At 33.9% G+C, this 115,343-nt stretch carries 116 protein-coding genes, 1 tRNA gene and 1 pseudogene (2 of these 118 running past the window's edge); 100 read left to right on the top strand and 18 right to left on the bottom strand.

All coding sequences use genetic code 11. From position 1 onward, the window contains the following. From A9CBEGH2_RS07330 to A9CBEGH2_RS07245, 19 genes are all read left to right on the top strand, one after another. Positions 1-595: the 3' portion of a redox-sensing transcriptional repressor Rex gene (locus A9CBEGH2_RS07330; RefSeq protein WP_115716798.1), read on the top strand. Its footprint begins 35 nt before the window's first position; 595 of the gene's 630 nt are visible here — the last part of the coding sequence; the start codon falls outside the window, past its left edge; it ends in the stop codon at positions 593-595. Positions 596-838: 243 nt separating this feature from the next. Continuing rightward, positions 839-2,221, top strand: a complete 1,383-nt coding sequence (gene asnS / locus A9CBEGH2_RS07325) for an asparagine--tRNA ligase (RefSeq protein ID WP_163104509.1) — start codon at positions 839-841, stop codon at positions 2,219-2,221. A gap of 84 nt (positions 2,222-2,305) precedes the next feature. Beyond that, entirely contained in the window at positions 2,306-2,881 is a 576-nt protein-coding gene (locus A9CBEGH2_RS07320) for a GNAT family N-acetyltransferase (RefSeq protein WP_163104507.1), read from the top strand. Between the two features lie 166 nt (positions 2,882-3,047). Continuing rightward, complete coding sequence (locus tag A9CBEGH2_RS07315; protein WP_163104505.1) at positions 3,048-4,352, top strand: N-acetylmuramoyl-L-alanine amidase; 1,305 nt, start codon at positions 3,048-3,050, stop codon at positions 4,350-4,352. Between the two features lie 14 nt (positions 4,353-4,366). Further along, entirely contained in the window at positions 4,367-6,229 is a 1,863-nt protein-coding gene (locus tag A9CBEGH2_RS07310; protein ID WP_163104503.1) for an ABC-F family ATP-binding cassette domain-containing protein, read from the top strand. Between the two features lie 69 nt (positions 6,230-6,298). After that, positions 6,299-7,687 carry a spore germination protein gene (locus tag A9CBEGH2_RS07305; protein WP_118361576.1) on the top strand — a complete coding sequence of 463 codons (1,389 nt, stop codon included), beginning with the start codon at positions 6,299-6,301 and terminating at the stop codon, positions 7,685-7,687. A gap of 33 nt (positions 7,688-7,720) precedes the next feature. Continuing rightward, positions 7,721-8,065 carry a hypothetical protein gene (locus A9CBEGH2_RS07300; protein ID WP_118277148.1) on the top strand — a complete coding sequence of 115 codons (345 nt, stop codon included), beginning with the start codon at positions 7,721-7,723 and terminating at the stop codon, positions 8,063-8,065. Between the two features lie 151 nt (positions 8,066-8,216). Beyond that, positions 8,217-9,875 (top strand): diphosphate--fructose-6-phosphate 1-phosphotransferase, encoded by a 1,659-nt coding sequence (locus A9CBEGH2_RS07295; RefSeq protein WP_115716805.1) that lies wholly within the window; start codon positions 8,217-8,219, stop codon positions 9,873-9,875. A gap of 357 nt (positions 9,876-10,232) precedes the next feature. Continuing rightward, on the top strand, positions 10,233-11,954 hold the full coding sequence (locus A9CBEGH2_RS07290; RefSeq protein ID WP_163104501.1) for an ABC transporter substrate-binding protein: 1,722 nt from the start codon (positions 10,233-10,235) through the stop codon (positions 11,952-11,954). A gap of 92 nt (positions 11,955-12,046) precedes the next feature. Continuing rightward, positions 12,047-13,030, top strand: coding sequence for an ABC transporter permease (locus tag A9CBEGH2_RS07285; RefSeq protein WP_163104499.1), 984 nt, complete (start codon positions 12,047-12,049; stop codon positions 13,028-13,030). Positions 13,031-13,041: 11 nt separating this feature from the next. Further along, positions 13,042-13,953 carry an oligopeptide ABC transporter permease gene (gene opp4C / locus A9CBEGH2_RS07280; protein WP_118361584.1) on the top strand — a complete coding sequence of 304 codons (912 nt, stop codon included), beginning with the start codon at positions 13,042-13,044 and terminating at the stop codon, positions 13,951-13,953. 12 nt (positions 13,954-13,965) lie between these two features. Continuing rightward, positions 13,966-15,000: an ABC transporter ATP-binding protein gene (locus A9CBEGH2_RS07275; protein ID WP_118361585.1), complete on the top strand. Its 1,035-nt coding sequence runs from the start codon at positions 13,966-13,968 to the stop codon at positions 14,998-15,000. 3 nt (positions 15,001-15,003) lie between these two features. Further along, complete coding sequence (locus tag A9CBEGH2_RS07270; RefSeq protein WP_118361586.1) at positions 15,004-15,984, top strand: ABC transporter ATP-binding protein; 981 nt, start codon at positions 15,004-15,006, stop codon at positions 15,982-15,984. After that, complete coding sequence (locus tag A9CBEGH2_RS07265; protein ID WP_232057258.1) at positions 15,984-16,172, top strand: hypothetical protein; 189 nt, start codon at positions 15,984-15,986, stop codon at positions 16,170-16,172. The genes A9CBEGH2_RS07270 and A9CBEGH2_RS07265 overlap by 1 nt, the downstream gene beginning before the upstream one ends. A gap of 215 nt (positions 16,173-16,387) precedes the next feature. Next, positions 16,388-18,826, top strand: a complete 2,439-nt coding sequence (locus A9CBEGH2_RS07260; RefSeq protein ID WP_118361587.1) for a diguanylate cyclase — start codon at positions 16,388-16,390, stop codon at positions 18,824-18,826. Continuing rightward, positions 18,804-19,160, top strand: coding sequence for an Hpt domain-containing protein (locus A9CBEGH2_RS07255; RefSeq protein ID WP_158572232.1), 357 nt, complete (start codon positions 18,804-18,806; stop codon positions 19,158-19,160). The genes A9CBEGH2_RS07260 and A9CBEGH2_RS07255 overlap by 23 nt, the downstream gene beginning before the upstream one ends. Positions 19,161-19,429: 269 nt before the next feature. Next, positions 19,430-19,891 (top strand): DUF6431 domain-containing protein, encoded by a 462-nt coding sequence (locus tag A9CBEGH2_RS12695; RefSeq protein WP_408609162.1) that lies wholly within the window; start codon positions 19,430-19,432, stop codon positions 19,889-19,891. A 72-nt stretch (positions 19,892-19,963) separates the two neighbouring features. Then, on the top strand, positions 19,964-21,409 hold the full coding sequence (locus tag A9CBEGH2_RS07250) for an ISL3 family transposase (protein ID WP_118362200.1): 1,446 nt from the start codon (positions 19,964-19,966) through the stop codon (positions 21,407-21,409). Positions 21,410-21,587: 178 nt separating this feature from the next. Next, positions 21,588-23,990, top strand: a complete 2,403-nt coding sequence (locus A9CBEGH2_RS07245) for a hybrid sensor histidine kinase/response regulator (RefSeq protein WP_163104497.1) — start codon at positions 21,588-21,590, stop codon at positions 23,988-23,990. Positions 23,991-24,306: 316 nt separating this feature from the next. Here A9CBEGH2_RS07245 and A9CBEGH2_RS07240 read toward each other — a convergent pair whose 3' ends face one another. Together A9CBEGH2_RS07240 and A9CBEGH2_RS07235 are read right to left on the bottom strand one after the other, a co-directional pair. Continuing rightward, a complete protein-coding gene (locus A9CBEGH2_RS07240) occupies positions 24,307-24,897 on the bottom strand; it encodes an ECF transporter S component (RefSeq protein ID WP_115716830.1) in 591 nt (196 codons plus the stop codon). Further along, positions 24,887-25,864 carry a P1 family peptidase gene (locus A9CBEGH2_RS07235; protein WP_118362190.1) on the bottom strand — a complete coding sequence of 326 codons (978 nt, stop codon included), beginning with the start codon at positions 25,862-25,864 and terminating at the stop codon, positions 24,887-24,889. The genes A9CBEGH2_RS07240 and A9CBEGH2_RS07235 overlap by 11 nt, the downstream gene beginning before the upstream one ends. Positions 25,865-26,109: 245 nt before the next feature. On the opposite strand from A9CBEGH2_RS07235, the gene A9CBEGH2_RS07230 reads away from it, so the two are divergent. After that, a tRNA-Val gene (locus tag A9CBEGH2_RS07230) sits at positions 26,110-26,185 on the top strand. Positions 26,186-26,235: 50 nt separating this feature from the next. On the opposite strand, the gene A9CBEGH2_RS07225 is transcribed toward A9CBEGH2_RS07230, so the two are convergent. Both A9CBEGH2_RS07225 and fumC read right to left on the bottom strand, forming a co-directional pair. Beyond that, positions 26,236-26,637: a hypothetical protein gene (locus A9CBEGH2_RS07225; protein ID WP_118362189.1), complete on the bottom strand. Its 402-nt coding sequence runs from the start codon at positions 26,635-26,637 to the stop codon at positions 26,236-26,238. 9 nt (positions 26,638-26,646) lie between these two features. Then, positions 26,647-28,020 (bottom strand): class II fumarate hydratase, encoded by a 1,374-nt coding sequence (fumC, locus tag A9CBEGH2_RS07220; protein ID WP_118362188.1) that lies wholly within the window; start codon positions 28,018-28,020, stop codon positions 26,647-26,649. Between the two features lie 90 nt (positions 28,021-28,110). Between fumC and A9CBEGH2_RS07215 the strand changes: the two genes are divergently transcribed. After that, positions 28,111-28,536, top strand: a complete 426-nt coding sequence (locus A9CBEGH2_RS07215; RefSeq protein WP_163104495.1) for a hypothetical protein — start codon at positions 28,111-28,113, stop codon at positions 28,534-28,536. A 72-nt stretch (positions 28,537-28,608) separates the two neighbouring features. Here the strand turns inward: A9CBEGH2_RS07215 and A9CBEGH2_RS07210 are convergent, their stop codons facing one another. After that, positions 28,609-30,351 carry an IS1634 family transposase gene (locus A9CBEGH2_RS07210; RefSeq protein ID WP_163104493.1) on the bottom strand — a complete coding sequence of 581 codons (1,743 nt, stop codon included), beginning with the start codon at positions 30,349-30,351 and terminating at the stop codon, positions 28,609-28,611. Positions 30,352-30,689: 338 nt separating this feature from the next. Here A9CBEGH2_RS07210 and A9CBEGH2_RS07205 point away from each other — a divergent pair, with 338 nt between their 5' ends. The 6 genes from A9CBEGH2_RS07205 to A9CBEGH2_RS07180 all read left to right on the top strand — a co-directional run bounded on the left by A9CBEGH2_RS07205 (position 30,690) and on the right by A9CBEGH2_RS07180 (position 36,135). Then, positions 30,690-31,010, top strand: coding sequence for a DUF3899 domain-containing protein (locus A9CBEGH2_RS07205; protein ID WP_115716836.1), 321 nt, complete (start codon positions 30,690-30,692; stop codon positions 31,008-31,010). A gap of 84 nt (positions 31,011-31,094) precedes the next feature. After that, positions 31,095-31,328 carry a hypothetical protein gene (locus A9CBEGH2_RS07200; protein WP_115716837.1) on the top strand — a complete coding sequence of 78 codons (234 nt, stop codon included), beginning with the start codon at positions 31,095-31,097 and terminating at the stop codon, positions 31,326-31,328. Between the two features lie 64 nt (positions 31,329-31,392). Next, complete coding sequence (locus tag A9CBEGH2_RS07195) at positions 31,393-32,559, top strand: aminotransferase class I/II-fold pyridoxal phosphate-dependent enzyme (protein WP_115716838.1); 1,167 nt, start codon at positions 31,393-31,395, stop codon at positions 32,557-32,559. Beyond that, positions 32,559-33,215 (top strand): Type 1 glutamine amidotransferase-like domain-containing protein, encoded by a 657-nt coding sequence (locus tag A9CBEGH2_RS07190; protein ID WP_118277735.1) that lies wholly within the window; start codon positions 32,559-32,561, stop codon positions 33,213-33,215. Before A9CBEGH2_RS07195 ends, A9CBEGH2_RS07190 begins: the two co-directional genes overlap by 1 nt. Positions 33,216-33,302: 87 nt before the next feature. Continuing rightward, positions 33,303-34,844, top strand: a complete 1,542-nt coding sequence (guaA, locus tag A9CBEGH2_RS07185; RefSeq protein WP_118277736.1) for a glutamine-hydrolyzing GMP synthase — start codon at positions 33,303-33,305, stop codon at positions 34,842-34,844. 229 nt (positions 34,845-35,073) lie between these two features. Beyond that, positions 35,074-36,135 carry a PDDEXK nuclease domain-containing protein gene (locus tag A9CBEGH2_RS07180; protein WP_118277737.1) on the top strand — a complete coding sequence of 354 codons (1,062 nt, stop codon included), beginning with the start codon at positions 35,074-35,076 and terminating at the stop codon, positions 36,133-36,135. A 192-nt stretch (positions 36,136-36,327) separates the two neighbouring features. Here the strand turns inward: A9CBEGH2_RS07180 and A9CBEGH2_RS07175 are convergent, their stop codons facing one another. Together A9CBEGH2_RS07175 and A9CBEGH2_RS07170 are read right to left on the bottom strand one after the other, a co-directional pair. After that, positions 36,328-37,446 (bottom strand): site-specific integrase, encoded by a 1,119-nt coding sequence (locus A9CBEGH2_RS07175; RefSeq protein ID WP_144136860.1) that lies wholly within the window; start codon positions 37,444-37,446, stop codon positions 36,328-36,330. Between the two features lie 46 nt (positions 37,447-37,492). Beyond that, positions 37,493-38,077: a helix-turn-helix domain-containing protein gene (locus A9CBEGH2_RS07170; protein ID WP_144136859.1), complete on the bottom strand. Its 585-nt coding sequence runs from the start codon at positions 38,075-38,077 to the stop codon at positions 37,493-37,495. A 213-nt stretch (positions 38,078-38,290) separates the two neighbouring features. On the opposite strand from A9CBEGH2_RS07170, the gene A9CBEGH2_RS07165 reads away from it, so the two are divergent. The 17 genes from A9CBEGH2_RS07165 to A9CBEGH2_RS07085 all read left to right on the top strand — a co-directional run bounded on the left by A9CBEGH2_RS07165 (position 38,291) and on the right by A9CBEGH2_RS07085 (position 52,679). Next, positions 38,291-38,485: a helix-turn-helix domain-containing protein gene (locus A9CBEGH2_RS07165; protein WP_016225774.1), complete on the top strand. Its 195-nt coding sequence runs from the start codon at positions 38,291-38,293 to the stop codon at positions 38,483-38,485. Then, positions 38,482-39,096 (top strand): CHC2 zinc finger domain-containing protein, encoded by a 615-nt coding sequence (locus tag A9CBEGH2_RS07160; RefSeq protein ID WP_144136858.1) that lies wholly within the window; start codon positions 38,482-38,484, stop codon positions 39,094-39,096. Before A9CBEGH2_RS07165 ends, A9CBEGH2_RS07160 begins: the two co-directional genes overlap by 4 nt. After that, the gene (locus A9CBEGH2_RS07155) at positions 39,053-40,429 is read left to right on the top strand and encodes a DNA primase family protein (protein WP_197739423.1); all 1,377 of its coding nucleotides are present in this window, start codon (positions 39,053-39,055) and stop codon (positions 40,427-40,429) included. Before A9CBEGH2_RS07160 ends, A9CBEGH2_RS07155 begins: the two co-directional genes overlap by 44 nt. A gap of 169 nt (positions 40,430-40,598) precedes the next feature. Further along, positions 40,599-40,859 (top strand): hypothetical protein, encoded by a 261-nt coding sequence (locus A9CBEGH2_RS07150; protein WP_144136857.1) that lies wholly within the window; start codon positions 40,599-40,601, stop codon positions 40,857-40,859. Positions 40,860-41,044: 185 nt separating this feature from the next. After that, positions 41,045-42,475 carry a MobA/MobL family protein gene (locus tag A9CBEGH2_RS07145; protein ID WP_129923494.1) on the top strand — a complete coding sequence of 477 codons (1,431 nt, stop codon included), beginning with the start codon at positions 41,045-41,047 and terminating at the stop codon, positions 42,473-42,475. 116 nt (positions 42,476-42,591) lie between these two features. Further along, on the top strand, positions 42,592-42,741 hold the full coding sequence (locus tag A9CBEGH2_RS07140; protein WP_129923495.1) for a YydF family exported signaling peptide: 150 nt from the start codon (positions 42,592-42,594) through the stop codon (positions 42,739-42,741). An 83-nt stretch (positions 42,742-42,824) separates the two neighbouring features. Next, on the top strand, positions 42,825-43,454 hold the full coding sequence (locus tag A9CBEGH2_RS07135; RefSeq protein WP_129923496.1) for an ATP-binding cassette domain-containing protein: 630 nt from the start codon (positions 42,825-42,827) through the stop codon (positions 43,452-43,454). An 8-nt stretch (positions 43,455-43,462) separates the two neighbouring features. After that, positions 43,463-44,185 carry a hypothetical protein gene (locus A9CBEGH2_RS07130; RefSeq protein ID WP_131222952.1) on the top strand — a complete coding sequence of 241 codons (723 nt, stop codon included), beginning with the start codon at positions 43,463-43,465 and terminating at the stop codon, positions 44,183-44,185. Further along, complete coding sequence (locus A9CBEGH2_RS07125) at positions 44,175-45,113, top strand: radical SAM protein (RefSeq protein WP_129923498.1); 939 nt, start codon at positions 44,175-44,177, stop codon at positions 45,111-45,113. The genes A9CBEGH2_RS07130 and A9CBEGH2_RS07125 overlap by 11 nt, the downstream gene beginning before the upstream one ends. Next, positions 45,094-45,807: a zinc metalloprotease gene (locus A9CBEGH2_RS07120; protein WP_129923499.1), complete on the top strand. Its 714-nt coding sequence runs from the start codon at positions 45,094-45,096 to the stop codon at positions 45,805-45,807. The genes A9CBEGH2_RS07125 and A9CBEGH2_RS07120 overlap by 20 nt, the downstream gene beginning before the upstream one ends. Before the next feature lie 264 nt (positions 45,808-46,071). Beyond that, entirely contained in the window at positions 46,072-46,356 is a 285-nt protein-coding gene (locus A9CBEGH2_RS07115; RefSeq protein WP_115714370.1) for an ATP-binding protein, read from the top strand. An 831-nt stretch (positions 46,357-47,187) separates the two neighbouring features. Next, positions 47,188-47,706: a hypothetical protein gene (locus A9CBEGH2_RS07110; protein ID WP_118277738.1), complete on the top strand. Its 519-nt coding sequence runs from the start codon at positions 47,188-47,190 to the stop codon at positions 47,704-47,706. Continuing rightward, on the top strand, positions 47,703-48,509 hold the full coding sequence (locus A9CBEGH2_RS07105; protein ID WP_158572282.1) for a tetratricopeptide repeat protein: 807 nt from the start codon (positions 47,703-47,705) through the stop codon (positions 48,507-48,509). Before A9CBEGH2_RS07110 ends, A9CBEGH2_RS07105 begins: the two co-directional genes overlap by 4 nt. Next, a complete protein-coding gene (locus A9CBEGH2_RS07100) occupies positions 48,506-49,459 on the top strand; it encodes a sialidase/neuraminidase family protein (RefSeq protein ID WP_118277740.1) in 954 nt (317 codons plus the stop codon). Before A9CBEGH2_RS07105 ends, A9CBEGH2_RS07100 begins: the two co-directional genes overlap by 4 nt. A gap of 585 nt (positions 49,460-50,044) precedes the next feature. Beyond that, positions 50,045-51,277 carry a nicotinamide riboside transporter PnuC gene (gene pnuC, locus A9CBEGH2_RS07095; protein WP_118277741.1) on the top strand — a complete coding sequence of 411 codons (1,233 nt, stop codon included), beginning with the start codon at positions 50,045-50,047 and terminating at the stop codon, positions 51,275-51,277. Positions 51,278-51,351: 74 nt separating this feature from the next. Next, entirely contained in the window at positions 51,352-51,909 is a 558-nt protein-coding gene (efp, locus tag A9CBEGH2_RS07090; RefSeq protein WP_115714375.1) for an elongation factor P, read from the top strand. 23 nt (positions 51,910-51,932) lie between these two features. Continuing rightward, the gene (locus tag A9CBEGH2_RS07085) at positions 51,933-52,679 is read left to right on the top strand and encodes an SDR family NAD(P)-dependent oxidoreductase (protein ID WP_118277742.1); all 747 of its coding nucleotides are present in this window, start codon (positions 51,933-51,935) and stop codon (positions 52,677-52,679) included. Here A9CBEGH2_RS07085 and A9CBEGH2_RS07080 read toward each other — a convergent pair. Further along, the gene (locus A9CBEGH2_RS07080; RefSeq protein ID WP_118277987.1) at positions 52,676-53,935 is read right to left on the bottom strand and encodes a methionine gamma-lyase family protein; all 1,260 of its coding nucleotides are present in this window, start codon (positions 53,933-53,935) and stop codon (positions 52,676-52,678) included. The genes A9CBEGH2_RS07085 and A9CBEGH2_RS07080 overlap by 4 nt on opposite strands. A gap of 159 nt (positions 53,936-54,094) precedes the next feature. Then, positions 54,095-54,607 (bottom strand): ferritin, encoded by a 513-nt coding sequence (locus tag A9CBEGH2_RS07075; protein ID WP_118277986.1) that lies wholly within the window; start codon positions 54,605-54,607, stop codon positions 54,095-54,097. Positions 54,608-54,757: 150 nt separating this feature from the next. Between A9CBEGH2_RS07075 and A9CBEGH2_RS07070 the strand changes: the two genes are divergently transcribed. The 4 genes from A9CBEGH2_RS07070 to treC all read left to right on the top strand — a co-directional run bounded on the left by A9CBEGH2_RS07070 (position 54,758) and on the right by treC (position 60,102). Continuing rightward, a complete protein-coding gene (locus A9CBEGH2_RS07070; protein WP_163104491.1) occupies positions 54,758-55,675 on the top strand; it encodes an alpha/beta fold hydrolase in 918 nt (305 codons plus the stop codon). Positions 55,676-55,733: 58 nt separating this feature from the next. Further along, entirely contained in the window at positions 55,734-56,456 is a 723-nt protein-coding gene (gene treR / locus A9CBEGH2_RS07065) for a trehalose operon repressor (RefSeq protein ID WP_163104489.1), read from the top strand. Between the two features lie 116 nt (positions 56,457-56,572). Then, complete coding sequence (gene treP, locus A9CBEGH2_RS07060) at positions 56,573-58,465, top strand: PTS system trehalose-specific EIIBC component (RefSeq protein WP_163104487.1); 1,893 nt, start codon at positions 56,573-56,575, stop codon at positions 58,463-58,465. Continuing rightward, positions 58,462-60,102 carry an alpha,alpha-phosphotrehalase gene (gene treC, locus A9CBEGH2_RS07055; RefSeq protein ID WP_163104485.1) on the top strand — a complete coding sequence of 547 codons (1,641 nt, stop codon included), beginning with the start codon at positions 58,462-58,464 and terminating at the stop codon, positions 60,100-60,102. The genes treP and treC overlap by 4 nt, the downstream gene beginning before the upstream one ends. A 40-nt stretch (positions 60,103-60,142) precedes the next feature. Here treC and A9CBEGH2_RS07050 read toward each other — a convergent pair whose 3' ends face one another. The 3 genes from A9CBEGH2_RS07050 to A9CBEGH2_RS07040 form a co-directional block, all read right to left on the bottom strand. Continuing rightward, complete coding sequence (locus A9CBEGH2_RS07050; RefSeq protein WP_163104483.1) at positions 60,143-60,349, bottom strand: hypothetical protein; 207 nt, start codon at positions 60,347-60,349, stop codon at positions 60,143-60,145. Between the two features lie 654 nt (positions 60,350-61,003). Next, the gene (locus tag A9CBEGH2_RS07045) at positions 61,004-61,576 is read right to left on the bottom strand and encodes a DUF3800 domain-containing protein (RefSeq protein ID WP_163104481.1); all 573 of its coding nucleotides are present in this window, start codon (positions 61,574-61,576) and stop codon (positions 61,004-61,006) included. A gap of 92 nt (positions 61,577-61,668) precedes the next feature. Further along, entirely contained in the window at positions 61,669-61,932 is a 264-nt protein-coding gene (locus A9CBEGH2_RS07040) for a hypothetical protein (protein ID WP_163104479.1), read from the bottom strand. 157 nt (positions 61,933-62,089) lie between these two features. Here A9CBEGH2_RS07040 and A9CBEGH2_RS07035 point away from each other — a divergent pair, with 157 nt between their 5' ends. The 13 genes from A9CBEGH2_RS07035 (at position 62,090) to A9CBEGH2_RS06975 (ending at position 75,537) form a co-directional block, all read left to right on the top strand. Continuing rightward, positions 62,090-62,560, top strand: a complete 471-nt coding sequence (locus A9CBEGH2_RS07035; protein WP_115714380.1) for an LURP-one-related/scramblase family protein — start codon at positions 62,090-62,092, stop codon at positions 62,558-62,560. 228 nt (positions 62,561-62,788) lie between these two features. Beyond that, positions 62,789-63,880, top strand: a complete 1,092-nt coding sequence (locus tag A9CBEGH2_RS12440) for a D-alanyl-D-alanine carboxypeptidase family protein (RefSeq protein ID WP_197739422.1) — start codon at positions 62,789-62,791, stop codon at positions 63,878-63,880. Between the two features lie 166 nt (positions 63,881-64,046). Further along, entirely contained in the window at positions 64,047-64,694 is a 648-nt protein-coding gene (locus A9CBEGH2_RS07025) for a putative ABC transporter permease (RefSeq protein ID WP_115714381.1), read from the top strand. Between the two features lie 239 nt (positions 64,695-64,933). Beyond that, positions 64,934-66,154 carry a tRNA guanosine(34) transglycosylase Tgt gene (gene tgt / locus A9CBEGH2_RS07020; RefSeq protein ID WP_163104477.1) on the top strand — a complete coding sequence of 407 codons (1,221 nt, stop codon included), beginning with the start codon at positions 64,934-64,936 and terminating at the stop codon, positions 66,152-66,154. Positions 66,155-66,162: 8 nt separating this feature from the next. Beyond that, positions 66,163-66,324, top strand: a complete 162-nt coding sequence (locus tag A9CBEGH2_RS07015) for a helix-turn-helix transcriptional regulator (protein WP_163104933.1) — start codon at positions 66,163-66,165, stop codon at positions 66,322-66,324. 436 nt (positions 66,325-66,760) lie between these two features. Then, entirely contained in the window at positions 66,761-67,966 is a 1,206-nt protein-coding gene (locus A9CBEGH2_RS07010; RefSeq protein ID WP_163104475.1) for an IS110 family RNA-guided transposase, read from the top strand. A 353-nt stretch (positions 67,967-68,319) separates the two neighbouring features. Continuing rightward, a complete protein-coding gene (gene kdpF / locus A9CBEGH2_RS12690; protein WP_194240409.1) occupies positions 68,320-68,439 on the top strand; it encodes a K(+)-transporting ATPase subunit F in 120 nt (39 codons plus the stop codon). Between the two features lie 18 nt (positions 68,440-68,457). Continuing rightward, entirely contained in the window at positions 68,458-70,203 is a 1,746-nt protein-coding gene (locus tag A9CBEGH2_RS07000) for a potassium-transporting ATPase subunit KdpA (RefSeq protein WP_163104473.1), read from the top strand. Between the two features lie 18 nt (positions 70,204-70,221). After that, positions 70,222-72,276, top strand: a complete 2,055-nt coding sequence (gene kdpB, locus A9CBEGH2_RS06995) for a potassium-transporting ATPase subunit KdpB (RefSeq protein WP_163104472.1) — start codon at positions 70,222-70,224, stop codon at positions 72,274-72,276. Positions 72,277-72,287: 11 nt separating this feature from the next. After that, the gene (gene kdpC, locus A9CBEGH2_RS06990; protein ID WP_163104471.1) at positions 72,288-72,911 is read left to right on the top strand and encodes a potassium-transporting ATPase subunit KdpC; all 624 of its coding nucleotides are present in this window, start codon (positions 72,288-72,290) and stop codon (positions 72,909-72,911) included. 124 nt (positions 72,912-73,035) lie between these two features. Next, a complete protein-coding gene (locus A9CBEGH2_RS06985; RefSeq protein WP_163104469.1) occupies positions 73,036-73,599 on the top strand; it encodes a TetR/AcrR family transcriptional regulator in 564 nt (187 codons plus the stop codon). A 259-nt stretch (positions 73,600-73,858) separates the two neighbouring features. Beyond that, positions 73,859-74,743: an ABC transporter ATP-binding protein gene (locus A9CBEGH2_RS06980; RefSeq protein ID WP_118277336.1), complete on the top strand. Its 885-nt coding sequence runs from the start codon at positions 73,859-73,861 to the stop codon at positions 74,741-74,743. Further along, the gene (locus tag A9CBEGH2_RS06975; RefSeq protein WP_118277335.1) at positions 74,740-75,537 is read left to right on the top strand and encodes an ABC transporter permease subunit; all 798 of its coding nucleotides are present in this window, start codon (positions 74,740-74,742) and stop codon (positions 75,535-75,537) included. Before A9CBEGH2_RS06980 ends, A9CBEGH2_RS06975 begins: the two co-directional genes overlap by 4 nt. Positions 75,538-75,568: 31 nt before the next feature. On the opposite strand, the gene A9CBEGH2_RS06970 is transcribed toward A9CBEGH2_RS06975, so the two are convergent. Further along, positions 75,569-77,530 (bottom strand): DUF4118 domain-containing protein, encoded by a 1,962-nt coding sequence (locus A9CBEGH2_RS06970; protein WP_118277334.1) that lies wholly within the window; start codon positions 77,528-77,530, stop codon positions 75,569-75,571. Positions 77,531-77,692: 162 nt separating this feature from the next. Between A9CBEGH2_RS06970 and A9CBEGH2_RS06965 the strand changes: the two genes are divergently transcribed. From A9CBEGH2_RS06965 to A9CBEGH2_RS06895, 15 genes are all read left to right on the top strand, one after another. Further along, positions 77,693-79,663 carry an ATP-binding protein gene (locus tag A9CBEGH2_RS06965; RefSeq protein ID WP_163104467.1) on the top strand — a complete coding sequence of 657 codons (1,971 nt, stop codon included), beginning with the start codon at positions 77,693-77,695 and terminating at the stop codon, positions 79,661-79,663. Beyond that, complete coding sequence (locus tag A9CBEGH2_RS06960; protein WP_174766921.1) at positions 79,657-80,385, top strand: response regulator transcription factor; 729 nt, start codon at positions 79,657-79,659, stop codon at positions 80,383-80,385. Before A9CBEGH2_RS06965 ends, A9CBEGH2_RS06960 begins: the two co-directional genes overlap by 7 nt. Continuing rightward, on the top strand, positions 80,382-81,902 hold the full coding sequence (locus A9CBEGH2_RS06955) for an ATP-binding protein (protein WP_115715505.1): 1,521 nt from the start codon (positions 80,382-80,384) through the stop codon (positions 81,900-81,902). Before A9CBEGH2_RS06960 ends, A9CBEGH2_RS06955 begins: the two co-directional genes overlap by 4 nt. After that, positions 81,892-82,593 carry a response regulator gene (locus A9CBEGH2_RS06950; protein WP_118277332.1) on the top strand — a complete coding sequence of 234 codons (702 nt, stop codon included), beginning with the start codon at positions 81,892-81,894 and terminating at the stop codon, positions 82,591-82,593. Before A9CBEGH2_RS06955 ends, A9CBEGH2_RS06950 begins: the two co-directional genes overlap by 11 nt. A gap of 213 nt (positions 82,594-82,806) precedes the next feature. Continuing rightward, positions 82,807-83,187, top strand: a complete 381-nt coding sequence (locus tag A9CBEGH2_RS06945) for a tetratricopeptide repeat protein (protein ID WP_118362143.1) — start codon at positions 82,807-82,809, stop codon at positions 83,185-83,187. A 2-nt stretch (positions 83,188-83,189) separates the two neighbouring features. Continuing rightward, entirely contained in the window at positions 83,190-83,642 is a 453-nt protein-coding gene (locus tag A9CBEGH2_RS06940) for a potassium channel family protein (protein WP_115715501.1), read from the top strand. Then, positions 83,639-84,313, top strand: a complete 675-nt coding sequence (locus A9CBEGH2_RS06935; RefSeq protein WP_115715500.1) for a potassium channel family protein — start codon at positions 83,639-83,641, stop codon at positions 84,311-84,313. Before A9CBEGH2_RS06940 ends, A9CBEGH2_RS06935 begins: the two co-directional genes overlap by 4 nt. Beyond that, positions 84,310-85,788 carry a TrkH family potassium uptake protein gene (locus A9CBEGH2_RS06930; RefSeq protein ID WP_118277330.1) on the top strand — a complete coding sequence of 493 codons (1,479 nt, stop codon included), beginning with the start codon at positions 84,310-84,312 and terminating at the stop codon, positions 85,786-85,788. Before A9CBEGH2_RS06935 ends, A9CBEGH2_RS06930 begins: the two co-directional genes overlap by 4 nt. 202 nt (positions 85,789-85,990) lie before the next feature. Continuing rightward, on the top strand, positions 85,991-86,257 hold the full coding sequence (locus tag A9CBEGH2_RS06925) for a co-chaperone GroES (protein WP_115715498.1): 267 nt from the start codon (positions 85,991-85,993) through the stop codon (positions 86,255-86,257). 15 nt (positions 86,258-86,272) lie between these two features. Then, the gene (gene groL, locus A9CBEGH2_RS06920) at positions 86,273-87,892 is read left to right on the top strand and encodes a chaperonin GroEL (RefSeq protein ID WP_115715497.1); all 1,620 of its coding nucleotides are present in this window, start codon (positions 86,273-86,275) and stop codon (positions 87,890-87,892) included. A 143-nt stretch (positions 87,893-88,035) separates the two neighbouring features. Continuing rightward, positions 88,036-88,389 carry a class Ib ribonucleoside-diphosphate reductase assembly flavoprotein NrdI gene (gene nrdI / locus A9CBEGH2_RS06915; RefSeq protein ID WP_118362142.1) on the top strand — a complete coding sequence of 118 codons (354 nt, stop codon included), beginning with the start codon at positions 88,036-88,038 and terminating at the stop codon, positions 88,387-88,389. Between the two features lie 128 nt (positions 88,390-88,517). After that, entirely contained in the window at positions 88,518-88,670 is a 153-nt protein-coding gene (locus A9CBEGH2_RS06910; protein ID WP_157964956.1) for a hypothetical protein, read from the top strand. A gap of 115 nt (positions 88,671-88,785) precedes the next feature. Then, entirely contained in the window at positions 88,786-89,106 is a 321-nt protein-coding gene (locus tag A9CBEGH2_RS06905) for a YbjQ family protein (protein ID WP_115716091.1), read from the top strand. Between the two features lie 396 nt (positions 89,107-89,502). Beyond that, positions 89,503-89,964 (top strand): putative ABC transporter permease, encoded by a 462-nt coding sequence (locus tag A9CBEGH2_RS06900; protein ID WP_163104465.1) that lies wholly within the window; start codon positions 89,503-89,505, stop codon positions 89,962-89,964. 4 nt (positions 89,965-89,968) lie between these two features. After that, positions 89,969-91,165 (top strand): metallophosphoesterase, encoded by a 1,197-nt coding sequence (locus A9CBEGH2_RS06895; protein WP_118362140.1) that lies wholly within the window; start codon positions 89,969-89,971, stop codon positions 91,163-91,165. A 308-nt stretch (positions 91,166-91,473) separates the two neighbouring features. Here A9CBEGH2_RS06895 and A9CBEGH2_RS06890 read toward each other — a convergent pair whose 3' ends face one another. Continuing rightward, entirely contained in the window at positions 91,474-92,673 is a 1,200-nt protein-coding gene (locus A9CBEGH2_RS06890; protein WP_118277328.1) for an FprA family A-type flavoprotein, read from the bottom strand. 197 nt (positions 92,674-92,870) lie between these two features. On the opposite strand from A9CBEGH2_RS06890, the gene nagA reads away from it, so the two are divergent. Then, on the top strand, positions 92,871-94,010 hold the full coding sequence (gene nagA / locus A9CBEGH2_RS06885) for an N-acetylglucosamine-6-phosphate deacetylase (RefSeq protein ID WP_118277327.1): 1,140 nt from the start codon (positions 92,871-92,873) through the stop codon (positions 94,008-94,010). A gap of 179 nt (positions 94,011-94,189) precedes the next feature. On the opposite strand, the gene A9CBEGH2_RS06880 is transcribed toward nagA, so the two are convergent. The 3 genes from A9CBEGH2_RS06880 to A9CBEGH2_RS12685 form a co-directional block, all read right to left on the bottom strand. After that, positions 94,190-94,348: a hypothetical protein gene (locus tag A9CBEGH2_RS06880; protein ID WP_157964912.1), complete on the bottom strand. Its 159-nt coding sequence runs from the start codon at positions 94,346-94,348 to the stop codon at positions 94,190-94,192. Then, entirely contained in the window at positions 94,338-95,738 is a 1,401-nt protein-coding gene (locus A9CBEGH2_RS06875) for an ISL3 family transposase (RefSeq protein ID WP_174766936.1), read from the bottom strand. The genes A9CBEGH2_RS06880 and A9CBEGH2_RS06875 overlap by 11 nt, the downstream gene beginning before the upstream one ends. A 118-nt stretch (positions 95,739-95,856) precedes the next feature. Further along, positions 95,857-96,336, bottom strand: a complete 480-nt coding sequence (locus A9CBEGH2_RS12685; protein WP_353511644.1) for a DUF6431 domain-containing protein — start codon at positions 96,334-96,336, stop codon at positions 95,857-95,859. A gap of 377 nt (positions 96,337-96,713) precedes the next feature. Between A9CBEGH2_RS12685 and A9CBEGH2_RS06870 the strand changes: the two genes are divergently transcribed. The 23 genes and pseudogenes from A9CBEGH2_RS06870 (at position 96,714) to A9CBEGH2_RS06780 (ending at position 114,591) form a co-directional block, all read left to right on the top strand. Then, positions 96,714-97,499 carry a Cof-type HAD-IIB family hydrolase gene (locus A9CBEGH2_RS06870; protein WP_163104463.1) on the top strand — a complete coding sequence of 262 codons (786 nt, stop codon included), beginning with the start codon at positions 96,714-96,716 and terminating at the stop codon, positions 97,497-97,499. Between the two features lie 15 nt (positions 97,500-97,514). After that, on the top strand, positions 97,515-98,378 hold the full coding sequence (locus A9CBEGH2_RS06865; protein WP_163051755.1) for an aldose 1-epimerase family protein: 864 nt from the start codon (positions 97,515-97,517) through the stop codon (positions 98,376-98,378). 201 nt (positions 98,379-98,579) lie between these two features. Then, a complete protein-coding gene (locus A9CBEGH2_RS06860) occupies positions 98,580-99,602 on the top strand; it encodes an alpha-hydroxy-acid oxidizing protein (protein ID WP_115715489.1) in 1,023 nt (340 codons plus the stop codon). A gap of 12 nt (positions 99,603-99,614) precedes the next feature. Beyond that, positions 99,615-100,004, top strand: coding sequence for an Inorganic pyrophosphatase (locus A9CBEGH2_RS06855; RefSeq protein ID WP_115715488.1), 390 nt, complete (start codon positions 99,615-99,617; stop codon positions 100,002-100,004). Positions 100,005-100,072: 68 nt separating this feature from the next. Further along, positions 100,073-100,555, top strand: a complete 483-nt coding sequence (locus A9CBEGH2_RS06850) for a DUF4358 domain-containing protein (protein WP_118277324.1) — start codon at positions 100,073-100,075, stop codon at positions 100,553-100,555. A gap of 18 nt (positions 100,556-100,573) precedes the next feature. Beyond that, positions 100,574-101,401, top strand: coding sequence for a YihY/virulence factor BrkB family protein (locus A9CBEGH2_RS06845; RefSeq protein WP_115715486.1), 828 nt, complete (start codon positions 100,574-100,576; stop codon positions 101,399-101,401). An 11-nt stretch (positions 101,402-101,412) separates the two neighbouring features. After that, complete coding sequence (gene rlmD / locus A9CBEGH2_RS06840; RefSeq protein ID WP_115715485.1) at positions 101,413-102,723, top strand: 23S rRNA (uracil(1939)-C(5))-methyltransferase RlmD; 1,311 nt, start codon at positions 101,413-101,415, stop codon at positions 102,721-102,723. Positions 102,724-103,214: 491 nt separating this feature from the next. Beyond that, positions 103,215-103,757 carry a flavin reductase family protein gene (locus tag A9CBEGH2_RS06835; RefSeq protein WP_197739421.1) on the top strand — a complete coding sequence of 181 codons (543 nt, stop codon included), beginning with the start codon at positions 103,215-103,217 and terminating at the stop codon, positions 103,755-103,757. Positions 103,758-103,846: 89 nt separating this feature from the next. Beyond that, positions 103,847-104,317, top strand: a complete 471-nt coding sequence (locus A9CBEGH2_RS06830; protein ID WP_115715483.1) for a hypothetical protein — start codon at positions 103,847-103,849, stop codon at positions 104,315-104,317. Positions 104,318-104,342: 25 nt separating this feature from the next. Then, the gene (locus tag A9CBEGH2_RS12590; RefSeq protein ID WP_269473670.1) at positions 104,343-104,597 is read left to right on the top strand and encodes an aldo/keto reductase; all 255 of its coding nucleotides are present in this window, start codon (positions 104,343-104,345) and stop codon (positions 104,595-104,597) included. A 17-nt stretch (positions 104,598-104,614) separates the two neighbouring features. Beyond that, entirely contained in the window at positions 104,615-105,016 is a 402-nt protein-coding gene (locus A9CBEGH2_RS12585) for an aldo/keto reductase (protein ID WP_269473669.1), read from the top strand. A gap of 26 nt (positions 105,017-105,042) precedes the next feature. Continuing rightward, a complete protein-coding gene (locus A9CBEGH2_RS12580) occupies positions 105,043-105,300 on the top strand; it encodes an aldo/keto reductase (RefSeq protein ID WP_197739420.1) in 258 nt (85 codons plus the stop codon). Between the two features lie 127 nt (positions 105,301-105,427). Continuing rightward, positions 105,428-106,273 (top strand): annotated as a pseudogene (locus A9CBEGH2_RS12510) (formylglycine-generating enzyme family protein); the annotation flags it as partial. A 150-nt stretch (positions 106,274-106,423) separates the two neighbouring features. Further along, on the top strand, positions 106,424-106,891 hold the full coding sequence (locus A9CBEGH2_RS12505) for a flavodoxin (protein ID WP_232057330.1): 468 nt from the start codon (positions 106,424-106,426) through the stop codon (positions 106,889-106,891). A gap of 20 nt (positions 106,892-106,911) precedes the next feature. Beyond that, positions 106,912-107,544 (top strand): flavodoxin, encoded by a 633-nt coding sequence (locus tag A9CBEGH2_RS06815; RefSeq protein WP_115715482.1) that lies wholly within the window; start codon positions 106,912-106,914, stop codon positions 107,542-107,544. A gap of 283 nt (positions 107,545-107,827) precedes the next feature. Next, positions 107,828-108,718, top strand: coding sequence for a LysR family transcriptional regulator (locus A9CBEGH2_RS06810; protein WP_115715481.1), 891 nt, complete (start codon positions 107,828-107,830; stop codon positions 108,716-108,718). A 162-nt stretch (positions 108,719-108,880) separates the two neighbouring features. Next, the gene (locus A9CBEGH2_RS06805) at positions 108,881-109,372 is read left to right on the top strand and encodes a flavodoxin (RefSeq protein WP_178085859.1); all 492 of its coding nucleotides are present in this window, start codon (positions 108,881-108,883) and stop codon (positions 109,370-109,372) included. Between the two features lie 108 nt (positions 109,373-109,480). Next, positions 109,481-109,954, top strand: a complete 474-nt coding sequence (locus tag A9CBEGH2_RS12380; protein ID WP_178085858.1) for a cyclophilin-like fold protein — start codon at positions 109,481-109,483, stop codon at positions 109,952-109,954. Between the two features lie 9 nt (positions 109,955-109,963). Then, on the top strand, positions 109,964-110,695 hold the full coding sequence (locus tag A9CBEGH2_RS06800; RefSeq protein ID WP_157964955.1) for a flavodoxin: 732 nt from the start codon (positions 109,964-109,966) through the stop codon (positions 110,693-110,695). A 369-nt stretch (positions 110,696-111,064) separates the two neighbouring features. Next, a complete protein-coding gene (locus tag A9CBEGH2_RS06795) occupies positions 111,065-111,724 on the top strand; it encodes a DUF4405 domain-containing protein (protein WP_118276939.1) in 660 nt (219 codons plus the stop codon). A gap of 14 nt (positions 111,725-111,738) precedes the next feature. Then, positions 111,739-112,257, top strand: coding sequence for a cyclophilin-like fold protein (locus A9CBEGH2_RS06790; RefSeq protein ID WP_118276938.1), 519 nt, complete (start codon positions 111,739-111,741; stop codon positions 112,255-112,257). A 161-nt stretch (positions 112,258-112,418) separates the two neighbouring features. Beyond that, positions 112,419-113,150, top strand: coding sequence for a C39 family peptidase (locus tag A9CBEGH2_RS06785; protein ID WP_118276937.1), 732 nt, complete (start codon positions 112,419-112,421; stop codon positions 113,148-113,150). A 283-nt stretch (positions 113,151-113,433) separates the two neighbouring features. Further along, complete coding sequence (locus tag A9CBEGH2_RS06780; protein WP_115715475.1) at positions 113,434-114,591, top strand: DUF349 domain-containing protein; 1,158 nt, start codon at positions 113,434-113,436, stop codon at positions 114,589-114,591. A gap of 37 nt (positions 114,592-114,628) precedes the next feature. On the opposite strand, the gene A9CBEGH2_RS06775 is transcribed toward A9CBEGH2_RS06780, so the two are convergent. After that, positions 114,629-115,343, bottom strand: partial view of a vWA domain-containing protein gene (locus A9CBEGH2_RS06775; RefSeq protein WP_118276936.1) — the 3' portion only. Its footprint extends 650 nt past the window's final position; only the last 715 of its 1,365 coding nucleotides appear in the window; its start codon lies off the right edge, out of view — the gene reads right to left on this strand; its stop codon occupies positions 114,629-114,631.

Genomic DNA, 115,343 nt, shown 5'->3' with positions numbered 1-115,343 from the left:
GCGTTATCCAGTGTATTTAAAAGCTTTGAGAAAACTAAAAAATTCCGGTGTGGAAAGAATCATGTCGAAAGAACTTGCGAATGTTGTAAATATTGAACCAACAACGATTCGAAGAGATTTTTCCTTTTTAGGAAATCTTGGAAAACAGGGGTATGGCTACGATGTAAATCGTTTGATTGAAATCTTTAATCAGCAGCTGGGAATGGATTTTGATGAAAAAATTATTCTAGTTGGAGCTGGTAATATGGGACGTGCCTTGATGAAGTATAATAAATGGGATTATGTCGTAGGTGAAATTGAATGTGCCTTTGATATTAATCCAGATCGTCAGGGGGTACGCTTTGGTATTCCGGTATATGACATTAGTGAATTGGAACAGCGTGTTCCAGAAGGATGTCGTATTGCGATTCTAGCAATCAGTGAAAATATTCAGCAGACGGTGGATCGTTTGATTGCCTGTGGTATAACAGGACTGGTAGATTTTACACATGAGCATATCCAGATTCCAAAAGGGGTTGTATTAAAGAGTGTAGATGTGGTATCATCTATACAGGAATTGGTTTTTGAAACCAATAGTTTGAATGCAGAGCGATGAAGCAGGACGAAATGCAAAGAAGATGAAGAAGCGAGCTGTGAGGGTGAAAGACAGCACATACAAATGCATGGAGAACACCTGTGGAGCTGAATCGGAGAAATTAAGTAGACGATTTCGCAAAAGGATGGCGTTATATCCGTAAAGTGAGCTGCCCATAGATTTTTTATGGGAAACAGGATGGCACCGCGTAATGATACGTTCCTGAAAAGGAACGTTTTTTTATATGAAAAAGGAGGAAATTATATGTTTGAATTTATGACGATTCGTGAGTTATATGAATTGATGCATGCATCTAGAATGGAAATTGACAGTATTGAATATGTACAGCTGCAAGGATGGATTCGTACCAATCGCTGCAGTGGGAAATTAGGTTTTATTGAATTAAATGATGGTACTTATTTCCGTAATGCACAGCTGGTTTATACACAGGATTTAAAAAACTTTGCAGAAGTGGAAAAATATCCAACAGGTGCAGCAATCACAGTTACTGGAAAACTTGTATTGACACCAGAGGGAAAACAGCCTTTTGAACTTCAGGTTACAGAAGCAGTCTTAGAAGGAGATTGTGATCGTGATTATCCTTTACAGAAAAAACGTCACAGTTTTGAATACATGAGAGAGATTCCACATCTTCGTCCTCGTGCAAACTCTTTCTATGCAATTTTCCGTTTGCGTTCAGTTTTATCTATGGCTATTCATGAATTTTTCCAGGATCAGGGATTTGTTTATGTGCACACACCTGTAATTACAGGAAATGATGCAGAAGGTGCAGGAGAAACATTTACTGTTACAACAAGAGATGATGCAGAATACGAAAAAGATTTCTTTGGAAAACATGCATCTTTAACAGTATCCGGGCAGCTGCATGTAGAAGCATTTGCGATGGCATTTCGTGATGTTTATACCTTTGGTCCAACATTTCGAGCAGAAAATTCAAATACGACACGTCATGCAAGTGAATTTTGGATGATTGAACCGGAAATTGCTTTCGCAGATTTAGAAGATGATATGAATCTGATTGAAGATATGATCAAATACTGTATTAACTATTGTCTGGAAAATGCTCCGGAAGAAATGAAATTCTTTGAGAAGATGATTGATAAAGAATGTATCAAACGAATTACAGCAGTACGTGACAGTGAATTTAAACGTATGACGTATTCAGAAGCTATCGAATTGTTGAAAAAAGCAGATGTGAAGTTTGAAAACAGCAACATTGAATGGGGTATGGACTTGCAGAGCGAACATGAACGCTACTTGTGTGAAAAAGTTGTAAATGGTCCAGTATTCCTTACGGATTATCCAAAAGATATCAAGGCGTTCTACATGCGTTTAAATGATGATAATAAAACCGTTGCAGCTTGTGACTTGTTAGTGCCTGGTGTTGGTGAGCTTGTTGGTGGAAGCCAGCGTGAAGAGCGCTATGATGTATTAGAGGCACGTATGAAAGAAATGGGTATGGAAAGTGAAAGCCTGCAATGGTATATGGATCTTCGCCGTTTTGGTGGATGTAAACATGCAGGATTTGGTTTAGGATTTGACCGTATGCTGATGTATTTAAGTGGTATGCAGAATATTCGTGATGTAGAACCATTCCCACGTACACCTAAAAATTTAGTATTCTAATTTTAAAAGCTTTCGAAATTTGATTTTCGAAAGTTTTTCTTTATCCTCACAAAAAAACCATATATAATAGCTAAGGTGATATTTATGGATACACATATTCGTTTCGCAAGATTACAAGATACAAAAGAAATTTTATCGATATATGCACCGTATGTGCTGCATGACAGTGCAACATTTGAATATGAAGTGCCTTCTATAAAAACATTTAAACAGAGGATACAAACAATTCAGCAATTTTATCCTTATCTTGTATATGAAGAAAATAATGAAATTCTAGGCTATGCATATGCCAGCCGCTATAAAGAAAGAAAAGCATACGCATGGGATGTGGAAGTTTCTGTATATGTACGAAAAGACAGCTTAGGAAAAGGAATAGGAACAAAGTTATATACCTATTTGTTTGCGATTTTAAAAAAACAAAATATATGCAATATTTACGCCTGCATTACAAAAGAAAATACAGGAAGTATCAAAATGCATGAAAAACTTGGATTTGAACAAGCTGCATTATTTAAAAACAGCGGTTATAAGTTTCATCGATGGCTGGATGTTGTATGGATGGAAAAATCTTTACAATATATGGAAGAACCAAAAGAAATTTTATCTGTAAAGAAAGTATTTTCTTCTGTGTTAGAGGAGCTGGATTTATGTAAAGAATAAGAAATCTTTCAATTTTGTGATGTTTTTAAAAAAAGATTGTGAACAATACGATTATCTTCTATAATAGTAGCGATGATTTGATGGAAGAAGATATTCTAAAATCAAAAGGCATGTATTGTTGTGCATGAAAATATAAAAAGATGAGTATTATTAGGAGGAAGTAAATATGCATTATGAACCAAGACAGCGTCGTATGAACTGGAAAGCAGCAGCTGCACTGCTTGTTTTTCTTGTGGTCGTTGGATCTTGGATGATAAATGCATTTTTAACAAATGATACACAGCAGCAAAGAAAAACGACGATTTGCGGATTAAGTGAAGAAGAAACATTAAATAAATTAAACAAAACATATAAAGATACTATTGAAGTAAAAGATTACTTATATTATGGGGAATCTTTAGCTTTGTATCAGGATTCATATTCTCCAGAGAACAAAGATACCTTATCTGGAAATACCGTAGAATTAAGAAATGTATGTACAGGTGATAAAGTATCTATGACAATGGAAAACTATGTTGATCAAAAGATTCATCTGGATGAACTAAAAGAAGGATTTTATGAAGTATATATTATAGAAGAATTAGTAGAGAAACGTGTCGTTTTCGATAAAGCTCTAGAAGAAAATACATATACAGGCATTAAACGAAACAATCAGGTTTCACGCATATCTTTAGTGGCAGATAAAAATTTATTAAAGGAATATGGGAAAACGTTAAATCAGAATTATTTGTTTGTAGATGTAACAACAGAAAAGCCTTCTTCTAAAGATGTTGATGTTTTACTTGATCCTTATGGGATGAATATGGATCTAACATGGCTACCAGATGAAGGATACAGTGAAAATGGGCTTGTAGAAAATAAAGAAATGTATGAAGCAGCTTTACTGTTGAAAAAAGAATTAGAAAGCTATGGACTTCGTGTTGGAATAACAAAAGAAAATGTAAATGAAGAAGGAAAAGCGTATGGAGAAAATGGAAGATTGGCAAAAGGGTATAAACAGAATGCTCGATACTATCTGCTTCTTCGCTTCAACAGCAATCCGTTAGATACGGATATTCGTGGCTTTGAAGTACATAACAGCTATTACAGCAGTAAGACCCTGGCAAGAAATATCGTATATCGCATGCAGAAAGATTTACATATGGAAATGAGTCCTATGTATACCTCCACCAATGATCCTGGCATTGTGACAAGCTATCTAATGAAAAGTGATGTTGATCAGAAACAGCTTTATGACAGCAATCTATATTTAAGAGAAAGCGGAGGACGTGCAACACTGGCTGGACGTTATTCTGAAACAAGCATAGAGCAGAATAAATCTTTTGTAAATGCGAATGGAATGCAGGGATTAGAAATTGATTTTGGTTATATTTCCAACAAGAAAGATGCACAGTACTGGAAAGATAACAAAGAAAAAATAATACATACGCTGGCAGAAGCCTTCGCAGAAGGAATTAATGTTAGTAAATAGGTTAGGTGAGATACATGAAATATCAAATCAACAAAGGATGTAAATACTTTGGGGCAACTACCGTATTTGAAAACATCCAGTTTGAAATAAGAAATACAGAAAAGATTGCGATTGTTGGAAGAAATGGATGTGGGAAAACTACGCTGTTAAAGGCAATCGCAAAAGAAGAACCTTTGGATAAAGGGGATATCCATATGGAAAATGGATTAACCATTGGATATTTAGCACAGACAACTTTTTCTGATGATAACGCCATTGTTCAGGAAGAGTTGCAGAAAGCATTTGGACCATTAAAAAAGATGGAACAGGATTTACAGAAATTAAGTGAAGAAATGAGTGAAAACTACAGCGAGGATATCTTAAATCGCTATGCACGTATGCAGCAGGCTTTTGAAGAAGCAGGAGGATATACATATCATAGTGATATGATGACAATTTTTACAAAATTTGGATTTAAGGAAGAAGATTTAACTCGCAGGATTTCCTCTTTTAGCGGAGGACAGAAAACACGTTTGGCTTTTGTAAAACTGTTGTTAAGCAAGCCGGATGTGCTGCTTTTGGATGAGCCGACCAACCACTTGGATATTGATACGATTGAATGGCTGGAAAACTATGTAAAACGTTATCCAAAAGCTGTTGTTATCGTAAGTCATGACCGTATGTTTTTGGATGACGTTGTTGATGTTGTGTATGAAATCGAGTATGGGGTAATGCGACGTTATCCTGGAAATTATACCCATTATGTGGAAACGAAAAAAAGTGATGTGGAACAGCAGAAAAGTGCTTATGCTCGACAACAAAAAGAAATCCAGCGAATGGAAGAGCTGATTGAAAAATTTCGATATAAGAAAAGTAAAGCGGCTTTTGCGCAAAGCAAGATCAAATACCTGGAACGTATGGATAAAATTGAAGATCCCAATGTGGATACGAAAACTTTTCATGCACGGTTTGAGCCAAGGGTTCGCGGTGGAAAACGTGTATTAGAAGTAAAAGATTTATGCATTGGATATGAACAGGAAAATCCTTTGTGTACGATCAACTTAGATGTATTGCAGGGGCAGAAAATTGCAGTGATTGGACCAAATGGAAAGGGAAAATCGACTTTTTTAAAAACATTAATGCATCAGGTACCCCCTTTATCAGGAGAGTTTTTATTAGGACACCAGATAGAAACAGGATATTTTGATCAGGAACTGGCACAGTTTTGTTCAACCAATACAGTTTTGGAAGAAGTATGGAATGATTTCAGTGAATTGGATCGTACCCAGATACGTACGGCACTTGGATGTTTTCTATTTAGTGGAGAAGATGTATTTAAGACAGTGGATTGTTTATCCGGAGGAGAAAAAGTACGCTTGTCTTTTGTGAAGCTGATGTTGTCACATCCAAATTTCCTGTTGATGGATGAGCCGACCAACCACTTGGATTTAATAGGAAAAGAAGCTTTGGAAGATTCGCTGAGCGGATATGAAGGAACCATGCTGTTTGTAAGCCATGACCGCTATTTTATCTCGAAACTGGCAACAGCTATTCTTGTGATTGATAATGGTACAGCTACGTATTATCCGATGAGTTATAAAGACTATATGCAAAAAGATAATAATCAGAGTGCTGTACAGGAAAATACGAAAATAAAAAAACCGGTAAAACCAGTAGAAAAAGCAATCAATTATTCCAGAGAAATCAAAAAACTGGAAAAGAAGATCGAAGAAAAAGAAACACAGCTGGAAGAACTTCGAGCCCTTCGTTTTGAACCAGAGTATTATCATGATTATCAGAAAATGAAAGAGCTGGATGATAAAATTGATGATGTTCATAATGAAATTGAACACTACATGCAGAAATGGGAAGAATACAGTGAAATCATGGAATCATAAAGGACATATAATTGTGTCCTTTTTTGTATAAGATGGCTTGAAAAAGGTATTCTAACTAATGGTGATTTTATGCAATACAAACAATGTTTAAAAGAAGTAGAACAAATCTTGCAGATAGAGAAAAGTTTTGATATCGTCAAACGAAAATTGCTTGTACAAAACACAGAACTTTCTTTTCTTTTTGTAGATGGAATGATTAAAGATGATGTTATGGAAAGAATCATGGAACATCTTCTTTTAAAAGGGAAGATAAGCAAAGACATACAGATGTTTGCGGATGAAAATCTTGCCTATGTAGAAGTAAGCGTAGAACATGATATAGGAAATATGGTAACCGGTGTTTTAAGCGGAGCTTGTCTTTTGGTGGTAGAAGGGTGTGAAGATGCTGTCTTGCTGGATGTAAGAACCTATCCTGTAAGAAGTATGCAGGAGCCGGAAGATGAAAGAGTTCTAAGAGGAAGTAGAGATGGCTTTGTAGAAACCCTTATCTTTAATACTGCACTTATTCGAAGAAGAATACGAGATTCTCATCTAAGAATGGAATATCATAGTGTAGGAGAAACAAGCAAAACGGATGTTGTATTATGTTATATGGAAAATAAGGCAGATAAGAACATTTTAAAGAATATGCAGATGCAGCTTGATACCTTAAAAGTACAGGCACTAACAATGACACAGGAAAGTATAGTGGAAGCACTTGTACCTCATACATGGTGGAATCCTTTTCCTAAAGTTCGCTATACAGAACGCCCAGATACTGCAGCCAGCAATATCTTAGAAGGAAAAATTTTGTTGCTTGTGGATACTTCTCCATCGGCGATGATACTGCCTACCAGTTTTTTTGATTTTGTACAAGAACCACAAGATTATTACTTGCCACCTGTTACAGGAAACTATTTGCGCTTTTTAAGAATTCTTGTATTCTTTGCCTCTTTATGTATTACACCGCTTTGGTTTCACTTTATTACCAATCCACAGCTTACCCCCTCCTATTTAAACTTTATCTTATTAAAAGAAACCCCGCATGTACCTATTTTGTTACAGCTGTTATTAATGGAGATAGGAATCGATATCTTGAAAACAGCAAGTTTAAATACACCAAATGCTTTGAATAATTCATTTAGTTTAATTGGGGCATTGGTATTAGGGGATTTTGCGGTGCAGGCAGGATGGCTTAATGCACAGGTCATCTTATATATGGCTTTTGCTGCAATGGCAAATTTTACACAGGCCAGTTATGAACTAGGGTATGCACTAAAATTTTTACGTATTATGTTATTGCTGTTTATAGCCCTTATTCCTAAAATAGGTATACTGATCGGTATCGTATTTGTATTGCTTGTTATGGCAAATTGCAAGACAATTACAAAAACCTCCTATTTTTATCCTTTGTTTCCTTTTCATCCAAAGGCTTTGAAAAAACTTTTTGTTCGTGAAAAGATAAGAAGTCAAAAATAAAATGTGATATACTGGATACGAGGATGTGGAAAAATGAAAAAAAGCTTGCGTGATGCAGAAATCGTATCCATGTTAGAAATTGCTTTATTGCCTGTGTTTTTATATACTTATACTCCTAATAAGCTTATCTTCTGGATTTTAATTATTTCGTTTGATAGTTTTGCCTTAAAAAAACTGGATGTTGAAGGATTGCTTCCTATGATGACAAGCAAGGAAGAAATGAAGAAAGGAAGACTTCTTCAGTTTCTGGAAATATCTTATATCGCTTGTCTGGGGGTAATGGCTTTTAAAAACTTGGAGCTTGCAGGATATTTGCTGGTAAATGATATTGTAATTAGTTTTCTGGCTGTGTATTTATATCTAAAAAAGAAACAGTAAAAAGAGTATTCTTATTGCCTGGGAAATAAAGAAAACTTTTTTATCTACAATTTCACTGGAAATCTTATAATTCGATGGCAATAGTAGTTTACTTTTTAAAGGAAATATCTTAAAATTTATGTGTATGGAAATACAAAAAGGAGAATTAAATATGAAAATTTCATCACTACAAAAAGCTAGATATGAGTATTCTCCAAAACTTCCAGGAATGCTTAGAAATGGAATTTCTAACATTTGTGTTAAGGAAGGCGAAGAAACTCAGAGTGTAGCAGATCAGGAAAAAATCAAAGCGCTATTCCCAAATACTTATGGGAAAAAAGAAATCACTTTCCAGCAGGGAGAAAACACTTCTGAAACTAAAAAACAGGTTGTTGGTGTTATTCTTTCCGGTGGACAGGCTCCAGGGGGACACAATGTTATTTGCGGGCTTTATGATGCATTAAAGGCAACAAATAAAGAAAATGTTCTTTATGGATTTAAAAATGGTCCAATCGGACTTATCGAAGATGATTATTTGATTTTTGATGATGCTTATATCAACGAATACAGAAATACTGGTGGATTTGATATCATTGGTTCTGGTAGAACAAAACTGGAAACAGAAGAACAGTTTGCTATCGTTGCGGAAGTATGTAAAAAACATGGTATTACTGCTATCGTTATCATCGGTGGAGATGATTCAAATACAAATGCAGCAGTTCTTGCAGAATACTTTGCTGCTCACAACACTGGTGTTCAGGTAATCGGATGCCCTAAAACAATCGATGGGGACTTGAAAAACGAAGACATCGAATGTTCATTTGGATTTGATACAGCTACAAAAACATATAGCGAAATTATCGGAAACATCGAACGTGATGCAAATTCTGCGAAAAAATACTGGCACTTCATCAAAGTTATGGGACGTTCAGCATCTCATGTTGCTTTGGAATGTGCTCTTGAAACACAGCCAAACATCTGCTTGATTTCTGAAGAAGTTTCAGCTAAGAAAATGTCACTTTCTTCTATTGCAGATTATATCGCTGATTCTGTAGAAAAACGTGCAGCTAAAGGTATGAACTTTGGGGTTGCAATTATTCCAGAAGGTGTTGTAGAATTCGTTCCTGAATTCTCTGTATTGATTTCTGAAATTAACGAACTTCTTGCTGGAAGCAAAGCAGATGCTTTCAATGCATTGGGAACATGGAAAGAAAAATATGAATTCATCGAAAATGGATTAACAAAAGAATCTATGGATGTATTCGCTATTCTTCCAGAAGCAATTCAGCAGCAGTTATTCCTGGAAAGAGATCCTCATGGAAACGTGCAGGTATCTTTGATTGAATCAGAAAAACTATTCTCTGCTCTTGTTAAAGACAAATTGGAAGAGAGAAAGAAAGCTGGTACATATACTGGTAAATTTAATCCTCTTCACCACTTCTTAGGATATGAAGGAAGATGTGCATTCCCATCTAACTTTGATTCTGACTACTGTTATTCATTAGGATACAATGCATTCATGTTGATTCAGTATGGATATAATGGTTACTTGTCAAAAATCTCTAACCTTTCAAATCCAGCTAGCGAATGGGTTGCTGGTGGTATGCCAATCACAAAAATGATGAACATTGAAAGAAGACATGGAGAAGACAAACCAGTTATCAAAAAAGCACTTGTTGAACTAGAAGGAAAACCATTCAAGTTCTTTGAAGCTCACAGAGAAGAATGGGCAGTAGAAACTTGCTATGTATATCCAGGTGCTATTCAGTACTATGGTCCAGCAGAAGTGTGTGATATCACAACAAAAACACTTGCTTTGGAACAGGAATAAGAAATGTAAACGAAAAAATCGAGGTGTAAAAACTTCGATTTTTTTCTGTTTTCAGTAAAAAATAATAAAAAATTTAATGAAAATGAAAAAGAAATTTTTACCATGAGCAATGCGTCCTCATTTGGAAAAATAGAGAAAAATGTTTTTGGTTTATGAACAAATAAATAAGAGTGTTTGTAAATTGAATTACGAATTTCAAATAATTAAACTTTTTGTGAAAATATTTTCAATATATTTTCACAACATTGAAACAAAATGTCAAAGAATGATGTAAGAAAAATAAAAAACTTGTTGAAATTTTTGAAATAGGGGGGTATAATGGAGTCATTCTTAAGGAATGAAATAGGAGGGAAAAATATGAAAAAGCTATTTGCAATGCTTATGGTTGGAGCAATGGCACTAACAGCAACTGGCTGTGGTAGCAATAGTGGTTCAAAAGGAGGAGCTTCTGGTCAGACTTTGACAGTAGGTGCAGAAGAATTGGCAGGGTTATTCTCCCCAATTTATTATGAAACTGCATATGATGGTTACGCAGTTGACTTGGTTTATCAGTCATTGCTAGACTATGATGTTGATTCAAACTTAGTTCCAGAATTAGCTGCAGAAATGCCAACTGTAAGTAAAGATGGAAAAACTGTTACATTTAAATTGAAAAAAGGTATTAAATTCTCTGATGGTTCAGAATTAAATGCCAATGACGTAAAATTTACTTTTACAGTAACAGCGGATTATAGCTATACAGGTAGATTTGGTTCTACAGTAGCTAATGTTGTTGGATTCGATGATTACAATAACAAAAAGAAAAATGTAGATGAAGTATCAGGTATCAAAGTTATCGATGATTACACAGTTGAATTTAATTTAAAAGAAGCAAGAATTGATTCAGTTGCTGATTTAGGTACTTCATTTGGTATCATTTCAGATGAACAGTTCAAAGATTACAAACGTGGAGATACTAAAGCAATTGAAAATGCTGTATCTGATCCAATTGGATCTGGACCATATAAATTAAACAAATGGGATAAAGCTTCTGGAGCAAGCTTTGTAAAAAATGATCAGTTCCAGGCTGAAGAAGGAAAATATCAGGTAGCAAATATCATTATCAAACCAGTAGAAATGTCTACAGAAATTGATGAACTTACAAGTGGTAACGTTGATTTACTTGCTGGTATGATTGAACCTAAGAAAATTGGTCCAGCTAGTACAAATGAAAACTTGACATTCAACACTTATCCTCGTGCAGGTGAAGGATATATTGCTTATAACTGTGCTACAGGTGCTACAGCAGATCAAGCTGTACGTCAGGCATTAACTTATGCATTTGATCGTCAGGCATTTGTTGACAGCTATTATAAATTTGAAGAAGGTTCTGATGAAGTTAAAAAATATAATGTAGGTTATGTTCCTACTGCATTCTTGAATCCAGCAAGTGAATTAGGTAATGTAATTCGTGGTGAAGAAGAATTAGAAGGATTAGAAACTTATGAATACAACATTGAAAAAGCAAAACAGATTTTAGATGAAGCTGGATGGACAGTTGGTGCAGATGGTATTCGTGAAAAAGATGGTCAGAAATTAACAATCAAATTAATGGCTATCAAAGATCATGACATCTTAAACAACTTGATTCCAATGTGGAATAAATCTTGGAAAAAAGATTTAGGTGTAGATTTCCAACAGACAACTGTTGACTTCAATACATTAGCTTCTAAAGTTACTAAAGAAGACGCATTAGGAGAATGGAACGTATTCTTCATGGCTGCAGGATTTACAGGAACTAACTTGACAGAAATCAATGCACAGTTCATGCCAGAAAACAAAGGAGCACAAGGAAACTATGCTCGTATCGCTGATGAAGAATTAGGTAACTTATTGAAAAAAGGTATGGCTTCTGTTAATAATGACAAACAGGCAGTAGAGTACTATAAGAAAGCAATCATTACAGCTAACGAATTGTGTGCTTATGTTCCAGTATATGGAAATCAGTACTTTGATATCTACAACAAGAAAATTAAAGGTTTGAAAACTGGTCCTGTTTATACATGGGCTGATGCAATGGCAGACGTTACAATTGAGTAATTAATTGGATGAAACAAAACGATAATTAAGAGCAAGCCGATAAGACTTGCTCTTATGTTGTCATAGAATTGAAGTAAAATGAGGTGAAGACGATGTTAAAATATATCTTAAAAAGATTGGTTAATTTAATTCCAGTTGTCTTTATTATCTCTATATTAGTATTTGCTACTGTTCAGGCAATGCCTGGGGATCCTGTAGATGCTTACCTTGGTATGAATTTTAAAGTAACTGAACAGCAAAGAGAACAATTAAGAGAAGAACTAGGATTAAACAAATCCCAGCCAGAACAATATGTTCGTTGGGTAGGACGTATGGTTACAGGTGATTTAGGAGATAGTATCAAACTAAAAAAACCAGTAGCTGAAGTAATTGGTAGCTATGTATGGAATACATTTTATTTAAATGCACTTTCTTTAATTGTTGCATTATTATTTGCTATTCCTATTGGAATCAAACAAGCAGTGAAAAAAGGAAGCAAGTATGATAACTTCTGGACAGTATTTTCTCTTATAGGGGTTAGTGTTCCAACATTCTTTTTTGCGTTGTTATTACTATTCTTTGTAGCATTAAATATTCCAAATTTCCCATTAAATGGTATGAAAGATGCAACTATGGATGCATTTGGTTATCCAAATAAATTTGTTGAAATTCTGGATATTTTAAAACATTCTATTTTACCAGTAATTGTATTAGCGTTTAGTACTTTTGCTACATTCTCACGATATGTACGTAACTCTATGATTGAAGTTATTAATATGGATTATATTCGTACAGCACGTTCAAAAGGGTTAAAAGAAAAAGTTGTAATTTATAAACATGCGTTCCGTAATGCAATGATTCCGCTTGTAACTTTGCTTGGAATGTATATTCCTACATTATTTAGTGGTGCGGTAATACTGGAAACAGTATTTATCTGGCCTGGTATTGGAAAAGTTTTAATTGATGCAATTAATGCTAGAGATAATAGTTTAGTAACAGCTTGTTTGATGTTTAGTGCTTTATTAATGGTTCTTGGAAATCTTTTAGCTGATATATTCTATTCAATGGTAGATCCACGTATTAAAGTGGATAATTAGAGGTGATTGTTATGGTTAAAGAAAAAGAAGTTGTTTTACAAAATGGTGAAAAAATAGAATCTATTGGGCCATGGCGAATTGCCTGGAGAAAATTTTATGCCAATAAAGTAGCGATGGCTGGACTTATTATTTTCGTGTTAATTGTTTTATCTGTAATTTTTGTTCCAATGATTATGGGTATTGATGTTAATGAATACAATTTTGATATGAAAAATATTGCTCCAAATTCACAACATTTACTTGGAACGGATGAACAAGGACGTGATGTTTTATTTCGTTTGTTCCTAGGTGGTAGAATTTCTATTATGGTTGGAGTAATTGCTGCAGCCTTAACAGTTATTCTAGGTTGTATTGTTGGTGGTGTAGCTGGTTATTATGGTGGAGTAGTTGATAATTTGTTGATGCGTTTTTCAGAAATTGTTTACTCTCTTCCTTTTACACCAATGATCATTGCTTTATCAGCTGTTATGCTTTGGATACCACAAACACAGAAAATGTATATGGTATCAACTTTAATTGGTGCATTATCATGGCCTGGTTTAGCTCGTTTGATTCGTGGACAAATTTTGACATTAAGAGAACAGGAATTTATGCAGGCTTGTGAAGCATTGGGTATTAGTGATTTTTCAAAGATTTTTAAACATTTAATGCCAAATGTTTTTAATCTTGTTATTGTAAATGCTACACTTACAATGGCAAGTGCAATTTTAACAGAAGCTGGTTTGTCTTTCCTTGGTATGGGGGTAGTAGCACCTACTCCATCATGGGGAAATATGATGGAAGCAGCAAGACAGGCGGCTGTATTTAAAAATTTCCCTTGGCAATGGATTCCAGCTGGTATTATGTGTTTGCTAACAGTTGTTTCTATTAATCTTATTGGTGAAGGCTTACGTGATGCGTTTGATCCGAAGGAATTGAACTAGAGGTGAATTATTATGTCAGTAAATAAGAAAATATTAGAAGTTAAAGACCTTCGGGTATATTTCAATACAAAAAAAGGTGTTTCCAAAGCTGTTGATGGAAATAACTTTACAATGTATGAAAATGAAACACTTGCAATTGTAGGTGAATCAGGTTGTGGTAAAAGTGTAACTGCAATGTCAATTCTAGGTCTAGTTTCTAAACCTGGAGAAATTATGGAAGGTTCAAAAATTGTTTATATGGGTGATGTTGAACGTGGTGAAGAAGGTGTTAATCTTGCTACTGCAAGTGATGCACAGATCCGTGATGTTCGTGGAAATGGTATCTCTATGATTTTCCAGGAACCAATGACATCTTTAAATCCTGTATTTACAGTAGGAAAACAGATTACAGAAAATATTCTATTACATGAAGATGTATCAAAAGAAGAAGCTGATAAGCGTGCAATTGAGTTATTAAAAATGGTTGGTATTTCTCGCCCAGATAAAGTATTTGGTAATTATCCTCATCAGCTATCAGGGGGAATGTGTCAGCGTGTTATGATTGCTATGGCATTATCATGTAATCCTAAATTGTTGATTGCAGATGAACCAACAACTGCTCTTGATGTTACGATTCAGGCACAGATTCTTTCTTTAATGAATGAATTGAAAGAAAAAACAGGTACATCCATTATGTTAATTACACATGATTTGGGTGTTGTTGCTCAGGTTGCTGATTATGTAAATGTTATGTATGCAGGTAAAGTGGTAGAGCGTGCAGCTGTTGATGAATTGTTTGAAAATCCAAAACATCCTTATACAATTGGATTGATGAAAAGTATGCCATCACTTGCAAGTGATGGAGAACGCCTAAATGTTATTGAAGGTAGCGTACCAAATCCTTTGTATTTGCCAAAAGGATGTTATTTTGCAGATCGTTGTCCAAATGCCATGGATAAATGTAGAGAAGCTCAGCCAGGTAGTGTAAAAATTAAATCAAGACATCATGTTTCATGTTTCTTATATGAAGATTATAATGCAGAAAGCACAGCTGCACAGGAGGATTAATGTATGGAAAAAAAGAAAATTCTTGAAGTCCGTGACTTGAAAAAACACTTTCCTCTTGGGAAAGGAAAATTAACAGAAGGAAAACCTTGTGTAAAAGCAGTTGATGGTGTTAGCTTTGATTTGTATGAAGGAGAAACTTTGGGACTTGTTGGAGAATCTGGTTGTGGAAAATCTACATTAGGTAGAACAATTCTTCGTTTGCATGAACCAACAAGTGGAGAAGTTATCTTTGAAGGAGAAAATATTCTTCAGAAAAATCGTAAAGAGATGCGTAAATTGCGTGAAAAAATGCAGTTTATCTTTCAGGATCCTTATAGTTCATTAAATCCTCGTATGAATGTATTCAATATACTAAGTGAACCATTAATTGCACACGGGATTTATAAAAGAGGACCAGAGTTAGAAGAATACATCAAAAACTTAATGGAAAAATGTGGTCTTCCTAGCTATTATTGTTATCGTTATCCTCATCAGTTTTCAGGTGGACAAAGACAGCGTATTGGGATTGCCAGATCTTTGGCATTAAGTCCAAAATTTATCATCTGTGATGAACCGGTAAGTGCACTTGATGTTTCTATCCAGTCACAGATCATCAACTTGATGAAAGATTTGCAGGAAGAAAATAATATTTCCTATATCTTTATTTCTCACGATTTAAGTGTTGTAAAACACATTTCTGATCGTGTAGGTGTTATGTATCTTGGAAGCATGGTGGAATTAGCTGATAAAGATGAAATTTATGCAAATCCACAGCATCCTTATACAAAAGCATTGATGTCTGCAATTCCTATTCCAGATCCTAAAAAGAAAACGCAGATGCATGCAATTGAAGGAGAAATTCCAAGTAACGTAAATACACCAAGTGGATGTAAATTCCATCCTCGTTGCCCATTTGCGAAAGATATTTGTAAAACAAAAGAACCGGAAGCAAGAGAAATCAAACCTGGACATATGGTAAAATGTCACTTTGGAGGAGAATTTTAATGAGTAGACCTCATTTAAAAGAACTGCTTTCAAAAAAAGAGGTAGACCCTGCCAAAGAAGATACTTTAGAAAAGGGTGATTTTCTAGCATTGTTAATTGCTGCAGTATCTGTATTTTTCCCTATATTATTAGCTGCTATTGCAGTATTAGCATTGTTTATATTTTTATTTGTTACGTATTTTCATTAAGATAAAATGCCATCTACTATGTGGATGGCATTTTTTTAAAGAGAATTTTAGAAAACCATAGCAATCTTACTATTTGTGCTATAATTTATATGACGTATAAAGATGGAAAGCATAAAATAAAATTCATTTAATAAAAGTGTGTAGAGAAAGAACAATGCGTAAATTGTATAAAGTGCAGCTAGATAAACGTAGATGTGGGGAAAGGAAAGAGAATTATGAAAGATAAAGTTCTAATAGTAGATGACTCAGAATTGAATCGTGAGTTTTTAAGTGATATTTTAGAGGATGATTATGAGCTTCTGCTTTCTGAAAATGGGTTTGATGCGTTAATACAAATGAAAAACAATTTAAATGATATAGCGCTTGTTTTGCTGGATTTGGTAATGCCGGAAATGGATGGTTTTAAAGTATTATCTTATATGAAAAAATACAATTGGATTCAGGACATTCCTGTTGTTATTATTTCATCTGATTTTTCCGCAGAGAATATTGAAAAAGCTTATGAATTAGGGGCAGAAGATTTTATTAACCGTCCATTTAACGTTAGTATTGTAAAACGACGTGTATCCAATTTAATAACTTTATATGCAAAACAGAAAAAATTAAAAAATATCGTTACGCAGCAGATTTATGAAAAAGAAAAGCGCAGCAATTTAATGATTTCTATCTTAAGTCATATTGTAGAATTTCGTAATGGAGAAAGTGGATTGCATGTTCTTCATATTAATAATATTACAGAAAAACTTCTGCATAGCTTAGTAAGAAACCATGAAGATATTCGTCTTTCCTCTTCTGAAATTGCTTTGATTCGAACGGCTTCTTCCTTGCATGATATTGGTAAAATTTCGATACCTACCGAAATATTAAATAAACCGGGACGATTAACACAGGAAGAATTTGAGATTATGAAAACACATTCTCAAATTGGTTCTGATATGCTTTCAAGCTTAAAGCTGGGAAAAAAGGATCCACTGATTCAAGTGTCTTATGAAATTTGTCGCTGGCATCATGAACGATGGGATGGAAGAGGTTATCCGGATGGATTAAAGGGAGATGAAATTCCTTTATCAGCACAAGTTGTTTCTCTTGCGGATGTATATGATGCCTTGACAAGTGAAAGATGTTATAAAAAGGCGATTCCACATGAAGAGGCAATGCAGATGATTTTAGATGGAAAATGTGGAGCATTTAATCCGAAACTGCTGGCTGCCCTTATTGATATTGAAGATGATTTGAAAGAAGAAACGTATAAGTATGTACCTTCAGATGCAGCAAGTGAAGTTGATGATGCTGTTAAGGTATTACAAAATTATGATGAGTTATCTGTAACGAATCAAATGATGGAACAGCTGGAGATAGAACAAAAGAAAATCAGTTTCTTTACGGATAAATTATCAAACATTACCTTTGTTTATAATGCAAATCTGGATATGATTTTCTTTTCTAAAAAAGATGCCTTACGCCTAAATGCACCTGAAGTAGTATTGAATCCATTATCTAATAAAGGAATTATATCAGAGGAACATAAGAAAGCCTTGGAAGAGTTTATTGAACTTGCGAAAAACACAACATGTGAAAAGCCAGACTTTGAATTTGAATGCAATTTAACAATTGATGGAGAAGAAAAAATCTGTCATTGTATCTGCCGAACGATGTGGTTGATGAAAACAAAAGCAGAATTTGCAGGAGTTGTAGGAATCATTAATCAGGAAAGAAACGTAGAAGATAAGCAGCAGGTATTTTCTATTAATGGTGTAAATACGAAAGAAGAGTATTATAAAATGAGCTTTGCACAGGCAAGAACAATGGTGGAGGAACTAAAAAAAGTTTTTGATGTAGTTCGTTTTGTAGATGTAGAAACAAATAAAATTATTAGTATTGATGAAAAAAATAATATTCATACTTCCCCTTATTCTTGTTATTCCCTTTGGGAACGAACGGGAAAATGTCAAAACTGTACTTCCCATAAAGCAAAGGCATCAAAATCCAGTACAACAAAATTTGAGTATGTTAACAATGAATTTTATTATGTGATATCAGAATATATGGAAGTGGATGGAAATCCGTATGTATTGGAGCTGGTATCTAAAATCAAAGAAAATTTTGAAGTAGCCTTGTATGGAAAAACCAATATGTCGCAGTCTATTGAAGATCTGCAGAAAAAATTATATACAGATGAGTTAACCGGTGTATACAATCGCCGATATTTAGAAGATCGAATGTATAGAGATAAAAATATTTGTGCTGTTGCGATGGTCGATTTAGATTATTTTAAAAATGTAAATGATAAATATGGACATTTTGTAGGAGATGTTATATTAAGTGAGACTTCTAAAGTAATGTTAGAAAGTGTACGTAGTAAAGATATGGTTATTCGCTATGGCGGAGACGAATTTATTATTATGTTTAGCGAGATTTCAAGAAGCATCGTAGAAATGCGTTTAAATCAGATTCGCTTGAACATACAAAATACGTTGCTTAAAAATACTGGCATAGAACGGACTTGCAGTATTGGGTGTGCTTTTGGATCTTGTTCAGTAGAATATTTGCTGCAGGAAGCGGATAAGATGCTGTATGAGGCTAAAAAAACAAGAAATCGTGTAAGTGTCTGGTTTGAAGGAGATGAAGAAGATGATAATAAAAGAGTGCTATGAAGCTATGGGAGAGAATTATAATGAAGTATTGGCACGTTTGCAGCTGGAAAAACTGATTGTAAAATATGCTTTGAAATTTTTAGATGATCCAAATTATGGAATGCTTGTGGAAGCATGGAAAGAAAAAGATTATGAAGCTGCTTATAGAGCAAGTCATACATTGAAAGGAATCTGTTCTAATCTTGGATTTTCAAAACTTGGAAGCATGAGTGCAAATTTAGCAGATGCTTTAAAAGAAAATAAGATAGAACAGGCAGAAGCTATATTTCCAGAAATAGAAGGAATCTACAGCAACATGATTTCTGTTTTAACGGAATTTCAAAAGACTTTATAAAGAAAGATGGGATTTAAATTGGGAAAAAGAAAAGCAGCCGGTTCGATTGTTTTAAAGATTATATAAGAATAGTTAGGGTTAGCCCATTCTTTAATTTTATATGGGGTAATGAGCTAGCCTGCCTGTTTTTAGCTCCCAAACATTTTGGGGCTTTTTTTGTTATACTTACTATGAAAGGAAAAATCAGACAGACATAAAAAAAGCAGGATGCTCTGACATCTCTCCAAATGTAACCATCTCTGCTTCTTCCGTCCCTGACAGGACTATTTATGATACATCTTTATTCTAATGATTATCTTGTCTTGAATCAAGAACTTTATGAAAATATTATTTATTCCAACAAAGATTTTATCATCCATTCTCAATGCCCTCACTGTGGCAATTGTGAATTGGTCTTTTATGGTCACTATAACCGTACTGTCATCCTTCCTGATGGCAGAAAAGAAACCATTAGGATTCAGAGATGTAGATGTAATCATTGTCATTCTGTTCATTCTATTTTGACCAGCTCCATTATCCCTTATTTCCTTTATACATTCATTACTCTCATAAAAATGATGAACAAAAACACCGATTCTATCATTGATGATTCTTATCGGCTTAAGCTTACCAAAAGACTGCCTCTACGTTTACTGAAGCAGCAGCTTTCTTATAGTTCTTTTTTAGAGGTTATTCATTCTGCATTAAATAACAGAAATATATTTTACAATTTATTGGCATTACCAACATAGCTTTCCTAACCTTCTGTTTTTTATTCATTTACAATATTCTTGAATCAATAAACAGATCGTGAGGTGTAATTTATGAATAATCCTAATCACAATATTGCCTTGATCAGTACTATATTCAGTCTTGATCCGGACCAAATCGAATCCTGTGACTGTTTCAGAAGAGAAAAAGAAACGCTGATCGACGTAAAACTCAAAGACATCAGGTCTTCCTGCCCTTTTTGTGGGAATGAGATCGTCAAAATCAAAGGATATGTAAGAAAAAAGATCAATCACTCTATTTTGACAGAACAGTCCTGCATATTGAACTATCATGCGAGAAGATACATCTGTCCTGTATGTGGTAAAACATACTATGAAACCAATCCATTCGTGTTCCATCGAATGAAGATATCCTCCAATGTAGTACTTGCCATACTTAAGGAACTTCAAAATCCATCTCAGACATTCACTTCTGTAGGTGTAAGGTATAAAGTATCTCCTACTACTGTAGCTTCGATATTCGATAAAACGGTAAATATACCCAGGGCTAAGCTTCCTGCCGTCCTCTCCACTGATGAAAATTATGCTTTTCATTCCAAAACAGAGGAAAGCAAATATGTCTGTGTCATCATCAACCAGCAAAATGGTCAGCCTGTCGATATCCTCCCAAGCAGAAGATATGAATATCTGGACAAATATTATTCAAAGATTCCTGAATACGAAAAGAAAGGTGTCCATTATGTAGTTACGGATATGTATGAGCCATATCGAAGGATATTTAAGAAGCATTTCCCTCATGCGATCCATGTGGTAGACCATTATCATATCGCACAGGAACTGCATCGACGTATGGATTCCGTTCGCTTAAGGATCATGAATCAATACAGATGCATAAACACAAAGCACAGGACACAGGAACAGCAGGATGCGTATTATTTACTGAAGCACCATAACAACCTTTTATTCAAGCACTATATACGTTCAAAAGGACCGGACAAGAAAAGGCTTTTTGACATCAATAGAAAGAAAACTTACAATCAGCACTTCAAAAAGTACATGAATCCATATGACATAGCCATAAAACTGACATCTATTCATCCGGATATCAGCAAGGCATGGGAATTAAAGGATGAAGTTACGGATTTTTATATTACGAATACACTGGATACAGCACCTGAAGCTCTAAATGCATTGATTAAAAAACTACGGGAAAGTGGAATTGACGAAATGGTCAAATTCAGCTATACGATGTTTAACTGGAAGAAAGAGATCATCAATTCTTTCACTGTATCAAAAGCTGTATACAGAATATCGAAAGAAACAGGAGAAATCACTGTAGAGAAGAAAAGGATCAATAATGCATTGATGGAAAACCGCAATGGAGTAATCAAGCTGATAACCAAAGCAGCAAATGGGTATACAAATTGGGAAAGGTTTAGAAACCGATGTATGCTGGTCTTAGAAAAAGGCATTACATTTGAAATCAATAAGGATGACGGAAGTGTTCACATGACAGCAAAAAAGGAGCCAGGCAGCTAAACAAGCTACCAGCTCCCAAGTGGGCTTCAAACCGTTTTGGGGTATATGCCGCCACTTGAATTCTTAAAGTTTCATTTCAGCTTACCCCAACTATTCTTGGAGCACCGTTTTAAATGCGATGACAATCGTTATTACCTTATTGATCATTATAAGCAGTCTTTATTTTGTGCGGGATAAGATGTTGAAAAATGCACAAAGTCTTGGAACTGCTTTGACACAAAGCTATGCGACAGAGCAGCAGGCACAAATGAGGATGTTTGAAGATTATCTTGATATTGGTTCTCAATATGTAAATGAACTGATACGATCAGGTGCAGATGATAAGGAAATTCAAAACTGGATGGTTGATTATTTTAAAAAGATAACGAAACTATATGGGGATAAAGTTATTGATCCTTATGCTGTTATTGGTGGAAAAATTATCGCTGTTACCCCTTGGGAAGGGGATAATTCTTATGAGTATGAAGATACAGAGTGGTATCAGATGGCTATGACTGATAAAGGAAAGGTTGTTTTTACAGATACTTATGAAGATGCGATAACAAAGGAATCTATCATCACTTCCAGTATAGCATTGGAAGATGAGGGAGCTGTTCTTGCGATGGATATTTATCCTTCAAAGTTACAGGGGTTAAGAAATGCTCTTACAGAAGAGATTGAAGGGAATGCTTTATATTTGTGTGATTCAAAAGGACATTTGATTTATGCCAAAACGCCTTGGAATAAACCATCAGAAAAACTTGATGAATATGCACATACCTTATTTGCTAATGTGCAGAAGGGGTATTTCTCCTCTTATGATGACAGTTTTAAAGATTTTAATAATGAAAGAAGAGGAGTCTATTATTCACAGATGGAAAATGGCTGGATGATCATTATGACGATTCCTTTTGATACGTTGCTGCTGGGGGAAAGCAATGTATTAATGTATGGACTTCTTGCTGTTGGAGGCATTTTAATACTGATTCTTTTGTTTATGTTTGTACGAGATATCTTGCATAGCAGAAAAATAAAAGAAGCAGATAGAACAGTTTCTATACTTTCTGATTCTTTTTATGCGATTTATCGAGTAAATTTGAAAACAGGAATGTATACAACATTAAAAAATGCTGCAGATATGAATGAAAAAGTTGGAATGAATGGGACGTATGATCATTTACTGCAAATGATTGAGACAGTCGTAGAAAAAGGAACGTATCAGGAATTTGCATTTTGTTTTTCTTTAGACAGCATAAAACAGCGAGTGAAGGAACATATTGCGGATTATGGGGGAGATTATAAGCGAAGATTTAATGATCGTTATAAATGGGTAAATATACGAACTTTATATAACGAAAAAATATCCAGTGAAGAAGTTATTCTATGTTTCCGTGATGTGGATGTAGAAAAGCGGCAAGAGCTGCAATATACTTTGCTGCTGCAGGAAACCTTAGAAACAAATAAAAAGTCAGCAGAAGCTAAAGAAACCTTCTTCAGCAATATGTCACATGAAATGAGAACTCCTTTAAATGCAATTATTGGATTTTCTAAACTGGCACTTGAAAGCGGAGATATGTCAGATAAGAACAAAGACTATATGAAGAAAATTTCTTTTTCTGGACAAAATATGCTGTCTTTGATCAATGATATATTGGAACTGTCAAGATTAGAGTCAGGACATTCCCATTTAGATTATAGAGACTTTAATCTTGAGGAATGTATTCATAATATTAGCGGCAGTTTTGAAGCAAAAGCAATGGAAGATAAAAAAGATTTTAAAGTAAACATTGATATTAAGAATAAATATATAAAAGGAGATGAACTAAAGGTCGTTCAAATTTTAAATAATTTATTATCGAATGCCTTTAAATACAGTGATGCAGGGGATAAAGTCTTATTAGAGGTAAAGGAACTGGAATATCGCCAGTATCATAAAATTCGCTTTACGATCAAAGACAGCGGTATTGGCATGTCTGCATCTTTCTTAAATCATTTATTTGAACCTTACGCAAGAGAAACACACTTTTCCACAAAATCTACGATTGGAACTGGACTAGGAATGCCGATTGTAAAAAGTTTGGTAGAACAGATGAGTGGGGAAATTGATGTAGAAAGCAAATTGAAAGAAGGAACGACTTTTGTTGTTACACTTCCTTTTGAAGTCGCAAATACCCAGGTCAGTGAAGAAAAGAAAGATGAGAAGCAAACAGAAAATGTTTTACAAGGGAAAAAAGTACTTCTTGCGGAAGATAATGAATTAAATAGAGAGATTGCAACGGAAATTTTACAAATGCATGATTTGGAAGTTATTTGTGCAGAAAATGGGAAAGAAGCGCTGGATATCTTTCAGTCATCTTCTCCATACAGCTTTGATTTGATATTGATGGATATGCAGATGCCAATCATGGATGGATGCGAAGCAAGTGAAAAGATACGTAGTCTAGATCGTGATGATGCTAGAAGTATTCCGATCATTGCAGTTACCGCAAATGCTTTTAGTGAAGATGTCGCAAGAGTTTTACGTTCTGGTATGAATGCACATATCGCAAAACCAATTGATTTTAATGTATTGCAGGAAGTAATGAAAGCACATCTGAAATGATAAAAAACGTGGTGAATGATAATGTTTGTTAGAGGAGATATCACATAAGAAATATGTTAAATTCTTAGTTGATGCATTAAATTAAATTTATGGAAATATGAGTAAAGAAATTATAGAAAATTTTATTTATTCATCATTTTATATCTTGATAAGTTATTACATATTAAATGTGTGATGATGAAAAAATACAGAACTGTCATTTGGTGTTCAAACTATGAGTAGATTAATAGCTGTGAGAAAAGAATAAATCAAAAGGATTTATATTAGAGAAATAAAAAAACAGGATGGTATTTTTTAGATATCATCCTGTAGTAGTTTATTTATGTTGATGTTTGATTGCCTGGTGTAGCGCAGTTGCGGCAATGATTGCGACTATGATTTCTGCAATGGAGTTGATCCAAATGGTTGTCATAAACAAGGTGATGATGGCTTCTCCAAGGACTTGTTCGTATGGTTCTTTAAAGAATATCCAGATTCCTCCAAGTACTCCAACGGTGTTTACTAAAGCACCAGTGATTCCGCTTAATGCAGGTGCTAGTTTTTTTCCTTTTAGTTTTTGGTAGACTAGACCGGAAAAGTATCCAAGAGCAATACGTGGTATAAAGGCGATTAATAAGCTGTAGAAGTTTCCGCTGATTCCGGCAATGGAATAAAATGGGGTGAAACAGAAACTTGTTGGACTTGGCTGGAATGTAGCGTTGTAAAAGGAACAAAATCCCATTACAAATCCCATAGCTGCTCCATATTTAGGGCCTAGATACATGGCACATATAATGACTGGAATATGCAGCATTGTTATGCTTAGAAAGCCAATACGTAAAAATCCTAGAGGGGTAAAGGCCAATACAACTTCTATAGCAAGTAACATGGCAAAGGTTACCATGTTTGCTGTTTTTTTATTTCTCATCTTTTATTGCTCCTTTTATACTATTTGCGCTTGGTAACCCATAGCACTCCTGAGATGATAAAACGGCTTTGTTAATAGCTTTTCCCATGGCATGTGTTGCTAATACGCCTACTGCATCGCTCATAGCTTCTACTTCATTGGTAGATAGTACAAAAATCGTATCTCCATCACTCATGGTATGAACAGGGAAGATTGCTTGTGCGTATCCATTATGGGTAATTGATGCAATTTTGTTGCATTGACTTTTATCAAGTTTTGCATTTGTAATAATACAGCCAATCGTTGTATTTCCTTGTGGAAGATTTGCATTGGAATTGCTGATTTGATCAAATAGCTGTAATGGATCAACTATTTTTTTATCTTTGTAAACACCAGCCAGCCATTCACCGCTTTCTACATCACGTACATTTCCACAGGCATTGACCGCTACTACTGCACATACCTGAAGATCCTGGCTTTGTATACCATACATTCCCTGACCGGATTTCATGGCGTATGTATCACCTAAAAGTTTTCCAACACTGGCACCTGTACCAGCTCCATAACATCCATTTTTAAAAGTATTTTTTTCACTTGCGATACATGCTTTGTATCCCATTTCTTTATCTGGACGAACACTTCCATCTTTTACGCTTAAGTCAAATAAAGATGCTCCGCATACAATAGGAATGCAATGATTTGCCAAGTGAAATCCATATCCTTTTTCTTCTAAATACTGCATAGCGCCACTTGCTGCATCCAATCCAAAAGCACTTCCTCCAGACAGCATAACCGCATGTATCTTTTGTACCATGTTTTTAGGATTTAAAAGATCCGTTTCTCGTGTTGCAGGCCCTCCGCCTCGAACATCTACACCTGCAACCGCTCCTTCAGGACAAAGGATAACGGTGCATCCTGTGGCATGTTCTTCATCTTGTGCATGACCGATTTGTATACCATGCATATCAGATAATGTAATTTCTTTCATATGTACCCTCCTTTTTGCAGAAAAAAACTGCACAAGGCAGCGCACAAAAAAACATCTGAAAAAGATTTTGTTTTTCAAGTAGCATTTCTTTTATTGAATATGTTCTTGATCTTTTCACTCGTTTTTCTGTGCAGTTTCCTATATTAGGAATACCGCCATATTCATGGTAACACAAAAAGAAAAGAAGAAAAAGGATTTTTTCTTGCATACATACAATTCTAATGATAAGATAATATATGTTAAAGGGAGGTTTAGCTCAGTTGGGAGAGCATCTGCCTTACAAGCAGAGGGTCAGCGGTTCGAGCCCGTTAACCTCCACCATGGAATAAATAAATGCTGTTAGAGAGAATTCTAACAGCATTTTCTTATGTTTATGCTAAGTGTTTAAGTATATAGTCTTTTACGTCTTCACTGGCAAATTCGACAAGATGTTCGTAATTTTTCTGAGAGATATATCCATGGTATCCGCATGTATCAAATGCTTTTTTTAGAAGACTGGAATATAGTTCTTTATCTTCTGATAAAGGGGTGCTGATTTCCATAAAATAATATCCTTTATATTCTTTGGATATAAGATCAAATATTTCACTAACATTTTGTGCATTGTATAGTTTTTCTTTGATAGCATCGCTTTTATAATCTTCTATTGTTTTTCCTTCTTCCATCAAGATATTACAAAAGGGGAAAACAGAGATTCCATCACGCTGTTCAAGTTTTCCATAGCTTAATGTATACTTCCACAAAAAATCTTTATGTTTTTGTAAATCTAACATCTATATCACCTACTTTAATGGTTTTACCATATGTTCTGCCTGTACATAAGCATCAAATTCTTCTGGTTTTAAGAAACCTAGGGAAACACAGGACTCTTTTAATGAGATACCTTTCTGATATGCATTTTTTGCTGTTTTTGCGGCATTTTCATAACCGATATAAGGATTCAGTGCGGTTACCAGCATTAAGGAATTGTGCAGGTATTCTTTCATCTTTTCTTCATTTGCGACAATGCCCTCTACACAATGGATACGGAAAGAAGACAGAGCATCATGAAGAAGAGTTGTGGATTGTAAAAAGTTATAAATGATAAGAGGAAGATATACATTTAATTCAAAGTTTCCCTGTGATGCGGCAAATCCAATAGCTGTATCATTGCCCATAACTTGTACTGCTGCCATGGTCATAGCTTCACATTGTGTTGGGTTTACTTTTCCAGGCATGATACTGGAACCTGGTTCATTTTCTGGAATACGGATTTCTCCAAGACCACATCGTGGACCGCTGGCCAGCCAGCGAATATCATTGGCGATTTTCATGCAGTTAGCAGCAAGTGCTTTTAATGCCCCATGCGCAAAACTAATATCATCACGAGAGCTTAAGGCATGAAACTTATTTGGATCAGATTCAAATGTTGTATGTAATTGTTCAGATAAAACAGCACATACATCACTTCCAAAGTTATCTGGAGCATTTAATCCGGTTCCAACAGCAGTTCCTCCAATTGCCAGCTTACGCAAAGAAGAAACAGCCATAGAAAGCATTTCCATATTGTTTTCCAGCATGCTTCTCCATCCACTGATTTCATCTGAGAAACGAAGTGGAGTGGCATCTTGTAGATGCGTACGTCCAATCTTAATGATATGTTTGTTTTCTTCTTCCAAGCGCTTCATTACTGAAATCATGTTTTGTACTTCCTGCTGAAGTTTTTGAATGCCTAATACAGCTGCAATATGCATAGCTGTAGGAAACGTATCATTTGAACTTTGACTCTTGTTTACATCATCGTTTGGATGTAACAGCTTCTTGCCACATAGTATATTTCCACGATTGGCAATTACTTCATTCACATTCATATTGCTTTGCGTACCACTTCCTGTTTGCCATACAGATAATGGGAAATGGCTATCCAGTTTTTTATCAATAATTTCCAAAGCTGCCTGTTTGATCATTTCTTTTTTTTCTTCACTTAATAATCCTTTTTTATAATTTACTTCTGCACAAGCCATTTTTAAGTGTGCAAATGCATAAATGACAGGCATTGGTATTTTTTCTTCACTGATTTTAAAATTTTCAAAACTTCTTTGTGTCTGTGCACCCCAGTATTTATCTGCAGGTACTGCAATTTCTCCCATAGAATCATGTTCTATTCTTGTTTTCATTGTACTTCCTCCTTGTTCTGTTTAGATTTTATCAGAAATAGAAATGAAAAAAAAGGCTTGCGGCCTTTCTATAGCATGGGAAAATGAAAAATGAAAATTAGTATTAGATTAATTAAAAGCAGAATTCCACTGATACTGACACCAACGATTCCTAAAACAATGCCGGCAATGGCTCTACCCATAGGACGAGAACGATTGCTTAAAGCTATCGCAACTATGCCGCAGGCAATGGATATAGCAGCACCAATGCATCCTGGAAGTAAAAAGAAAAAAGAAACTATCAATGATACTGCACTTATTGATGTTGAAACGATTCCTGTTGTCATGGAACCAATAGCAAGTCCCCTATGTTTATTTTCCATATCTATCCTATTACACAAAAAATGTGTATTTCCTCCTTTAGTATGCATTTATTTTAGTAAGAGAAAAGAAGTAAGTCAAGAATCCTTTTATAATACGAAGAAAAAGCGTGAAGAAATTGTTGAATTCAAGTATAATCTCGTCTTTGACAGTTAGAAAGCAAAAAAAGTGCATTAAAGACTTTAGAATTAAGCTTTTTTGCACTTTTTGTCTTTGTAACGAATTGTGCTATATATGATGTTCTTTTGTGTATTTGATAATATTTCTCATTGTGGATCGTTTTATTATTTCTCTGTCTGTTTCAAAACCAAACAACTCATGCAGTAAATCTGTTAAATCTGTTCGTGTGTAAGAAGGTATATATCCTAATCCTTCTTTTAATTTTGTTACGTTCATCTTTCTCAATGTATCTATTATTTGTTCAGATGTATATTTTTTCTCTAATTTATATTCTAATATTCGATATATCAGAAGGGACAAGAAACAAATCAGGAAATGCGCTTTGATCCTGTCTTCTCTTTGCAGATAGATTGGTCGTGCATCAAAATCTGTTTTCATTATTCTAAAGCACTCTTCGATCTGCCATCTGCGTTTGTTGATGGCGATGATCTCCGCTACATCACCTTCCATATCTGTGCTTACCGCATAGAAACCATCATACATTGCTTCTTTATCTATAGCCTCCTGATCGATTTCGTAGATTTCTTCTTCTGCTACTTCTCCATTCGCTGTGATGGAAGTCCTCTTTGTAAATCTGCTTGGATCATTCGGATTTTTTCTGTTCTTTTTGATTTTTCCATTTTCACTTATCATGTTTTTTGCTCTGTCTATCTGCCCCTGTCTTATCTTTTCCTGATAAGCTTTATATTTTGGAGAATAGGTAACGATAAGAGTTTCCGATATCTTTTTAGATTCTATAGGTACTTCTTTATAATAGATGGATTCATATACCTCTGGGTCATTTTCATCAAGATCTTTCAAATCAATGAATGTGCTGCTTCCTACTTTTCGATATTGTTTCGTATTTAAAGCGATATCTCTATCTTCTTTCTTTAATTTTTTTAATGACTGTGTAATGACATAGGATCTTCTTCCTATATCATTGAACAGTTTGTTATTCTGTGATGCCAGTCCACTGTCTGAGCAGTAGATGAATTCGGAACAGTCGAAATCCTGAATAACTTTATGTTCTAATGGTTTCAAGGATTTCTGTTCGTTTTGATTTCCGGGAAAGATATCAAAAGCTAAAGGGAAACCATCTCCATCCATGAATAACCCCATGCCTACGATAGGATTTGGACGATGTTCTTTGCTTTTTCCGTATTTTTTAAGTTCATCTTCTTGTTCGATTTCAAAGTAATAGTTCGTACAGTCATAATAAAGAACTTTTGTGTTTCTTTTATGAAGGAAGTTGGAATTTCGATAAACTTCCGCCTGTATGTAATCAGATTCCTCGGCCAATATAGATAAGGAACGATAGATATCCTGTAATTTATACTTTGGCTGTTCCAGCAGAGAATGAGCGAAAGAGAAAGAAGAGCGTTTACTGGAAGGATATAGAACACGAGCGTAGACAAGATCGCAGAGGATGCGATGGATATCATATTCGAATTTATGATGATTCTTAATATTACGACAAATATTGTCAAAATGAAGATTGGAACAGATGGATTGAAGGAATAGGTAGCCAACATTAAATAACAAAACTTCATTTTTTTTGATTTTTTTGTCGCTAGAGAAAGGTATGAGAACAGGTGCAGTATCCTGTTGATGGGATAAAGTGTCTTTTTTAGCTTCAGAACGAGCCCATTCCAATAATTTTTCTTCATTATTATCAAATTGAGGAAGCAGGTCATTTAATCGACCAAGCTTTCTAAAAATGCGACTAGAAGTTTTACCATTGTTTTTGCGATAAGAACTCATAATATAAATGCTTTTGGAATTGCCAGTGCCATTGATTGCAACGTACATATTCATCACCCAATATAATAATAACACATATAGCACAATATAGCACACAATAAAACATAAAATTTGACAAAAAAAGTAAAAGAAAAGCGCGTGTTTAAAGCGCCATAGTAAATTTATGAAATTTTATATGTGTCAAACTCCCGGGAACCAATAGCAAGTCCCCTATGTTTATTTTCCATATCTATCCTATTACACAAAAAATGTGTATTTCCTCCTTTAGTATGCATTTATTTTAGTAAGAGAAAAGAAGTAAGTCAAGAATCCTTTTATAATACGAAGAAAAAGCGTGAAGAAATTGTTGAATTCAAGTATAATATTAGTATAAAGAGGGGATACTTATGAAAAAAAGATTTTGTACTTTTTGTGAAAATGAAACCGATGAGTTACATTGTGAGATTTGTGGGAAAAGAACGATAGCAAACAAAAAATATGCAGCATCTGATGAAAAATCAAAAGGATATTCCCATGATAAAACAAGGTATCAGATGATGGAAGAAAATCATGTGCATAAAGAAATTGAAAAAAGAAAACAGCAGTTTTATAAAAATAGAAAAGAAAAAAAGGAGATGTCTTTTAGTGCAGAGATGACAAAAACAACGATTGTTGGGATTCTTCTTGTATTGGCTGTTTTGATTTTTACTTTTCTTATTGGAGAGTAAATCGCAGGGTGATAGAAAAATAAAACTTTTCTTAAGATAGAGAATGTGGTAAGATAATACATGGATAGTAAGGAGACATGAAGTATGAAAAATACAATTCGTTTAACAGAAGAAATTTCAAAAAATGTTTCTGCAAGAAAACACGTAAGTACAAAAATTGAGTATTTTTGTGAAAAAGAAGAAGACGCAAAAACGCTAACAGAAAATATCATGCGTGTATTAACAAAAAATTTAGGTGATACGAATCTTGCGAAAATCACATATGAATTTTATCCGTCTGAAAAAAAGGTGGAAGTAGAAATCATCGAGCATATGTAAGGATTCATATACCCTGCTTGCGATATTGGCTGGCGGGGTGTTTTTTTAAAGAAAGAGGGATATTATGCAGTTTTCAAAAAGAATGGAAGCATTACAGACATCGGTTTTTTCCAGTTTGGATATAGAAAAAGAAAAAATGATAAAGGAAGGAAAAGAAGTTCTTGATTTTGCGGTTGGAAGTCCTGATATTGCGCCTTCCAAAAAAGTTATGCAGGCTTTACTGGAAGCAGCTAGTGATAAAACATGTTATATGTATTCTTTAAAGGATACAAGTGAATTTCGTACGACAGTTAAAAACTGGTATCATGATCGCTATCAGGTAGAACTGGATGAAAACAGTGAAATTATGTCTTTGCAGGGGTCACAGGAAGGGTTGGCACATATTGCCTTAACGGTATGTGATGAAGGAGATATCGTATTGATTCCTTCACCAAGTTATCCTGTTTTTGAAAATGGACCAAGAATTGCCAATGCGCAAATTTATGAAATGCCGATGCGAAAAGAGAATGATTATTTGATTCGCTTTGATGAAATACCAGAAACTATTGCACAGAAGGCGAAGATGATGATTATTTCTTATCCAAATAATCCTACAGGAGCGACCGCAGATGATGCGTTTTATGAAGAATTGATTGCTTTTGCGAAACGCTATGATATTCTAGTTGTTCATGATACAGCCTACAGCAATCTGGTATTTGATGGGGAAGATGGGAAAAGTTTCTTATCATATCCAGGGGCAAAAGAAGTGGGAATTGAGTTTAATTCTTTTTCTAAAAGCTATGGTATGGCAGGTGCAAGAATTGGAATCTGTGTGGGGAATGCCCAGGCTGTTTCTATGTTGAAAAAGCTGAAAAGCAATATTGATTATGGAATGTTTTTACCAGTTCAAAAAGCAGCGGTTGCGGCTTTAACACAAGATCAAAGCTGTGTGAAACAAACATGTATGCAATATCAAAAAAGAAGAGATTTGTTGGTAGAGGGATTGTGTGCATTAGGATGGTATGTGGAAAAACCAAAAGCAACGATGTTTATTTGGGCACCATTGCCTGATGGATATACAAACAGCGAGGAATTTGCTCTTTCTCTATTAAAAGAATGCGGTATTCTAGTAACACCTGGAAGTGCATTTGGAAAAGAAGGAGAAGGTTTTGTTCGCTTTGCTTTGGTACAGCCGGAAGAAATTATAGAGAAGGCACTTGAAATTTTGAAAGAAAAAAGGTTTTTAGGATAATGGGAAAAATCTTTGCGATTGGCGGAGGAAGTTTTCAAAAGGAAGAATATCACTGGATGGAAGAAATGGCGCTTGCTTCTTGTGGAAAAGAAAATATATCCGTTTTGTTTCTTCCATGTGCATCTTATGATGATCAGGGATATGGGAAACGTATGAAAAAACATTTGCGCAAAATGGGATGCAGTGTTGAAGTTTTACGCCTTTTTCATACAAAAAAAGCCATACAAGAGATACATATGATGATGAAAGAAGCAGATGTTATTTATCTTGGTGCCGGCAATATGAAAGTATTAAAGGATAAACTGATAGAAATACAGGCAGATGAAATCTTGAAAGAGTTGTTTTTTAAAGAGAATAAAATTTTGATTGGAAATAGTGCAGGAGCGAATGTTTTCTTTTCTTATGCCTATAGTGACTGGAAAGAAGATGGCAGTTTCTGTATAGAGGAAGGTTTTCATTTGGTAAAAGGAATTTTTAATCCACATGCACAGGATGAAAAAAGAAAAGGAATTCTGGAAGCTGCAAAACCTTATGATCTTTCTGTTTATAACTGTAAAGATAATGGGATGCTGGTGATAGAGGATACAGGTAAGATTAGTGCATATCTGGAAGGAAAAGAAATTTCACTAGAAAGCCTTTATTTTTTAGAAAAGTAGTTTTAAAAAGTATAAAAAAATGGTATGATAACAAAGGAAAAAGACCGATACGTGATTATGTATCGGTTTCTTAATAAGGAGGAAGTTATGGCTGATAAAATTATTGTTCTTGACTTTGGAAGTCAGTACAACCAGCTGATTGCACGTCGTATTCGTGAATTCGGTGTGTATTCAGAGCTGCACCCACATACAATAACACTAGAAGAAATCAAAGCATTTGGGGATGTGAAAGGGATCATCTTCAGTGGTGGACCTAACAGCGTATATGAAGAAGATGCGTTTAAATGTGATCCTGCAATCTTTACATCAGGTATTCCTGTATTAGGTATCTGTTATGGAATGCAGATGACACATTATATGAATGGCGGTCATGTAAAATCTTGTGAAGCAAAAGAATATGGACGCACAGAAATAGAAATTAAAAATGATTCTTTACTATTTAAAGGACTTCCTAAAAAACAGACGGTTTGGATGTCTCATGGGGATCAGGTAGCAGAATTGGCAGAAGGGTATGTTGTTGATGCATCAAGTGATACTTGTCCATTTGCGGCTACAAGCAATCCTGAAAAGAAAATTTATACATTGCAGTTCCATCCAGAAGTTCGTCACAGTGAATATGGAAATGATATTTTGAAAAACTTTGTTTTTGAAGTATGTCAGGCAAAAAATGACTGGTCTATGCAGAGTTTTATTGATACAGAAATTCAAAAGATTCGTGAAACTGTAGGAACTGATAAAGTGTTATTAGCACTTTCTGGTGGAGTAGACAGTTCGGTTGTTGCGGCTTTATTGCATAAGGCAATTGGTGATCAGTTATATTGTATGTTCATTGATCATGGTTTACTACGTAAAGGTGAAGCAGAAAGCGTTATGCAGATGTTTGGGGAAAACATGAAAATCAACTTAACAAAAGTTGATGCGAAAGATCGTTTCCTGGGAAAACTTGCTGGTGTAAGTGATCCAGAAAAGAAACGTAAGATCATTGGTAATGAATTCGTATATACATTTGATGAAGAAGTGAAAAAACTAGTTGTTGGTGAAGATATCAAATGGCTGGCTCAGGGAACACTTTATACAGATGTTATTGAAAGTGGAACAAAAACAGCACAGACAATCAAATCTCATCACAATGTAGGAGGACTTCCAGAAGATATGCAGTTCTCTTTGATCGAGCCATTGAATACATTGTTTAAAGATGAAGTTCGTGCTTTAGGTATCGAGCTTGGACTTCCTGAAGAAATGGTATGGCGTCAGCCATTCCCAGGACCAGGACTTGGTATTCGTGTATTAGGAGATATTACAGAAGAAAAACTGGAAATCGTTAGAGAATCTGATTATATCTTAAGAGAAGAAATTGCGAAAGCTGGATTGCAGAAAGAAATTTGGCAGTATTTCACATGTTTGACAAACATGCGCTCTGTTGGTGTTATGGGGGATCAGAGAACCTATGATTATGCTGTTGCAATTCGTGCAGTAACTTCTATTGATGGAATGACAGCAGACTGGGCAAAAATCCCTTATGAAGTATTAGATGTAATTTCTAATCGTATTGTAAATGAGGTAAAACACGTTAACCGTGTAGTTTACGATATTACAAGTAAGCCTCCTGGAACAATAGAGTTCGAATAGTATATAACACGTAAAATGGGCAGTGACAGATAAAGCCCAATAAGGAAAGAAATTTATAAAGTGTCATTAAGTTGGCACTTTTCTTTATTTGTTGATGCATATGGTATAAATCTTATGTTTTAAATTGAATCAAGATTTATTCTGTGGTGAATATGATTTAACTATGTCTGTATCTTTATAAATGATATAATATCTTTACTAGATTTTCTTTTATGAAAGGAGATACGTTATGCCTAATTTTGAAATGATTCCTTACCAGAAAACAGAAAACGTTATCAGTGATTTGAAGAACATTATTGAAGTAGCACAAAAACAGGCGTATCAATCTGTAAATGTATTACTGGTTGAAAGAAATTGGTTAATTGGGAAAAGAATTGCAGAAGAAGAATTGCAAGGACAAGAGCGAGCTGAATATGGTGCAAGTGTGATTAAAAAACTAGCAAAAGAATTAACAACTGAATACGGAAGAGGATTTACAAAATCCAATTTATATTCTTTCTATTCTTTTTATAAATCTTATCCAAACATTTTCCACTCAGTGAGTGGAAAATTAGATTTATTGTCATGGACTCACTATAGAGTATTATTACAAGTTGAAGATGTAGAAGCTCGTGATTGGTATGCAAAGGAAGCATATGATCAAACATGGAGCGTAAGAACATTACAAAGAAATGTTTCATCACAATATTATTATCGAATGTTAAAAACCCAAAGTCCTTTAGAAGTTGAAACCGAAATGAAAGAATTAACTTCTTCTTATCAAAATAAGTTAGAATTTATAAAGAATCCGATTGTGGCTGAATTTTTAGGAATGCAGGAAGATACTTCTTATTTAGAATCTGAATTAGAACAAAGTATTATTAATAACTTACAAAAATTTTTAATGGAATTGGGAAAAGGATACGCTTTTGTCGCAAGGCAGCAACATATTCATACAGAAAAAGAAGATTACTATATCGATTTAGTATTCTACAATTATATTTTGAAGTGTTTTGTTTTGATTGACTTAAAAACGTCAAAGATTACACATCAAGATGTAGGGCAGATGGATATGTATATTCGTATGTATGATGAATTAAAACGAAACGAAGGAGATAATCCAACAATTGGAATTGTCTTATGTTCGGATACAGATGAAGATATTGCCAAATATTCTGTTATGCATGGAAATGAACAATTGTTTGCTTCTAAATATAAATTATATTTGCCAACAGAACAAGAGTTAAGGGCAGAAATTGAGACGCAAAAAGAATTGTTCTACTTACAGAATAAAGAAAAAAAGAGAATCTAATTAATTTAAGGTAATGATACTAAATTTATTGAAATCGTGATATGATTTGATACTATTGAATATATCAAATGAGTATAAATGATAAAACAAACAGGTTGTCATATATATGAGAACTTATTGAGTTTGAATAGTTGCTACATCTCTGGAAAGCCTTGAATTATAAGGATTTCCAGAGATTTTTCTTTTTGTTGGCTACAAATTGGCTACATCTGCCATTTGGCTACTATCTGGGACTGCTGTTCCGTTGATAAGGTTTTCAAGCTGTTGTGCGACTTCGGCTTGTTTGTTTGGATACAGATGACTGTAAGTATTTAAGGTTGTCTGTATTTTTTCATGCCCTAAACGGTCAGCAATCAGAAGTGGCTGGCATCCCATCTCAATCAAAAGGCTGGCGTGGGAGTGACGGAGATCATGCACACGAATCTTCTTTACACCGGATTTTTTACATCCTCTGAGCATTTCATGGTTCAGGAAATGTTTGGTGTAAGGGAAAAGTCTGTCGTTAGGCTGAATCTCATAACACTTATCCATATAGGTTTTTAAACAATCAGCAAGTGTCTGAGGTATCGTGATAACCCGGTTACTTTTTGGCGTTTTAGGAGGCCAGACAACATCCCTGCCATTGATTCTTTGGAAGGTTTTGTTGATGGTGATGGTATTATTTTCTAAGTTCACATCTTCCGGCGTTAAAGCACACAGTTCGCCTACACGCATTCCAGTATAGTACATGGTCATGAAGGCTGTATAAGAAGCTGGCTTATCCTGTACGGCTGTAATAAACTGTTCAAATTCCGTTTTTGTCCAGAACTGCATTTCTTCTGCATTGCTTTTTCCCATGCTCCCAGCCTTTGTGCATGGATTTTCCCGCAAATCATAATATTTCACTGCATAATTGAACATAGCGGTAATCTGATTATTGATTGCTCTAAGGTAGGTCTGAGCATAAGGCTTTCCGTTCTTATCACGATATGCAGTCAATCCGTTCTGCCATTTACGGATATCCTTTGGTGTAATCTCATTGATCGGGATTTTCCCAAACACCGGAAGGATTTTTTTATCTACCATATAACGCTTGCTGATGATGGTGGATTCTTTCAGACGGTGTCCCATATCCTCAAAATACAAATCTACAAAATCCCGAAACAGCATACCCATATCTGCATTGGCTTTATTGAGAAAGTCCCTTTCCCATTCCAGAGCTTCTTTTTTTGTGGTAAAACCACGTTTTTTCTTGTGGATAGTCTTTCCTGTGTAGTCTTTGACACGCACCTGTGACATCCATTTTCCTGTTGTATCTTTTGTTACTGACAATTACATCATTCCTTTCATAAGAGTTTTCAACTCGTCTTATGTAGGTCTACTTGCCAGAAAAAAGAGCATTCTTTCTTTTTAACCGTTCCTCAGTATCGAGATTTTCCGGTTCTTCCATCTCTACACCCTGTGAAGCGTAGTAGGCAAGAGTTTTATCTTTCCACTCTTCATAGGCATCTTTAGCCATGCAATACTGCTGAAAAGATTCCCTGTTGTTTTCCCATTCCTCAAGGAACAGGCACATATCTGCATTCTGATCAGCGGATTTGTCTTTCCCATCAAAAGTAATGGAACATTGCCAGCCGTCATGATGTGGCGGTCTTTTTGTTTCTATGGAAAAGTGCAGTCCACTGATTTTTTCCAGTTGAAACAAACATTCCATAACATCAGAGAGACAGTCAAATTTGAAATCCCCTGTCTGATGTCCGAGAAGATAGGTAGAAGTCGTATCAAGCACTTTAGCCAATTCATTGACCATTGCGATTGATACTTCAATTTCCCCGCTTTCATATTTCTGGATGGTACGGAGAGATTTTCCAAGAAGGTTTGCTAAATCTTTCTGGTTATATCCTCTTTTTTTTCGGAGTGTTTTAATCCGTTCTCCTATTGTTGAAACTTCCATTTTGTTCATTTTTTATTCACCTCATGGATAATATAACATGAAATAAAACGAATTGCAAGTGCGTAATATTAAAAATATATATTGACAAATGTGAAGAATAAACGTATGATGTAAATACGAATTAAAAGTGCATATAAAAAACGTATTGAATAATAAATATGAAATAGAGGCGTATTGCAATAGCACTTTCGATAAATAGAAAAAAGAAAAGGAGGAGATTGTATGCAGATTAATGTATCTTATATTACCGCAAATGACATTATGGAGATTCTCGGGGTTGGGAGAAGCAAAGCCTATGAAATTGTGCGGGTAATGAATGAAGAACTGGAAAATGCCGGATATAACATCATCAAGGGGAAAGTTCCGGTCAGGTATTTCCAGAAAAAATATTATGGCTGTGAGATGAAAATGGAATGAATATCTTTCAGACAGTAAAAGAAAACGTAACTGCAAGGCAGGCAGCCGAACAGTACGGGTTGAAAGTCAATAAAAACGGGATGGTCTGTTGCCCCTTTCATGATGACAGGCATCCCAGTATGAAAGTGGATAGAGGTTTTTGCTGTTTTGCTTGTGGTGCGAAAGGGGATGTGATCACATTTGTGGCAGATTTCTTTCATCTAGCACCATTGGAAGCAGCAAAGAAACTGGCAGAAGATTTTCAGATACCTGTTTTTACAGATAACGCAAGAAAAAGGAATGCCAGTAAGAAAAAAGAAAAACCGAAAAGAACATTCTACCAGACGGAAAAGAAATTTGAAGAATGGGAACGGGAAAGTATCCGTATTTTATCGGATTATCTTCATCTGCTGGAAGAATGGAAAATAAGATACGCACCAAAAACACCAGAGGAAGAATGGAAAGCAGAATTTATAGAAGCCTGCCAGCAGACAGAAAAGATAAATTACTATCTGGATTTACTGGTGTTTGGAGAGTTACAGGACAGAATTGAATTTTTACTGGATAGTGGGAAGGATGTGAAAAGAATTGAGAAACGAATGGAAGAATATAGACGAAACAACAAGGAATAGACTGGAAGAAGCATTGGATCAGAGAGAAATGAACTTTAAAGGGTACTCTCAGGAATGGTTTGAGGATGGGCAGATTGATGAGGTGGCATTTTGTGAAAATTTCCTGCAAAGAATGCCATTGAAATGTATCAACGGTATCTTTTTCAGCTATGACGGAATGCTGCCGGACAGCGAGGTAGAAAAAGAAATTTACAGAATGGTAAAACCAGTTCTTACGAAAGGAATTTCCAAGAAAGTAAAACAGCTTTTGGAGGTTCTGAAACTGGAAGCCTATTCAGAGGAACTTCCGGTGCAAATGGATCGTATCCATGTGAATAACGGAACTTATTTTCTAAATGGAGATTTTACAGAAAAGAAGGAGTTCTGTCTGAACCGCTTGCCTGTAAATTATGAAATGAAAGAAGCAAAGCCGGAACGGTGGTTACAATTTCTTTCAGAACTGTTGGAGGAAGATGATATTCCTACCTTGCAGGAATATATGGGATATTGTTTAATTCCATCCAACAAGGCACAGAAGTTATTGATTATCTTAGGAAAAGGAGGGGAGGGGAAATCCCGTATAGGTTTGGTTATGAGAAAAATTCTCGGAACGAATATGAATGTAAGTAATATTCAGAAAGTAGAACATAATCGTTTCGCAAGGGCGGATTTGGAATACCGACTTTTGATGGTGGATGATGATATGAAACTGGAAGCATTGAAAGACACCAACTACATTAAAACCATAGTCACGCTGGAGGATAAGATGGATTTGGAAAGGAAGTCAAAGCAGAGCGTACAGGGGAATTTATATGTCAGATTTCTCTGCTTTGGAAACGGGAGTCTGAGTGCTTTGCATGATCGTTCCTATGGATTTTACCGCAGACAGATTATCCTTACGGTCAAAGATGTGCCACCGGACAGAGTAGATGATCCCTATCTGATCGAGAAATTGCAAAGAGAAGCAGACGATATTTTTCTCTGGTGTCTGGAGGGATTGAAACGATTACTGAAAAATAAATACCGATTTACCATCAGTGAACGTGCAAAGAAAAATCTGCACGAAGCTATGGAATCTGGAAATAATATTATCGCTTTTATGCAGTCATCTGGGTATATCCGTTTGGAAGAAAATACAACGGCAACTTCTAAAAATTTATATCAGGCATACGGCCGCTGGTGTGAAGACAATACGGAAAAACCTATGAGTGCAAAAAGTTTTTCGGGGTACTTAAAAGAAAATGAAAAGAAGTATCACATTCATTATTCTACCAATATTCCCTCAGACAATGGGAAAAATGCCAGAGGATTTCAGGGAATCCATACGCAGATACGCATAGACAGTTACCGTTGATACGGATGAAAAACCGATAAAAAAGAATTTTCCAAAGAAGCGTATATGCGTATATCTTCAGGAAAATCAAGGGGTTACAGGTTTCTGAAAAGTGTGGAAGATACGTTTATACGCTTATACGTGTAATTTTTAAATTTATTTTATTTTTTAGCAGAAGGGAGTGTTGCAGATGTTAAAGCAGCCGGAAAGAGAAAGCAGAAATGTGAATGATTTGTTTTATGAGATGGAGGGCAGACAGATACAGAAAATGAACAAGGTACTGGAAGGCGTGGAACTGACTAAAGCAGAGGAAAGAACCATGATATGGCTTGCTGGATGGGAAGAAAGTACTGTGGATCATTTGCTATCAGTCATAGAAAAAACAGCCCGGATACGGGCAGAAAAAAAGGGCGGATACGCCCATAAATCTAAGCGTGAGTCCGAGAAGTAATCGGATTATGTTAAACAAAGACAAGCCCTCGGCGATTGAGAGCGAAATACACTCATCGCACAAACCTATGGTTTGTACTCTGTGTATTTCGCTCTGCGAGGCTTATGCCGGATACGGCAATCAGTTCGTAAACAGGTGCCTATGCACCTACTCACAACAAAGTCGGCGGGAGCCGAGGAAGGAGGATGCTTATAGGCAGACATTCATTTATCAGACAAAGCAAGCTGTCCGATGTGGAAGGAAGGATTGATTATATCTCCAATCCGAAACGGCAGGAATATCTCTATGCGACCTATCAGACAGAAGGAGTAACACCGGAGTTTTGGAAAAATCTTGCAAGAGAAAATCAGTTGGATTTTAAGGCGAGTGGATCGGCAGGGAAATGTATTGAAGGGCGTGAGTTTATCATTGCACTTCCTGAAAGTTTTGTTCAGTACAGGGCAGATGATGTGGTAAGGCTTTTTACGGAGAGTTTTCATAAAAGGTATGGTGTGGAGTGTAGTGCAGCCCTTCATCACAACAAGGCAAAGACGAATTATCATATCCATCTGGTATTCAGTGAACGGAAAATGTTGGAACAGCCTGAAGTAAAGATTGCTACCCGAAATATGTTTTATGATGAGCAGGGAAAGCATAGACGCACAAAGAAAGAGGTTTTAGACGAGCAGGGTAATCTTCGGGTGGGATGCAGTATTATCCCCAAAGGGGAAGTCTATGAAAGCCATATTTTCACGAAAAAGGATGAATGGTTTAAGAACAAAGCATTTACCAAAGAAGTCAAGGAACTGTTTACTGATACGATCAACCGATATGTAAAAGAAGAATCTGAAAAACTATCCGTATTTCAACAGGGCGGCGTATATTTAGCAACGAAGAAAATTGGAAAGAACAATCCGAAAGCAGAGGAGATAAAGGCAGACAATGCGGCAAGGCAGGAATGGAATCGGACAGTTGATGTGGCATTAGTTGAAGGTGTTCCTGAAGAAGATATTTTGAAGATCAAGCAGGAAAAAATCACAGATAAAACGCTGCAATCTATAAGGGCATACGGTTGGTTGCCGGATATGTTCCGTCAGATTATCCGAGGTGCGAAAGACTTTTTACAGGAAGTAATTTTCAAATTTAAGCTACCGCCTAAACCTGTACCCAAGATTGACTTGCAGGAGTGGAAAGATATGCAGAAGCTCATGTATGAATTGCAGAGACAGTCAATAGAGATAAAACGCACACAGCAGGATATTTCTTCTTTGAAAAAGCAACTGTCAGAGTTACGAGGACTATTTAAAGGCAAAGAGAGAAAATCTCTGGAAGGGAAAATTGAATTGTTAGAGGATTTGGAAAAGCGTCTGCACAGGAGTATGGAGCAGATTGTAAAACGTGAAGGGTATCCAAATGTGCAATCCTTTCAGAAGGTTTATAACAAGGCAGAAGAACTGATTATAGAATACAATGAAGAACTGCGGGCATGGAAAAATCAGACGGACCAGAAGAAAGAAAATCCGTTAGAACAGCCGAAAAAAGCAAGCGTACTGGAAAAACTGCACCGCTATCAGCATGAAGGCAGACAGCAACCAAAACGGTCAGTTAAGAAAAAATCTATGGATAGAGGAAGATAAAGTATAATAAATTGTTTTGGAAAAAATATGAAAAAACAATAAAAAATACGAAAAAGATATTGAATTTTTAAACAAGAGTGCTATACTGATTGATATGAAGAAAGGAGGAAAGCCAAATGCGTATTAATGACTTTAAAGCAACAGATGACAAAGACAAAAAAGAACTGGAAAAAAAGCTGAATTCTTTTAAACTTGAAAAAGTTCTGAGCCTTTGGTATTTTGTCCGTTCATCAGGTAAGGCTACGATTGTTGGAAGTAAATCATAAATAACCGTAGAAGAAATTCTCTAAAAAGGAGTTTAGAGGTATTTCCACTTTAATAAGTATTTTGATACTGTTTGGCGAAAAATATGAAGCTTACAAATTTTTCTCTTTCAATAAAAGGAAAGTGCCTGTTAGAAAATGTAAATGTAGATTTTAAATCAAAAACAATCAATCATATTTTAGGAAAAAATGGGACTGGAAAAACATGTTTAGCAAAAGCACTTGTTGGAGCAATGAAGTTTGATGGAGATATAGAAGGTGTTAATAAGAAGGTTTGTGTTATAGGAAGTTATACTAATTTGCCATCAGATTTAAAAGTTAAAGACATTATAGATGTGACTAAACGTAAATTTAATGTTACAGTTGCCCAAAAATTGATTGAACAGTTGAATATACAAGAAATTTCATTTGATAATAAGATGAAAAATTTAAGTGATGGGCAAAAACAGAAAATTAAATTACTATTTTTCTTAGCAACACAGCCAGAAATTGTAGTATTAGACGAATTTACAAATGCTTTGGATAAAAAAAGTTGCTTTGATATATATAGCTTTTTGAATGAATACATCAAAACGAGTAATACAACTATTATCAACATTACTCATAATTTGACAGATATAGAATATCTTGAAGGTGCATATTATTTGATAGAAAATAAAAATATTTTGTCAAATATGACTAAAGAGAAAGTTGTAAATGCTTATATTAAGGGGTGATGGTTAGAATGAAGCTAGAAATGAAAAGGGCTGTAAGAAACAAATTTTATGTAATTTTTACATTGATTAACTTATTAAATGTTTTGCTAGGATACATTTTATTGGTTACTATAGACAAAGTTCAAAATGTGACTTTCCAAGATATGTTTGAAAGTGTATATACTGTTTATACGCAATTTGGAACATTGTTATTTTCGGCTTTTATAATAATGCAGTTTTATGTGGATTATAAAGAAAAAAATATATTTTTTTATAAAACTTTAGGTTTTTCAGAGTTAAGATACTATTTGACAAAGGTTGGCATGATTTTATTAGCAACAATAATTGGCAGTGCTTTTTCTTCAATTTTGGTTTGTGTACCATATGCAAAATTAGGAATGTTGCCAGTGGTATTCCTAAAAATAGAAGGGGTAATGATTTATTATACCCTTATCATATCGACAATAGGATTTATATTTAGCAATTTTTTGGTTGCATTTTTTTCAAGTTTCTTTTTGTGGATCGCAGGAATAGTAGTTTCAGCTGGTTCTCCTTTTATGGAGTATTTTGCATATTATGATGCATCAACAACGGACTATCATCATCTAATATCTTATTTGGATGGGAAAATTGAAATAACAAGTTTGTTACACTACATTGCTGGAAATTATGTATATGATTTGATAGTATTTTTAATTTGTGTTATGGCTGTTTTATGTTTACGTAGGAGGTGGGCAAAGAATGGAATTTAGTCATTTAGCTATATTGTTAACAGAGAATTGTAATGCACATTGTAAAATGTGCTGTGATAGTCGTGGAATAGTGAGAGGAAAGACTTTAACAGAAAGAGAATTGGATAAAATTCTTAATGATGTTAAAGAATGTAAACAGATAACTGATATTGGTATAACTGGTGGTGAACCTATGTTATATCCTGCGTTAATAGATAGAATTATGGAATTTCCTTTCGACAGAAATGTAAAAATTTCGATTAAAACTAATGGTTTTTGGGGAAAAAATATAGAAGATGTTGAAAAATTCATAGAAAAATATAAGACAAAACTTTCGTATATATCGTTGAGTTATGATGAATTTCATATGCCCTTTATTGATATACAGTGCTTGAAAAATATTATTATGGTAGCAAAATCGTATAATATTTCAACGGATGTAGTTGGATGTTTTTTAAAAGATTCGATGACACCGGGAGATATATTAAATCAATTGGGAGAAAGTGCATATTATACAAAGTTTTGTTATCAGCCAGTAATTGCAACTGGATCAGGAAAGTTGTTTGAAGAAAATAGTTATATAAAATTACTTGACTCAGATAATGATGTTTTAAGATGTGTAGGATGTATTGAACCTAATATATTAATCAATCCTAGATTGGAAGTTTATCCATGTTGTTCGCAGGTTATTGAAAATACTATTTTACAAATGGGTAACTTGAATGAAAACAGTTTAAAAGAAATAATTACAGACATCAAAAGTAATTATGTTTTAAATACGGTATTTACAGAAGGATTTACACCATTTATAAAATTGCTTGAAGATAACAAAATTGATTATCCGCATAAATTAGCTAGTCCTTGTGAGTTTTGTGAATTTTTGTTTAAGGACGATTGGTTTTTACAGTTATTAGCCTCTGTTAATTATTATGAAAATATTAGAAAATGAAGATAATAGTATTATAGTTGGAAAATCTGCTGATGATTATATTCTAAAATATCAAAATGACTTTTATAAAATGAAAAAAAAGGATTTTATTCAGATATGTGATGAAGAAAAATTGATTTTTCGAGAAGAAATTAAAGAAAATCCAATATACGCAATAATTATGGTGGGTATCATTTCTTTGACAATAGTAATGTATTTCTTCCATGAAAAGTATGTTATTATTGATTCTAATTTTATAATTGCAAACATAATTTTATTTGCGAATATATTTATACATGAACTAGGGCATGTTTTGTTTCTTAAATTATTTTATAAAAGTGGAAAAATAAAAATAGGTTTTAAAATCTATTTTATTTATCCAGCATTTTATGTGGATACATCAGATAGTTATTTACTGCCTAAATATAAAAGGATAGCAGTATATCTAGCAGGGAATTTTATGAATTGTATTTATGTATTGATTTGTTTTATTTTTTTCCCTTCTTTAAATAAGTATAATTATGCCATTATTTCTACAATACTGATTAATTTTTTGCCTATAATAAAAAGTGATGGATATTATGCTATTACTAGTTTATTTAATAGATATAATGTTGCAAAATCAAAGAAGAAGGATTTTATAGAAGATACTGTTAGAGGAATTTTGATGTTTTTATTTTTGTTTTTACTATCAAAATTAAATGTTTCTTTATAAAAATCTAAGATAAGGAGTACTGTTATTAAACATTAAATAAAAATGAGGTGAATAAAAACAGTGGCTACATTTTGGCTACAAAAACATTACGAACGAATCGGATTGTGCGGATAATCAATCACAAAACACATATAAAACGAACTAATAATACACTTTATAAGCGTTTGTACGAATGTAAAAGACGAGTTCGAATAGTTCCGAGTTTTCAAAATGCTCTTGAATAGGGTATTTTTTTGCATCTTTTTTCTTTCGTGAAATGCATTTATACATGCTGATTACTTCATTCGTTCAAACATCAAAATTGAATTTTTCGAAGATAAATGCAAAATTACAAGTCCAGGAGGAATATTCAATGCCTCTATGGAAGAAATCATGAAAGGTACACAAACTTATCGTAATCATAAATTAGTAAATATATTTGATAAGTTAGGATTAATTGAAAATTTTGGGACAGGAATGCCAAGAACTTTTGACGCTTATAAGAATGAAGATAGAAAGCCAGTTTTTGAAGCAACGGATAATTTTTTCTATGTTCATTACCTAATTTAAATTATTTGGATAACTACCAAATAAATGACCAAATAAATGATATGGATTTAGAAATATTAAAAATGATTAATGCAAATCCAGGAATTAAAGTTTCTGAACTTCAAAAAAGACTATCTATAAATAATTTTCAAGTGAGTGAAAATCAGATAAGGAATTCAATAAAAAGAAAAATATATGATCTTATTGAATACAAAGGTTCGAAAAAAACTGGTGGGTACTATATTAAAAACGGATAAGAAATACTACCACCACAGGATATATAGAATATAAATGAAATGAATTTGTAGTATTCTTTTAAATAAAATAATCAACTTGAATCAGAAATAAAACTTCTAACTAACAAGTGGTATGCATGAATATCACTTGTATTTCTTATCTGTAAATCTAAACTTCTGTTATGCATTTTAAATTGGACTAGATACCAAAATAATAATCATAACATCAATTCATAAAAACATATTTTATAGGTTATGGTATAACGTATGTATGCAGTCAAATATATGTACCTGCTTTGCTTGTAGAATATAAAAGAGAAGAATGCTATACTTACACTATATAAATAAAGGACAGTGATAGGATATGAAAAGACTAAAAAAACGATATGATTTATTTGTATTTTTGTTTCTATTTCTAATTATTCTCTTCTTGACTCTTAATCTTTTTCTAGGCTTAAATACGAATATATACATTCTAGCTGCATATCTATGTATATTAGTTTTTGCATTTTGCATTTTCAAAGTACTAAATGAATGGTTAATCATACAGAAGCAACTTTTTCTTTTCGGACAGCCACTTTCTCAAGAACAATTTCTATTCTTAAAGAGTTTTGCCTTGCAGCCAAAAATAAAAATAGTTCGTTCTTTGATGACGGCACTTTCTCTTTTTACACAAAAAGAAAAAGAAGAGGCTATCGTACATATCAATCAAGCATGGAAAAAGATACAGCATTTGTCTAATACTGTGAGCAATATAAGACTTCAGGGACGTGTAAATGCTTGTTATTTATTGCTGCATTATCTAGCAGGAGAAGAAGTTTCAAATATCGTAATAGATAAAAGATACGACAAAGATGACCATCTAGTCATTCAATTCCTTCAACATCTATCTACTTGTAAGAAAAGCAAAATTTGTTTAGATGATCTCTTTGAATTAGAATCTTTGTTAGAACAAGTGAAGAGTGTATTTTATCGTCAATATTTAACTTTACTGTTGAATCGACAAAGATATGTATTACAGCCACAGCGAGCAATTGAAGAAATTACACAATTGTATGAAGTAAGCAACTTGGATGATGTAAAACAGCAGTGTGCAGCAAGCTTACAATTATGGGAAAGGAAGGAAGAAATATGATTACACAAATATTTAAACAAACTGCTGCTTACAAAGTCATGATCATTGTTTTCCTTTTATTTACTCTTATGTTCATAGTAACAATTCATTCTTTTCAAACCTATACTGGAATTTTAATATTTTTTCTTCTAGAAATGATAATTTTGGGTGAAATACTAATGGTAGGATTTTCAAAAGTAAATAAAGTCATGAAGAAAGAATGGCAAGATCCTTTAGAAATGGAACTGGACCCTGCTAAAATAAAAAGAGCTCTTGAACAACAACCTAAAATTGTCAATACAGTAGAGGGGTATAATATGCAGGGTATATGTGAAATGCTTTTAGGCAATGTGGAGACAAGTCTTCCTTTGTTTCAAAAAGCATTGCAGCTGCATCCTGATAAAAAGAATCAATTTGTTTTATACTGTAATTTAGCTAAAGTCTCTTTACAGCAAAAACAAATGGAACAAGCAAAACAATATTTTATGCAGGCAAAAAGTATTTGTAATCAGTTACCATCTGCAATAATAAAACGAAATCAATGCGAATTACTTTTAAAGCATATCGAAATGCAGATAGGGTATATACAGGGAACCTATACAGCTGCGCAATATATTGCCTATCTAAAAAAACGATTGCTGAGTGATTATGCAACTCTTCGAGTGAGAATGGATATACGCTATCAATTGGCTTGTTTGTACCATGAACAAAAGGATGATGAACGAGTTTATGAACAGTTAAGATGGTTGGAAAAATTTGCAAATAAGACAATTTATGTGAATAGAGTGCATGAATTCTTAGAAGAAAGGGTGAGTGAGCAGTGAAAATTATACGTATTTGGATAACGCTGCTAATCATTCAGCTTTTCGTTGTTACTGGTTTATGGTTTATGTCAAGGTTTGAATATGTACGTGAGGAAGAATCAGTAATAGAAAATGTTCCAATAACGAATAATGAACCGATTCAAAATCAGCAAAACCCTGAACCTGTCATAGAAGATAAAAAAGCACCTGTTGTTGCACAAATACAGCAGGCAAGCAATATTCTTCGTATTCAAGATGATGATTTGAAAGTAGAGTCTTTGCAAAATAGAGAAAACCAGCAGCTTAAGATTACGGATGGAATTGTTTTTGTAAGCAAGGATTCACAAAATTGGATAGAAGTACCGGTACATCCAAAAGATTTGCAAGATTTTTGGTTACCTTATCTTCGCATGGGAGAACAGAGTTATTATATGGATGAAGAGCGAATATTGCTTGCTTATACACCGTCAAAACAACAACCACATTTGTTAGTAAGAAATCAGGCAAATATTTGGCAGGATATTACCTTTGATGTAGATGGTCTTTCTATTATGCAAATGTCTATTTCTCGTAACCAAGATGGAACTTATTATTTAGCAATGGTTTCTTATGAAGGCTATGTTACGCTAGGTACCAGTAAAGATGCCTTGACATGGACATTTACAAAACCAGGTTATTTAAAAGAAGCCGTTTCTTCAAGTGCAGCAATGAATGTTTATGCTTCATCTGTCATGGATGATGGAACAATTCTAATCATCACCTATGAATTGGATTGTGCCATCAGTTTAGATGGTGGCAAGACATTTACAAATCTTTTACAGGATATTTTAAAAACAGATCCATTTAAAGGTGTGTATCGTATCGACCATCGAAAAGCTCCTTTTGATGATCACCAAGGAAATTACTGTGTCCCATTGAGTGATGATTCTTTACTAATTAGTAAAGATGGAAAACATTGGGAGCATCAGTAGAAAAGAAATTGTTGCTTATCTCAAGGTAAATTAATACAGGCTAATCATAGTTATATTGGTGCAACAAAAATAAAAAATACTTAAAAAAAAGAAACTGTAATTTTCAGAGAAATTCCAATCTCTTATTTTTACAGTTTCTTTTGTTATACAACAATGTACTTATTTTGTAAGGGTTATGGTTTGTTACTAGGGGGAGACAATTATTAAATCTTCAATTTAAAATTAATAGAACAAATGAAATGAATAAAAACATTGATTTTCACCTCATACTTACATTATGTGTTAGTATGAGGTAAAATTAAGATATTACGAGAGGATAAGAAGGGAGATTAATATCATGCTATTTAAGGATGGTAGATGAGTTGATAGGAAATGTTGGTTGTTGGAATTTTAAAAGTTCTGTACTTGAAATGATGTTTTATTGATATAGAAATGTTTATTTTCATAGCTTGTATTTTCTGCTTTTGCATTATATTTGTAAGTTTTTTCAATAACTTATCAATTAAATATGTCATATTTAATCAAAATAGATTATAATATTATGGCGTTTTGTAAAACGTAAGGTTATTGGAAAGAGGGTTTGGTATGATTGAGTTTTTTAAGAAAAATATAGAACCGAAAAGCTGGTTAAGAAAAGTTGAAATCATCTTTTTAATCTTATTGTGCATTGGTTCTATTGCATCATTTGGATTTGGATTAGTAAAAATGAATGCGGATGTTGGGCAGACGCAGTTTGTGAATACGATCCAAATGACAAGAGATATGGATTTAGAGGATTATAGTGAAGATAATACGATTTGTGATGTTACCTATAAAAATGGGGATAAGCAATTAGTTGTATCATACTCCTATGAGGATTATTTGAAGCTGAATACAAAAACAATTACAGCTTATGAGTATAAAACAGAAAATGGTACAAGCTTATATTTTGATCATAAAAATGTAACAAAACAAGAAGTACAGGATTCTTATAAACAGGTAATGGCAAATGATTTGGCACCGATATTTAACTTTGGAATTGCTTCTTTAATTCTGGTACTATCTATTTTAATCATGATGCTTTTCGCAAGACAGTTTACAACATATGAAAAATCATGGTTTATGTCTATCATGGTACTGGCAACGATTTTCTCTGTTCTTTTCCCAGAAGAAAGTGCAAATGGAGTCAATGGTATTTTGATCATGCTGTTGTACTTGCTGGATACCTTCTTGAATATTCTTTGTGAATTGCTGATTTCAAAACAGTCAAGATACAATTTCCTTGTTTCTGTTTTAGTTGAAATCGTAGAAATCTTAATGTGTGTTGTATTAATGTATCGTTTTGCGACAATGGCAACGACATTATTCTTCTGGCTACCAATTGATATTATCAGTTACATCAACTGGTCAAAACATAAAGATGATGAAGAAAGTGAATTGACAGTTGTACGTAAATTAAAAGGATATCAGGAAGTATTGGTTATTGTGGGAATCATTCTTTGGACAATTGTTGTTGGATACTTTATTAGTGGATTAGATATTGCGACAGATTTCTATCATAACAAAACATTGGAAACTGCAATTATCTATATTGATGCCTGTGCATCTGCGGTAGGAATCGCAAATGGTCTGTTTATTTTCTTCAGACTTCGAGAACAGTGGATTGCATGGTATATATGTGCTTTTTTAGAAGCTATTATAAATATTGTATCCGGACAGTTTGTTCTACTTGTTTTAAAACTAGGTTATTTTACGAATACGACTTACGGATATATCAAATGGAGTAAATATATACAGTCACATACAAAAACAGAGGAAAAACAGCCACAAATATCTTAAGTTGGCTTGAGGATTTATTCTAAACTTGTTAAAATAAATCATGTAAAGAGATTACGAGAGTAGGAGTGAAAATTATGGCAATTTCAGCAGGTGATTTTAAAACAGGATTAACACTAATTGTTGATGGCGATCCTTGTCAGGTTATGGATTTTCAGCATGTAAAACCAGGGAAAGGTGCAGCTATCTTAAAAACAAAAATGAGAAACTTGAAAACAGGAGCAATTCAGGAAAGAAACTTTAATGCTTCTACAAAATTTGAACAGGCAAATATTTCCAGAAGAGATGCACAGTATTCATATGAAGCAGATTCTATATATTACTTTATGGATTTGGAAACATATGATACATATGAATTAAGCAAAGATCAGGTTGGAGATAACCGCTACTATATTGTGGAAGGTTCTGAAGTTTCTTTGATGTTCTTTGAAGGAATGTTGTTATCTGTATCTGTTCCAGAAAAAGTAGAACTTGTTATTGCGGAAACAGATCCAGCAATCAAAGGAGCACCATCTAACCAGACAAAAGATGCGACTACAGAAACAGGATTAACTTTACGAGTACCTCAATTTATTGAACCTGGAGAAAAAATTGTTGTATTCTCAACAGATGGTAAATATGCAGGAAGAGCTTAATAACATAAGCTCTTTTTAAAATTATGAACAAAGTTGTATTAGTTACAGGTGGCGCAAAGGGCATTGGAAAAGCAATCGTGGAAGAGCTAGGGAAACAAGGGTATGATGTTGTGATTAACTATCTGACTTCAAAAAAAGAAGCACTTGTTTTAAAAGATAGGCTTATCGAAACTTATGGGATACGCTGTATGGCAATACAGGCAGATGTTTCAAAGGAAGAGGAAGTAGATGCTATGGTTATCTCTATTGAAAAAGAACTAGGCGGTGTGGATATTTTAGTTAACAATGCAGCAATTGATTTATCGAACCTGTTTCATTTAAAAACGGCAGAAGAGTTTAGAAGAACAATGGATGTAAATGTAGTTGGTGCATTTAACTGCAGCAAACGTGTATATCGTCATATGCTGACACAGGAGTATGGAAGAATCATTAATATCTCTTCTACAAATGGAATCAACACCTATTATCCTATGTGCATTGATTATGATGCTTCGAAGGCTGCCTTAATTTCCATGACACATAATCTTGCGTTTGAATATGCCCCTTATGTTCATGTGAATTGTATAGCTCCAGGATTTATTGGTACCGAAAATGAATTGGATGGCTATGATGAAGAATTTTTAAAAGAAGAGATTGAAAAAATCATGGTCAATCGTTATGGTGATCCAAAAGAAGTTGCTTATTTGGTTAAATTTTTGATTAGTGAAGAAGCTGATTTTATCAATAATACCGTTATTCGAATCGATGGCGGACAAAAAGGAAGTTGTTAATCCAACTTCCTTTTCATGTTTGATAGTGCTAGTAAAATCGATAGTTTTCCATATTCAAAAGTTAAGCCACCTTGCATATAACATGTATAGGGTTCAATTACTGGGGCATCTGCACTTAATTCAATGGTGCTTCCCTGTGTAAAACTTCCTGCAGCCATAACTTCATCAAATGGGTAGCCTGGCATAGGAGCAGGCAATACACGTACAAAGGAATCAATAGGACTTGTTTGCTGGATTCCCTGTGTAAAGCTTACCAGATTCTCTTTTGAACCTAATTCTAAGGTTTGAATGATGTCTGTACGTGGTTCATCATAGCGAGGAGAAACATTAGAGTATCCTAGTTTTTCCAGCATATAAGATGTAAAGATTGCGGTTTTTAAAGCGTTCTTAACGGCATTAGGTGCCATGAACAACCCTTTAAAGAAAGCATTGTTTAAGTTAAAGTTTGCACCTAAATTCTTTCCAATACCAGGTGCTGTTAAACGTTCGGCAACCATATGAATCAAATCCTGATTTCCAGCTACATATCCTCCGGTAGGAGCAATCCCACCACCTAGATTTTTCATTAAAGATCCAACAACGACATCTGCACCTACATGTCCCGGTTCTAATGTTTCCACCAGTTCACCATAGCAGTTATCCACCATAATAATAACTTCTTTATTTACTTCACGTATTTTAGAAATAATACGTTCGATTTTTGAAATAGAAAGGGATTTACGATGAGAATATCCTCTAGAACGCTGAATCTCTACGAGTTTTACATTTTGCTGTTTTAAACGTTCAATGATTGTTTCATCATCAAAATCATCATTGATTAACTCAATCTGTTCATAAGAAACACCATTTGCCTTTAACGATTGTGTAGAAGTACCACTTAAACCAATCATTTCCTGTAAAGAATCATAAGGAGCCCCAGATAAAGAAATCATGGTATCTCCATGTTTTAATAAAGCAGAAAGAGTTAAGTATAAAGCATTTGTACCACTCATGATTTGCGGACGAACAAGGGCATCTTCACATCCAAGTACAGTGGCAAAAATTCTTTCTATTTTATCTCTTCCTTCATCATAATTTCCATATCCGTTAATATCGCTAAAATCTGAATAAGAAACACTATTGTCGATAAAAGCAGATAAAATCCGATTGGAATTTGTTAAGCAAATCTCATCAACTTTTTTAAAAATATCCTGTAAAATGCTGTCAGACTCTTGCGCCAAAGCAAGCACTTCTGGATGAATTTGTTCAAGTATCATATAAAAACCTCCTGTAAATACTACCTTTTTATTATACACGAATCTATATCTTTTTCCTTGCTGTATAGAAAAGAAAAATAATTTTCTAAAATATTTTCCTAAAGCTGCAAAAAAACTCACTGTGTTAGGCAGTGAGCTTTTCATAAAATAGGATATGAATTATAAAGTTAAAGATGGTGCAGTGTATGTGCGGCTAGCCATTTCACTATCTAGCATATAAAGGCTTTTTGGATCTATTCCAAACAATTCGAATTTTTTCACCATATCTTCTGCATTCTTTTCTTCTTCTCCCTGTTCTTTTACGAACCAGTCAAGAAACTGCATCGTACGATAATCTTTTACTTCATGAGCAGCACCATAAATCGTATTGATTAGACTTGTAATATAACGTTCATGTTCCAAAGCAAATTCTAAAGGATCTTTTAAAGATGTACATTCTTTATCTGGTTTATTAATCTGTTCCAAAGTGATATGCTCTCCATTATTCTGCATATATTCTAGAAACAACATGGCATGATCACGCTCTTCTTTTGCCTGAATCAAATACCAGTTCGCAAAACCATCTAGTCCTTCTTCCTGATAGTAAATAGAGAAATCTAAATATAAATAAGCAGAATATAACTCCTTATTTATCTGATCGTTTAATAATTCCGCAACTTTTTTATCAAGCATTTTTTACTCCTCCTTTTATTTTACATAGTAAGTATATACCAGTTACTTTCTATATGTAAGACTTGACTTTTTAACTTTTCAATTACAAAATAAGCTTTAGATAAATTATTTGAAAAATAAAGAACATTTTGTTAAAGGAGATACTCGCTAATGGAATATATAACAAAAACAATATCTTCAGAATATGATGGTCTTTTGCTGGAAGCACTGGTACTGGTACCAGAAGGAAAACCAAAGGGAATCATACAAATATCACATGGCATGTCGGAATATAAAGAACGCTATCTTGCTTTTATGAACTTCTTAGTTGAATATCACTATATTTGTGTCATTCATGATCATAGAGGACATGGAAAAAGTGTAAAAGATGGAAAGGATCTGGGGTATTTTTATACAGATAAGACAGATGGGATTATTCAGGATTTGCATCAGATAACGATGTATATAAAACAAGAATATCCAAATCTTCCTGTTTATTTGTTCGCCCATAGTATGGGAACTTTAATCGCAAGAAACTATATGAAACTATACGATGCAGAAGTAGAGAAAGTAATCTTATGTGGAATTCCTACAAAGAATCCATTCACATCATTTGCATTATTTCTATCAAAGCTATCTACAAAATTGTGGGGAGGAAAACACCGGAATCATCTTCTTAATTTTTTAGCTTTTCAGCCATATAATCTAGGTTATAAGATAAAGAATTCATGGCTTTGCAGTGATGAAAACATAGTAAAACAATACAATGATGATCCATATTGTGGTTTTGTGTTTACGAATAATGGTTTTTTGAATTTGTTTCAAATGTTGAAAGATGCTTATGAAAAAAATGATTGGCAAGTACATCATGTTTCACTGCCTATTTTATTAATTGGCGGAGAGGATGATCCGGTGATTCAAAACAAGAAAAAGTTTTATGAAACAGAGCGCTTCTTACAATCTTTGGGTTATGTAGAAGTTAAAGGTAAGTTATATAAAGGAAAAAGACATGAATTATTAAATGAGATAAATAAAAAAGAAGTTTATCAGGATATTTTAGATTTTTACCAATCAGAAAAGGAATTTTGATAGAATACCTTTTTTTACCTGTACGCACATGCTATACTTTTTGTAAGGATGTGATGTCATGCCAAAATATCAACAGATTTTTGAACAGTTGCGTGCAGAAATTGCAGATAAAACAATAAAAGCAAATTCCTATTTGCCAAGTGAAAATGAATTGATGAAAAAATACGATGCTTCCAGAGATACGATTCGTAAAGCTTTAAATTTATTATCGACAAATGGATATATTCAAAAAGAAAAGGGAAAGGGCTCACTTGTTTTAGATACCTCTACCATTAATTTTCCTGTATCTGGTGTAACCAGTTATAAGGAATTAGAAAAAAGTAATCTTGTGCATGAAACAAAAACGCATGTAATCGAATTTAAACGTATGCCAGCCGATGAAGAAATAAAAAATTTACTTTATATGCAGGGTGGCGATGTTTATAAAGTGGTACGTGTTCGTGAAATAGAAAAAGAAAAAATTATTTTAGATACAGATTATTTAAAGGCAGATGTTGTGGAAGGGTTGAAAAAGGAACATGCGCAAAACTCTTTGTATGAATATATTGAAAAGGATCTAGGTCTTTCTGTTAGCTTTGCTCGTAAAGAAATAACGGTAATTCCAGCTACAAAGGAAGAAAAACAACTTTTGGATATGAAGGATTATGATTTGCTTGTTTGTGTTCGATCCTTTACTTATTTGGAAGATGCAACGTTATTTGAGTATACAGTATCAAAACATAGACCGGATAAATTTCGTTTTGTGGATTTTGCTAGAAGAGATAAAACACAAAAGATGTAAGTATCTGAATACCGAAAAGGTATTCTTTTTTATAATTATGTTGACACATATACGTACAAGATGTATATTATATATGTAAGATGTACGTACAAGTTAGAAAGAAGAGGAAGGAAACTATGGGTAAGTTTTTAAATGATGCTAGAGAACTACTAGATAAAGTTGGCGGAAAAGAAAATATTCAAGCTGTTTCACACTGTGTCACTCGTATGCGTTTTGTATTAGTTGATCCATCAAAAGCAGATGTAAAAGGTATCGAAGATATTCCTAGTGCAAAAGGTACCTTTACACAATCTGGTCAGTTTCAAGTTATTATCGGAAATGATGTACAAGAATTTTATAATGATTTTGTTGAAGTTTCAGGTATTGAAGGGGTTAGTAAAGAAGCGGCAAAAGAAGCCGCAAAATCACAGCAGAATTGGATTCAGAAGCTGATGAGCAATCTAGGTGAAATTTTTGCTCCACTAATTCCTGCATTGATTACAGGTGGTTTGATCTTAGGTTTTCGAAATGTTATTGATTCTATTGCCTTTATGGAAAATGGAACAAAAACATTAGTGCAGGTATCACAGTTTTGGGCAGGTGTTGACAGCTTTTTATGGCTGATTGGAGAAGCAGTCTTCCATTTCTTGCCAGTAGGAATTGTTTGGTCTATTACACGTAAAATGGGTACAACCCAAATCTTAGGTATTATTTTAGGTATTACCCTTGTTTCACCACAATTGTTAAATGCATATTCTGTTGCATCCACTGCTGCAGCAGATATTCCAGTATGGGATTTTGGGTTTGCACAAGTGGAGATGATAGGGTATCAGGCACAGGTAATTCCTGCTATTCTGGCTGGATTTGCATTGGTTTATTTTGAGAAATTCTTCCGTAAGATATCACCAAGTTATATTTCTATGATCGTTGTTCCTTTTTGCTCCTTGTTATGTGCTGTTCTTGTAGCTCACATTGTTCTTGGACCGATTGGATGGATTATTGGAGACTGGATTTCAAATGTTGTTTGGGCAGGATTAAATTCGAATGTAAAATGGCTGTTTGCGGCAATCTTTGGATTTGTGTATGCTCCGCTAGTTATCACTGGATTGCATCATATGACAAATGCAATCGATACACAGTTAGTATCTAGTTTTGGGGGTACAAATTTATGGCCTATGATTGCTTTATCAAATATTGCCCAGGGATCTGCAGTTCTTGCGATGATTGTTCTGCAAAAGAAAAATGAACGAGCACAGCAGGTTTCTATTCCAGCATGTATTTCCTGTTATTTAGGTGTCACAGAGCCGGCTTTGTTTGGTGTGAACTTAAAATATGGATTCCCATTTATTTGCGGAATGATTGGTTCTGGAATTGCAGCTATGATATCTGTAGGTATGGGGGTACAGGCAACATCTATTGGTGTAGGGGGAATTCCTGGTATCTTATCTATTTTTCCACAGTATATGTTATATTTTGCGATTGCAATGCTTGTTGCCATAATTGTACCATTTGTGTTAACGATGATAATTGGAAAGAAAAAATTAAGTAATGAAGACCGCTTTGGAAAAGAAAACGTAGCGATTTGTTCAAAGGATCGTTTTGTATCTCCTATGAGTGGAAAAGTAATGGCATTAAGTGATGTAGAAGATCAGGTGTTTTCACAAGGTTTGATGGGGCAGGGATTTGCAGTTGAAATAAATGACTCGAAAGTGATTGCACCATTTGATGGAGAAGTTGTAATGACATTTCCTACAGGACATGCTTATGGTTTAAGAAATAGCGATGGTGTGGAAGTATTGATTCATATTGGTATGGATACCGTTGAATTAAATGGAGAAGGTTTTCATTCTCTTGTTAAACAAGGGGATAAGGTACAGGCAGGAGATGTACTAGCAGAAGTTGATATTGAATGTATTAAAAAAGCAGGAAAATCTTTGGTATCTCCTATTGTGTTTACAAGTGGTCAGGATGTAAAACTAATAGATATTGATAAGATTAATGCAGGAAATCCTGTTGTGGAGGGTATATGAGAAGTTTCAAAGACAAAGTCGTTTATCAGATTTATCCAAAATCATTTAAGGATTCTAATCAGGATGGTTTGGGAGACTTAAAAGGAATTACACAGAAATTAGATTATTTACAGATGCTGGGTGTTGATTATCTTTGGATATGTCCATTCTTTGTATCTCCACAAAAAGATAACGGCTATGATGTTGCAGATTATCGAAGAATCGATCCAAGTTATGGGACAATGGAAGATCTGGAAGAATTAATTGCAGAGGCAAAAAAACGTAATATTTATTTGATGTTTGATATGGTGTTTAATCATACATCAACAGAACATGAATGGTTTAAAAAAGCAATGGCAGGCGATGAAAAATATAAAAACTATTATTATTTTAAAAAGCCTGTAAATGGGGGAATGCCAACGAATTGGGTAAGTAAATTTGGTGGCCCTGTATGGGAATATGTTGAAAAATTTGATGAATATTATTTACATTTATTTGATAAAACCCAGGCAGATTTAAACTGGTTTAACGATGATGTGAAAAAAGAAGTATGTGATATTGTTAATTTCTGGATAGAAAAAGGTGTACGCGGATTTCGATTTGATGTTGTGAATCTTATTTCAAAGCCAGATGTATTTGAAAATGATGATATAGGAGATGGACGTCGTTTTTATACAGATGGTCCAAGAATACATGAATATTTAAAATATTTGAATGAACATACGTTTGGAGATAAAGACTTTATTACTGTTGGAGAAATGAGCTCTACAACAATTGAAAACTGTCAGAAATATTCTGGCGAAGATGAACATGAGCTGTCGATGGTCTTTAATTTTCATCATCTGAAAGTAGATTACAAAGATAAGCAAAAATGGACATCGATGCCGTTTGATTTTATGGAATTAAAAGATTTGTTTTATAAATGGCAGCTGGGAATGCAGGAGAAAAAAGGATGGAATGCATTGTTTTGGAATTGTCATGATCAGCCAAGAAGCATTACCCGTTTTGGGGATGATAAAAAATATCATAAGCAATCTGGAAAAATGCTGGCAACTGCACTACACTTGATGCAGGGGACACCTTATATATACCAAGGTGAGGAAATTGGAATGACAAATGCCTATTTCACATCTATGGAACAATATCGTGATGTAGAAAGTAAAAACTATTATCATATCTTAAAACAAGAAGGTAAAAAGGATGATGAAATCTATAAAATTTTATTTGAGAAATCACGTGATAATGCACGTACACCAATGCAGTGGAACGCTCAAAAAAATGCAGAATTTTCTGAGCATACACCATGGATTCCAGTAACGTATAATTATAAAGAAATCAATGTAGAAAATGCATTAGAAGATAAAGATTCTATATTTTATCATTATCAAAAACTAATTCAGTTAAGAAAGCAATTAAAGGTTATCAGCGAAGGAAGTTTTGAACCATATTTATCCTCTCATCCAAGTGTATATGCATATAAAAGAAAACTAGGAAATGAAGAAGTGCTGGTTTTAAATAACTTTTATGGAGAAAAAACAATGGTGGAATTAGAGGATATTCAAGGTTTTGAATTATTGTTGTCAAATTATCCAGAGAAGAAAATTAAAAATCATTTGGAATTAGAACCATATGAATCTATTGCTTATATAAGGAAATAGAAGGGGCTGTGACGAGTAAGAGAAAAAATTTCTCCGAAAATCACAGCCTTTTTCTATAATTCTTCCTGCTTTTTGATACTTTGAAAACAACTATCCTTAAAATAGCCTTTTTAACTTCTGTTTTCATATCCCTATCCATTCCTTCTTCACTTTTTATATACTCATCTATCTCTGTATGCATCTTCTCCAAGGCTGGTACAATTCTTGCACTTCTTCCTCTATTTGATGTCGTATATTTTTTCTGCACATTATATCCGAGCTTGAATACATTCGTATGATTATAATAATCATATTTCATATGCATGAAGGTAGCATTTACTTCAGTAGAAAATCATCTTATCGGCACTGCCTTCAAATCTTGTTTGGTCAAAATAAAGGATCTGTTCTTCAAATGCTTTTTTATCCTGTACATACAGATAGATCTCCTTTGCGATGGTTTCTATTGATCATTTCAGCGTGTTGTTGATGAAGCGTTCAAAGCTCTTGTAGCTGAGAACGCAGCCATTGGCAATGCTGCGTTAGAGGACATCATAACGGTAAAGCTTTTCCAGCCAGCGTAAGGAAGCGTAGCCATCTTTAGCGAAAGCCAGTAGCATATACAGCTGATATGCGGTATCGTTTGTTTGGTTAATTTGAGTAATTATCAGATATAAATTATACCAAAAAATACACCTCCTTCCTTATGAATTTAGGTGTATTTTTTATCTTATGGCTTTTGACTATCTGTCACAGTCCCTTTAAGATTAAATATTATATAAAATTAATATAGAAAAAGGTATGGCTCCGCATCAATCTGCACATCCCGCCACAAGAGGCAAGAAAACCATACCTATAAGAGTATACTCTCTTTCTAAATTTAATATACCATTAATTCTACTTTATGTCAACTAAAGTCAGAATACTACTTGATGGTATTATAGTTTGTTAGAAGATAATATAGCGTACTGTCTTTTTCGTAAACATGATGACGTATGATACTGCATATATTATCTATAAATTGCAAACCATATTCTAATCGTGAATCTCGTTGGACAATTGTTAAAACATTATTGTTTTGTTTTATTGATTCAATTATTTTTAACTCAAAATCAGCTTTATTAAATGTATCAAAAATTATATCTATTTCACTATCAATATGTGAAACAATTTTGTTTAATAAAGAAATATAGACATTTTCTTTTTCTTGCTGATAAAACGAATTGTTTTTTTTCTTGTAAACAGCATAATAGATGGAATAATCCATTGTGTTTATATGTTCAAGCATACACACTTTTATCCTTTGATATTTTTTATCTAATATTACGGATTTAAACTCTGTAAAGATTTTCTCTTTATCTTTTGGAGAAATAGGGAAGTTCTTTATCTTCTTTTTGAATTTTTTAAATGTTGCATCTGTTTTTGCTTTGGATTCCGTCAACAACCCTGCAACTATAAAGTAATCCTCACATTCTGTTTCATCAACAAACAATATCATTACATAACTCTCCTTAAAACACTTTTCTTTATTCTATCAGTTATCTATTTCCATTTCTATATCCTTTGTCGATTTTTTGATTTTTTTGCTGATCATTCATTATTTGTAACATTTCTTTTTTTTATTTTAAAGGAACGTTTTTTGATTCTCTCATAGAGCAACACCTCCTTTCGTAATTTTTTGATTTGTGCTGTCATGGTTTCTACATCTTGTTGAAGCAACGCCTTAGAGTCAGCATTGCGACAGCGCTTGATCTTTCCATAGACATATTTACGTTTATTTTCAAGCAAATGTTTTTGTGTATTTGTTTCCTCCGGGTTGAATTCTAATTCTTCCATCGTATTGATATTTTTCATTGCAAGAAATGTCACTTCTTCTTTATGTGTAGAAAATAGGATTTTTATTTGTTCATAGATCCCTGTTAGATATAGCATATCTTTTTCGAATATGTCATACTGAATATAGATTTATAAGTATATAATTTATATAAGACGAGAATGGGAGGTATAAGAAATGAAACTCTTATTTAAACAGCGATTTTTCTCATGGTTTGACAGCTACGATATTTATGATGAGGAAGGGAATGTCGTTTATACAGTAAAGGGGCAATTATCATGGGGACATTGTTTAAAAATCTTTGATAAAAATGGAACTGAAATTGGTATGGTGAAAGAAGTTGTTTTTAGTTTTCTTCCTAAATTTGAAATATATATAGGGAATACTTATCGAGGGTGTATTCATAAAGAGTTTAGCTTTTTTACACCTAGATATAATATTGATTACAATGGCTGGCATGTAGAAGGTAATTTTCTTGAGTGGGATTATAAAATTTTAAGTCAAAGTGGAAATCATGTTGCTGCTATATCAAAACAGTTACTAAATTGGACAGATACGTATGTAATTGATGTATCAAATCCACAAGATGCGTTAAATGCTTTGATGCTTGTATTAGCGATTGATGCGGAAAAATGTTCTAGAAATTAAATTTAAGAGAAGGGTATGAAAAATGATGCGACGGGTTTGTATAAGATACAGACAGGCATCATTTTTTATTATAATCTTTGATGAATTTCTTTTTTTAAAAGCAGCAGGGTAGTATGGTAATGTAAAGAAAAAAACAGTAGAATCCTTTTTAAAAGTATGGCATACTAATTACATAAATAGAAGAGTTGTAAAAATATTGTACTTTATTTCTTTAAGGAGCAGGATATTATGAAAAAGAAAAAAATTGTCATCATGGTTTTGATTCTGTTAATCGTATGTTGTATGGGGATTCTTTTTTATTTGTTAAATTCTATTTCTTTAAAAACAAAGAAGTTAACTTTTGAATATGGAAGTCCTATACAAATTACTGCTAATCAAATATTAGATACAACAGATTCATCTATTCTTTCTTCGTTTGAGATTGAGGAAATAGAAAAAGAGAAGGGGAAAAACTATCCATCAGCAGGAACATATGATGTAAAGGTAACTTATAAAAATGGATTTTTGAAGTATAAGAATAAACTGCAAATTGTTGTTGAAGATACAAAAAAACCAGTATTTACAAGAGCGGATAAGGAAATTTATGTTCCTTTAGGAGAGAAAAACTATGCTTATGATAAACATTTTAAGGTGAGTGATGTAAGTGACTATAAGTTACAATTTCAAACGGATGAAATCAATGTATCCAAACCTGGAAAATATTCTATGATTGTTACAGCAGTGGATACAAGTGGAAATAAGGAAACGACAACCAGTACTGTGATCGTACAAGAAAAGAAATACGATTCTGTACAAATAGAACCAACATATGTGAATGGGATTTTGATTGTGAATAAAAAACATCCACTACCTAAAGATTATGCACCTATGGAAAATCCTGAGGCAAAACAGCAATTGCAAAAGATGATTCAGGATATGCAGAAGGAAGGTCTTAATGTAAGCAATCATTATAGTGGATATCGAAGCTATGAATATCAGAAAAATCTTTATGAGTCTTATGTAAATGCTTATGGTAAAAAAGAAGCAGATACATTTTCCGCAAGGGCAGGATATTCTGAACACCAAAGTGGACTTGCGTTTGATTTACTGTCTAATGATGGTAATTTGATAGAAACACAGCCGGAAGCAAATTGGATAGAAGAAAATGCACATCTTTATGGGTTTATTGTTCGCTATCAAAAAGGAAAAGAAGAAATCAGCGGTTATATGGCAGAACCTTGGCATATACGTTATATTGGAGAAAAAGCTACAGAAATTTGGAAATTAAATGTAACTTTGGAGGAATATTTAGGTGTAGAAGGTGGAGATTACGAAAAATAAAGAAAGATGATTATGATTTCTTCATATTTGAAAATCTATTTTGTTTAAAGTAGCATAAGCAGACTTTCTTATGTGGAGAGGTTGCTTTGTTTTGTAAGAAATTATAAAATGTTCATAAAAAGTTAATTTATTTTAGATATCATAGTTTTATAAAGGAGAGAGGTATATGGATGTAAAAAAATTTGCCCAGGGATATAACTTATATAAACTTATTTGGATATTTTTAATTTCTTCTTTTATTGGTGCATGTATCGAAATTGTATGGTGTTATTTTGCTATGGGAAAACTAATGAGTCGAAGCAGTCTTTTATATGGCCAATTTTCTGTTGTATGGGGGTTTGGCTGTGTTTTATTAACGATTTTACTGCATAAACTGCAAGGAAAAAAAGATTTGTTTATTTTTCTTACAGGCGCATTGGCAGGGGGACTTTATGAATATGTATGCAGTGTTTTTACAGAGGTATTCTTTGGTGTTAGATTTTGGGATTACAGTGATATAGCATTCAATATAAATGGACGAATCAATCTTTTGTTTTGTCTGTTTTGGGGAATTATCGCGGTTGTTTGGATACAGAAAATTTATCCTTTTTTATCTTGTCATATTGAAAAGATTCCTATACGTCTTGGTAAGTTATTAACAGTCGTTTTATCTGCATTTCTTTTCTTTGATATTGTTCTTTCCACAATGGCATTAGGCAGAGCATATCATAGACATCTGCAAATGGAAGCACATAATGCAGTAGAAATCTTTTTGGATAATAAATATACAGATACCTATTTAGCAAAACGTTATCAGAATATGTTTCCCAAATGAAGTATATGATTACATAGAAACCATATACTTCTTTTTTATTTCGTTTTCTTCTTTATTTATGTTATAATACTGCATGTCAAATTTTAAATTAAGATTTTTGTTATGTAGAAAGAACAAGGATTTCAAAGTTTTTATTTGTAAATTACAGCACGTATTATTTTATAATACGTGTCTTTGGCTTGCTTGTTTCTAATCATTTGATTTTTAAAAATTATAAATTTGAAGAGGTTGAAAGAAATATGACAGAATATAAAAATAACAATACATTTAGTTTTGAAATAACGAAAAAAATTCCGGGTAAGCTTGGGCGTGCTGGAATTATACATACACCACATGGAGATATTAAAACACCTGCATTTATGTGTGTTGGAACACATGGGGAAGTTCGTTTTGTTTCTATGGAGGATTTAAAAAGTATCAATGCACAGGCAATGTTAAGCAATGGTTATCACTTGCGTAATATTTCCCCGGAAATTGCGGAAAAAGGCGGATTATCCAGCTGGTCAGGATGGGATGGTCCAACATTGACAGATTCAGGTGGATTTCAAGTTATGTCACTTGGTTCTGGATGTGGAAAAGTTGTCAGTATGAAACGTGAATTGAATGTTACCAATGCGAAAGAAGAGGATCGTTTGGCACATGTTAGTGAAGATGGTGTACAATTCCGTGATCCTTTTACGGGAGAAGATGATTTTATAGGACCTGAAGAATCTATGCAGATACAATGTCGTATAGGTGCAGATATTCACATGGCTTATGATGAATTAACTTCTCTTGCGGATAGTTATGAATATAATGTGGAAGCATTGGCTCGAACAGAAAGATGGGCACAGAGAAGCCTGGAGGAACATAAAAAACATCGTGATGATTTAGGTTATCGTCAATCTTTGTATGGTGTCATTCAGGGTGGAAGATGGGAAGACTTGCGACGCTCTACCTGTAAAAAATTTGCGAAGATGGATTTTGACGGATATGGATTAGGCGGAGCTTTCTTAAAGGAAAGTCTTGGAGAAATTTTACGCTGGTGTAATGAAGAACTTCCAGAAGGAAAACCTCGTCATTTACTTGGGCTTTCGCATCCGGATGATATTTTGATTGGTACAGAGATGGGAGCCGATACGTTTGACTGCGTTGCCCCAACACGTGAGGCAAGACATGGAAAGCTGTATACGAAGTATGGGACATTTAATCTTGCGAAATTTCGAGATAGTGAAGAACTGATTGATGAGCATTGTGATTGTCCAACTTGTCAGGCAGGATGGACAAGAGGAAAATTAAGAGAATTGTGGAAATCACAAAACCAGGAAGATAAACGTCAATATTTTAATCTTGCATCTATGCATAATCTTCGTTTTATTATCCGTTTGACAGAAGAAGCACGTGAAGCTATTTTAAACGATACTTTTGAAGAGTATAAAAAAGAGTTTTTGGCAAATTATTATCCAAAGAAAGAAAAATAACATAGGGAATATTTGCGAAAATTTTAGGTGTAACTCGTCAGACAATCATTGCGATTGAAAATAACAAGTATAATCCTACATTAGAATTGGCGATGAAGATATCTTGTTTCTTTAGAGTTTTGGTAGAAGATATCTTTCTACTTGAAGATGAAAAGACAGATGCATTCTAATATTTAATAATAAAAGTCAGACATGTTTGATCTGGCTTTTTTCGTATTATAAAAGCAGGAAGAAAATATCCTGCTTATAAGAAAAAATAAGAAAGTATAAAATGTAGATTGTGATGTATGAGTTAGACATAATAACATAATTATCATAATCATCATCTTTGCTTATTTATGAGCTAGGATATAATATTCCTAGTTCTTTTTGTTTGTAGGCATACAGGCACATGAGAACTTATGAAGAAAGCAAGAATGTTGGCCTTTTTGAAACTAAGATTTCGTAACAAAAAACATTCTGCTTTCCTCTTCATTTATGAACTAGTTTATATCTAAATAGGATTCTATCAATACAAGAATAGAAAAACCTGTATCTTACACGAAAATAAGTCGAATGAAGTTAGGAAAGAATCTTCATATTGTATTGTAAGGAAGGAGACTTCGCATGGAAGGACCAATTATTAGTATTGATGTATCGAATGGATGCAGCCATTTCAGATGTTTCATCGATAGAAACAAAGCATTTGGGAAGGTACATAAGATCAAACACGATGTGGACGGATTTCAATATTTGCTGGATTGTATGGAAAGATTAAATGAAAAGACAAATGAAGAAGTATGTGTTGTATATGAAGCTACAGGAGTATATACAAAACCTTTGACCCGATTTTTGAACAAGCATAAGGTAAGACATTATATGGTAAATCCTCTTCAAGCTGCCAAGATGAGAAAAACAGACCTTCATAGCAAGAAAACAGACAAAAATGACCCTAACAGCATAGCTAAGGTTTATTACGACAAGGATCTATATGAATATGCAGATGAGGAACCAATCTATCATACCTTGCGAGTAATGAACCGTAATTATGAGGATCAGCTGGATCATTTAAGGAAATACAAAGTGACATTTCAAAATATATTGTGCATCGTATTTCCGGGATACGGCAGCTTATTTAAAAATCCTTACTGTGATATTGCCTTAGCAATTCTTAAAAAATATCCTCACCCTGATATGATAAGAAACAAGAAGCCGGAAACGGTTGCCAATTATATCGAAAAGCATACATGTCATCACAAGGATTCCTGTTTGAAATGGGCTGTTAAAGTCATAGAATATGCCAATAAGACATATCCAGGCTGTGATAAGGATGAAATAGAAGTAATTGAACTGCTGCGAATCATCAAAGAATTAGAAGTTTGTATCGCTTCATGTGATACCCAGTTAAATGAGATGGTTCAATTAGCAGAACAATTGCCGAATTATTTTCTTATCTTAAGCATAGATGGGATAGGACCAAATCTAGCTTGTCGTATACTAGCTGAGATAGGCGATATAAAACGTTTCGGTAATACAAAGCAGCTCATCTCATATGCAGGGATCGATCCACATATCAGTCAGTCTGGCGATGTAGATGGACTGCATCTATCCATTTCAAAAAAAGGAAACAAAAGGCTTCGTTGTTTACTCTATCTGGCAGTTACATGTAATCTTCGTCTAAAAAAAGAAAATGACCCAATCCAACAATTCTATAAAAAGAAAAAGCAGCAATCCGTCCCATTAAAACCGAAAGCTGCTCGTGTTGCATGTACCAATAAATTACTGCGAATAATTTATGGCATGTGCAATAATGGTTGTTCATATCAGAAATAACCATAGATATTATAAGTCAATATTTCAAAAAAATCGAGAGAACTCGATCTTTTTGTCATACATAAATTCATGTTATTCAAAAAATCAAAATTTCTTAAAATAATGCTTGATTTTTATTATCTAATTTTTGTTTATCGTTCTTTTAGTGAAAGCGTTTCCTTATTAAAAACCAATGCATTTTAATGTGATTTTAATATAGGAACCTTTTCTTTAACACTGTTTTAATTTTGCTTGTGCTAAGATAAAACACGTCAAAAATGACATTGAAGGAGGAACCTGTATGATGTTAGATGTGGCAATGATTGCGATGCTGGTAGCTGGATTTGGGCTAATGCGATTATTTGTCAATTGGAATGAAAAGCAAATCAATAAATAAGAGAGGGGATATTTGCACTATGTGGTTATTAGTTATTATGATTGCGGCACTTGCCGGATATTTGGTTTATGCATTGGTTAACCCTGAAAAATTTTAAATAGGAGGAAAGGGAGCTATGTTACAGATACTTTGTACTTTGCTTATCTTTATGGTGATTATATTCCCAATTGGAATGTATGTTTATCATATCACCACATATAAAAAAAGTTTTGCAGATCCAGTTTTTGATAGAGTAGATCATGTGATTTATAAAGTATTTCGAATTGATACTTCAAATATGAACTGGAAACAGTATGCATGTGCATTATTGTTAGTAAATGCATGTATGGTACTTGTTGGATATTTACTTTTACGTATACAATCTGTTTTATTCTTAAATCCAAATGGGATTGATAATATGGAACAGACATTATCTTTCAATACGATTATTTCCTTTATGACAAATACGAATTTACAACATTATTCTGGTGAATCCGGATTGACGTATTTATCACAGATGGTCGTTATTATTATGATGATGTTTACTTCAGCGGCTACAGGTTATGCGGCTTGCGTGGCAATGGTTAGAGGTTTGTTAGGAAAACCTATGGGAAACTTCTATGTTGATTTTACACGTATCACAACTCGTTTCTTGTTGCCGGCTGCATTTCTTGTTGGTTTGTTCCTTGTATTTCAGGGCGTACCACAAACATTAGCTGCGAATTTTACAGTCGAAACGATAGAAGGAAAATTACAGGATATTGCCAGCGGACCGATTGCGGCTCTTGAATCTATTAAGCATTTAGGAACAAATGGGGGAGGGTTCTTGGGAGCTAACTCATCAACTCCATTGGAAAATCCAACGATTTTGAGTGATCTTGTGGAATTATTCTCTATGATGGTATTGCCTGCTGCCTGTGTATTTACATTTGGTCATATGGCTTATGATAAAGCACAGGAAAGAAAAGCTTTAAGAAAAGATTCTTCTGCTATTGTATCTGATGAAAATAAAAAACGTGTTTGGCTAGGTAAGGAAGGACGTACAATTTTTGTTGCCATGGGGATATTATTCTTAATTGGTCTTGGTGTTTGTTACTGGGCAGAAAGTCAGGGAAATGCAGCTGTTGCAGCAAATGGCATTACACAAACATTGGGAAGCATGGAAGGAAAAGAAGTACGTTTTGGGGTTGCACAGTCTTCTTTATTTACAACTGTAACAACATCCTTTACAACAGGTACGGTTAATAACATGCATGATACGTTAACACCATTAGGCGGTATGGTTCCATTATTGCACATGATGTTAAATGTTGTCTTTGGCGGTGCTGGTGTTGGTTTGATGAACATGTTGATTTATGCAATTATCGCTGTATTTATTTGTGGATTGATGATTGGGCGTACACCAGAATATTTAGGAAAGAAAATTGAAGGAAAAGAAATGAAGCTTGCGGCTTTATGTATCATTATTCATCCTTTGCTGATTTTGGGATTCTCGGCAATTGCAGTAGCTTGTCAGGCAGGTTTAGAAGGTATTACAAATCCAGGATATCATGGCCTTTCTCAGGTATTGTATGAATTTGCATCATCTGCGGCAAACAATGGTTCAGGTTTTGAAGGTTTGGCAGATAATTCTTACTTCTGGAATATTACAACAGGTATGGCAATGTTTTTTGGAAGATATTTATCTATTATCATTCAGTTGGCAATTGCAGGAAGTTTATTTAATAAGATGGATATCAATGAATCGGTTGGTACATTAAAAACAAATACTTGGACATTTGCGATTGTTTTAGTCTTTGTTGTATATATCTTTGCGGCATTGACATTCTTGCCATCTTTGGCATTAGGTCCAATTGCGGAAGCATTAACGATTGGAATATAAAAGGAGGATACTGTCGTTATGAGTCGTGAAACAAAAACAAAATTTATTACAAAAGATATTCTTGGCTCCAGTATCAAAGGTGCTTTCCTAAAACTGAATCCAAAATATATGGTGAAAAATCCAGTTATGTTTGTCGTAGAGGTTGGATTTTTAATCAGTACCATATTGATCTTTTTCCCATCCTTATTCCATGATGAGGGAAACAATCTAAGTTTATATAATGCCTTTGTTGCGATTATCTTGTTTGTTACTTTATTATTCGCAAATTTTGCGGAATCAGTAGCAGAAGGACGTGGAAAAGCACAGGCAGAAACGTTAAAGAAAACCAAAAAGGATACGAAAGCTCGTTTAATCTTAGAAGATGGAAGTGAAAAAATCGTATCTGCTTCCGAACTAAAAAAAGGAGATATCGTACTTGTAAATACAGGAGAAATGATTCCCAATGATGGAGAAATCGTTGAAGGTATTGCCAGTATTGATGAATCTGCAATTACTGGTGAATCTGCTCCGGTATTAAAAGAAAGTGGTGGAGATTTTGCTTCTGTAACAGGTGGTACAACCGTTGTATCTGACTGGATCAAAGTAGAAATTACATCAGAACCGGGACATTCTTTCCTTGATAAGATGATTTCTTTGGTAGAAGGAGCTTCTCGTCAAAAAACACAAAATGAAGTTGCATTAAATACACTTCTTGTTTCTTTGACGATCATTTTCTTGATTGTTATTGTTACTTTATATCCTATTGCCAGCTATACAGGTGTGAAAATTCCTATTTCAACATTAATTGCTTTATCTGTTTGTTTAATTCCAACAACCATCGGTGCTTTGTTAAGTGCGATTGGAATAGCCGGTATGGATCGTGTTACACGTTTTAATGTCATCGCAATGAGTGGAAAAGCAGTAGAAGCTTGTGGTGATGTAGATACGATGATCTTGGATAAGACAGGGACAATTACATTTGGAAATCGTTTGGCTAGTGAATTTGTTCCAGTTGAAGGGGTAAGCAAAGAAGAATTGCGTGATGTGGCAATGCTTGCATCAATTAAAGATGATACACCTGAAGGAAAATCAACTGTAGAACTTGCGAAAAAACTTGGTGCTTCTATTCGTGAAGAAGATTATAATGATGCGACATTTGTGGAATTTAGTGCTTCTACGAAAATGAGTGGGCTGGATACAAAAGAACACATCATTCGTAAAGGTGCAGGAGATGCAATTTCTCAATATATTAAAGAAAAAGGTGGAAGTATCCCTGCTGATTTGAATGGAAAAGTAGATGAAATATCAAAATTGGGTGGTACACCCTTGATCGTATGTCTTGATGCTCGTATTCTTGGGGTAATTTATTTAAAAGATACGGTAAAACCAGGTCTTGTAGAACGTTTTGAAAGACTTCGTGCGATTGGTATTAAAACCATTATGTGTACTGGAGATAATCCATTAACAGCAGCAACGATTGCCGCAGAAGCAGGGGTAGATGGTTATATCGCAGAATGTAAACCGGAAGATAAAATTACGGCGATAAAAAAAGAACAGGCAGAAGGAAAAATTGTTGCGATGACTGGAGATGGAACAAACGATGCTCCTGCACTTGCACAGGCGGATGTAGGTTTGGCTATGAACAGTGGTACCTCTGCTGCAAAAGAAGCTGCCAACATGGTAGATTTGGACAGCGATCCTACGAAGATTTTGGAAGTTGTAGAAATTGGAAAACAATTGTTGATTACTCGTGGTTCTTTAACTACTTTCTCGATAGCCAATGATATTGCGAAATACTTTGCCATTATTCCAGCGATGTTTACAACAGCAATTCCAGAAATGGAAGTACTCAATATTATGAATTTAGCAAGTCCTGCCAGTGCGATTCTTTCTGCTTTGATTTTTAATGCTATTATTATTCCATTTTTAATTCCTCTGGCAATGAAAGGTGTAAAATATAAACCAATGAGTGCTGGAAAAATGTTAGGACGTAACATGATGATTTATGGACTTGGTGGTGTTATCTGTCCATTTATTGGAATTAAAATCATTGATTTGATCGTATCTCCATTATTATTGATGTTAGGTATGTAGGAGGATGAATTATGAAAAACTTTTTAAATCATTTTAAAACAGCATTTATATTTACGATTGCTATGCTTGTTCTATGCGGTCTTATATATCCATTGGCTTTAACAGGTGCATCTCAGCTTATCTTTCCAAAACAGGCAAATGGAAGCAAGCTGGAAGTAGATGGGAAAGTGGTAGGCGCAAAATTTGTTGGACAGGATTTTACAGATGAGCGATTATTCCACTGCAGACCTTCTGCGTATAATTACAATACGTATACAGAAGAACAAAAAGAAAATGGGGAATATAGTGGAGTCGCTAGTGGAAGTAACAACTATGCACCAAGCAATCCGGAATTAGAAAAAAGAATTGCAGAAGATGTAGAAAAATTTATGAAAGAAAATCCTACAGTAAAAAAAGAAGATATTCCAAGTGATATCGTAACAGCATCTGGTTCAGGATTAGATCCTCATATCTCTGTAGAAGCTGCCAATGTGCAGATTGATCGTGTTGTGAAAAACAGCAAACTTCCTAAAGAAAAAGTAGAAGAATTGATTAAAAATAATACAGATGGAAAAGTTTTCGGAATTTTTGGTGAAGATAAAGTGAATGTCGTTACCTTGAATTTAGAACTTGCACAGGAAATTGGGATGATGTAATAGAAAGAAAAAGCAAGAGTTTATAGGCTCCTGCTTTTTTATATAGTTTTTGATATAGGGGGTTGAATAAAAAAGTCAATGGATTAAAATGAAATTAACCAGATGAGTTAAAGGAGAAACGACCATGTATGAAAAATTTCTAGAACTTCCTGAAGAAAAGCAGGATAAAATAAGAAATGCAGGAATGGAATATTTTGGAAAATATGGATACAAGAAAGCCAATACACAGGATATTGCGGATAAAGCAGGGATATCGAAAGGGTTGCTGTTTTATTATTTTAAAAACAAAGAAAGTTTTTATTGTTATTTATGTGAATTTTGTGAAACCATTATGCGAAAAAGTATCTGTTATGAAGAATTTTCAAATATCCATGATTTTTTTGAATTATTTGATTATGGAGTGAAGGTGAAACTTGAACTTATTTCTCAATATCCTCATATTTATGAGTTTTCTTTGACGATGTTTCTTTCCAGCCAAAAGGAAGATACAGCATCCTCTTCGTTTGTTAATGAGATGATGGATACATCTTTTGAAGTCTATTTTAAGCATATGGATGTATCTTTATTTAAAGAAGAAATTGATCCAAAACAAATCTATCGTATGATGCTTTGGATGTCGGAAGGATATTTATTAGAAAAACAAAGAACAGGAAGTTCTTTCAGGTTGTTGACAAACTATATATTTTGAAAATATATAAAACCAATTTAAAAAAAGTGGTAGAAAGATTCCTTTTACTAGGTGATTTTTGGTAAATGATAGCTTAAAATCACCTGTTTTTTATACAAAAGTGGGGATAAAAAAAGACCGAATGACAAAGTCTGCTCAAAGAGCGACTTTGTCAACGGTCTGAAAGAACAGGAAGTTCTTTATCTTTTGAAGAAATGGTAGAAGATTTTAATGTATGGAAAGAAATGTTTAAAAAAATAAGTTATCGGGAGGAATATCTATGAAGATGATCGAAGTTGAACATTTAACAAAAGACTATGGAAATAAAAAGGGAATCTTTGATATTTCTTTTTCCTTGAAGAAAGGAGAAATCGTCGGCTTTATTGGTCCAAATGGAGCAGGGAAAACAACGACAATACGACATTTGATGGGGTTTATAAAACAGCAGCAGGGAAGTGCTAAAATCATGGGAATGGATTGTTTTCAAGAAGCCTTAGAGATTCAAAAACATGTTGGCTATCTTCCTGGAGAAATTTCTGTCATGGAACATATGAATGGATATGAGTTCATTCAATTTATTGCGGAAATGAAGCAGATAAAAGATTTTCAGCGTGCGCAGGAATTAATCGAATATTTGGAATTTGATCCAAAAGTAAAAATTCGAAAAATGTCGAAAGGAATGAAACAAAAAGTAGGACTGGTCATCGCTTTTATGCAGGATGCTCCCTTAATTTTATTAGATGAGCCGACAAGTGGATTAGATCCGCTTATGCAGCAAAAATTTGTTGAACTTATTCAAAGTGAACAAAAACGTGGAAAAACCATCCTTATGTCTTCGCATATTTTTGAAGAAATTGAACAAACTTGTGATCGAATATTGATGATCAAAGATGGAAGAATTGTAGCAGATGAAGATTTAAATAAAATGAAGCTTAATAGAAGCAAGCATTATGAGATTACATTTGCGAATGAGGAAGATGCACAGCAGTTTGCGAAAAGAATACCTGCTTGCAAACAGTTTTTTTGCAAGGTTACTTTCTTATGGAAAGGGGATGTAAATGTATTGCTGAAAGAGTTGTGTACATTTGATGTAAAAGATATGAATGCACGTTATCAAACATTGGAAGAAGTTTTTATTCAATATTATGGGGAGGATAGAAAATGAGCAAAGCATTATTTAAGATGGAAGTAAAAGCAAATTATAAATTATTTCTTTTATTTGCAGGAATACTTACCTTATATGTTTCTGTAATCAGTGCAATGTATGATCCAAAACTGGGGAATAGTTTAAATGAAATGGCACAAAGCATGCCAGAGTTGTTTGCGGCTTTTGGAATGAGCAATCCAGGAACAACCTTACTTGAATTTTTAATTACGTATTTATATGGCTTTCTTTTCTTGTTAATTCCTTTTCTTTTTACGGTGATTTTAAGTTATCGTTTGATCGCAAAGGATATTGATCAGGGTTCTATGGCATATTTATTAAATACAAGCTATAGTCGAAAACAAATATTTTTAACACAGTTATCTGTTCTTGTGCTGAGTGTGTTCGTATTGCTTTTGTATGCATGTTCATTAATTGTTGTTGGTTGTGAAGTCATGTTTCAAGGGGAATTAGAACTTCTGAAATTTCTTGTATTAAACATTGGTTTATTCTTCCTGCATTTGTTTCTTATTTCTTTATGTTATTTCTTTTCCTGTTTATGCAATGAGGCAAAGTATGCAATTGGTTTTGGTGCAGGGTTTGGAATTGTATTTTTCTTGTTGCAGATGCTGTCACAGGTAAATGATAAAATTGATTGGATGAAGTATCTTACACCATTTACACTTTTTCAGCCAGATGCTTTGATTCATTATGAAGCAAACGGATTTGCAGGTATTTTGATTTTTGCCTTTACATCAATTGTCTTTATGGTATTTACTCTTTATCGCTTTAAACAAAAAGATTTACATTTATAAATAAAAGCTTCCGTTTGTTCGCGGAAGCTTTTTAAATATCATCATGTCCAATAGATTCCACCCATTGAATACGCGTAATGGTTTCATTTTTCAGATTTTGCTGTTTCATGGAATCCATGGTTAGTGCGATTTCATTTAACATTGCCTTTAGTAAACCTTTCTCATATTGGGGAAGTTCTTCTTTATGCTGCATGGCGATACCGATAATCGCAAAGATATCATCTTTTTTTCGAATAGCTAGATATAATCCTTTTGCATGTGGCAGAGTACTTGTGGATGCACCTGCATTTTTATTGTTTTCTAATACCCATTTCGCAACGGCTGTTTCCTCCTTACTTGTATATAATGAATGAAGATCATCACTAATATGCTGTTCACTGTAAAGTGTGGGTTCTTGTAAAGTTTTATTTTTTACAGGGTAGTAAATAATGAGTCTTTTTAACATACGATGCAGCTGATAACAGGCTTCTTCTTTTACATCATCATATGTGTTGCACATTTGCAGTTTCTGGCTTGTTTCCAGCAGTACATCCATGCTGTGGGCATGAAGACTGGCTAAGATATTTTCTCTTTTTAATTTTCTAGTAAAATAAGATATTGTGAAAGATACTGCAATCATACATATAAAGATTAATGTATATTGGCTTGATGACATTTCAAAGGTAAAGCGTGGTTCAATAAAAAGAAAGTTAATGATCGTAACGCTGTAGATTGCGGCAAGAATACTGTAAATAGGATATAATGTTGTAACACCAATGACACAGGCAGCTAATACAAACAGCAAGATTGCATTCGTAGCATTTGGCTGAATTGTAAAAATACCATAGCTGGCAAGTGTTGTAAGAAGCAAAATAGAAATGGTGGATAAAGTCTCCTTTTTTGTAAAGTGTATATACGATTTCAAATCCAAAGACGAATGTGCAGAGGCTTTTGAACGTGCATCAGGAATGATATAAATTTCCAGGTCAGGAGATAATTGATTTAAACGATCAACAATCGTTGTTTTTTTGAAGATAGATGGTTTTTGATAAGAACGACCGATTACCAATTTTGATACACTGCTTGTTTTAACATATTGTGAGATTTGATAAGGGATATCATTTCCATAGGTAGAAACTATATCTGCTTCCAAATGACGTGCCAGTTTTAAATTGGATTGTAATTGTGCCATTGCTTTTTCAGACATGTGGGACTGCTGATCGGTTTCTACATACAAAGCCGTAAAATCAGCATGAAATGCCTGTGCCATGCGGGATGCGGTGCGTATGACTTTTTCATTTGTTGGAGAAGAACCAAGGCATACTAAGATATGGTCTTTGGCAAAGGTACGTGTATGTGGCGTGGCAATTAAGTTTACACGATCGGCACATCGCCTTAACGCAATGGAGCGCAAAGCAATCAAATTATCTTTCGCAAAAAAATGTTCCAAGGCACGTTTTGCTCGATTTTTTGGATAAATTTTTCCTTCTTCAAGACGAATAAGCAGATCATCTACTTCAATATCAACCAGTTTTACATCATCGGCATCATCAAAAATGTGATCAGGAATCCTTTCATTGACCTTTATTCTGGTGATGCTTTCTACGATATCATGCAGACTTTCCAAGTGCTGTACATTTACCGTTGTATAAACATCAATTCCTGCTCGTAAAAGCTCTTCAATATCACTGTATCTTTTTTCATGACGAGAACCAGAAATGTTTGTATGTGCCAATTCATCTACAAGAATTAACTGTGGATGCCGTTTTAGTGCACTGTCTAAATCGAATTCTTTAAAAGTATGTCCTTTATACTCTATTTGCTTTGTTGGAATTGTTTCCAAGCCATGTACCAGATCCATCGTTTCTTTACGATCATGTGGTTCAATATAACCAATGACAACATCAACTCCCTCTACATATTTTTGATGTGCCGTATTTAACATCATATAGGTTTTTCCAACACCTGCACAATATCCAAAAAAGATTTTTAATTTTCCTTTTCTTTTTTCCATTTAAAATGCATCCTTCTTTCTGCTTTTTATATTATTCTACTATGAAAATTCCATGAAAATAGAAATTAACCATGATTTTAATGCAATTTTAATATGAATATCTAAAGCAAATAAACAATTTTTGATAAAATAGATATATAGAAATAAAAAATGGAGAATGTTATGGAAAAGAATTTAGAAAATAACCACATACAGCATGTTCTTATATGTATATCTTCCTCGAAATTATCAAGAAAAACAATTTTGAGCGCTGCTGATCTAGCTATGCGAAATCACGCATGTTTATCAGCTATCTATGTAAAAAAGAATTCTTATTTTAATCGATTGAGTTTAAAGGAAAAACAGGAATTAGAGTGGAATCTTTCACAGGCAGAAAAAGAAGGAGCACAGGTTTTCTGCATATATGGGAAAGATGTTGTTACAGAGATCGCACATTTTGTAAAGAAAAACCAAGTGGATTGTGTTGTACTAGGAAATAGCCTGAAAAAAAGACATAGTTTTGTTGAAAGGGAATCGATTGCCAGCAAACTGGCAAAAAAAATACCAGATACAGATATTTATGTGCATAAACAAAGCAATGATGAAGAGAGTCTGCTTTTGAAAAAACAAAGGAAAGAATCTATACGAATCATAAAGGATGTTTTGCTTGCTTTTTTTATTTTAGCTTTTGTAACGCTTTGCGGCTTTTTTATGGAATCATGGGGATTTCGAGATATCAACATTATAATGATGTATATCGTTGGTGTTTTATTAACGGGAATTTTTACTTCTTCTATTTTATCGTCCTTTATTTGCTTTCTGTACAGCGGCATTGCAGTTTTTGCCTTTAATTATTTTTTTACAAGTCCTGTATGGACCTTCAAGGTATATGATAAAAGTTATATAGGAACATTTTTTGTAATGTTTATCACAGCGTTTCTGATTTCGTCAATTACGCATAAAATGAAAAATATGGCAAGTGTATTGTCCTTGAAAGCAAATCGAACAGAGTTATTGCTGGAGACAAGCCAAAAGCTTCAAAAAGCTGTTCACATGGAAGATGTCATGCAGAAAATGAGCTGGCAGATTTCCCATCTGCTAGAAAAAAACGTACTATATTTTATGGGAGATCCAAACCATTATGAACCTAAACAGTGTGTTTATCAAAAAAAAGCATTTCATCCTCTATCCTCTATAGAAATGCAGGCTGCGATTCAAGCCTATGAATTAAATCGACATACAGGATATGCTACAGATATATGCAAAGACTCTAGATATTTATTTTTAACCGTTCGCAATGGAGAAAAGATTTTTTCAATCGTAGGTATTGATATGGAGAAAGAACCTATTTCTTCCTTTGAAGAAGGAGTGCTGCTTGCGATGCTTTCTGAGTGTGCTTTAGCGATGGAAAAAGAAGAATTTGTTGCGAAACAAAATGATGCATTTACAAAATTGAAACAGGAACAGCTAAGAGCCAATCTTCTTCGTTCCATTTCTCATGATTTACGTACACCTTTGACAAGTATTTGTGGGAATGCTTCCGCATTGTTGTTGAATAGTAAAGAAATGAGTGAAGAACAAAGAATACGTATGTATACCGATATTCAGGAAGATAGTTTATGGCTTATTAATCTTGTTGAAAACTTATTGTCTGTAACAAGAATCGAAAATGGAACGATGCAGTTAAATTTTCAAACAGAAATTGTTTCTGATGTTGTAGAAGAAGCAATATCACATATTCGTACAAAACCAAAGCAGAAATTCCTTTATGAAGAACCGGATGAAATTTTGGCAGCGAAAATGGATGCCAGATTAATGATTCAGGTATTGACAAACCTATTAAATAATGCGGTAAAATATTCTTATGAGACATCTATCATCAATGTAAAAGTTTTTGCTTTGGGGGAAGAATGTGTAATTGAAGTCTGTGATGATGGGGCAGGCATTCGCGATGAAGAGAAAGAACATATATTTGATATGTTTTATTCTGCCCAGCGAAAAGTAGTAGATGGAAGAAGGGGTATGGGACTTGGACTTTCCTTATGTCGTTCCATAGTGTTGGCACATGATGGAAGAATAGAAGTTCATGACTGTAAACCGCATGGGGCAAAATTCCAGATTTATTTAAGAAAAGAGGAGATTACATTATGTTAAATAATCAAAAAGGTATTTTAGTAGTGGAGGATGATGCATCCATTCGAAATTTAATTACAACTACCTTACAGGCAAATGCTTATCATTATGAGGCGGCTGTAGATGGGAAAGGGGCTTTGCTTCTTGCGACGGCAAAGAAAATAGATATGATGCTTTTGGATTTGGGATTACCAGATATGGATGGGGTTGAAGTAATTCGTCAAATTCGCTCATTTTCCATGATGCCAATCATTGTAATTTCCGCAAGAAACGATGATCAGGATAAAATTGAAGCCCTGGATGCAGGAGCAGATGATTACTTAACAAAACCATTTTCTGTTGAAGAATTACTGGCACGCGTTCGCTCTACGCTTCGAAGAGCGGAATATCTGGAAAATCAAAATAATCTTGAAAATACTGTATTTGAAAATGGAAATTTAAAAATTGATTATACAAGTGCTACCGTTTATGTTGAAGGTGTGGAAATACACTTAATGCCGATTGAGTATCATCTTTTATGTCTGCTTTCTAAAAATGTTGGGAAAGTATTAACACATCAATATATTTTAGATAAGGTATGGACCAATGCGTTGGAAAGTGATTTATCATCTTTACGTGTGTATATGGCATCCTTAAGAAAAAAGATTGAAAAAGGAAATCATACAAATGAGCGATACATTCAAACACATATTGGAATAGGGTATCGAATGCTTCGCTTAAGAAAAGAGGATGAAAATAAATGAAACAAAAAGGAGTAAGGAAGCACTGGAATCTGATTGTCTCTATTCTTCAAAGTATTTTTTTGCTTATCGTGGCATCAGGAATTGGCTTATTGTTTCAAGCCTGGAATTTTAAGGAATCAAATATCGTTATTGTGTATTTGCTGGCGGTAGCTTTATCAGCGAAATATGGAAATGGACATGTAGCAGGTTTATTTTCTGCAGTAGCATCTACTTTTTTATTTAATTACTTTTTTACACAGCCATACTACAGTTTAAATGTTAATGAAGCAGGTTATCTTGTAACGTTTTTGATTATGACTTGTGTATCTTTTATTATTTCTACATTGACAGTTCAAATGAAACAAAGTGCAAAGATTGCACAAAAAAATGCGGATGAAAAACAGGTTTTACTAGAGCTTATGGTCGAATTGAATCATGCCAAGGATATGGAAGATGTCGCAAAACGCTCAATTGTTTCTTTTAATAAATATCTGCATATTGATGTAGGATGTATACATTTGGATGAACAGGGAGTTTTGAAAGATACCTATCTGAAAAAAAGTGAAACAGGTTTTGTATACAAAGAAATTGCAGAATATGATGACTTGTTTTTGTTTTTAAAAGATTATGATAAACCTTATTTTGTTACAGAGGGTTTTTATGAATTTTTAATTAAAGGAAGTAAAGAAGTTTTAGGTATTATGCGTATTCCTATACAAAACAGCTTTATACTTGATAACAATATTTTACAGGTATTAACTTCAATGCTGGATTGTATCGCTTTGGCGATGGAACGTATCCAGGCAGATGCAAAGCATTTGAAATTCAAAGAAGAGGCAAATGCGCAAAGATATCGTGCAAATCTTTTAAGAGCGATTTCTCATGATTTGAGAACACCGCTTGCAGGAATTATGGGAACATGTGAAATGTTGAAAAAGATGCTTGACGACAAAGAAAAAGAATATGAACTCACAGATGGTATTTATAAAGATGCACAATGGCTTTATAGCCTTGTGGAAAATATTTTAAGTCTTACTAAGCTGCAGGAAGGGAAAATGCAGATGAGTTGTCAAAGCGAGTCAATGGATGAAATTGTTGGTGTTGCCTTATATCAGTTTGAAAAGCGTTCAGAAAGAGAAGTAAAAGTACAGCTTCCAGATGATATTGTCATTGTTGATGCAGATGCAAAGCTGCTGGAACAGGTTATTTTAAATCTTTTGGATAATGCGAATAAGCATACACCAAAAGATAAATCGATTTCTATTTATGTGTCTTGCAGCAAAACAGAGGTAAAGGTATGTGTGGAAGATGAAGGAGAAGGAATTGCTGAACAGGATATTTCTAGAATTTTTGAAATGTTTTATACGACTTCCAGCAAGCATAGTGATGCATCTATGGGTATAGGACTTGGGTTAACTATATGTAAATCTATCATTGAAGCACATGGGGGAAATATCTATGCAGAAAACAGAGAAGATGGTGATGGGGCAAGATTTTCTTTTGTAATTCCAAGAAAGGAGAATGTTTATGTTGAATGAAATTCAACCTGTCATTTTAATTGTAGAGGATGATATTCAAATTCGAAATTTTATACGCTTTGCATTGGAAAATGAAAAGTATAAGGTTTTGACATCAGAAAATGCGGCACAGGCAATGAATGAAATCGTTAGCGAACCAATGGACTTGATTTTGCTGGATCTTGGACTTCCTGATGCAGATGGCATGGAAGTTATAAAAAAGGTTAGAGAGTTTTCGGATATTCCTATTATTGTTGTATCCGCAAGAGATCAAGATAAAGAAAAAGTAAAGGCACTGGATTATGGGGCAGATGATTATCTTGTAAAGCCATTTTCTGCTTCTGAACTTTTAGCAAGAATTCGTGTAGCTTTTCGACATCTGGAAAAAATTGGTAAAGAAGAAGTTATGCAAAATGGAAAAGTAGGAGAGCTGATGATTGATTTTTCTAAACATTTGGTATATTTAAAAGGGGAAGAGCTTCATGTAACACCAATGGAATATCGCCTTTTATCTGTATTCTTTAAAAATATAGGAAAAGTTCTAACAACGAGTTATATTATTCAGGAAGTTTATGGTAAAAATTATGGAAATGATACACAGGCACTGCGTGCTTTGATGGCGGCATTGCGTCGTAAGATTGAAGATAGTCCTGCCAGACCCCGCTATATCATGACAGAAATTGGTGTTGGGTATCGACTGGTTGATGAATAGGTAAAAAAGATTATGCTATGCTAGACATAATCTTTTTTTGAATTACTTATAAAGCTTTAGATAAGAAACACATATCTTTTCCTGATAATATCTACCTATATCCTTTTTTCTCACACAATTCTCACAAAGAGTTTTGACATCTCACACCCATCTCACAGGTTTCTTTATATAATATCTATGTAAAAAGAAAAGGAACTTTGAGGAGTGACATATATGAAAGATGAAATAACAGAACTTAGGGAATTATGTGCAGATATAAGGAAATTCATTCAAGAGGAACGCTTAAGTGAAGCAAAAGAAAAAATTGCATTGGGAATGGCACAGCATCCAGATGCAGGGATACCTCATAATTTGATGGGAATCGTAAAAGAAATAGAAAATGACAGGGTAGGAGCAATGAAACATTTTCGTTCAGCTTATGCGTTAGATCCCAAGAATACAAGTATTCGTAAAAATATTGATAGTCTTTGTGCATTTCGTCCTACAGGGAAAAAGCTTTTGTTTGGAGATGAAGATGATGAAAGGCAAAAAGGAAGCTACATTGTTGAATATGATGAACAGGGTATTGGACATATCGTAAGAAAGAGGGACTAGCAATGGAATTTAAAATAGGAAAAAAGAAAACAAAAGATTATACAGTTATTATTGGATGCGGCAGACTTGGTGCTTCTTTAGCCGGTACTTTATCAGATGAGGATAGAAATGTATTGATCATTGATGATCGAAAAGAATCCTTTCGCAAACTTCCTTCATCCTTTGGAGGATTAACGATTTTAGGAGATGGAACTGATATTGAAGTGCTAAAGGATGCAAAGGTACAGGAAGCAAGTGCAGTCATAATTGTAACAGACAATGACAATACAAATATTCTAGCGGCTCAGCTTGTAAAAAAATGGTTCCATTGTGAAAAAGTAATTATGCGTTTATATGATTCTCACAGGGAATTTATTTGTCAGGATATGGGAATTCATGTTGTGTGTCCTGCATTGTTGACTATGTTTGAAGTAGGAAAGATTCTACATGAAGAGAAGGGAATGGATACAAAATGAAGAAGCGAATTATCTTGATAGGAGGATTTCACAAGGCACGTTCCTTGGCTTATTCTTTGATTCAGAAAGGGTTTGAAGTTACTGCGATTAATGCGGATTATCAAAATTGTCAGATTTTAGCGGAAATCAATGATTTGCATGTTGTATATGGGGATGGCACAAAGCCTTATGTATTAGAGGATGCAGATATATGGAATGCAGATATAGCAATTGCTTTGACTCAAAGAGATGACAGCAATCTTGTTGTATGTGAACTTTGTAAAAAGCTATTTCATGTAAAACGTACAGTTTCTATTGTAAGTGATTCTAGGAAATCTAAGTTTTTCTATGAAATGGGTATTGATTCTGTTGTTTGTACGACACAAGCTATTACCGGTATTATAGAACAGCAGGCATTTGTGGAAAATATTGCGATGACGATTCCTTTATCCAGTGATGATGTAGTTATCAGTGAGATTATAATCACAAAAGAGTCTGAAGCAGCAGGGAAAAGTATACAGGATTTGCATTTGCCTGATGGTGTTATTATTGGATGCATTTTACGTAATGGAAAAAGTATTGTACCAAAAGGAAATACTTGTATTTTCGAACATGATAATATCGTGCTGATTGCGGCAAAAGATAAAGAACGGAAAGCTATGCAGATTCTAAATGGAAGTGAGAACTTATGAAATTAGCATTTAAATATGGGAATCACTATGGGAAATTAGCGGTAATCATTGGTGTTTTAATAGCAGTTCCTATCCTGATTCTTCCTTTTTATCCTGATGAAGTTAAGTATATTCCATCGTTTTTAATTCCTTCCATTCTTTCCATTGTATTTGGTTTTTTCTTATGCAAGTATCTTCATGTAAAACAATCGCAAGGTGGATTTCGAGATAATTTAAGAGTTGGCAGTTTTGCCGTATTGTTTGCATGGGTTTATGGTATTACTATGGGAGCTTTGCCTTTTGTACTTTCTGGCTTGCTAAATCCAATTCAGGCTGTTTTTGAAGCAGTTAGCGGATGGACGACAACTGGCCTTTCGGTTATGGATGTAGAAGCAACTCCTTATATTTTTCTTTTTCACAGGGGATTTATGCAATTTTGCGGTGGACTTGGTTTTCTTATGATGATGATTATTTTTGTACAGGGGAAACAGGCCATGGCATTGTATAGTGCGGAAGGTCATCCGGATAAACTGTTGCCAAATATACGAAAAACGGCACAGACGATTTGTATAATGTATTGTGGCTTTTTGGTAGTTGGAGTACTAATGTATCTAGTATGTGGAATGAATTTGTTTGATAGTATCATTCATACGATGTGTTCCTTGTCAACTGGAGGTTTTTCTACAAGAGCTGATAGTATCGGATATTATGACAGTCCTGCAATAGAGGCTGTGACAATTGTCCAGATGCTGGTAGGAACAACGAATTTTGCGGCACTGCTACTTTTGACGAAAGGAAAAATCATGCAATTTATAAAAGTAAGTGAAGTACGCTTCCTTTTTATGCTTTTAATTGTCTTTGTTCCTGTTACGGCTTTTATTTTGACATATGGGTTGTATGTTAATCTGGCAGAAGGTCTTCGTCTTTCTTTATTTAATATTGTTTCCGCTTTATCAACAACCGGTTATTCAACAATGCCTTACCAGGATTGGCCACAGGCAGCTCTTGGAATCATGATCATAATGATGCTGATTGGTGGAGGAATTGGTTCTACAGCAGGAGGATTAAAACTGACACGTATTTATATCATGCTTCGCTCAACCATAGATGATATAAGGATGCGATTAAAACCTGCTCGTTCCATTCGAAAGATAACTTATATAACAGCCCATGGAAAAGAAGAGGTAGATGATCGTTTGCTTAAAAATACAAGTAGTTTTTTCGTTTGTTATCTGGTTTTGTTTTGTATTGGAACTATTGCGGTGTCTATAACAGCAAATTGCGATTTAACATCTGCGATGTTTGATTTTGCCTCAAGTCTTGGTACCGTAGGACTTTCTATTGGAATTACAGGACCTGCAACCAATATGGCTACATTAATCGTTGAAATTATTGGTATGTTTATGGGAAGGCTTGAAATATTTATTGTGTTTATTGGTGTGCATGAATTATATAGTTATGCTCGAAGTTTTATACGTTTGAAATGGAAGAAATAAGTTTTAGAAAGGAAGAAGACTTAGGAATGGAAGTGTTTCTTCCTTTTTTTTAAGATTATAAAATTTTTACGGATAGAAGAAGAAAGAAATAAAAAAATCAAAAAAGTTTAGCACTCCTATTGCATAAGTGCTAGAAAGGTGTATAATAACCTTGTTAGCAATCATAAGCTAAGAGTGCTAATGCTTAAAGGAGGAATCTAATATGTTAAAGCCGTTACACAAAAATGTGATTTTGAAAAAAGAAAAAGAGGAAAAAGAAACAACAACAGCAAGTGGTATTATTTTAACTGATAATGGAAAAAATAAACCAAGCTATGCAGTCGTAGTGGCTATTGGGCCTGACTGTAAAGCAGATGTACAAGTGAATGATAAAGTAGTTTATAAAGAATATTCAGGTACAAAAGTTACTTTGGATGATGAAGAATATATTATTTTAGAAGATGAAGATATTTTAGCTGTATTAGCTTAACGAGGAGGAATGGATATGGCAAAAGAAGTACGTTTTTCTAAAGATGCAAGAAATGCAATGTTAAAAGGAGTTAATACTTTGGCAGATGCTGTACGTGTTACTCTTGGACCTAAAGGTCGTAATGTTGTATTGGAAAAAGAATATGGGTCACCACTTATTACCAATGATGGGGTATCAATCGCAAAAGAAATTGAATTAGAAGATAAATTTGAAAATATGGGCGCAAAACTTGTATATGAGGTTGCGAATAAAACAAATGATACAGCTGGTGATGGAACAACGACAGCTACGATTTTGGCACAAAGCATGATTTCTAATGGACTTCGTCAAGTTGAAAAAGGAACAAATCCAGTTTTGATGCGAGAAGGTATTGAGTTTGCCAGTAAAGAAGTCGCAAATCATATTTTAAATAAGAGCCGCAAAGTGGAAACCAATACAGATATTGCCAGTGTTGCAGGTATTTCCAGCGGTAATAAAGAAATCGGTGAGATTATTGCGAAAGCAATGGATAAAGTAGGAAGAAATGGTGTAATATCTGTTGATGAATCAAATGGCTTTGATACAGAACTAGAAATCAGTGAAGGTATGCAGTTTGATAAAGGGTATGTTTCCCCTTATATGGTAAGTAATCATGAAAAGATGGAAGCTGAACTTGAAAATGCATATGTTCTTGTAACGGATCAGAAAATCAATAATATTCAGGAAGTTTTACCTTTACTGGAACAGGTTGTACAGGCTAACAAGCCATTGTTGATGATTGCCGATGATGTTGAAAATGAAGTTACTTCTACATTGGTAGTTAATAAACTTCGTGGAACATTTAATGTTGTTGCTACAAAAGCTCCAGGCTTTGGTGATAATCAAAAAGATATTTTAAATGATATCGCAATTTTAACTGGTGCAGTTTTCTATTCTAAAGATTTAAATATGGATCTAAAAGAAATGAAACTGGAAGAATTAGGATGTGTGAAAAAAGCAGTTATTACCAAAGATAATACAACTTTAATTGGTGGAAATGGTGATAGTGATAAAATTCAGGCACGTATCAATGAAATTCAGGCGCAAATGGATAACTGCAAGAGTGATTATGACAAGAAACGTTATGCTGAACGTTTAGGAAAACTAAGCAATGGAGTAGCTATTATTAAAGTAGGTGCTGCCACAGAAAGTGAATTAAAAGAAAAGAAACTTCGTATTGAAGATGCATTAAATGCAACTCGTGCAGCGGTATCTGAAGGTATTGTCATCGGTGGAGGAGCAGCTTTGGTAGAAGCTTATGTTGCCTTAAAAGATGAACTAAAATCTGATGTTGTAGATGTACAAAAAGGTATTAAAGTTGTTATGGATGCATTGCTTGCACCAATTGCACAGATTGCAGAAAATGCTGGATACAATGCGGAAGATATCGTGGACCAGCAAAAACATGCAGAAGAAAATGTTGGATTTGATGCGAAAGTTGGAGAATGGGTCAATATGTTTGAAAAAGGAATTATTGATCCAACCAAAGTTACAAGAAGCGCATTGTTAAATGCCGCAAGTATTTCTGCTTTATTCTTAACAACTGAAGCAGGTGTTGCATCTATGAAAGAAAAAGAAGCACCACTTCCTCCAATGCCACAAGGTGGAATGTACTAATCATAAATAAATTAAACAAACTTGCAGTAAGGTATATGCATTGAAACCTTGCTGTGAGTTTTTATTTATGTATGAGCATAATGTTTGCCAAATATAACTATTTTTGCTATTCTATATGTGTAAAATAAATGGAGGTAATACTTATGAAAATATATTATGCATCAAGAATGGGAAAAGTTGAAAAACTAGCAAAAATGGTTTCAGAAGAAGCTATTAAGATAGAAACAGCAGATTTAGAGGTAAACGAAGATTTCGTTCTATTTACATATACAGATGGACATGGAATCGTACCTGCAATCGTAGAAGAATTTTTGAAAAATACACATGCACATCTAAAAGGTGTTGTTGTTTCGGGTAGTATGGAACGTCATGCGGATACTTACTGTTTTGCAGGAGATATCATCGCTAAAGAATACAATGTTCCATGCTTATACAAAGTAGATGGAGCAGGAACACAGGAAGATGTAACCGCAATTCAGGAATTGCTTTCTAAATAAATATAGTTAGTTAGACCGCTATGAAATAAGTAGCGGTTTTTTTATGGAACGAATGCTAGTTGACAAGAATATTACATAAGAGTAGTATGAAATTAGAGGAAGGATTACTTAGCAAAGGAGTGAGCAAAATGTCAAAAAGTTATAAGAAATTAAATAAGAAATGGGTCGCTAAACAAGAAGAACTCCAAGATAGTTTACGTCGATTTAAAGGTGAATTTATAATTGCTGGAATAGGTTTTTTGATAATTGTTCTTTTTGTTATTGCAGAATTTTTCTATTAACTGTATACACGATGAAAAGAAATCGCAAGGAAAAAAGATAATTTTGATCAGCGGGATTGCTGTATCTTTGGATTCATGTTGTCAAAGAGTGTTTATAAAAGAAAGGGTGAAGAAGATGATCTTAGTAAATACGGATTATATTTCAGGTAAAACATTTGAAATGCTGGGATTGGTAAAAGGAAGTACAATTCAAACAAAAAATATAGGAAAGGATATTAGTCAAGGACTAAAAACACTTATTGGCGGTGAACTTAAAGCTTATAATGAAATGATGAATGAGGCAAGAGCACTGGCAACAAACAGAATGGTTGAAGAGGCAGAAAATCTAGGAGCTGATGCAGTTGTGAATATCCGATATGCTTCCAGTGCTATCATGGGTGGTGCAGCCGAAGTCATTGCTTATGGTACAGCTGTAAGATTTATAGAATCAAAATAAGAGAAAATGCACTTGATTCTTGTAAAAGATGAGAGTGCTTTTTTAAATTTATATAATTTTTTTGAACTTGTTTAGATTTTTTTTAGAAATGAATTATAAAATAATTGTGTAAAGTAGAAAAATGCTTCTATAAAGGCGGTGAAATGTATGGAAAGGGTAATGTTATATTTAAATAGAAATATACGTTATATAAAAAGTAATGTATTTTATAAAAGGGGTATGCGAATTGAGGGAACACCTTCGTTAGATGCAACGGACTTGAAACAAGGTATATCTACTTTTAAAATTAAAAATTTTGTTATAAAAAATTTGCACTATGATCGAACATACTCTATATTATCTTTAATTATCATATTTTTTGCTATGTCTTTTTTAGGGTGAATCTGGGAAGTTGGATTGCATCTTTTTAGATATCAGGAATTTGTAAACAGAGGTATTTTGCATGGTCCATGGCTGCCTATTTATGGAAGTGGAAGTATTTTGATATTGATATTACTAAAGAAATTTCGTAAAAAGCCTTTTATTGAATTTTTGAGTGCCATGCTTGTATGTGGTGTTGTAGAATATGGTGCATCGTATGTATTGGAACGTATGCATAATGGTGTAAGATGGTGGGATTACAGTGATTATTTTTTGAATCTTCATGGAAGAATTTGCGCAGAAGGTCTGCTTGCTTTTGGTTTGGGAAGCTTGTTTATTGTTTACTTTCTTGCTCCTTGTATTGATAATCTTCTTCATAAGATATCAAAAAAGGTGCTGATTATGGTATGTCTATCCTTTTTATGTATATATGGAGCAGATCAAATCTATTCTTTATCGAACCCAAATATGGGAGAAGGAATAAGTGTGAAGAGGTGATGTTATGTTAGCGTTGTTTTTAGCTCCTGTTTATTTGATATTATGCTGGTATATATGGAAACGGTGGACACATTGGCTAAAGCATTGTCATTTGCTGTTTGATAAACCACTGGTCAAGGGAATCATAGGAGTTGTTTATTTGTTTGTAATTACTTCTTTACTAACTTCTATGTTGTTTCCACAAAACTTTTTCCATAAATTTTTAAAGGTAATTAGCAATTATTGGCTAGGTATTCTTTTATACATTCTACTAATTTTATTTATTGTGGATTTTCTTCGTATAGTTTTAAAAAAGATTTCTTTTTCTCGCAAAGAATTCTTATTTTCCAGAAAGGGCTGTGTTTTTGTTGGAACACTTTGTCTTTGTATTCTTGTGCTTATAAGCGGTATTGGTGTATACAATGCCAGTGTGATAAAAACAACCGATTATGAAGTAAATGTAAATAAAACGGTTGAGAATCGAAAAGATTTACGCATTGTACTTGTTGCAGATATGCATTTAGGCTATAATATTGGAAATTTGCATATGAAACAAATGGTTGAAAAAATAAACAAAGAGAAACCAGATTTGGTCGTGGTTGCAGGAGATATTTTTGATAATGAATATGCAGCAGTATACCAGCCAGAGGAAATCGCAAAAACGTTAAGAAATATAAAAAGTACATATGGAGTTTATGCCTGCTATGGGAATCATGATGTAGAAGAAAAAATACTGGCAGGATTTACTTTTGATGATGATAAACATAAAGAAAGCAGTAAAGAAATGGATGATTTCTTAAAAAAAGCTGGAATTAAATTATTAAAAGATGAGGGTGTACTAATTGATAATTCTTTTTATGTGTATGGACGACCAGATGCTTATAAAAGAGGAAATACGAAAAAGCAAAGAAAATCACCGATGGAAATTACAAAAAACATGGATAGGGAAAAGCCGATTATCATGATTGACCATCAGCCGAAAGAATTGCAGGAAATGGCGGATGCTGGTGTAGATTTGGATTTAAGCGGGCATACGCATGATGGACAGTTATTTCCTGGGAATTTATTTGTAAAACTAATGTGGGAAAATTCTTATGGTTATTTGCAGAAAGGTACAATGCACAACATTGTAACATCTGGAGTTGGGCTTTTTGGACCAAATATGCGAGTTGGAACGAAGAGTGAAATATGCAGTATTTTGGTGCATTTTAATGAAAAATAAGATTATTTAAGTAAAAGACATTATAGAGTTGATTTCTGTAATGTCTTTTATTTTTCGCTTACATGAAAAAAAACAGCAGATTTCTCTGCTGCTCAGACCGTTGACAAAGTCGCTCTTTGAGCAGACTTTGTCATTCGGTCTTTTTTTTATCCCCACTTTTGTATAAAAAACAGGTGATTTTAAGCTATCATTTACCAAAAATCACCTAGTAAAAGGAATCTTTCTACCACTTTTTTTAAATTGGTTTTATATATTTTCAAAATATATAGTTTGTCAACAACCTGAACAGCAGATTTCTCTGCTGCTTATTACATGTTTTTTACTGCGTCAGCGATTTTTTCACCAAGTTCTTCTAATGCATTCAAATCATCATGGCTTGGTGTGAAGTTTACTGTAACACTTTCATCAACTACAGGAGCAAAACCTGCTTTTTCTAAACGAGCATTGATTTCCTTTGTGACTACATTAGCCCATCCATAAGAACCAAATCCTAAAGCTTTCTTTCCTTTGATTTTACAGCTTGCCAGTTTTTCAAGGAAACTTGCCATGCCTGGAGCCATGCAGTTATTATAATTTCCACTTCCGGCAAGAACTGCTTTTGCATCCAGTATTTCTTTCATAATTAGAGATGTAGAAGTTTCTGAATTTTTAAATACTTTAACTTCAACACCGCTTCTTCCAATTCCTTCTGCCAATGCTTCTGCCATCATCTGTGTGTGTTTCCATACACTTTCATAAACGATTACCACTTTATCTTTTGAAGAGAAATTTGCGAATTGTTTATATGCTTCCAGCAATTCTGAAATATAACTTCTCCAAATAACACCATGTGCTGGAGCAATCATATCAAATTCAAGATTCATATCTAAAATTTGTTTTAATTTATTATTTACCTGCAATCCATATGGCATAACGATATTTGCATAATAATCTTTCGCTTTGTCCAGACATGTTTCTAAACTATGTTCATCATCAAATAACTTGTAGCTGGCAATATGCTGACCAAATGCATCGTTTGAAAATGCAATCTTAGATTCTGGAAGATAGGTTAACATATTATCTGGCCAGTGAATCATAGGCATTTCCACAAATGTTAATGTATTCTTTCCGATAGATAATGTATCACCGGTTTTAACTTTATTATATGCATATTCTTTAAAATACTGTTCCAGCATGTGTTTTACACCGGCATTGCTGGCATAAGGAACAGCGTTAGGATATTTCTGCATCGTTTTTAAGAAACCGCTGGAATGATCAGGTTCCGCATGCTGAACAATAATATTGTCAACAGGACGATCTCCAATAACAGATTGAATACGTTCCAGCATAATATCTAAAAATTCTTCTTCAACAGTATCAATTAATGTAACTTGCTCATCTACGATTAGATATGCATTATATGTAGTCCCATCTTCAATAGGGAATAATTCTCCATGAAATTTTCGGCAGTTAAAATCATGTACACCTACCCAATATATATTTTCTTTGATTTGTATAGCCTTTTTCATTTTCGTTCACCTCTTATCTATTATATAATGGAAAGAAGTGCTCTGTCTATTCATATGCTCATTTATGTTACAAAAATTACGCATTTGCACTTTTTAACGGAATATATGTACAAATTGAAAAATGAAAGTGTTTCCGGATTTACAAAGAGGGTGAGAAGAGTATAATAAATATAGAGATATTCAATAGGAGGTTGCATATGATTATTCAAAGTAAAAGAGTTTGGGTGTGTGGACATTTTATGGAAGCACAGCTTGAAATGGAAGATGGAAAAATTAAAAATATTTTTTCATATGGTACAAAAGAAGTAGATAAAGATTATGGGGATCGTCGAATCGTTCCAGGATTTATTGATGTACATACACATGGTGCATATGGTTTTGATACAAATGATGCTGAACCAGAAGGACTTCGTAACTGGATGAAGCATATTCCTGAAGAAGGTGTTACTTCTATCTGTCCTACTACAATTACACAAACAGAGGAAGTATTGACAAAAGCTGTCGCTAATGTTGCGAAAGTTGTAGAAGAAGGATATGAAGGTGCAGAAATCGTAGGTATTCATTTTGAAGGACCTTATTTAGATATGGAATATAAAGGTGCTCAGCCAGAACAGTGCATCGTAAAACCAGATGTAGAACAGTTCAAACGCTATCAAAAAGCAGCAAATGGATTGATTAAAGTTATTACGATGGCAACAGAGCAGGATGATGATTTCAAATTAACAAAATATTGCGTAGAAAATGGTATTCGTGTAAGCATGGGACATTCTGCTGCTACTTTTGAACAGGCTGCAATGGGAATTGCACATGGGGCAACAGGAATGACACATATTTTTAATGGTATGACTGCATTCCATCATCGTAAACCAGGTCTTGTAGGTGCTGCAATGCGTTTCCGCGATGTATTTGGAGAAGTCATCTGTGATGGAAACCATTCTACACCAGAAGCCTTAAATGATTTGTTTATGGCAAAAGGACGTGATTATACGATCATGGTAACAGATGCCTTGATGGTAAAAGGACTTCCTGTAGGTACAAAGGTATTGTTTGGTGGAAATGAAATTGAACTTTATCCAGATGGAAGTGCACATTTGACAACAACAAAAGGATTGGCTGGTTCTACATTAAAAGTAAACCAGGGATTAAAAGTATTGGTAGAAAAAGCAATGATTCCATGGGATTATGCAATTAACTCTTGTACAATTAATCCTGCACGTTATTTAGGAATTGATGATCGTAAAGGAAAATTAGTTGCAGGATATGATGCAGACGTTGTTGTATTAAATGATGATTATTCTGTTGAAATGACTTATGTAAAAGGAAAAGAAGCATTTTAAAATTATGTATTTGATGGATATTTGAGAAAATATCCATCTTTTTTAGGCTTTGTAAAATTACGTGTGGTAAAACTAACAAAGGACAATAAAATAACTTGTGGGCATCAGTACCCCAAAGATGTTTATTGAAAACAAGATGTAAAGGATGAGAGAGCTGATCAGCTCTCTCGTTTTTAATATCAGAATGGAAGAATATTTTTGTTTTTTTCTTTTTCCAAAAGAAGTTTCAATCGTAGATTTTCTACTTCCAGCTCCAGCATCATAAGGCGCTGCTTTTTAATGTAAAGTTCTCTTTTGAGCCATCTTTCTTTACGTTGGTAATAAATTTTATTGTTCATTTTCATTTTCTCCTTCCTTAGGGTATAAGTGATAAGTGGTATCTTTATTCAGTACATAAAGCACTCTGTTTCGGAATCGTTTCCAATTGGTATATCCATTGGAATTGTGCTTGATACATTTGATCGTCCTGTTTCTGTTTTCTATGATCCCGCTGTTTATCTTTCTTCCATGTTCATTCGTGACGATAAAAGAATTTATTATTTCAGTCTTCCATCTGGTCATCGTATTCGCAAAGGATGATATTTCAGGTACTTTACAATCCCTGAAAGCACTGATCAGTTCATTGATATCTTTTCTTGCATTATCAAGATCACTGTTCTTATAGAAATATATCATCCTGTCTTTCAGATTCATGGCTTCTTCAAGTTCAGGGTTATACAAACACATATAATGCAGGATATCGTTATAGTTATAGTATCCCTGAAGTACTTTATTATATTTCTTTTCTCTATTTGGATCTGTATATGCAGGATCGTTTGTGAAGAGAAGCCAGTTGAATTTTTTATAAAGGTAATACTGTTTACGCATTCTTTCAGCTTTTTCTATCGAAGCTGCATCTGCATTTTTCAGATCCATGAGCTTATAGTTCTTTAACTGATTCATCGTACGCAGACGCACCTTGTCTACTCTTCTGTTCAGTTCCTGGATGAGATGGAATTTATCCGCAGCTATGGCAGCATTGGGGAACATCATCTTTGCGACGATCCTGTAGGTTTCCCATAAATCAATAGATACGGCCTTTACAGCACATCTTTCTTCTCGGGGAATGAAAGAAAAGTAATTGATGAGTTCGGACTTTTTCCTGCCTGGAAGAAGATCGATGACATTTTGGGAGTTGAAATCCAGAAGGACACATACATAGGAACTGTTTTCAGATTTGAAACTGTAGACTTCGTCGATATTCAGATATTCAGGAAGTTTTCTTCTGGATATCTGGACATGCCTGTCAAAGATGGACATGGCAGAAGTAGAGGATATATGATTTCTCTGTGCAACGCTTTTAAATGTATCGGCAGGGTTTTTCAGATCTCGAAGGACATTATATACGGTCAATAAAGAGATCTTCATTCCCTTGAAAGTAAAAGGATTGTCCTCATAGAAAGTCTTATTACATGCAGGGCAGATATAGCGTCTGGCCTGGTAATCGATATAGCAGGCTTCCGTATTCAGCATGGAATGTGTTATGCGTTTATGTACATAGCTTTTTACCTTGGAAGTGGGAAAGCCGCAGACAGGACATGAAGTAGTCTTTGGGGTAAGCTTGATCCTTACATGAACACCATCATCCTGATGATTTACCTGGAAAGAATCTATCTGTTCTTTCTGGAGATGAAAGAGATGAAGGATATAGTCGTCACTGATGGACGCAGAAGTAGTATCGTTTTTCATAAAAATCAAAAGAAAACATCAAGAACTGAAAATACAATGGATGTTTTCATCAACCTCCAGTCTATAATGATCATTACAGTGTCATTATGAAGGCAAAATGGAAGGCAGGAAAGGAATCCTATGTGGGAATGAAAAGAAAGCCGCGCAACTGAGCAAAATTTCTATGAAATCTATGAATATGAAAGACGAAAAAATCAGTAATTGAAGGGAAATAGGAAATATTCAGTAAAAAGGAATGATATCGATGAAAGATGGAGTAAAAGTAAACTGGATCAAGAAAAAGGTTAGAATGATCTTTATCAGTATCGTGATCGAGAATGATTTCTATTACATCAGAAGCCAGGAGTCTGGTGTAAGGAATTAAAGAAACAGGAAGGATGGCGTGAGTCTTGTGACAGTGAGGACAAATAATCCTGCATATCTTTAAGGTAATAATACCATCATGTGTAAGCAAAGATCTTTTATAATAAGCATGAAAATGAAATCCAAGATGAGAACAGCCTGGACATTTGATGGAAGAAAGTTCGATCTTAGAAATATAGTCATCATAAGATTTTTGAGATATGTACTTGAGAGAAAAGTTATTAAATGTTATCATAAGGATGCCTGCTTTGGGTAAGTAAGAACCTAGGTCGCTAAACTTTGTGGTTCTTACTTTTTTTTATATATTGATTTAAAGATATGATAACATAAATGATGATCGAAATAATGAGGAAATATCAGAAAAGGTACCCCAAAGATGATGAGAGCATGAAAAAAGCTGCAGTCACTAAGACCACAGCATAAAGTGTTGTCCTTTCAAACACCACGTAATTTTAGATTACCCTTTTTTACATTTTATCAATTGATAATTGTATGAAAAGCTGGAAGAGTGACTGGTTTTATGATGCTTATATAAAAATTTGCAGTTTGTTATTTTTACTTTTTATACAAAGTAAGACATGATATAATGGAAAGCGAAACAGAGGAGTGTTTATGGAACAAATAAAAGCATTATTTTTTGATGTAGATTCTACATTGTATACGCATCGTGTACATGATCTTCCTGCATCGACAAAAGATCTTTTGATAAAAGCAAAGAAAAAAGGATACAAAGTTGGGTTTGCGACAAGCAGATGTCGCTATGAAACAAAACATCTGCCTTCTTTTTTTAGAGAATATCCTTTTGATGTGAAGATTTATGATGGAGGATCTTTAATTATAGAAGATGATAAAATTATTCAAAAATTTGGAATTGATTCACCTGCAGTAGAAAAACTGATTGCCTACTGTCATAAAGAAAAAATTCCTGTTCGCTATTCTACATATGACAAGGATTGTCTTGCGGAAAGCTGTGATGCATCTGTATTTGATAAATTTTTTAAACTGTATTTAAATTATCCGCTTGTAAAAGCATATGAGCAGGAGGAAGTTTTCAATATGCTGGCATATCCTGATAAAGCGTATCAGGTTGAACAGTTAAAACAATTGATGCAGGACTGTTATATTGTGGAACATAGTGCAAACGTTTTAGAATTTACTGCGAAAGCATGTGATAAAGGGACAACAGTTGCTTATATATGTGAAAAATGGGGAATCTCATTGGATGATATTGTATGTTTTGGAGATGGAGCCAATGATGTAGGTATGTTAACAGAAGCAGGACTAGGCATTGCGATGGGAAATGGAAATGAAAAAGCAAAGCAGGCTGCAGATCGCGTATGTGCGCATATTGATGAAGATGGCTTGTACAACATATGTGAAGAATTAAAAATAATATAGAAGGAGTTGAAAATTATGAAACTTGAAAATGAACGTTATATTGTTACCTTTGTAGAAAAAGGTGGCGAAATTCAAAGTTTTACAGACAAAGAAACAGGTATTCAGTATATGTGGCAGGGAGATGAAGCTTATTGGAGTGGAAAAAATCCTTCTTTATTTCCAATGGTAGGAAATACCTATACAAATGATTATACAATCGATGGAAAGTCTTATGCGATGAAAAATCATGGCTTGATTCGTTATGCTACATTAACATGCAGACAAGATGATGGAAAACAGGTTGTAATGGAATTAAACAGCAATGAGGATACAAAAAAACAGTATCCATTTGATTTTCATTATGAAATTGCTTATGAATTAAAGGATAATAAACTAACGATTACTTACTGCATTACAAACACTGGAGATAAAGAAATGCCATTTAGTTTTGGACTTCATCCTGGATTTAATTGCCCTTTATGTGAGGAAGAGCGTTTTGAAGATTACACAATGCGTTTTTCAAATCCGGAAAAGATGCAGCAGCTAGTATTTGATGTGGAGAAAAAAGAACCATATAAACTGGAAAATGTAGAACTTCAGGAGATTCCATGTGATTATGAAACATTTGATCACTATAAAACATTGATATATAAAGGAACAAAAAGTGCTTATTTAACTTTGGAAGGTAAAAAAGGACATGGTGTTAAAATATCAATTGCAGGATATCCGTATGTAGCACTATGGACAGCTAAGAAAGATGCACCATTTGTTTGTTTAGAGCCATGGTATGGACATGCAGATTTCTCAGAAGTAAAAGAAGATTTTTATCATCGTGAAGGAACTATGATCTTATCTCCTCAAAAAACATTTACTACAGCTTATACGATAGAAGTATTTTAATGTATGGAAGGTGTCAGACACCTTCTTTTTATATAAGATAATGGATGTGGAAAAGAAAGGTAAGAAAGCAATTTCAGTAAGCATCTTTTATATGTTTCTCTTTACAAAATGAAACAAAAAATGAAAGTATATTTAAACCCTTGATAAATATTTTCATAAACAGTATAATAGGAATGACACAATAGAAAGTGATGTGTAAAAATGAAAACATGGGAAGACGTTTATTCAGAAGCTAGAAAAAAATGTAAAATTTGTCGCTGCTGCCCTGTATGCAATGGTTTGGCATGCAGAGGGGAAACCCCAGGTCCTGGAGGAAAAGGCAGTGGGGAATCTTTTGTTAGAAATGCAAAGATGTTGAAAGAAATCTTTATTACGATGGATACAATAACAGGAAATGAAGAAATTTCTACGAATGCAGATTTTTTTGGACATCCCGTATCTTTACCGGTATATGCAGCACCAATTAGTGGAATCAAGCAAAATTATGGGGCAGATTTAGATGATTTAACTTATACAGAGGAGCTTGTTGCTGGATGTCTGGAAGCAGGTACCTTGGCTTTTACGGGGGATGGAATGCATGATGAAATGTTTACAGGACCTACTGGTATTGTAAAAAAACATAATGGATATGGTATTCCAACGGTGAAACCATGGGAGAAGGAAGCTATGCAGTGGCGTTTACAGATGGCACAGGAGGCAAATGCTTTAGCAATCGCTTCTGATATTGATGCCAGTGGATTAACGAATTTAAGAAAAAGTGTAACGCCGGTAGGTTTTAAAACAGTGGAAGATTTGAAAGAAATTACATCCAATTGTTCATTGCCTTTTATCTTAAAAGGAATCATGAGTGTGAAAGGTGCTTTAAAAGCATTGGAAGCAGGTGCAGATGGTATTATTGTTTCCAATCATGGAGGAAGAGTACTGGATGATTCTTTAGCTGGTATTGAAGTTTTGGAAGAAATTGTAAAAGCTGTGGATGGACGTATGAAAATATTTGTAGATGGGGCAATCCGTACTGGAAATGATGTGTTTAAAGCATTGGCTTTAGGTGCAGATGGTGTATTGATTGGAAGACCTGTATCGCATGCTGTAATTGGCGGAGGCAGAGAAGGTATTCGTATTTATATGGAAAAGATTGCTCTGGAATTAAAAGAGGCTATGGCAATGTCTGGATGTAAAACAATTAAGGACATTACAAGAGATAAGATTACAGTAAAATTCTAAAGGAGGGTACTTATGAGCGCATATGAAAACAATGCTTTTTTCTGGCAGAAATTAGACACACTATATTTATCAAGCAAATTGGTAGTTGATAGACCACGTAATACATGTCATTACAAATACAGCAATCTGATTTATCCAGTAGATTATGGTTACTTGTGTGATACAACAGGTTCTGATCAGGCTCCTATTGATGTATTTAAAGGAAGTGAAAAATCAAATCTGGTACAATCTGTTGTTGTCAGTGCAGACATTTTAAAAAAAGATTGTGAAGTAAAACTGCTGATTGGATGCAGTGAAGAGGAAGAACTTGAAATTTTGGAATTTTTAAATCAAACAGAATTTCAAAAAGCTGTTTTGATTCGAAGAGGAAGTGAAGTCCCTTATTGGGCAAGCAATGATTAAGCTGATAAATGTCAGCTTTTTTTCATTTCTATTGTTATTTGGGCATACATTGAAACAGGAGGTTTTTTATGTTGAAAAAATGGTTTTGTTGTATGTTTGCTTTTTTATGTCTTTTTGGATGTGATAAAATGGGAAGTTTTGAAAAAGGAAATCTGAATGTAGAAAAAGTTATATATAATATAAATAAACAGATTACAGATAAAACATTAGAAATGGAATTGTTAAATGAAATTCCATGGGAAGATACGAAAATAGAAGAAGAATATGGATTTGTGGTAGCACATGCGAAAGAGGCATATGTATTTTCAAGTGTAGTAAAGCCACAACTTGGTGAAATTGCCTTTTTTCAGGCAGATGATACTGTATTAGATGAAGTAAAAAATGCAATTTCATATCGAAAAGAAAATATACTCAATACATGGAAAAATACAATACCTGGTTTAGAAAAGCGTATAAATGCTTCATGGGAAGGGAAAATAGGACAATATTATTGTTTTGTTCTTGGTACAGATACAGAAAAGGTGGTAAACTATCTTCGTAGCCTGAAATAATCCTATAGGAGGCAAGTTATGAAAAAACTCGTATATCTGTATCGTGAATTTACCTCGTTTGAAGGAAGCTTATTTAAGTATTCCCTTGCATTTTCTTTATTACTGGCATTAGCTCCTTCAGTTTTAATCGTGGCTTTACTGTTTAAATATGCATATCTTTCTGAAGATATATTATTAAATTTTATCTTGCATTTTATACCTGATAATAATACGGAAATGATCGATCAGATTTTCTCTTTTTTCACAGATAAAGATTATAATATTACTTCTTTTATCATTACGATGTGTGTATCGTTTTATCTAGCCAGCAAAAGTATTTTTTCCTTTCTGCTAATTAGTGCTTCTCATGAACATGTGGAAGTTCCAAAATGGTCAATACGTATAAAATCTGTTATTATTTTTGTGTTGATGGCATTTTTATTTATTGCCTGTGCTTATATCGCGACTAATTTTTTTGATTTTTTACCGTTTATTTTTTCTGGTATTATGCTGCTGGTCTTTTATTTTATGTATCGAACTTTAAGTTTTCGAAAGCGTGACTGGTCATTTGGTTTGGCAGGTGCTATGTTTTCTACCATTGGGGTATTGCTTTTGGCAACTTTATTTGTAATGATCGTTACAAAATTTACATCATATCAGGATGTTTATGGTCCTTTAGCATCTTTGGTAACTTTATTGTTGGCAATCTATTTAATATCGTGTATTATTTACTTTGGCTTTTGTTTAAATTTAGTAATTGAAGATGAATATGGATATGAACAGCATCTTCCTTTAAAACATGGAAGATTTTATGATTTAGCAATTCATATATCACATAAAATCAGTAAACTGATAGAAAGAAAATAGAGGAAAGCATTATGAAAGTGGAAATTAAAAAAGTTGGAATCAATGGAGAAGGAATAGGATATATTGATCATCTTCCTGTTTTTGTACCCAAAGCAATGATTGGAGAAATTGTTGATATTAAGATTACAGAAAAAAATAAACGCTATGCGCGCGGGGAAGTATTAAAGATTGTATCAAAAAATAAAGATCGTATGCAGCCTAAATGTCATTTGCAGCATGTATGCGGCGGCTGTTCTCTAATGCATGTACGTTATCCAAAGCAACTGGAATATAAAAGAGAGATTTTAAAACAGTCACTTATTAAATATGCTCAGGTAGATCCTAGAAGAATCAGCAATGTTTTACCAAGTGAAGATATTTTTGCCTATCGTAATCAGTTTAAAATGCCTTGTGGTGTTGATGAAGGGTATTTAGAAAGTGGAATGTTTTTACCAAATACGAATTATTTCCTGGGAATAAAAAAATGTATCATTCATGATAAAGGGTTAGAAGAAATCCGTAGAGAGATTATGAAAGTTTTAAATAATGCACATATGGAAGCATATTCTCATAAGACAAAAAAAGGATTAAGAAATTTAATTGTACGTGGCTTTGATGGAAAATATCAATGTACCTTGGTAACAGGAGAAAATGAAATTGGTGCATCTTTAATACAGAAACTGATGCAGATCAAGGGCATGTACAGTTTATGGCAAAGTGTACATACGACAAAGAAAACAACAGAAGTGTTTGGAAAAAAAGTTGTCTTGCTTGCAGGAGAAAAATATCTTCCTTTACAGCTTGAAGATATACAGCTGCAGATTTCACCACGTTCTTTTTTCCAGTTGAATACGAAACAGGCTATACAGTTGTATCGTAATATAGCAGCTATGATTCCTGCTAAGTGCAATCTGCTGGTAGAAGCTTACAGTGGAATTGGTGGAATTTCTATGTATTTAAAAGATAAGGCTAAAGAAATTATTGGAATTGAAAGCATTAAAGATGCAGTTGTGAATGCAAATCAGAATGCAAAGAAAAATGGATGTGAAGATGTTTCTTTCCTATGTGCAGATGCAGCTGATAAACTTATATATCTTTCTAAGAAAAGAAATATTGATGTGCTGGTAGTGGATCCTCCAAGAAGTGGCTTGGATGATGCAATGCTGGATTGTATTTTAAGAAGTAAAATTAAGAACATTGTTTATGTATCTTGTAATCCAGCAACACTAGGAAAGAATTTAGCTGTTTTACAAAACCGATATCGTGTAGAACGTATTCAGCCAATAGATATGTTTCCAAATACATCTCATATCGAAAGCATTTGTCTTTTAGTTAGAAAATAAAAGTATATAGTTGAAACACTCTTGAATTAAGTTTTTTCAAAGTTTTAAAATTTGCCTTATTTGATGATATATGATGTTTAGCCTGATTTTTAAAAGTCAGGTTTTTTCTTATGTCTAAACTAAATCTAAAGTGTTTCGATCATATGTGCTTGTGGAAGCAGCATAAGAAGAAAAGAGGGATGTGGTAAATAAGGATTTTTATTGTTCCTATTGAAACGGTTTATTATTTGTTATTTGAAATAATGTATTCATGTAAAAAAAGAAATGCTTTCAAAGCATAGGAATCAATTAAATTTAAGTATTTTACTTTGTCTGTATTGCAACCTAAAATAATTTTAGAAAGGGTGATTAGTAAAATGACAAAAGAAGCAGGCAAATGATATCAGATTCCTAACTCGATTTTAGTTGATATTCATTTTAAAGAACATCAGTTAGCACGTATGGATTATTTAATGTATTGTATTCAAACAGAAAAAAGGAATGTAAGTAATATGAGAAAAAATATTGGATCAGTGTTGGCATTGTATCCCACACCTGTTTGTGTAGCAGGTACGAAAGTAGATGGCAAAACAAATTGGCTATTGGTTGCCCATGTTGGTATATTAGGCCATGATCGTTTATTGATTAGTTGTGCAAAGGCACATTATACAAACAAAGGAATAAAAGAAAGCCGTGTGGTATCTGTGAATTTAATTGATGAACAATTGTTAAGTAAAGCCAATTATGTAGGATCAGTTAGTGGCAAAACTGTTGATAAATCAAATGTTTTTGATGAAGAAATTGGGGAAACAGGGGTTCCAATGATCAAGGATTCCCCATTAACAATGGAGTGTATTGTGGAAAACAATTATGAAACAGAAGACTTTGATAATTTCATTCTTTTAATAAAAAATACGTTTGTTAAGGAAGAATGTTTGGATGAACAAGGAAAAATTAATTATGATAAGTTAAAACCGGTATTATTTGAAATGCCGACGTATCAATATTTATCGACTGGTGAAGTACTTGGTAAATGTTTAAAACTTGAGAAATAGGTAACATTGTTTAAATATACAAAAGACAGATGAAATACGATGTATGTATATTGTTAAATTGGATCAATAAATGAAAATGAGGTGATTTCATGAAAAAAATCTTTCTTTTCGTGATGGCATGTATATGTTTATTGTCATTTACTGTATATGCTTCAGAAAATGAGGAAACGGAAAATATCAACAAACAAGCACAAATCGTTGATTTTGTTGAACCTGTACAAGAGGATCAAACAGAAACGTATGAGAATGTATATGTTGATGTGAAAATGAATGGCGATGGATATTACAGTTTTATGAGTAATGTGAGGCTTGACTATGTTAATGGAGAGATTGGTTCTTTGAATCTTGATGAGCCAATATTATTATCTTTTGCCATATCATCCAAATATGGGAAAGAAGCATGGCTGTTTGATAAAAATGAGGGAGAAGCCTTGTTACGAAAACTCAATGAAATCAATCAAGAATTAAAGAAGCAGGGGAATCAAAGTTTATCAAGTAAAGTTGAAAAAATAATTTCTGAGTTGAAAAACAAAGGGCCTATTGCAGGTTCAAGTACATAAAAGCAGTATTGGAAGGGGTTTGATAATGAAAAAATCATTTTCAATTTTAATGGCTTTCATTTCGATTTTGTATCCAGATAAATGGTCTAGAGGAAAATGGATCTTAAAAGAGGAAGAAAGTAAGAAAATTATTAAAAAAGCATTAGATTTGGGAATTAATTTTTTTGATACTGCGGATGTATATTTTTTAGGTGAAAGTGAATGTATTTTAGGAAAAGCGATAAAAGAGTATGCAGATCGAGAAGAAGTTGTGATTGCTACAAAAGTTTTTTTCCAGTAGAAGAAAAGAAAAATGGAATGGGATTATCACGCAAACATATTTTTCAAGCTGTAGAACAGTCATTAAAGCGTTTGGATACAGATTATATTGATTTACTTGTTATTCACCGCTGGGATTATGATACCCCTATTGAAGAGACGATGAGGGCATTAAATGATTTGGTAAAGTCTGGTAAAGTTCTTTATATTGGTGCTTCTGCGATGTATGCGTGGCAATTTCAGAAAGCACAGAATATTGCGGAAAGAAATGGCAGGACAAAATTTATTTCTATGCAAAATCACTATAATCTTTTATATCGTGAAGATGAACATGAACTTCTTCCATACTGTAAAGATGCAAACATTCAGTTGACGCCTTATTCACCCCTTGGCTGCGGGCAGATTAACAAGGGATTGGCAGGGGGATACGCTTCGCTTTAAAACAGATAAAGAATCGATTGTTAAATATGATGGAAATGAACAGGTGGATCATCTTATTGTTGATTGTGTGGCTGCACTGGCTAAAGAAAAAAAATGTAACTAGAACACAGATTGCCCTTGCATGGCCGCTTCATCAGCCACAGGTGGCAGCACCGATTATAGGGGCAACAAAAATAACACATCTAGAAGAAGCAATACAGGCTTTTGATGTGGAATTAACAAAGGAAGATTTAAAGTTCTTGGAAGAAGAATATACGCCTCATAAAGTTGTTGGTGCACTGTGAAGAAGCTGGAATTTATCCGGCTTTTTTTCATGCCTAAAGTGTATAAATGTACATGTTTAAGGAGTATTAGACATCTTTTTTAGAGTGTTTTATTATTTGTTTGTACAGAAAGTAAAGGAGTGATGAGATGCAAAAAAGACAATTATTACATATTGCATTGTCTGTATTGATCATAAGTGTATGGGGAGTCCTTATGGTTCTATTTGCCAGTTACTTTACGAATAAGGAAGTGGATAAGGCTAAGTCGAATCCTGAGAAAGTGAGTGTATCGGATCATATGAAATTGTTAGATTCTGGAACCTTTCCAATGGGAAGTCCTGAAACAGAAAGGCAAAGGGAAGAGAATGAAGTTCTTCATGAAGTAAAAATTGATTCGTTTTATATAAGTCCTTTGGAAGTTACGCAAAAAGAGTATGAAGAATTGATGGGTAAAAATCCAAGTGAATTTCATGGAGAAGATCTTCCCATTGAAAATGTATCCTGGTTTGATGCCGTAGAGTATTGTAACAAGCTGAGTGAGAAAAATGGCTTGACTCCAGTATATCGTGTAAATGGAAAAGAAGTTGAGTGGGATCAAAATGCCAATGGTTATCGCTTGCCAACAGAAGCAGAATGGGAATATGCATGTCGTGCGAATACGACTACACCCTTTAATACAGAAACTTCTATTAGTGATTAGGAATCAAATTATTATGGGCATTATCCATATTTGATTGAAGAAAATTATTTTTCACAAGGCAATTTAGATACAGAACCAGGACAGTATAGAGAAACGAGTGTTTCTGTTGGAAGTTTTCAGCCCAATGCCTGGGGATTATATGACATGCATGGAAATGTTGGTGAATGGTGCTGGGATTTTTATGGAGCATACGATCAAAAAAATATAGAAAATCCAACTGGTCCAGCAACTGGAAATGCTAGAATCGTTCGCGGAGGCGGGTGGAATGATTATGCAAAACACTTGAGAAGTGCTTATCGCTCTAGTAAAGATCCCAATACTTCCGCTAGCAACGTAGGATTTCGTTTAGCAAGAAATGCAGCTTCTACTACAGAAAAATCAATTATCGTAAATGATATTGAAGCGGTTGATAAGCATGATATTCGTGGAGATAAAACACTGATTGTGTATTTTTCATGGGGAGGAAATACGGAAGGTATTGCAGAACAAATTCAGGAAAAAACAGGTGCAGATATGTTTGAACTTACATTGGTAAATCCTTATTCATCGGATTACAATACCGTTCTTGATGAAGCACAAAGAGATATGAATGCCAATGCCAGACCAGAATTAAAGAACTATGTGGAGGATATATCAAAATATGATGCGATTCTTATTGGATATCCAAACTGGTGGGCAACGATTCCGATGCCAGTTGCTTCGTTTTTAGAAGAATACGATTTGTCTAATAAACGAATTGTTCCATTCTGTTCGCATGGAGGCGGAAGATTGGGGCAAAGTGTAAATGATATTCGTAAGCTGGCACCAAATAGTGTAATTGGAGAAGCACTAAGCGTTCATTACTCTGGAGATAGTGGCTTATCCGATGATATTTCACAATGGTTAGCTCAAAATCATATTTTAGAACAGTAAATGTTATGGAGGGATGAAATATGTTGAAAAAATTATGTGTGTTTTTAATTGCTGGTGTGATGATGGTTTCACTGGCAGCCTGTTCATCAAATAATGATGAACAAAGTGGGCAAGAAAAAGAAGCTGTGGTAAAACAAGAAGAAAAGAAAGAAGAAACAACGGCAGAAAATCAAGATTCCGCAAAATCTTTAGTTGTTTATTTTTCCTATAGTGGAAATACAGAAAAAGTAGCACAATTGATTGCGCAGGGAACAAACAGTGATATATTTGAAATTGTTCCAGAAAAAGCATATCCAGAGGATTATGATGAATGTGTAGATTTAGCTAGTGAGGAAAAAGCAGCAAATGTTCGACCTGCCATAAAAAACGATGTAGAAAATATTGATCAGTACGACACGATTTATGTGGGCTATCCTTGCTGGTGGGGAACATCCCCTATGGTTATCTTTACCTTCCTAGAAAGTCATGATTTCAGTGGAAAAACGATAATTCCATTTACTACGCATGGAGGAAGTGGCTTTGGAAGCAGTATTTCTGATATTTCCAATGTTGTCAAAGGGGCTACTGTTAATGAAGATGGTTTATCAATTCAGGATTCAAATGTAGATAACTGTGAAGGAATTGTTAGTGACTGGTTAGAATCATTAAAGTAAGAAAAGAATAGTAAAATTAGAATCTATTATACTCTAGAGTAAAGAGAATATAATTAGATTCTTTTTTCAGTATAAAATATTTTGAGTTACAAAAATAAGCAATGTATAATATAAATGTAGTACAGATAAAATATAAAATCTGCTTATCGTTATGATTCTCAATGCCTATTTCCTTAAATGAAACTTGTCTATTATCAAGTTTTCTGAATTGATGTATCGCTTTAAACATAGATAGGATATTTTTAATGTAATGGGTAGTATATGTAAAAATTGGAGGTGTACTATGGAAATACGAGTTTTAAAATATTTTCTGACAGTTGTAAGGGAAGAAAGTATCACAAAGGCATCCGAAGTTCTTCATATCACACAGCCGACATTAAGCCGTCAGTTAGCGCAGATGGAAGAAGAATTGGGTGTTAAGTTGATTGATCGTGGTACCAGAAAAATCAGATTAACAAACGAGGGTATGCTGCTACGTAGGCGTGCAGAAGAAATCATACAGCTTGTGGATAAAACAGAACAGGAACTTTTGGGACAAAATGAACAAGTTGAAGGTAAAATAACCATTGGTTGCGGAGAAATTGCAGCAGTTCAGATACTATCGGATTTGATTAAGTCTTTTACAGAAAAATATCCTCGTGTTACTTTTGATTTTTTCACAGCTACTGCAGATTTTGTCAAGGAACAGATGGATAAAGGACTTATTGATATAGGTCTTCTGCTAGAGCCGATTGATATTGAAAAATATGAGTTTGTTCGTTTAAATACAAAAGAACGCTGGGTCGTGTTGATGCCGCCGAGTGATCCTCTTGCTGAAAAAGAACATATTAGCGCAAAAGAATTATCGAAGCTGCCTTTGATATTGCCTCGTCGTTTACAGGTACAAAGTGAATTGGCAAGCTGGTTTGGAGATTATTACAAGAATCTTCATGTTGTATTCACAAGTAATTTAAATACAAATGGAGCAATTATGGTAGAAAAAGGATTGGCATATTCTGTTGTAATTGATGGCATGTTATCCTTATGGGATCAATCTAAAATTACATACCGACCTTTATATCCTGTACTTACGGCAACCAGTGTTTTTGCATGGAAAAGAGGGAAGCCATTTAGTTTGGCAACAACAAAATTTATAGAGCATGCAAAATGCTTTCTAGGTATGGGAAATACATAAAAATTAAGCATTTGTTATACGGTTAACATTCATTTAAAATGTAAGTGAAACCAGTGGTAATACACTTTAAGTTTTGCTTACATTTTTATTTAATTCTATCCTTATAAGATTATTTTTGAAGATATGAGAGTAAGCATGCTGGCGTTGTTAGGAGGAAGTAATATGAAGAAATTTTTATTATCAGCTTTAATAATCAGTATGATATGTACATTGGCTTCCTGTACAAAGGATAATAGTAATCGTAAAAGTGAAAACTATGCAGATAGTTCCCAAGAAAAAACAGCCGGACTTCCTATTGAAAAAAATCGCATTTTAATTGCTTATTTTTCAAGGTATGGCAATACGGATTATCCAGATGATGTGGATGCATCTACTTCGGCTAGTGTTGTAATTGATAAAGAACGTTATGGAACAACTGAGTATATGGCACGTATGATCCAGAAAACAGTTGGAGGAGAACTGTTTCCTATTCGAACTGTAACACCATATACAGATGATTTTGATGAACTTAGAGATGTTAACCATAATGAAATGGAAAATAACAAGCTGCCAGAACTTCAGAAAAGTAACTTGGATATATCTAACTACGATACGATTTTTATTGGATATCCAGTATGGGCAACCGATGTACCACAGGCTGTGGTTTCATTTTAAAAAAAATATGACTTATCCGATAAAACCGTAATACCATTTTGTACTCATGATGGTTATGGTGCAGGAAATAGCTATAATAGTATTCGTGTAGAAAGTTCTGCGAAAAATATGCTTGAAGCTTTGGCAATTGAAGCAAAGGATATTAAAGATTCCTCCACTGTTATAGAAAATTGGTTAAACTCTATTGGTATGCTTTCAAAAAAAACAGATGAGGGTGAAACAGAAATTGCGATTCAAATAGGTAATATTACTCTTGATGGAGTGCTTTATAATACTGCATTGGCTAATGAAATCAAGCAGTATTTCCCATTCACAATTTCTATGACAAAATATGCAGGCAGAGAATTTTATGGCGGAGTAGATTTCTATCCTGAAAGCCTGGAAGGCGGACAAAAAACTTTTGAGAATGGAGATATTACTTACTGTGAAGATCATCACAACATGGCAATTTTTTATGCACAGACAGATAATCCAAATCTTTCCGTTAATGTGATTCCTATTGGAAAAGTGATATCTGATTTATCTGTTTTTGAAAATCTTGATAACAGAGAAGAAATTACGTTTTCCTTGAAACATAAATAAGGTGGTATGATGAAACAAAAAATTATAATAATTGCTTTCTTTGTGTCTATTCTAACAATACTTTATGTTTATTACAGTAAAAATAGTGCTATAGCAGATCGTCAATTACCGATAGATAAAACTGAAAAAGAAATTGTTCAATCAAAGACAGGGAATCTTGCAGGTATGAATGGCAAGGTATTAATTGCCTATTTTTCATGGGCAGATAACACTGTTTTTAATCAAAACATGGATGTATTATCTTCAGCAAGTTCTACAATTCCAGGAAACACAGCAGTGATGGCACAGTTAATAAATTCACAAATAGGAGGAGAACTATATCCAATCAAGGTTAAAGAAGCGTATCCGTATGATTATGATAAATGTCTTGATCGTGCTGCAAATGAAAAAATAGATAGAGTACGTCCGGAATTACTAAATACAATTAATAATTTCGATGATTACGATATAATTTTTCTTGGCTTTCCAAATTGGTGTTATACAGCTCCAATGGCAGTATTCTCTTTCATCGAACAATATGACTTTAGTAACAAAACAGTGATTCCATTTTGTTCTCATGGAACAGGAGGAGTGGCAGGCAGTGTAAAAGACATTATTGCTGATCTTCCTTCAACAACAGAAGTATTACCTGCTATTGACATTAATCGAGATGATATGGGCAATGCTGAAACTGTAATCAGTGCATGGCTTGATTCTATCGGATTTCAAAATAAAGAAAGTTCCAGTGGCAAAAATTCCTGATATATATAAATTTGATTGGCAGAAAAGTGTGAAAAAAGCGATCGTAGCGATGAATAAGGTTAACTTGTTGATGATTGCCATATTTGAACTGTGTATACTGGAAGTGGTACTTGCGCTACATAAAATGAATTGACAAGTGAAGAAATGAAACTGTTATCATCAAGCTTTTTACTTAAATTAAAGATGGATGTTTATGTATAGAGATAAAACATTTCTTTTGTAATCACAAAGTTTATTTTGTTTTGTGGTATGCCTTTAAAGTATAGATTTTGATAGGAAAAGGGTATTAGATTTAAACCAATAAATCAATTAAAATGAGAATGTAGAACAAAGTATCTGCATTCTTTATTTTTTGTAGGAGGTATCCATATGAATAGAAAAGTGCAGTTAAGATTGCTGATTGATTTTTTGATGATACTTTGCAGTTTGTTTGTGATGGGGTATCAATATACAGAAGTATTCCTGCATGAGTGGTTAGGTGTATGCTTTTTTGTGTTATTTCTTCTTCATAATATCTTAAATATTTCTTGGTATAAGGTAATCTGGAAAACGAAATGGACAAAAACAAAAATACTTTCTGTAACAATAAATATATTGTTGCTTATTGCATTTTTGACAGCAGTTTTAAGCGGGATATTAATGTCAAACTATGCCTTTCCATTTTTGAACATACATTTCGCAGCTCTCACAAGAAAACTGCATTTAACATCGACGGCCTGGTGTTTTGTGTTTATGAGTTTGCATCTTGGAATGCATTGGGAAAGTATATTTCAAATGTTTAAAAGAAAGATTTCGAAAGGTAAGTTTGCAGATTTCTTGGTGACGTTTTCTCAGACATTAGGGTATATGCTTGTTTTGTATGGGGTATATGTGTTTTTTGAAAGAAAACTATGGAATGAACTGTTCTTACTGGTTGAATTTGTCTTTTTGAACTATCAGGAATTCCTATTTGTATATATGATCAAGCAGATTGCAATGATGAGTTTATTTACCTGGATTGGTTTAATGTTAAAAAAATTAGTGAAATAATTGGAGGCAATGATATGAAAAAGGTAATTGGCAGTTTTATGATGTTCTTGTTATTGGTGTGTGGATGTTCTGCTCAAAAGGAAACAACACCAGATAAAAAAGAATCTAAAAAAGCAGAGGTGAAAGAAGAAGTGAAAGAAAAAAATGAAGAAATGAAACCAGAAGAAAAGACAGAAAGCAATCGAATTCGTCTAAAAGTTGGAGATCAGGAAATATATGCAACATTACTTGATAATCCAACTGCAGATAGTTTAAAAGCTATGTTGCCTGTAACGATGACATTTGAAGACTTTAACAATACCGAAAAGATTGCATATCCAAAAACACCTTTTACATTAGAAGGAACAAAGAAGGGGGCTGCACCGGCAGAAGGAGATATCCTGGTATATGCACCATGGGGAAATTTGTCTATTTTTTATCATGAATATAATTATACAGATGATCTTTTGGCGATTGGACATATCGATGAAGGACTTGATATCTTAACATCACAAACAGAGGATTTTAAAGTTACAATAGAGCTTTCAGAATAAGAATATAGCATGGAAGAAAACAATTATATTTAGAAAGCAAAGGATTTGTTGATGGATAATAAGACATGTGCTTGCTTAATAAAGTATAGTAATGTCTTGTTTGATTTCATCTATGTAACATTCTTTAAGATACTTGTAATAAAAGAGGAGGAGGGGTTCATATGAAATCAATCTATTATATTATGCTGGTGTTTTTGATTTCTATTAGTAATTTTTTATCTAATCAAAATGTGACGGAAAAAGCATTAAATAGTAATTTTGTATTAGAGGAAAAGATGTCGCAGAATGAATTAACAAAAATTTCTGGAGTTCCTTTGATCCAGCAGTATCCTCTTCTTCCTAATGGCTGTGAAGCAGTTAGTGCTGCTATGATCTTGCAATATTATGGCTTTGATATAACAGCACAGGAATTTGTTGATGAATATCTTTTTATGCAGCCTTTATATTATGAAAATAATATTTTATGTGGACCAGATCCATCACACGCATATGCAGGAAATCCTTATACAGTGACAGATGGTTTAGGTTGCTATGCACTTGTTATTGTACAAGGATTAAAAGATGCGAGTGATAGTACTTGGAACGTAGAAGATATAAGTGGAACAGCATTGAGTGATCTTGAAGTTTGGCTGGAAAAGGACATTCCTGTTATTTTGTGGGCTACATTGGATATGAAGGACATAGAATATTATATTTCTTTATATAGTAATGGACAATATTTCGAATATCCTGCACAGGAACATTGCCTGGTTTTGGTTGGAATGGATGATACACATTGTTATTTCAATGATCCCTTATATGAAAAAGAAATTTCTTACGATAGAAAACAAGTAGAGAAATGTTATGAATCTTTGCATAGACAAGCAGTTGTAATGTATCACAAGGTTTCCTAAAAAGAAGATATACAAATCTTAATTTGATAAGATGACCTGCTGGTATTCAATAGACAGCGAATCGTATTCTTCTGTTACTTCAAATTGTTATGTATACATTCAATTAGATAATGAAGAGAACTTAGTATATAACAAATAATCATGAAGAAATGTATGAATGAAAGGAATTTTCTTTATAAAATATGAGTTTTTTTAAATATTTTATAAAAAAGAATGATATTTTTTGTTATATGAGTTAAAATTTATATATTAAAGAAAATCGGTTTATCGATGGAGGGTTTTTATGCGTAATGATGTAGATGAAATGTTTGAAGTAAGTGATTTTGATGAAGATGTAAAACTTCGTGAGGAAATCTTAAAAGAAGTAAGAGAGCTGCAGTTAAGTGAAGACTGGAATGAGGATTTTAAAACAGTAATGGATATCCAAAGAAAATGGAGAAGAATCCATTATTGGGAATCCGCTTATGAAGATTCTTTGATGGAAGAGTTTGAACAGTTTGTAGATGGTTTCTTTGGGAAAAGAAATGCAGAGTATAAAGCACATGAAGATGTTAAAAAAGCATTAATTGAAAGAGCTCGTAAAGCTGCTGTGTCTGAGGACTGGAATAAAGCAAGTGAGGATATGAAAGTATTGATGGATGAGTGGAAGGCATGTCCATCTGCGGGAAGAGAAAAAGACGATGTTTTATGGGAAGAATTCAATAGCGAAAGACAGAAATTCTTTGACCGCAAGCATGCGCATTGGGAAGATATGCAGGCGAAATTTGAAGCTTCTCAAAAAGGAAAACAGGAATTAATAGAAAAAGCAGCTTCTTTAAAAGATAGCGAAGAATGGAAAAAAACAGGAGAAATCTTTAAAGAGCTTTTGGATGCATGGAAAGCATTTGGAAGTGCTGGTAAAGAGGAAGAGCAGTTATGGGAACAGTTCAATGCTTATCGCCAGGCGTTCTATGATAGAAGAAATGCACATTATAACACTCTTCGTGAAGAATTTGATGCTAAATATGAAGAAAAGCAGAAATTGCTGGAACAGGCTCGCAATATTGTAGAAACAAAAGAATATACACGTGAGAATACACAGAAAATGAAGGATTTAGGTGTTGAATGGAAAGGTGTTGGATCATGTGGAAAAGATAGAGAAGATACTATCTGGCAGGAATTCCGTTCTGTAATGGATGCATATTTCCATGGATTAAAAGAATGGAATGAACAAAAGCATGCGAACTGGAGAAATCGTATGTTAGATATTCGTAATCGAAAAGCAGATCTAATTTTAAAACAGAAACAGCAAATCAAACGTATGCAGGCAGATATGGTTGGTCTTTTAGGAGAAAGAGCAATTGCCGATATGGAAGATGCGATTGCGGATAAAGAAGCTTTCATTCAGGAATTAGAAGAAGAAATTGCTGATATCGATGCAAAACTTGAAAATGACAAATAAATAAATGCAAAAACCTGTCGCTATGACAGGTTTTTTGTTAGTTTGTATCTTTGCAGCAGTGAACATCACTGTCAATGGTATTTGCAAATACACGGATTTTAATTTTGCGGTTTTGACACATCCCCATATCGCAACGGCAGTTTTCTTCTGGCAAGACAAATGGAATACATTTAACATGAATATCTTTACATTCTTTTTCATGATGTGCAGGGATTGTTAGAAACTTTGTACCTAAAGAATGCTCTTTTTTGTATTCATCTTCTTCACTGACTGCGATAGCCAAAGCTACTCTTTTATCAGGGCATACATGTTTGATCGTAGTTTCAATTTCTAATAGTCTTCCCTGTGAGTGCAAATATACATCACCTGCGTTAACTTCAATGAAATCTTTACAGTGATCTAGCCATATTTCTTTTGGTTCAGGACAATTTTCTCCTATGACATCACCTCCACAATTTACTTGTACCATAGGTTCTGGGAAATCCACAACATTACCTTGTGTATCTTCATATAAAATAGATTCATTTACTTTTTTTAAGCCGGATGCAGTTCCAATGTGTCGAATATAAAATTCTAATACTGCATTTTCACTTTCTTTGACACCTAGAGCACTAATATTCCATTTAATGGTCTGTGAATCCATTATGATTGCAGTTCCTTTATCAGGTGCAAGAATACCGCTAATTGTAAAATCTGGCTGTATGATATCTTCTAATACAATATTTGTAGCTCCGGGCTGTGTAATATTCATT

It is taken from the genome of Amedibacterium intestinale (assembly GCF_010537335.1).
Classification (GTDB): domain Bacteria; phylum Bacillota_I; class Bacilli_A; order Erysipelotrichales; family Erysipelotrichaceae; genus Amedibacterium; species Amedibacterium intestinale.
The sequence above is the reverse complement of the archived record's forward strand: the minus strand, read 5'-3'. Positions and strand labels throughout refer to the sequence as shown.

Excerpts from the sequence above, each read along its gene's own strand:
- A9CBEGH2_RS07210 (WP_163104493.1), bottom strand. The coding sequence starts at position 30,351 with ATGTACGTTGCAATCAATGGCACTGGCAATTCCAAAAGCATTTATATT.
- kdpB (WP_163104472.1), top strand. The coding sequence starts at position 70,222 with ATGAGTCGTGAAACAAAAACAAAATTTATTACAAAAGATATTCTTGGC.
- opp4C (WP_118361584.1), top strand. The coding sequence starts at position 13,042 with ATGGTTAAAGAAAAAGAAGTTGTTTTACAAAATGGTGAAAAAATAGAA.
- A9CBEGH2_RS12685 (WP_353511644.1), bottom strand. The coding sequence starts at position 96,336 with ATGATAACATTTAATAACTTTTCTCTCAAGTACATATCTCAAAAATCT.
- A9CBEGH2_RS07160 (WP_144136858.1), top strand. The coding sequence starts at position 38,482 with ATGAATATCTTTCAGACAGTAAAAGAAAACGTAACTGCAAGGCAGGCA.
- A9CBEGH2_RS06805 (WP_178085859.1), top strand. The coding sequence starts at position 108,881 with ATGAAGAAATTTTTATTATCAGCTTTAATAATCAGTATGATATGTACA.
- asnS (WP_163104509.1), top strand. The coding sequence starts at position 839 with ATGTTTGAATTTATGACGATTCGTGAGTTATATGAATTGATGCATGCA.
- A9CBEGH2_RS07235 (WP_118362190.1), bottom strand. The coding sequence starts at position 25,864 with ATGAAAGAAATTACATTATCTGATATGCATGGTATACAAATCGGTCAT.
- efp (WP_115714375.1), top strand. The coding sequence starts at position 51,352 with ATGGCAATTTCAGCAGGTGATTTTAAAACAGGATTAACACTAATTGTT.
- A9CBEGH2_RS06965 (WP_163104467.1), top strand. The coding sequence starts at position 77,693 with ATGGAAAAGAATTTAGAAAATAACCACATACAGCATGTTCTTATATGT.
- tgt (WP_163104477.1), top strand. The coding sequence starts at position 64,934 with ATGACAGAATATAAAAATAACAATACATTTAGTTTTGAAATAACGAAA.
- A9CBEGH2_RS06960 (WP_174766921.1), top strand. The coding sequence starts at position 79,657 with ATGTTAAATAATCAAAAAGGTATTTTAGTAGTGGAGGATGATGCATCC.
- A9CBEGH2_RS07120 (WP_129923499.1), top strand. The coding sequence starts at position 45,094 with ATGAAAATATTAGAAAATGAAGATAATAGTATTATAGTTGGAAAATCT.
- fumC (WP_118362188.1), bottom strand. The coding sequence starts at position 28,020 with ATGAAAACAAGAATAGAACATGATTCTATGGGAGAAATTGCAGTACCT.
- A9CBEGH2_RS07040 (WP_163104479.1), bottom strand. The coding sequence starts at position 61,932 with ATGAAAAATATCAATACGATGGAAGAATTAGAATTCAACCCGGAGGAA.
- A9CBEGH2_RS06875 (WP_174766936.1), bottom strand. The coding sequence starts at position 95,738 with ATGAAAAACGATACTACTTCTGCGTCCATCAGTGACGACTATATCCTT.
- A9CBEGH2_RS07270 (WP_118361586.1), top strand. The coding sequence starts at position 15,004 with ATGGAAAAAAAGAAAATTCTTGAAGTCCGTGACTTGAAAAAACACTTT.
- A9CBEGH2_RS07225 (WP_118362189.1), bottom strand. The coding sequence starts at position 26,637 with ATGTTAGATTTACAAAAACATAAAGATTTTTTGTGGAAGTATACATTA.
- A9CBEGH2_RS06895 (WP_118362140.1), top strand. The coding sequence starts at position 89,969 with ATGTTAGCGTTGTTTTTAGCTCCTGTTTATTTGATATTATGCTGGTAT.
- A9CBEGH2_RS06905 (WP_115716091.1), top strand. The coding sequence starts at position 88,786 with ATGATCTTAGTAAATACGGATTATATTTCAGGTAAAACATTTGAAATG.
- A9CBEGH2_RS07250 (WP_118362200.1), top strand. The coding sequence starts at position 19,964 with ATGAATAATCCTAATCACAATATTGCCTTGATCAGTACTATATTCAGT.
- A9CBEGH2_RS06950 (WP_118277332.1), top strand. The coding sequence starts at position 81,892 with ATGTTGAATGAAATTCAACCTGTCATTTTAATTGTAGAGGATGATATT.
- A9CBEGH2_RS06945 (WP_118362143.1), top strand. The coding sequence starts at position 82,807 with ATGAAAGATGAAATAACAGAACTTAGGGAATTATGTGCAGATATAAGG.
- A9CBEGH2_RS12380 (WP_178085858.1), top strand. The coding sequence starts at position 109,481 with ATGCTTGAAGCTTTGGCAATTGAAGCAAAGGATATTAAAGATTCCTCC.
- kdpC (WP_163104471.1), top strand. The coding sequence starts at position 72,288 with ATGAAAAACTTTTTAAATCATTTTAAAACAGCATTTATATTTACGATT.
- A9CBEGH2_RS06855 (WP_115715488.1), top strand. The coding sequence starts at position 99,615 with ATGAGCGCATATGAAAACAATGCTTTTTTCTGGCAGAAATTAGACACA.
- A9CBEGH2_RS07195 (WP_115716838.1), top strand. The coding sequence starts at position 31,393 with ATGCAGTTTTCAAAAAGAATGGAAGCATTACAGACATCGGTTTTTTCC.
- A9CBEGH2_RS06790 (WP_118276938.1), top strand. The coding sequence starts at position 111,739 with ATGAAAAAGGTAATTGGCAGTTTTATGATGTTCTTGTTATTGGTGTGT.
- A9CBEGH2_RS07125 (WP_129923498.1), top strand. The coding sequence starts at position 44,175 with ATGGAATTTAGTCATTTAGCTATATTGTTAACAGAGAATTGTAATGCA.
- A9CBEGH2_RS06850 (WP_118277324.1), top strand. The coding sequence starts at position 100,073 with ATGTTGAAAAAATGGTTTTGTTGTATGTTTGCTTTTTTATGTCTTTTT.
- A9CBEGH2_RS12440 (WP_197739422.1), top strand. The coding sequence starts at position 62,789 with ATGAAAAAGAAAAAAATTGTCATCATGGTTTTGATTCTGTTAATCGTA.
- A9CBEGH2_RS07070 (WP_163104491.1), top strand. The coding sequence starts at position 54,758 with ATGGAATATATAACAAAAACAATATCTTCAGAATATGATGGTCTTTTG.
- A9CBEGH2_RS12580 (WP_197739420.1), top strand. The coding sequence starts at position 105,043 with ATGATGGAAATGAACAGGTGGATCATCTTATTGTTGATTGTGTGGCTG.
- A9CBEGH2_RS07000 (WP_163104473.1), top strand. The coding sequence starts at position 68,458 with ATGTTACAGATACTTTGTACTTTGCTTATCTTTATGGTGATTATATTC.
- A9CBEGH2_RS07260 (WP_118361587.1), top strand. The coding sequence starts at position 16,388 with ATGAAAGATAAAGTTCTAATAGTAGATGACTCAGAATTGAATCGTGAG.
- A9CBEGH2_RS07085 (WP_118277742.1), top strand. The coding sequence starts at position 51,933 with ATGAACAAAGTTGTATTAGTTACAGGTGGCGCAAAGGGCATTGGAAAA.
- A9CBEGH2_RS07265 (WP_232057258.1), top strand. The coding sequence starts at position 15,984 with ATGAGTAGACCTCATTTAAAAGAACTGCTTTCAAAAAAAGAGGTAGAC.
- treC (WP_163104485.1), top strand. The coding sequence starts at position 58,462 with ATGAGAAGTTTCAAAGACAAAGTCGTTTATCAGATTTATCCAAAATCA.
- guaA (WP_118277736.1), top strand. The coding sequence starts at position 33,303 with ATGGCTGATAAAATTATTGTTCTTGACTTTGGAAGTCAGTACAACCAG.
- A9CBEGH2_RS07145 (WP_129923494.1), top strand. The coding sequence starts at position 41,045 with ATGCTTATAGGCAGACATTCATTTATCAGACAAAGCAAGCTGTCCGAT.
- A9CBEGH2_RS06985 (WP_163104469.1), top strand. The coding sequence starts at position 73,036 with ATGTATGAAAAATTTCTAGAACTTCCTGAAGAAAAGCAGGATAAAATA.
- A9CBEGH2_RS07215 (WP_163104495.1), top strand. The coding sequence starts at position 28,111 with ATGAAAATTAGTATTAGATTAATTAAAAGCAGAATTCCACTGATACTG.
- A9CBEGH2_RS07035 (WP_115714380.1), top strand. The coding sequence starts at position 62,090 with ATGAAACTCTTATTTAAACAGCGATTTTTCTCATGGTTTGACAGCTAC.
- A9CBEGH2_RS07300 (WP_118277148.1), top strand. The coding sequence starts at position 7,721 with ATGAAAAAAAGCTTGCGTGATGCAGAAATCGTATCCATGTTAGAAATT.
- A9CBEGH2_RS07305 (WP_118361576.1), top strand. The coding sequence starts at position 6,299 with ATGCAATACAAACAATGTTTAAAAGAAGTAGAACAAATCTTGCAGATA.
- A9CBEGH2_RS06800 (WP_157964955.1), top strand. The coding sequence starts at position 109,964 with ATGAAACAAAAAATTATAATAATTGCTTTCTTTGTGTCTATTCTAACA.
- A9CBEGH2_RS07045 (WP_163104481.1), bottom strand. The coding sequence starts at position 61,576 with ATGATATTGTTTGTTGATGAAACAGAATGTGAGGATTACTTTATAGTT.
- A9CBEGH2_RS06830 (WP_115715483.1), top strand. The coding sequence starts at position 103,847 with ATGAAAAAAATCTTTCTTTTCGTGATGGCATGTATATGTTTATTGTCA.
- kdpF (WP_194240409.1), top strand. The coding sequence starts at position 68,320 with ATGAAAAGCAAATCAATAAATAAGAGAGGGGATATTTGCACTATGTGG.
- rlmD (WP_115715485.1), top strand. The coding sequence starts at position 101,413 with ATGAAAGTGGAAATTAAAAAAGTTGGAATCAATGGAGAAGGAATAGGA.
- A9CBEGH2_RS06880 (WP_157964912.1), bottom strand. The coding sequence starts at position 94,348 with ATGAACAATAAAATTTATTACCAACGTAAAGAAAGATGGCTCAAAAGA.
- A9CBEGH2_RS07165 (WP_016225774.1), top strand. The coding sequence starts at position 38,291 with ATGCAGATTAATGTATCTTATATTACCGCAAATGACATTATGGAGATT.
- A9CBEGH2_RS06975 (WP_118277335.1), top strand. The coding sequence starts at position 74,740 with ATGAGCAAAGCATTATTTAAGATGGAAGTAAAAGCAAATTATAAATTA.
- A9CBEGH2_RS07105 (WP_158572282.1), top strand. The coding sequence starts at position 47,703 with ATGATTACACAAATATTTAAACAAACTGCTGCTTACAAAGTCATGATC.
- A9CBEGH2_RS06980 (WP_118277336.1), top strand. The coding sequence starts at position 73,859 with ATGAAGATGATCGAAGTTGAACATTTAACAAAAGACTATGGAAATAAA.
- A9CBEGH2_RS07150 (WP_144136857.1), top strand. The coding sequence starts at position 40,599 with ATGTTAAAGCAGCCGGAAAGAGAAAGCAGAAATGTGAATGATTTGTTT.
- A9CBEGH2_RS06940 (WP_115715501.1), top strand. The coding sequence starts at position 83,190 with ATGGAATTTAAAATAGGAAAAAAGAAAACAAAAGATTATACAGTTATT.
- A9CBEGH2_RS06870 (WP_163104463.1), top strand. The coding sequence starts at position 96,714 with ATGGAACAAATAAAAGCATTATTTTTTGATGTAGATTCTACATTGTAT.
- A9CBEGH2_RS06845 (WP_115715486.1), top strand. The coding sequence starts at position 100,574 with ATGAAAAAACTCGTATATCTGTATCGTGAATTTACCTCGTTTGAAGGA.
- A9CBEGH2_RS07200 (WP_115716837.1), top strand. The coding sequence starts at position 31,095 with ATGAAAAATACAATTCGTTTAACAGAAGAAATTTCAAAAAATGTTTCT.
- A9CBEGH2_RS06810 (WP_115715481.1), top strand. The coding sequence starts at position 107,828 with ATGGAAATACGAGTTTTAAAATATTTTCTGACAGTTGTAAGGGAAGAA.
- A9CBEGH2_RS06795 (WP_118276939.1), top strand. The coding sequence starts at position 111,065 with ATGAATAGAAAAGTGCAGTTAAGATTGCTGATTGATTTTTTGATGATA.
- A9CBEGH2_RS12585 (WP_269473669.1), top strand. The coding sequence starts at position 104,615 with ATGGGATTATCACGCAAACATATTTTTCAAGCTGTAGAACAGTCATTA.
- A9CBEGH2_RS07290 (WP_163104501.1), top strand. The coding sequence starts at position 10,233 with ATGAAAAAGCTATTTGCAATGCTTATGGTTGGAGCAATGGCACTAACA.
- pnuC (WP_118277741.1), top strand. The coding sequence starts at position 50,045 with ATGATTGAGTTTTTTAAGAAAAATATAGAACCGAAAAGCTGGTTAAGA.
- A9CBEGH2_RS07075 (WP_118277986.1), bottom strand. The coding sequence starts at position 54,607 with ATGCTTGATAAAAAAGTTGCGGAATTATTAAACGATCAGATAAATAAG.
- A9CBEGH2_RS07025 (WP_115714381.1), top strand. The coding sequence starts at position 64,047 with ATGGATGTAAAAAAATTTGCCCAGGGATATAACTTATATAAACTTATT.
- A9CBEGH2_RS07010 (WP_163104475.1), top strand. The coding sequence starts at position 66,761 with ATGGAAGGACCAATTATTAGTATTGATGTATCGAATGGATGCAGCCAT.
- A9CBEGH2_RS06925 (WP_115715498.1), top strand. The coding sequence starts at position 85,991 with ATGTTAAAGCCGTTACACAAAAATGTGATTTTGAAAAAAGAAAAAGAG.
- treR (WP_163104489.1), top strand. The coding sequence starts at position 55,734 with ATGCCAAAATATCAACAGATTTTTGAACAGTTGCGTGCAGAAATTGCA.
- A9CBEGH2_RS07275 (WP_118361585.1), top strand. The coding sequence starts at position 13,966 with ATGTCAGTAAATAAGAAAATATTAGAAGTTAAAGACCTTCGGGTATAT.
- A9CBEGH2_RS06930 (WP_118277330.1), top strand. The coding sequence starts at position 84,310 with ATGAAATTAGCATTTAAATATGGGAATCACTATGGGAAATTAGCGGTA.
- A9CBEGH2_RS12695 (WP_408609162.1), top strand. The coding sequence starts at position 19,430 with ATGATACATCTTTATTCTAATGATTATCTTGTCTTGAATCAAGAACTT.
- A9CBEGH2_RS06935 (WP_115715500.1), top strand. The coding sequence starts at position 83,639 with ATGAAGAAGCGAATTATCTTGATAGGAGGATTTCACAAGGCACGTTCC.
- A9CBEGH2_RS07180 (WP_118277737.1), top strand. The coding sequence starts at position 35,074 with ATGCCTAATTTTGAAATGATTCCTTACCAGAAAACAGAAAACGTTATC.
- A9CBEGH2_RS07320 (WP_163104507.1), top strand. The coding sequence starts at position 2,306 with ATGGATACACATATTCGTTTCGCAAGATTACAAGATACAAAAGAAATT.
- A9CBEGH2_RS07245 (WP_163104497.1), top strand. The coding sequence starts at position 21,588 with ATGTTGAAAAATGCACAAAGTCTTGGAACTGCTTTGACACAAAGCTAT.
- A9CBEGH2_RS07205 (WP_115716836.1), top strand. The coding sequence starts at position 30,690 with ATGAAAAAAAGATTTTGTACTTTTTGTGAAAATGAAACCGATGAGTTA.
- nagA (WP_118277327.1), top strand. The coding sequence starts at position 92,871 with ATGATTATTCAAAGTAAAAGAGTTTGGGTGTGTGGACATTTTATGGAA.
- A9CBEGH2_RS06860 (WP_115715489.1), top strand. The coding sequence starts at position 98,580 with ATGAAAACATGGGAAGACGTTTATTCAGAAGCTAGAAAAAAATGTAAA.
- nrdI (WP_118362142.1), top strand. The coding sequence starts at position 88,036 with ATGAAAATATATTATGCATCAAGAATGGGAAAAGTTGAAAAACTAGCA.
- A9CBEGH2_RS06890 (WP_118277328.1), bottom strand. The coding sequence starts at position 92,673 with ATGAAAAAGGCTATACAAATCAAAGAAAATATATATTGGGTAGGTGTA.
- A9CBEGH2_RS07130 (WP_131222952.1), top strand. The coding sequence starts at position 43,463 with ATGAAGCTAGAAATGAAAAGGGCTGTAAGAAACAAATTTTATGTAATT.
- treP (WP_163104487.1), top strand. The coding sequence starts at position 56,573 with ATGGGTAAGTTTTTAAATGATGCTAGAGAACTACTAGATAAAGTTGGC.
- A9CBEGH2_RS07140 (WP_129923495.1), top strand. The coding sequence starts at position 42,592 with ATGCGTATTAATGACTTTAAAGCAACAGATGACAAAGACAAAAAAGAA.
- A9CBEGH2_RS06865 (WP_163051755.1), top strand. The coding sequence starts at position 97,515 with ATGAAACTTGAAAATGAACGTTATATTGTTACCTTTGTAGAAAAAGGT.
- A9CBEGH2_RS07135 (WP_129923496.1), top strand. The coding sequence starts at position 42,825 with ATGAAGCTTACAAATTTTTCTCTTTCAATAAAAGGAAAGTGCCTGTTA.
- A9CBEGH2_RS06780 (WP_115715475.1), top strand. The coding sequence starts at position 113,434 with ATGCGTAATGATGTAGATGAAATGTTTGAAGTAAGTGATTTTGATGAA.
- A9CBEGH2_RS06970 (WP_118277334.1), bottom strand. The coding sequence starts at position 77,530 with ATGGAAAAAAGAAAAGGAAAATTAAAAATCTTTTTTGGATATTGTGCA.
- A9CBEGH2_RS06910 (WP_157964956.1), top strand. The coding sequence starts at position 88,518 with ATGTCAAAAAGTTATAAGAAATTAAATAAGAAATGGGTCGCTAAACAA.
- A9CBEGH2_RS06785 (WP_118276937.1), top strand. The coding sequence starts at position 112,419 with ATGAAATCAATCTATTATATTATGCTGGTGTTTTTGATTTCTATTAGT.
- A9CBEGH2_RS06955 (WP_115715505.1), top strand. The coding sequence starts at position 80,382 with ATGAAACAAAAAGGAGTAAGGAAGCACTGGAATCTGATTGTCTCTATT.
- A9CBEGH2_RS07315 (WP_163104505.1), top strand. The coding sequence starts at position 3,048 with ATGCATTATGAACCAAGACAGCGTCGTATGAACTGGAAAGCAGCAGCT.
- A9CBEGH2_RS07240 (WP_115716830.1), bottom strand. The coding sequence starts at position 24,897 with ATGAGAAATAAAAAAACAGCAAACATGGTAACCTTTGCCATGTTACTT.
- A9CBEGH2_RS06835 (WP_197739421.1), top strand. The coding sequence starts at position 103,215 with ATGAGAAAAAATATTGGATCAGTGTTGGCATTGTATCCCACACCTGTT.
- A9CBEGH2_RS07190 (WP_118277735.1), top strand. The coding sequence starts at position 32,559 with ATGGGAAAAATCTTTGCGATTGGCGGAGGAAGTTTTCAAAAGGAAGAA.
- A9CBEGH2_RS07170 (WP_144136859.1), bottom strand. The coding sequence starts at position 38,077 with ATGAACAAAATGGAAGTTTCAACAATAGGAGAACGGATTAAAACACTC.
- A9CBEGH2_RS07285 (WP_163104499.1), top strand. The coding sequence starts at position 12,047 with ATGTTAAAATATATCTTAAAAAGATTGGTTAATTTAATTCCAGTTGTC.
- A9CBEGH2_RS07080 (WP_118277987.1), bottom strand. The coding sequence starts at position 53,935 with ATGATACTTGAACAAATTCATCCAGAAGTGCTTGCTTTGGCGCAAGAG.
- A9CBEGH2_RS12590 (WP_269473670.1), top strand. The coding sequence starts at position 104,343 with ATGAAAAAATCATTTTCAATTTTAATGGCTTTCATTTCGATTTTGTAT.
- A9CBEGH2_RS07295 (WP_115716805.1), top strand. The coding sequence starts at position 8,217 with ATGAAAATTTCATCACTACAAAAAGCTAGATATGAGTATTCTCCAAAA.
- A9CBEGH2_RS07255 (WP_158572232.1), top strand. The coding sequence starts at position 18,804 with ATGATAATAAAAGAGTGCTATGAAGCTATGGGAGAGAATTATAATGAA.
- A9CBEGH2_RS06815 (WP_115715482.1), top strand. The coding sequence starts at position 106,912 with ATGTTGAAAAAATTATGTGTGTTTTTAATTGCTGGTGTGATGATGGTT.
- A9CBEGH2_RS07310 (WP_163104503.1), top strand. The coding sequence starts at position 4,367 with ATGAAATATCAAATCAACAAAGGATGTAAATACTTTGGGGCAACTACC.
- groL (WP_115715497.1), top strand. The coding sequence starts at position 86,273 with ATGGCAAAAGAAGTACGTTTTTCTAAAGATGCAAGAAATGCAATGTTA.